At 73.3% G+C, this 115343-nt stretch carries 96 protein-coding genes and 1 pseudogene (1 of these 97 running past the window's edge); 34 read left to right on the forward strand and 63 right to left on the reverse strand.

The window, feature by feature from the left end; all coding sequences use genetic code 11:
- On the forward strand, positions 1–139 hold a 139-nt coding region (locus ACWDVG_RS03185), incomplete at its 5' end, for a proprotein convertase P-domain-containing protein (protein WP_451696150.1).
- Positions 140–200: 61 nt separating this feature from the next.
- On the opposite strand, the gene ACWDVG_RS03190 is transcribed toward ACWDVG_RS03185, so the two are convergent.
- Positions 201–1421, reverse strand: a complete 1221-nt coding sequence (locus tag ACWDVG_RS03190) for a LolA family protein (protein WP_451695650.1) — start codon at positions 1419–1421, stop codon at positions 201–203.
- Positions 1422–1603: 182 nt separating this feature from the next.
- Positions 1604–2614, reverse strand: a complete 1011-nt coding sequence (locus tag ACWDVG_RS03195; protein WP_451695652.1) for a polyprenyl synthetase family protein — start codon at positions 2612–2614, stop codon at positions 1604–1606.
- A 211-nt stretch (positions 2615–2825) separates the two neighbouring features.
- Between ACWDVG_RS03195 and ACWDVG_RS03200 the strand changes: the two genes are divergently transcribed.
- Positions 2826–4820 carry a CocE/NonD family hydrolase gene (locus ACWDVG_RS03200; RefSeq protein ID WP_451695654.1) on the forward strand — a complete coding sequence of 665 codons (1995 nt, stop codon included), beginning with the start codon at positions 2826–2828 and terminating at the stop codon, positions 4818–4820.
- A gap of 29 nt (positions 4821–4849) precedes the next feature.
- On the opposite strand, the gene ACWDVG_RS03205 is transcribed toward ACWDVG_RS03200, so the two are convergent.
- Positions 4850–6190 (reverse strand): peptidase, encoded by a 1341-nt coding sequence (locus ACWDVG_RS03205; RefSeq protein ID WP_451695656.1) that lies wholly within the window; start codon positions 6188–6190, stop codon positions 4850–4852.
- 311 nt (positions 6191–6501) lie between these two features.
- On the opposite strand from ACWDVG_RS03205, the gene fahA reads away from it, so the two are divergent.
- Positions 6502–7728, forward strand: a complete 1227-nt coding sequence (gene fahA, locus ACWDVG_RS03210) for a fumarylacetoacetase (RefSeq protein WP_451695658.1) — start codon at positions 6502–6504, stop codon at positions 7726–7728.
- A 12-nt stretch (positions 7729–7740) separates the two neighbouring features.
- Here the strand turns inward: fahA and ACWDVG_RS03215 are convergent, their stop codons facing one another.
- On the reverse strand, positions 7741–8583 hold the full coding sequence (locus ACWDVG_RS03215) for a dioxygenase family protein (protein WP_451695660.1): 843 nt from the start codon (positions 8581–8583) through the stop codon (positions 7741–7743).
- A 58-nt stretch (positions 8584–8641) separates the two neighbouring features.
- Positions 8642–9592 carry an AraC family transcriptional regulator gene (locus ACWDVG_RS03220; RefSeq protein WP_451695662.1) on the reverse strand — a complete coding sequence of 317 codons (951 nt, stop codon included), beginning with the start codon at positions 9590–9592 and terminating at the stop codon, positions 8642–8644.
- Positions 9593–9802: 210 nt separating this feature from the next.
- On the opposite strand from ACWDVG_RS03220, the gene ACWDVG_RS03225 reads away from it, so the two are divergent.
- On the forward strand, positions 9803–10384 hold the full coding sequence (locus ACWDVG_RS03225) for a hypothetical protein (RefSeq protein ID WP_451695664.1): 582 nt from the start codon (positions 9803–9805) through the stop codon (positions 10382–10384).
- Between the two features lie 60 nt (positions 10385–10444).
- Here the strand turns inward: ACWDVG_RS03225 and nuoN are convergent, their stop codons facing one another.
- The 14 genes from nuoN to ACWDVG_RS03295 all read right to left on the reverse strand — a co-directional run bounded on the left by nuoN (position 10445) and on the right by ACWDVG_RS03295 (position 26334).
- Positions 10445–12094, reverse strand: a complete 1650-nt coding sequence (gene nuoN, locus ACWDVG_RS03230; RefSeq protein WP_451695666.1) for an NADH-quinone oxidoreductase subunit NuoN — start codon at positions 12092–12094, stop codon at positions 10445–10447.
- Positions 12091–13674: an NADH-quinone oxidoreductase subunit M gene (locus tag ACWDVG_RS03235; protein ID WP_451695668.1), complete on the reverse strand. Its 1584-nt coding sequence runs from the start codon at positions 13672–13674 to the stop codon at positions 12091–12093. Before ACWDVG_RS03235 ends, nuoN begins: the two co-directional genes overlap by 4 nt.
- Before the next feature lie 5 nt (positions 13675–13679).
- A complete protein-coding gene (gene nuoL, locus ACWDVG_RS03240) occupies positions 13680–15575 on the reverse strand; it encodes an NADH-quinone oxidoreductase subunit L (RefSeq protein WP_451695670.1) in 1896 nt (631 codons plus the stop codon).
- 10 nt (positions 15576–15585) lie between these two features.
- Positions 15586–15885 (reverse strand): NADH-quinone oxidoreductase subunit NuoK, encoded by a 300-nt coding sequence (nuoK, locus tag ACWDVG_RS03245; protein WP_423675224.1) that lies wholly within the window; start codon positions 15883–15885, stop codon positions 15586–15588.
- Positions 15882–16706 (reverse strand): NADH-quinone oxidoreductase subunit J, encoded by an 825-nt coding sequence (locus ACWDVG_RS03250; RefSeq protein WP_451695672.1) that lies wholly within the window; start codon positions 16704–16706, stop codon positions 15882–15884. The genes nuoK and ACWDVG_RS03250 overlap by 4 nt, the downstream gene beginning before the upstream one ends.
- Positions 16703–17299, reverse strand: coding sequence for an NADH-quinone oxidoreductase subunit NuoI (nuoI, locus tag ACWDVG_RS03255; RefSeq protein WP_451695674.1), 597 nt, complete (start codon positions 17297–17299; stop codon positions 16703–16705). The genes ACWDVG_RS03250 and nuoI overlap by 4 nt, the downstream gene beginning before the upstream one ends.
- On the reverse strand, positions 17274–18641 hold the full coding sequence (gene nuoH, locus ACWDVG_RS03260) for an NADH-quinone oxidoreductase subunit NuoH (protein ID WP_451695676.1): 1368 nt from the start codon (positions 18639–18641) through the stop codon (positions 17274–17276). Before nuoH ends, nuoI begins: the two co-directional genes overlap by 26 nt.
- A complete protein-coding gene (locus ACWDVG_RS03265) occupies positions 18638–21133 on the reverse strand; it encodes an NADH-quinone oxidoreductase subunit G (RefSeq protein ID WP_451695678.1) in 2496 nt (831 codons plus the stop codon). The genes nuoH and ACWDVG_RS03265 overlap by 4 nt, the downstream gene beginning before the upstream one ends.
- Positions 21130–22479 carry an NADH-quinone oxidoreductase subunit NuoF gene (gene nuoF / locus ACWDVG_RS03270; RefSeq protein ID WP_451695680.1) on the reverse strand — a complete coding sequence of 450 codons (1350 nt, stop codon included), beginning with the start codon at positions 22477–22479 and terminating at the stop codon, positions 21130–21132. Before nuoF ends, ACWDVG_RS03265 begins: the two co-directional genes overlap by 4 nt.
- Positions 22479–23195, reverse strand: a complete 717-nt coding sequence (nuoE, locus tag ACWDVG_RS03275; RefSeq protein WP_451696151.1) for an NADH-quinone oxidoreductase subunit NuoE — start codon at positions 23193–23195, stop codon at positions 22479–22481. Before nuoE ends, nuoF begins: the two co-directional genes overlap by 1 nt.
- Before the next feature lie 68 nt (positions 23196–23263).
- Positions 23264–24586 (reverse strand): NADH-quinone oxidoreductase subunit D, encoded by a 1323-nt coding sequence (locus tag ACWDVG_RS03280; RefSeq protein ID WP_451695682.1) that lies wholly within the window; start codon positions 24584–24586, stop codon positions 23264–23266.
- Positions 24583–25314 carry an NADH-quinone oxidoreductase subunit C gene (locus ACWDVG_RS03285; RefSeq protein ID WP_451695684.1) on the reverse strand — a complete coding sequence of 244 codons (732 nt, stop codon included), beginning with the start codon at positions 25312–25314 and terminating at the stop codon, positions 24583–24585. The genes ACWDVG_RS03280 and ACWDVG_RS03285 overlap by 4 nt, the downstream gene beginning before the upstream one ends.
- An 88-nt stretch (positions 25315–25402) precedes the next feature.
- The gene (locus tag ACWDVG_RS03290; RefSeq protein ID WP_053743379.1) at positions 25403–25957 is read right to left on the reverse strand and encodes a NuoB/complex I 20 kDa subunit family protein; all 555 of its coding nucleotides are present in this window, start codon (positions 25955–25957) and stop codon (positions 25403–25405) included.
- Between the two features lie 17 nt (positions 25958–25974).
- On the reverse strand, positions 25975–26334 hold the full coding sequence (locus ACWDVG_RS03295; protein ID WP_019888619.1) for an NADH-quinone oxidoreductase subunit A: 360 nt from the start codon (positions 26332–26334) through the stop codon (positions 25975–25977).
- 657 nt (positions 26335–26991) lie between these two features.
- On the opposite strand from ACWDVG_RS03295, the gene ACWDVG_RS03300 reads away from it, so the two are divergent.
- A complete protein-coding gene (locus tag ACWDVG_RS03300; protein ID WP_451695686.1) occupies positions 26992–27882 on the forward strand; it encodes a C40 family peptidase in 891 nt (296 codons plus the stop codon).
- 84 nt (positions 27883–27966) lie between these two features.
- Here ACWDVG_RS03300 and ACWDVG_RS03305 read toward each other — a convergent pair whose 3' ends face one another.
- Positions 27967–28908 (reverse strand): NAD(P)-dependent oxidoreductase, encoded by a 942-nt coding sequence (locus ACWDVG_RS03305; protein WP_451695688.1) that lies wholly within the window; start codon positions 28906–28908, stop codon positions 27967–27969.
- A 103-nt stretch (positions 28909–29011) separates the two neighbouring features.
- On the opposite strand from ACWDVG_RS03305, the gene ACWDVG_RS03310 reads away from it, so the two are divergent.
- Positions 29012–29986, forward strand: a complete 975-nt coding sequence (locus tag ACWDVG_RS03310; RefSeq protein WP_451695690.1) for a GlxA family transcriptional regulator — start codon at positions 29012–29014, stop codon at positions 29984–29986.
- On the opposite strand, the gene ACWDVG_RS03315 is transcribed toward ACWDVG_RS03310, so the two are convergent.
- The 5 genes from ACWDVG_RS03315 to ACWDVG_RS03335 form a co-directional block, all read right to left on the reverse strand.
- Entirely contained in the window at positions 29952–31238 is a 1287-nt protein-coding gene (locus ACWDVG_RS03315; RefSeq protein ID WP_451695692.1) for a geranylgeranyl reductase family protein, read from the reverse strand. The genes ACWDVG_RS03310 and ACWDVG_RS03315 overlap by 35 nt on opposite strands.
- A 56-nt stretch (positions 31239–31294) precedes the next feature.
- Positions 31295–31987: a demethylmenaquinone methyltransferase gene (locus tag ACWDVG_RS03320; protein WP_451695694.1), complete on the reverse strand. Its 693-nt coding sequence runs from the start codon at positions 31985–31987 to the stop codon at positions 31295–31297.
- Between the two features lie 98 nt (positions 31988–32085).
- Positions 32086–32685 carry an imidazolonepropionase-like domain-containing protein gene (locus tag ACWDVG_RS03325; RefSeq protein ID WP_451695696.1) on the reverse strand — a complete coding sequence of 200 codons (600 nt, stop codon included), beginning with the start codon at positions 32683–32685 and terminating at the stop codon, positions 32086–32088.
- A gap of 6 nt (positions 32686–32691) precedes the next feature.
- Positions 32692–33888, reverse strand: coding sequence for a cyclic dehypoxanthinyl futalosine synthase (mqnC, locus tag ACWDVG_RS03330; protein ID WP_451695698.1), 1197 nt, complete (start codon positions 33886–33888; stop codon positions 32692–32694).
- A gap of 347 nt (positions 33889–34235) precedes the next feature.
- Complete coding sequence (locus ACWDVG_RS03335) at positions 34236–35117, reverse strand: menaquinone biosynthetic enzyme MqnA/MqnD family protein (RefSeq protein WP_451695700.1); 882 nt, start codon at positions 35115–35117, stop codon at positions 34236–34238.
- A gap of 260 nt (positions 35118–35377) precedes the next feature.
- On the opposite strand from ACWDVG_RS03335, the gene ACWDVG_RS03340 reads away from it, so the two are divergent.
- The gene (locus ACWDVG_RS03340; protein ID WP_030208785.1) at positions 35378–35581 is read left to right on the forward strand and encodes a cold-shock protein; all 204 of its coding nucleotides are present in this window, start codon (positions 35378–35380) and stop codon (positions 35579–35581) included.
- 121 nt (positions 35582–35702) lie between these two features.
- Here the strand turns inward: ACWDVG_RS03340 and ACWDVG_RS03345 are convergent, their stop codons facing one another.
- Complete coding sequence (locus ACWDVG_RS03345; protein WP_451696153.1) at positions 35703–36542, reverse strand: M23 family metallopeptidase; 840 nt, start codon at positions 36540–36542, stop codon at positions 35703–35705.
- 196 nt (positions 36543–36738) lie between these two features.
- Between ACWDVG_RS03345 and ACWDVG_RS03350 the strand changes: the two genes are divergently transcribed.
- The 7 genes from ACWDVG_RS03350 (at position 36739) to ACWDVG_RS03380 (ending at position 47259) form a co-directional block, all read left to right on the forward strand.
- A complete protein-coding gene (locus tag ACWDVG_RS03350; protein WP_451695703.1) occupies positions 36739–37137 on the forward strand; it encodes a DnaJ family domain-containing protein in 399 nt (132 codons plus the stop codon).
- A 43-nt stretch (positions 37138–37180) separates the two neighbouring features.
- The gene (locus tag ACWDVG_RS03355; protein WP_451695705.1) at positions 37181–37693 is read left to right on the forward strand and encodes a mycothiol transferase; all 513 of its coding nucleotides are present in this window, start codon (positions 37181–37183) and stop codon (positions 37691–37693) included.
- Positions 37694–37798: 105 nt separating this feature from the next.
- Complete coding sequence (locus tag ACWDVG_RS03360) at positions 37799–38836, forward strand: hypothetical protein (protein WP_451695707.1); 1038 nt, start codon at positions 37799–37801, stop codon at positions 38834–38836.
- A complete protein-coding gene (locus ACWDVG_RS03365; RefSeq protein WP_451695709.1) occupies positions 38809–40062 on the forward strand; it encodes a hypothetical protein in 1254 nt (417 codons plus the stop codon). Before ACWDVG_RS03360 ends, ACWDVG_RS03365 begins: the two co-directional genes overlap by 28 nt.
- Positions 40063–40170: 108 nt before the next feature.
- Positions 40171–42462, forward strand: coding sequence for an FG-GAP repeat domain-containing protein (locus ACWDVG_RS03370; protein WP_451695711.1), 2292 nt, complete (start codon positions 40171–40173; stop codon positions 42460–42462).
- A gap of 136 nt (positions 42463–42598) precedes the next feature.
- Positions 42599–44887: an FG-GAP-like repeat-containing protein gene (locus ACWDVG_RS03375; protein WP_451695713.1), complete on the forward strand. Its 2289-nt coding sequence runs from the start codon at positions 42599–42601 to the stop codon at positions 44885–44887.
- Positions 44888–44985: 98 nt separating this feature from the next.
- Positions 44986–47259: an FG-GAP repeat domain-containing protein gene (locus ACWDVG_RS03380; RefSeq protein ID WP_451695714.1), complete on the forward strand. Its 2274-nt coding sequence runs from the start codon at positions 44986–44988 to the stop codon at positions 47257–47259.
- Here the strand turns inward: ACWDVG_RS03380 and ACWDVG_RS03385 are convergent.
- Positions 47214–47672 (reverse strand): ATP-binding protein, encoded by a 459-nt coding sequence (locus ACWDVG_RS03385; protein ID WP_451695716.1) that lies wholly within the window; start codon positions 47670–47672, stop codon positions 47214–47216. The two genes, ACWDVG_RS03380 and ACWDVG_RS03385, sit on opposite strands and share 46 nt — an antisense overlap.
- 91 nt (positions 47673–47763) lie before the next feature.
- Between ACWDVG_RS03385 and ACWDVG_RS03390 the strand changes: the two genes are divergently transcribed.
- The 7 genes from ACWDVG_RS03390 to ACWDVG_RS03420 all read left to right on the forward strand — a co-directional run bounded on the left by ACWDVG_RS03390 (position 47764) and on the right by ACWDVG_RS03420 (position 59022).
- Entirely contained in the window at positions 47764–48627 is an 864-nt protein-coding gene (locus tag ACWDVG_RS03390; RefSeq protein ID WP_451695718.1) for a helix-turn-helix domain-containing protein, read from the forward strand.
- The gene (locus tag ACWDVG_RS03395; RefSeq protein ID WP_451695720.1) at positions 48624–48869 is read left to right on the forward strand and encodes a DUF397 domain-containing protein; all 246 of its coding nucleotides are present in this window, start codon (positions 48624–48626) and stop codon (positions 48867–48869) included. The genes ACWDVG_RS03390 and ACWDVG_RS03395 overlap by 4 nt, the downstream gene beginning before the upstream one ends.
- Positions 48866–49492: an HAD family hydrolase gene (locus ACWDVG_RS03400; RefSeq protein ID WP_451695722.1), complete on the forward strand. Its 627-nt coding sequence runs from the start codon at positions 48866–48868 to the stop codon at positions 49490–49492. The genes ACWDVG_RS03395 and ACWDVG_RS03400 overlap by 4 nt, the downstream gene beginning before the upstream one ends.
- 192 nt (positions 49493–49684) lie before the next feature.
- A complete protein-coding gene (locus ACWDVG_RS03405) occupies positions 49685–51814 on the forward strand; it encodes an FG-GAP repeat domain-containing protein (RefSeq protein WP_451695724.1) in 2130 nt (709 codons plus the stop codon).
- A 78-nt stretch (positions 51815–51892) separates the two neighbouring features.
- Entirely contained in the window at positions 51893–53941 is a 2049-nt protein-coding gene (locus ACWDVG_RS03410; protein WP_451695726.1) for a protein kinase domain-containing protein, read from the forward strand.
- A gap of 101 nt (positions 53942–54042) precedes the next feature.
- Positions 54043–55206, forward strand: a complete 1164-nt coding sequence (locus ACWDVG_RS03415) for a flavin-containing monooxygenase (protein ID WP_451695728.1) — start codon at positions 54043–54045, stop codon at positions 55204–55206.
- A 117-nt stretch (positions 55207–55323) separates the two neighbouring features.
- Positions 55324–59022, forward strand: a complete 3699-nt coding sequence (locus tag ACWDVG_RS03420) for a hypothetical protein (protein ID WP_451695730.1) — start codon at positions 55324–55326, stop codon at positions 59020–59022.
- Between the two features lie 121 nt (positions 59023–59143).
- Here the strand turns inward: ACWDVG_RS03420 and ACWDVG_RS03425 are convergent, their stop codons facing one another.
- A complete protein-coding gene (locus tag ACWDVG_RS03425; protein ID WP_451695731.1) occupies positions 59144–60439 on the reverse strand; it encodes an MFS transporter in 1296 nt (431 codons plus the stop codon).
- Between the two features lie 84 nt (positions 60440–60523).
- The gene (locus tag ACWDVG_RS03430) at positions 60524–61861 is read right to left on the reverse strand and encodes an MFS transporter (RefSeq protein WP_451696156.1); all 1338 of its coding nucleotides are present in this window, start codon (positions 61859–61861) and stop codon (positions 60524–60526) included.
- A 59-nt stretch (positions 61862–61920) separates the two neighbouring features.
- On the opposite strand from ACWDVG_RS03430, the gene ACWDVG_RS03435 reads away from it, so the two are divergent.
- A complete protein-coding gene (locus tag ACWDVG_RS03435; protein ID WP_451695733.1) occupies positions 61921–62907 on the forward strand; it encodes a GlxA family transcriptional regulator in 987 nt (328 codons plus the stop codon).
- On the opposite strand, the gene ACWDVG_RS03440 is transcribed toward ACWDVG_RS03435, so the two are convergent.
- The 3 genes from ACWDVG_RS03440 to ACWDVG_RS03450 all read right to left on the reverse strand — a co-directional run bounded on the left by ACWDVG_RS03440 (position 62865) and on the right by ACWDVG_RS03450 (position 65672).
- The gene (locus ACWDVG_RS03440) at positions 62865–64142 is read right to left on the reverse strand and encodes an MFS transporter (RefSeq protein ID WP_451695735.1); all 1278 of its coding nucleotides are present in this window, start codon (positions 64140–64142) and stop codon (positions 62865–62867) included. The two genes, ACWDVG_RS03435 and ACWDVG_RS03440, sit on opposite strands and share 43 nt — an antisense overlap.
- 273 nt (positions 64143–64415) lie before the next feature.
- The gene (locus tag ACWDVG_RS03445) at positions 64416–64874 is read right to left on the reverse strand and encodes an ATP-binding protein (protein ID WP_451695737.1); all 459 of its coding nucleotides are present in this window, start codon (positions 64872–64874) and stop codon (positions 64416–64418) included.
- Positions 64875–65255: 381 nt separating this feature from the next.
- Positions 65256–65672 carry an STAS domain-containing protein gene (locus ACWDVG_RS03450; RefSeq protein WP_451696158.1) on the reverse strand — a complete coding sequence of 139 codons (417 nt, stop codon included), beginning with the start codon at positions 65670–65672 and terminating at the stop codon, positions 65256–65258.
- 189 nt (positions 65673–65861) lie between these two features.
- Between ACWDVG_RS03450 and ACWDVG_RS03455 the strand changes: the two genes are divergently transcribed.
- Together ACWDVG_RS03455 and ACWDVG_RS03460 are read left to right on the forward strand one after the other, a co-directional pair.
- Positions 65862–66443: a sigma-70 family RNA polymerase sigma factor gene (locus ACWDVG_RS03455; protein ID WP_451695739.1), complete on the forward strand. Its 582-nt coding sequence runs from the start codon at positions 65862–65864 to the stop codon at positions 66441–66443.
- Complete coding sequence (locus tag ACWDVG_RS03460) at positions 66440–67744, forward strand: maleylpyruvate isomerase N-terminal domain-containing protein (RefSeq protein WP_451695741.1); 1305 nt, start codon at positions 66440–66442, stop codon at positions 67742–67744. Before ACWDVG_RS03455 ends, ACWDVG_RS03460 begins: the two co-directional genes overlap by 4 nt.
- A gap of 88 nt (positions 67745–67832) precedes the next feature.
- Here the strand turns inward: ACWDVG_RS03460 and ACWDVG_RS03465 are convergent, their stop codons facing one another.
- From ACWDVG_RS03465 to ACWDVG_RS03490, 6 genes are all read right to left on the reverse strand, one after another.
- Entirely contained in the window at positions 67833–68624 is a 792-nt protein-coding gene (locus ACWDVG_RS03465; RefSeq protein ID WP_451695743.1) for an ABC transporter permease, read from the reverse strand.
- Positions 68621–69607 carry an ATP-binding cassette domain-containing protein gene (locus ACWDVG_RS03470; protein ID WP_451695745.1) on the reverse strand — a complete coding sequence of 329 codons (987 nt, stop codon included), beginning with the start codon at positions 69605–69607 and terminating at the stop codon, positions 68621–68623. Before ACWDVG_RS03470 ends, ACWDVG_RS03465 begins: the two co-directional genes overlap by 4 nt.
- Positions 69608–69688: 81 nt before the next feature.
- Positions 69689–70531 (reverse strand): DUF4097 family beta strand repeat-containing protein, encoded by an 843-nt coding sequence (locus ACWDVG_RS03475; protein WP_451695747.1) that lies wholly within the window; start codon positions 70529–70531, stop codon positions 69689–69691.
- A gap of 107 nt (positions 70532–70638) precedes the next feature.
- The gene (locus ACWDVG_RS03480) at positions 70639–71142 is read right to left on the reverse strand and encodes a hypothetical protein (RefSeq protein ID WP_451695749.1); all 504 of its coding nucleotides are present in this window, start codon (positions 71140–71142) and stop codon (positions 70639–70641) included.
- Positions 71143–71337: 195 nt separating this feature from the next.
- Entirely contained in the window at positions 71338–72189 is an 852-nt protein-coding gene (gene purU, locus ACWDVG_RS03485) for a formyltetrahydrofolate deformylase (RefSeq protein WP_451695751.1), read from the reverse strand.
- A 72-nt stretch (positions 72190–72261) separates the two neighbouring features.
- Entirely contained in the window at positions 72262–72708 is a 447-nt protein-coding gene (locus tag ACWDVG_RS03490; RefSeq protein ID WP_451695753.1) for an SCO4402 family protein, read from the reverse strand.
- 217 nt (positions 72709–72925) lie between these two features.
- Between ACWDVG_RS03490 and ACWDVG_RS03495 the strand changes: the two genes are divergently transcribed.
- The gene (locus ACWDVG_RS03495; protein ID WP_451695755.1) at positions 72926–74191 is read left to right on the forward strand and encodes an ABC transporter substrate-binding protein; all 1266 of its coding nucleotides are present in this window, start codon (positions 72926–72928) and stop codon (positions 74189–74191) included.
- 65 nt (positions 74192–74256) lie between these two features.
- On the opposite strand, the gene ACWDVG_RS03500 is transcribed toward ACWDVG_RS03495, so the two are convergent.
- The gene (locus ACWDVG_RS03500) at positions 74257–75711 is read right to left on the reverse strand and encodes a hypothetical protein (protein ID WP_451695757.1); all 1455 of its coding nucleotides are present in this window, start codon (positions 75709–75711) and stop codon (positions 74257–74259) included.
- Positions 75712–75861: 150 nt separating this feature from the next.
- Entirely contained in the window at positions 75862–77244 is a 1383-nt protein-coding gene (locus ACWDVG_RS03505; protein ID WP_451695759.1) for a transcriptional regulator, read from the reverse strand.
- A gap of 285 nt (positions 77245–77529) precedes the next feature.
- On the opposite strand from ACWDVG_RS03505, the gene ACWDVG_RS03510 reads away from it, so the two are divergent.
- From ACWDVG_RS03510 to ACWDVG_RS03520, 3 genes are all read left to right on the forward strand, one after another.
- Positions 77530–78207 (forward strand): bifunctional DNA primase/polymerase, encoded by a 678-nt coding sequence (locus ACWDVG_RS03510; RefSeq protein WP_451695760.1) that lies wholly within the window; start codon positions 77530–77532, stop codon positions 78205–78207.
- An 85-nt stretch (positions 78208–78292) separates the two neighbouring features.
- Entirely contained in the window at positions 78293–79192 is a 900-nt protein-coding gene (locus ACWDVG_RS03515) for an ABC transporter ATP-binding protein (protein WP_451695762.1), read from the forward strand.
- The gene (locus ACWDVG_RS03520; RefSeq protein WP_451695764.1) at positions 79192–80829 is read left to right on the forward strand and encodes a transporter; all 1638 of its coding nucleotides are present in this window, start codon (positions 79192–79194) and stop codon (positions 80827–80829) included. The genes ACWDVG_RS03515 and ACWDVG_RS03520 overlap by 1 nt, the downstream gene beginning before the upstream one ends.
- 107 nt (positions 80830–80936) lie before the next feature.
- Here the strand turns inward: ACWDVG_RS03520 and ACWDVG_RS03525 are convergent, their stop codons facing one another.
- From ACWDVG_RS03525 to ACWDVG_RS03545, 5 genes are all read right to left on the reverse strand, one after another.
- Entirely contained in the window at positions 80937–83135 is a 2199-nt protein-coding gene (locus tag ACWDVG_RS03525; protein WP_451695765.1) for an FG-GAP repeat domain-containing protein, read from the reverse strand.
- Positions 83136–83185: 50 nt separating this feature from the next.
- Positions 83186–84160 (reverse strand): hypothetical protein, encoded by a 975-nt coding sequence (locus ACWDVG_RS03530; RefSeq protein WP_451695767.1) that lies wholly within the window; start codon positions 84158–84160, stop codon positions 83186–83188.
- A 293-nt stretch (positions 84161–84453) separates the two neighbouring features.
- Positions 84454–85521: a peptidase inhibitor family I36 protein gene (locus ACWDVG_RS03535; RefSeq protein ID WP_451695768.1), complete on the reverse strand. Its 1068-nt coding sequence runs from the start codon at positions 85519–85521 to the stop codon at positions 84454–84456.
- An 81-nt stretch (positions 85522–85602) separates the two neighbouring features.
- Positions 85603–86538: an alpha/beta fold hydrolase gene (locus tag ACWDVG_RS03540; protein ID WP_451695770.1), complete on the reverse strand. Its 936-nt coding sequence runs from the start codon at positions 86536–86538 to the stop codon at positions 85603–85605.
- Positions 86539–87042: 504 nt separating this feature from the next.
- Positions 87043–87735 carry a metal-dependent transcriptional regulator gene (locus tag ACWDVG_RS03545; protein ID WP_451695772.1) on the reverse strand — a complete coding sequence of 231 codons (693 nt, stop codon included), beginning with the start codon at positions 87733–87735 and terminating at the stop codon, positions 87043–87045.
- A gap of 149 nt (positions 87736–87884) precedes the next feature.
- Between ACWDVG_RS03545 and ACWDVG_RS03550 the strand changes: the two genes are divergently transcribed.
- Complete coding sequence (locus tag ACWDVG_RS03550; RefSeq protein ID WP_451695774.1) at positions 87885–88640, forward strand: SIS domain-containing protein; 756 nt, start codon at positions 87885–87887, stop codon at positions 88638–88640.
- A 36-nt stretch (positions 88641–88676) separates the two neighbouring features.
- Here ACWDVG_RS03550 and ACWDVG_RS03555 read toward each other — a convergent pair whose 3' ends face one another.
- On the reverse strand, positions 88677–90008 hold the full coding sequence (locus ACWDVG_RS03555) for a PAS domain-containing protein (RefSeq protein ID WP_451695776.1): 1332 nt from the start codon (positions 90006–90008) through the stop codon (positions 88677–88679).
- A gap of 449 nt (positions 90009–90457) precedes the next feature.
- Positions 90458–91129: a pyridoxamine 5'-phosphate oxidase gene (pdxH, locus tag ACWDVG_RS03560; RefSeq protein ID WP_451695777.1), complete on the reverse strand. Its 672-nt coding sequence runs from the start codon at positions 91127–91129 to the stop codon at positions 90458–90460.
- A 195-nt stretch (positions 91130–91324) separates the two neighbouring features.
- Between pdxH and ACWDVG_RS03565 the strand changes: the two genes are divergently transcribed.
- A complete protein-coding gene (locus tag ACWDVG_RS03565) occupies positions 91325–92425 on the forward strand; it encodes a citrate synthase 2 (protein ID WP_451695778.1) in 1101 nt (366 codons plus the stop codon).
- On the opposite strand, the gene ACWDVG_RS03570 is transcribed toward ACWDVG_RS03565, so the two are convergent.
- A complete protein-coding gene (locus ACWDVG_RS03570; RefSeq protein WP_451695780.1) occupies positions 92404–93489 on the reverse strand; it encodes an isopenicillin N synthase family dioxygenase in 1086 nt (361 codons plus the stop codon). The two genes, ACWDVG_RS03565 and ACWDVG_RS03570, sit on opposite strands and share 22 nt — an antisense overlap.
- 366 nt (positions 93490–93855) lie before the next feature.
- Here ACWDVG_RS03570 and ACWDVG_RS03575 point away from each other — a divergent pair, with 366 nt between their 5' ends.
- A complete protein-coding gene (locus ACWDVG_RS03575; RefSeq protein WP_451695781.1) occupies positions 93856–94965 on the forward strand; it encodes a M4 family metallopeptidase in 1110 nt (369 codons plus the stop codon).
- Positions 94966–95032: 67 nt separating this feature from the next.
- On the opposite strand, the gene ACWDVG_RS03580 is transcribed toward ACWDVG_RS03575, so the two are convergent.
- From ACWDVG_RS03580 to ACWDVG_RS03620, 9 genes are all read right to left on the reverse strand, one after another.
- A complete protein-coding gene (locus ACWDVG_RS03580; protein ID WP_451695783.1) occupies positions 95033–95668 on the reverse strand; it encodes a TetR/AcrR family transcriptional regulator in 636 nt (211 codons plus the stop codon).
- Positions 95656–96384 carry an enoyl-CoA hydratase family protein gene (locus ACWDVG_RS03585; protein WP_451695785.1) on the reverse strand — a complete coding sequence of 243 codons (729 nt, stop codon included), beginning with the start codon at positions 96382–96384 and terminating at the stop codon, positions 95656–95658. The genes ACWDVG_RS03580 and ACWDVG_RS03585 overlap by 13 nt, the downstream gene beginning before the upstream one ends.
- The gene (locus tag ACWDVG_RS03590) at positions 96381–97958 is read right to left on the reverse strand and encodes a 4-coumarate--CoA ligase family protein (RefSeq protein WP_451695787.1); all 1578 of its coding nucleotides are present in this window, start codon (positions 97956–97958) and stop codon (positions 96381–96383) included. Before ACWDVG_RS03590 ends, ACWDVG_RS03585 begins: the two co-directional genes overlap by 4 nt.
- Positions 97959–98091: 133 nt before the next feature.
- Entirely contained in the window at positions 98092–98709 is a 618-nt protein-coding gene (locus ACWDVG_RS03595) for an excalibur calcium-binding domain-containing protein (RefSeq protein WP_451695789.1), read from the reverse strand.
- Positions 98710–98839: 130 nt separating this feature from the next.
- Entirely contained in the window at positions 98840–99997 is a 1158-nt protein-coding gene (locus ACWDVG_RS03600) for an acyl-CoA dehydrogenase family protein (RefSeq protein WP_451695791.1), read from the reverse strand.
- Positions 99994–101925, reverse strand: coding sequence for an acetyl/propionyl/methylcrotonyl-CoA carboxylase subunit alpha (locus ACWDVG_RS03605; protein WP_451695793.1), 1932 nt, complete (start codon positions 101923–101925; stop codon positions 99994–99996). Before ACWDVG_RS03605 ends, ACWDVG_RS03600 begins: the two co-directional genes overlap by 4 nt.
- 8 nt (positions 101926–101933) lie before the next feature.
- Positions 101934–103532: an acyl-CoA carboxylase subunit beta gene (locus ACWDVG_RS03610; RefSeq protein WP_451695794.1), complete on the reverse strand. Its 1599-nt coding sequence runs from the start codon at positions 103530–103532 to the stop codon at positions 101934–101936.
- 115 nt (positions 103533–103647) lie between these two features.
- Complete coding sequence (locus ACWDVG_RS03615) at positions 103648–105366, reverse strand: acyclic terpene utilization AtuA family protein (RefSeq protein WP_451695795.1); 1719 nt, start codon at positions 105364–105366, stop codon at positions 103648–103650.
- 3 nt (positions 105367–105369) lie between these two features.
- On the reverse strand, positions 105370–106191 hold the full coding sequence (locus ACWDVG_RS03620; protein ID WP_451695797.1) for a TIGR03084 family metal-binding protein: 822 nt from the start codon (positions 106189–106191) through the stop codon (positions 105370–105372).
- A gap of 182 nt (positions 106192–106373) precedes the next feature.
- Between ACWDVG_RS03620 and ACWDVG_RS03625 the strand changes: the two are divergent.
- Positions 106374–106475: pseudogene (locus ACWDVG_RS03625) on the forward strand (TetR family transcriptional regulator); the annotation flags it as partial.
- A 37-nt stretch (positions 106476–106512) separates the two neighbouring features.
- Here ACWDVG_RS03625 and ACWDVG_RS03630 read toward each other — a convergent pair.
- The 3 genes from ACWDVG_RS03630 to ACWDVG_RS03640 form a co-directional block, all read right to left on the reverse strand.
- Positions 106513–107679: an amidinotransferase gene (locus ACWDVG_RS03630; protein WP_451695799.1), complete on the reverse strand. Its 1167-nt coding sequence runs from the start codon at positions 107677–107679 to the stop codon at positions 106513–106515.
- Between the two features lie 81 nt (positions 107680–107760).
- On the reverse strand, positions 107761–107943 hold the full coding sequence (locus ACWDVG_RS03635; RefSeq protein WP_451695801.1) for a DUF1272 domain-containing protein: 183 nt from the start codon (positions 107941–107943) through the stop codon (positions 107761–107763).
- 162 nt (positions 107944–108105) lie between these two features.
- Positions 108106–108990, reverse strand: coding sequence for an EamA family transporter (locus ACWDVG_RS03640; RefSeq protein ID WP_451696160.1), 885 nt, complete (start codon positions 108988–108990; stop codon positions 108106–108108).
- Positions 108991–109180: 190 nt separating this feature from the next.
- On the opposite strand from ACWDVG_RS03640, the gene ACWDVG_RS03645 reads away from it, so the two are divergent.
- Entirely contained in the window at positions 109181–110038 is an 858-nt protein-coding gene (locus ACWDVG_RS03645; RefSeq protein WP_451695803.1) for a LysR family transcriptional regulator, read from the forward strand.
- Positions 110039–110057: 19 nt separating this feature from the next.
- On the opposite strand, the gene ACWDVG_RS03650 is transcribed toward ACWDVG_RS03645, so the two are convergent.
- Positions 110058–112793, reverse strand: coding sequence for an FAD-binding and (Fe-S)-binding domain-containing protein (locus ACWDVG_RS03650; RefSeq protein ID WP_451695804.1), 2736 nt, complete (start codon positions 112791–112793; stop codon positions 110058–110060).
- 51 nt (positions 112794–112844) lie between these two features.
- On the opposite strand from ACWDVG_RS03650, the gene serC reads away from it, so the two are divergent.
- Positions 112845–113963 (forward strand): phosphoserine transaminase, encoded by a 1119-nt coding sequence (serC, locus tag ACWDVG_RS03655; protein ID WP_451695806.1) that lies wholly within the window; start codon positions 112845–112847, stop codon positions 113961–113963.
- A gap of 96 nt (positions 113964–114059) precedes the next feature.
- Here serC and ACWDVG_RS03660 read toward each other — a convergent pair whose 3' ends face one another.
- Positions 114060–114428, reverse strand: coding sequence for a hypothetical protein (locus ACWDVG_RS03660; protein WP_451695807.1), 369 nt, complete (start codon positions 114426–114428; stop codon positions 114060–114062).
- A gap of 140 nt (positions 114429–114568) precedes the next feature.
- Positions 114569–115343, reverse strand: partial view of a WD40 repeat domain-containing protein gene (locus tag ACWDVG_RS03665; RefSeq protein ID WP_451695809.1) — the 3' portion only. Its footprint extends 236 nt past the window's final position; 775 of the gene's 1011 nt are visible here — the last part of the coding sequence; the start codon falls outside the window, past its right edge; its stop codon occupies positions 114569–114571.

Genomic DNA, 115343 nt, shown 5'->3' on the forward strand with positions numbered 1-115343 from the left:
CAGCGCGGACAACATCGCCCAGACCTACACCGTGAACGCCTCCTCGGAGGTCGCCAACGGTGCCTGGAAGCTCCGCGTCCAGGACCGGGCCTCGGCCGACACCGGCTACATCAACAGCGTCAAGCTGACCTTCCCGTAAGCCCGCACAGAACTCCCGGGCGGGTCGGTGACCACAGCCCCCGACCCGCCCGGGGTCCCACCTACTTGTCGGCGTTGGCCGCGTTCACCAGCGCGTCCTTGGTGACCGCGCCGACGTAGACCTTGCCGTCGTCCGTCATCAGGGCGTTCACGAGCTTCGTCTTGAAGACGGTGCCCGAGCCGAACGCCCCGGTGACCTTGTCGCCGAAGGAGTCCAGGAAGCCCTGGAACTCCTTCGGCGCCTCGTCGGTCTTCGGCGCCGGGGCGCCCGTGTCGAGCCTGGCGATGGCCGTCCAGCCCTCGCCGATGACGTTCAGGCCGCCCTCCCCGGGGCCGAACCCGGCTCCGAGACCGCCCCCGAGGCCGCCGAACTCCTTCTCGAAGTCCTTGCCGAACTCCTCCGGGAGACCGTGCCCCTCCGCCGCGCCCGCCGCGTCCTCGGCGACGTCCGAGCCCTCGGTCACCTTCGCGCCCTGCGGCACCTCGAAGGCGAACTCCGAGGCCGCCGGCTTCCCGAAGTCGACCTTCGTGAAGCCCGCGTCGACGACCGGCTTGCCGCCCTCGACCGACGCCAGGGTGAACTTCAGCGGGGTGCCGTTCGCCGCGTCCACCGCGATCTTCACCGACTCGACCGTCGAGCCGGTCTGCTTCGGCTTGATCACCAGCTGGTAGGCGTCCCGGCCGGCCACCCTGGCCGTCCCGTCGACGGTGATCGAGGTCGTCCCGCCCGCCGCCTTCAGGATCTCGTCGGCGAGCTCCTTCGGGGTGGCGGGAAGCTCCTTCTCCTCCGCCTCGGCGCCCGCCGGGGACTTCTCGTGGAAGACCTCGTTCGAGGCGCTGTCGTACGCCCACACGTCGTCGCCGTTGTGGACGACGCTGTACTCGTCCTTGCCGTCGAGCAGCGTGAGCCGCTGGCGCTCGGGGCCGTCGGCCGCGACGCGCAGCGTGTGGGTGCCCGAGACGAGCTGGGTCAGCCGCTCCGAGGGGTCGGCCGAGCCGCCGCCGGAGCCGGCCGCGCCGCCCGCGATCCCCGCGAGGAGGCCGTCGAAGGCGGGGAGGCCCAGGTCGGTGGAGACCTTGAACGTGCCCGACAGGGTCTGGGTGTCCGATGCCGCGATCTTCTCGACGAGCTGCTGGGCGGTGATCTGCGGCAGGTCCGGGTCGCCGGCCGCCGCGAGGGCCGGGACGAGCCCGATGGTCGCCGCGGCCACTCCTGCCACCGCGACCGGGACGACGTACCGGCTCGCCTTGCGAGGCGTACGACGCGTTTCGTTCGCTGCCATGGTCTGCGCTACCTCCGTACCCTCACGGACCCTCCGTGGTCGATGGGTCCATCTCACCAAGGAAGCGGCACGGAAGCGTCAGCCCCGGGGCTCAAACCGGCGTACTGCTCCGGTATGACCCGACCCTGAGTTCCCCTGGTCCGCACGGCGGACCCGACACCCCCGACCGGGCAAGCCGCGGCTCAGCCCGCGCGGTGCACCACGGCGTCGCACATCTCCCCCAGGGCCGCCTTCGCGTACCCGTCGGGCAGCGGCGCCAGCAGGGCCCTGGCCTCCTCCGCGTACCGCACGGTGTCCCTGCGGGCCTGCTCGAGGGCCGGGTGGACGCGCAGGCGGCGCAGCACCTCGGCGTGCCGCTCGTCGTCGCCGAGGTCGCCGTCGACGAGGGCGACCAGCTCCAGGTCCTCGGGGCGCCCGTGGGCGGCCGCGGCGGCGCGCAGGCGCAGCACGGGCAGGGTGGGGACGCCCTCCCGGAGGTCCGTCCCGGGGGTCTTGCCGGACTCGTGGGAGTCGGAGGCGATGTCGAGGACGTCGTCGGCGAGCTGGAAGGCGACGCCGAGCCGCTCCCCGTACTGGGTGAGGGTGTCGACGACCTGGTCGTCGGCGCCGGCCATCATCGCGCCGAAGCGGCAGGAGACGGCGACGAGCGAGCCGGTCTTGCCGCCGAGGACGTCGAGGTAGTGGTCGATGGGGTCGCGGCCCTCGGTGGGTCCCGCGGTCTCCAGGATCTGGCCGGTCACCAGCCGTTCGAACGCCTCGGACTGGATGCGGACGGCCTCGGGGCCGAGGTCGGCGAGGATGTGCGAGGCGCGCGCGAAGAGGAAGTCGCCCGTGAGGACGGCGATGGAGTTGCCCCAGCGGTTGTTGGCGCTGGGCACGCCGCGCCGGACGTCGGCGGCGTCCATGACGTCGTCGTGGTAGAGCGTGGCGAGGTGGGTGAGCTCGACGACCACGGCGGACGGCACGACGCCGGGCGCGTAGGGGTCGCCGAACTGGGCGGCGAGCATGACGAGCAGGGGCCGGAACCTCTTGCCCCCGGCCAGGACGAGGTGCTGTGCGGCTTCCGTGATGAAGGGGACATCGCTCTTGGTGGCGTCCAGGAGGCCCGCCTCCACAGCCGCCAATCCGGTCTGGACATCGGCCTCAAGAGCCTGGTCCCGCACGCTAAGACCGAACGGCCCGACGACGGTCACGAGGGGGTCTCCTGTCTGCTGACGCCTGCTGACGATCACACGGATTGTCGATGTGTCGCTCGATTCGCTCAAGCCAGCGTATCCGGTCACCTTTCGATCACCGTGGGCGCCTTCCCGTCACCCCCGGTATGTTCGTGATCAGGTGATACGACCCACAGCGGGCGTTTTGTCCAGAACAACAAGAGACACCGGGCAGCCGTCGAGGAGACCGATGCCGAAGATCCGGACCGACTTCCCGTACGGGACCCGCCACGAGGACCTGCGCGTCCCCGTGCCGGACGGAACCCTGCTCCACGCCCGCGTCTGGCGCCCGCTGACCGACGAGCCCGTACCGGCCCTCCTGGAGTACCTGCCGCACCGCCTCACCGACGGGACCGCGCCCCGGGACTGGCAGCGCCACCCCTGGTACGCCGGGCACGGCTACGCCTCCGTGCGCGTCGACGCCCGCGGCCACGGCAACAGCGAGGGCCTGCCCGGCGACGGGTACGACGCGGTCGAGCTCGCCGACGGCGACGCCGTCGTGAACTGGCTCGCCGAGCAGCCGTGGTGCACCGGGAGGGTCGGCATGTTCGGCATCGGCCGGGGCGGCTCCACGGCCCTGCGGATCGCCGCCCTCGACCCCGAGCCGCTCCGGGCCGTCGTCGCCGTCTGCTCCCCCGACGGCGGCCACCCCGACGACGTCCCCGCCACGGGCGGCTCCGCCCTCGCCGGCGGCCTGCCCGCCAGGGCGGCGGAACTGCTCGCCCTCGCCTCCCTGCCGCCCGACCCGCGGTACGTCGGCGAGGAGTGGCGCGCCCTGTGGCTGCGGCGCCTGGAGGCCGTCGAGCCGCTCCTCCCCGCCTGGCTCGCGCGGCGGGCCCGGGACCAGCGGGGCGCGGGCGGCGCCGGCCCCGAGGACCCGGCCGCGCTCCGGGCCGCCGTCCTCGCCGTCGGCGGCTGGCACGACCCGTACCGGGACACCGTCCTCCGGCTCGCCGAGCGCCTCCCGCGGGACCGGGTCCGCGGCGTCATCGGCCCCTGGTCGCACCAGTACCCGGACCGCGGGCTGCCGCCCGGACCGGCGATCGGCTTCCTCCAGGAGACGCTGCGCTGGTGGGACCACCACCTCAAGGGCGTCGAGAACGACGTGATGGCCGAACCGCTGCTCCGCTCCTGGATCGTCGGCTCGCACCCGCCCGCCACCGTCGTCGACGAGCTGCCGGGCCACTGGGTCACCGACCCCGCCTGGCCCTCCCCCAACGTCTCCCCCGTCACGTACGGCTTCCAGGGCGCCCCGGTCGTCGTCGACTCGCCGCAGCGGACGGGCCTCGACGGGGGCGCCTTCCTCCCCCGCGGCGACGACGCCGACCTGCCGCCGGACCAGCGCGGCGAGGACGCCCGCTCGGCCTGCTTCGACTTCCCCGTTCCGCCGGACGGGCCGCCCCTCGTCGTCCTCGGCAATCCCGCGGTGATCCTGGCGCTGCGCGCCGCCGCCCCCACCGGCCAGGTCGTCGCCCGGCTCTGCGACGTCGCCCCTGACGGCTCCTCGACCCTCGTCACCCGGGGCGCCCTGGACCTCCCGCCGGGGTCGCGGCGGGCCGAGGCCCAGGGGGCCGCCGCGCCGGAGACCCTCGCCTTCGACCTCGCCGCCGCCGGGCACGCCTTCGCGCCCGGCCACCGCGTGCGGCTCGCGGTCTCCTCCGCGTACTGGCCGTGGATCTGGCCGGAACCCGACGCGGGCGGCTTCACCCTGGACCCGGCGGGCTCCTCCCTCACCCTGCCCGTACGGCGCCCCACGCACGACCGGGTCGTGTGGGAGGAGCCGGAGCAGTCCGCGCCGCTCGGGGTGGCCGTGCCGCGCACCCTTGAGGAGCCGCGCCCCGGGCGGAGGGTGGTCCGGGACGTCGCCGGGGGCGAGTGGACCCTGGAGGTCGCCCCGAGGGACGGCGGCACGCGCGTGTACCCCGACGGCCTGGAGCTGACCGAGGACGCGGCCGAGACGTACACGATCGAGGAGGGCGGCCCGCTGACCGCCCGTACCCGCTCGACGTGGTCGGTCCGGTTCCACCGGCCCGAGGCGGCCTGGGACGTCACCGTCGACACCCGGTCGGAGGTCGGCTGCGACGCGGAGGCCTTCCGCACCGCTGACGAGGTGGTGTGCAAGGAGGGCGACGAGGTCCTCTTCCACCGCACCTGGGAAAGGCGGATCCCCCGCACGGCGGACTGAGCACGCGCCGTACGGGGGACCGCGGGGTGTTACGCGTCGGCGCCGGCCTTGCGGCGGCGGGCGACGACCAGCGCGCCGGCACCGAGGGCGACGGCCGCGGCCGCGGCCGCGCCGAGCGGCAGGGTGTCGTTCGCACCGGTCGCGGCGAGGGTGCCGTTGTTCACCGGGGTGGTCGAGGTACCGCCCTGCTGGGTGGTGCCGGTGTTGCCGCCGGTGCCCGTGGTGGCGGTGGGCGCCGGGGTCGGCGTGGTGGTCGACGGCGACGGCGTCGGGGTCGGGGTCGGCTCCCCGCCCGTCCCGGCCTCGACGACGTCGAAGTACGCGTCGCTGTACTCCTTGCCGATGCCGCAGCTGCCGTCCTCGTTCTCGTAGCCGCCGACGGCGAAGGCGACGCCCTCGCCGGCCGGGGTCTCGGCGTCGACGGTCAGGCGGAGCTTCACGTCGGCCTTGCCGCCCTTGACGAGCGCGCCGACCTCGATGGCGTCGTACTCCTCGGTGACCTCGGTCCACTCCGGGTTGGTGGCGGAGGACCACTCGACGGTGATGTAACGGTCGATCTCCTCCTCGTCCTCGATGTCCTCCCAGTCGGTGGGGAGGACCGTCGCGAACGCGTAGGCGCGGACGGCGTCGAGGGTGCGGTTCGAGGTGTTCTTGACGGTCAGCGAGAAGACGGCGCCGGTGCCGGCCGTGACGGTCTCCGGGCCCTTCACCGCGACGGTGACGGACTTGTCCTCCTTGCACTCCTCGAAGCCGATCTCCTCCCAGAAGGCCAGCTCGTCCTTGGCCTCGGCGAGCGCCTCCTTGGCGTCCTCCAGCTCCTGCCCGAGCTTGCTGTACTCCTGGACGAGGGCCACGCGGGCGTCGCTGTAGGCGTCACTGGCCGTCTGGTAACGGAGCTCGGCGGCGGTGACATCGGCCTTCGCGTCCTCGACGGCCTGCTTCGCCGTCTCGAGGGCGGCCGCGGCGTCCGCCTTCTGCTGCTCGGTGGCGTCCTCGGGCAGCGCGTCGAACGCCTCCTGCGCCACGACGAGCGCCGCGTCCGCGGCGGTCCTGGCGGCCTTCGCGTCCTTGACGGCCTGCTGGGCGGCGGCGAGCTCGGTCTTGAGCGCCTCGTCGACCTTGTCGTCGCGGATGTCCTGCTTGAGCTTCGCGAGTTCGCCCTCGAGCTTGGTCACCTTGGCCTGCGCCTCGGCGATCGCGGCCTCCAGCTCCTCGCGGGTGGGTATCTCGTCGTCCTCGGGGCCGTCCTCCAGCTCCGCCTTGCCCTGGCTCAGGCCGGGCAGGGTCGGGGCGTCCGCCGCGAAGGCGGGCGCGGCGGAGAGGAACACGACCGGAGTGGTCACGGCGGCGGCGACCGCGGTCGCCAGCATGCGGCGGATCTTCACAGGTGCGGACCTTTTTCCTGGTCAGAGAGAAAGATGCGGGAGAGTGTGGTGGGCGCGCGCCTGCGGCGACTTCACGCGGGCGCGACGCCAGGCCTGATCGTAGGCCTCGGGGCGGCCCTCGGGAGGCGGCTTTCCGGAGGCCCCGGGCGGGCGCCGACGCAGGGGCCCCAACAAAACGCGCGAAGCCGGACAGTTGCCCACGGAGGCCCCTGTTTCTCTGTGATCCATGTCATCCGCGCCCGGCGGCCCGACCCGTAACGTGTCCCCCACACCCGTGGAAAGCGAGGCACGCACCCATGTCCGAGCACAGCCCGCTCGACCTGGCCGAGGGCGACCCCTTCGGCCCGCACAACCTCCCGTACGGCGTCTTCTCGACCGCCGACGAGCCCGGCCGCCGCAGGCTCGGCGTCCGCATCGGCGGGTACGTGCTGGACGCGGGGGCCGCGGCACACGCGCTCGGCTCCCCCTACGCGGCGCTGCTCGCGCAGCCGAGCCTCAACCCGCTGCTGGCTGCGGGGCGCACCGCCTGGCGCGACGTGCGGCGGGCGCTGACCGCCTGGGTGACGGTGCCCGCGCACCGGCCGGAGATCGAGCCGCTGCTGCACCCGCTGGACGCGGTGACGCTGCACCTGCCGTACGAGGTCGCGGACTACGTCGACTTCTACGCGAGCGAGCACCACGCGACGAACGTGGGCCGCATCTTCCGGCCGGACGGCGAGCCGTTGACGCCCAACTGGAAGCACCTGCCGATCGGTTACCACGGGCGGGCGGGCACGGTCGTGGTCTCCGGCACCGACGTGGTGCGCCCCTCGGGCCAGCGCAAGGCCCCGGCGGACCCGGCGCCGGTCTTCGGCCCGTCCGTCAAGCTGGACATCGAGGCGGAGGTCGGCTTCCTCGTCGGCACCCCGTCGGAGCTGGGCAGGCCGGTGCCGCTGGCCGACTTCCGCGAGCACGTCTTCGGTCTGACGCTGCTGAACGACTGGTCGGCGCGGGACGTGCAGGCGTGGGAGTACGTGCCGCTCGGCCCGTTCCTCGGCAAGTCCTTCCAGACCTCGGTGTCGGCGTGGGTGACGCCCCTGGAGGCGCTGGACGCGGCGAGGACCGCGCCGCCGGCCCGGGACCTCCCCCTCCTGCCGTACCTGGACGACGCGGCGGAGGAGGAGCCGGGCGGCTTCGACCTGCGGATCTCGGTGGAGATCAACGGCGAGGTGGTGGCCGAGCCGCCGTTCTCCTCCATGTACTGGACGGCGGCCCAGCAGCTCGCCCACATGACGGTGAACGGCGCCTCGCTGCGGACCGGTGACCTGTACGGCTCCGGCACGGTCTCCGGTCCCGAGGTGAACCAGCGCGGTTCGCTGCTCGAACTGACCTGGAACGGCCGGGACGCGATCGAGCTGGCCGGTGGCAAGCGGACGTTCCTGGAGGACGGCGACGAGGTCGTCCTGACCGCCTGGGCCCCGGGCCCGGACGGCACGCGGGTGGCGCTGGGCGAGGTCCGCGGCCGGATCGTTCCGTCGGCCTGACGTCCCCGGGGGTCAGCCGAGGCGCCAGAGGGCGGGGACCTTCGGCGGCTCCCAGCCGGCCTGGGCCGTGTGCGCCTGGAGGCACACATAGCCCGGGCCGCCGTACGTGACCCTGTCCCCGGCGGCGTACGCCCGTCCGGCCGTCCAGGTGCCGCCGGGGGCTCCGGTGGGCGTGGCGGTGGCCGTGGGGGTCGGGCCGGGGTCCTGCGGCACGTTCAGGACGAAGTCGAAGACGCCCTCGCGGGCCCCGCCGGTGTCGCGGACGGTCATGAGCAGCCGCGGGTCGAAGATCGTGTCGGTGCTGTTGCGGGGTTCGTTCGGGAAGTACAGCTGTGTGGTGAGCACCGGACGGCCGGGAGCCTGCACCTTGACGTGGATGTGGCGGGTGCGGCCGGGGTAGAGGCCGGGAACGATCGTGGTGAGCGCGAAGGCGCCGCGGGCGTCGGTGAACTGGTGGCCCCGGAAGCGGAAGCCGGTGTTGTCGTAGACGCCGTTGACGTCGGCCTGCCAGAAGTCCAGCAGGGCGCCCGCGATCGGCCGGCAGGCGAGGCCGAAGACGTACCCGCTGACGGTGAGGCGGACGCCGGGGGTGCCGGCGTCGGCCAGGCTGCTGCGGAGCGGGGAGTTGGGTTTGAAGTAGGGGCCCTCGGTCTGTGCGGGGGTGGGGTCGTCGCCGTCGTCGCAGGCGGGGGTGAGCGCGGGCCGCTCGCCGCTGTCGGTGAGGGTACGGGCGAGGGCGGGGACGCCCATGAGGACGGCGGGTGCCGTCAGTCCTGCGGCGAGCGCGGCGCGCAGGACGGTCTTGCGGGTGACGTGTCCGGTGGCGCTCGTCTCGCTCTCCGTGCCGTGGTCCATGCCTGGCTCCTGCTCCTCGTGGGGGGGGTGCGGGGGGCTTGCGGGATCGGCTTCGAACCTAGGCGGGCGGGGCTTCCGGTTCGATGGACGGAGCGCGGCGGTCGTGGTGTTTTCGGAAGGCGCCGGGGCTGCGGCCGGTCTCGCGGCGGAAGAAGCGGCAGAAGTAGGCGGGGTCGCCGAAGCCGACCCGCGCCGCGATCTGACGGATCGACAGGTCGGTGCCGACGAGGAGGCGTTGGGCCTCGCGGGTGCGGGTCTCGCGGAGCAGCCCGGCGGGGGTGCGGCCGGTGGCGGTCCGGACGGCCTCGGTGAGGTAGCCGGGGGTGACGCCGAGCCGCTCGGCGCAGGCGCGGACGGTGGGGGCGTCCTCGGGGGCGTCGGCGAGGAGCCGGGCGAACGCGTCGGCGACGGCGGCGGCGCGCCCCGCGGGGCCGTCGACGGGCGTCCGCGGCGGTCCCTCGTCCGCCGGTCGGGGGAGGCGGGCCGTGCGGACGAGGAGGACGTGGAGGAGGGAGCGGAGCACGGTGGCGAAGCCCTCGGCGCCGTGTCCGTACTCCTCGGCGAGTTCGGCCAGGAGGCGGGTCGTACGGGCGTGGGCGGGGCCGTCGAGGTCGAGCCAGGGCCGGTCGCCGAGGCGGCGCAGGAGGTCGCGGTCGCCGGGGTGGTCGACGAGGAAGTCCTCGGTGAAGAGGACGACGGTGCCGTCGAGGCCGCGGGCGTCCTCCCAGTGGTGCAGCCGGCCGGGCAGGATCAGGCCGAGGTGAGGCGGGCGCAGCTCCCAGCGGGTGAGGTCGACGACGTGGGTGCCGGTGCCGGCGGTGACGTGGACGATCTCGTAGAAGGTGTGGCGGTGCGGGAACGCGGCCCGCGACATCGGGCCGATGGTGTCGAACGTGCCGACGGCGAAGGGCACTTCGTCGGGGAGGCGCACTTCGAGGCGGTGGACGGGGGGGTCGCCCGCGCGCGGGGCGGTGCAGGGGGTTCCGGGTAGGACGGTGGTGCCACGCATCGGCCGCTGCCCTCTCGCGTACTGGTACAGACCATTGGGGGCCTTCCACGATGGCACGGGCCCGCCCCGGGGTCACCCCCCAATGGGTCACCCCGCGTGCGGCATCCCCGCCGGGCGGTCGATGCTGCTGGAGGCGGCGGGAGCCGGGGAGAGCCCGCCCACGTCAGGCGCCCCGATCGGGGCGCGCCCCCTCCCGAGGAGCAGACCCACATGTCCGCACGACCCCGCCCCCTCATGGCCGCGCTCGCGCTGGCCGCCACCGCCTCGCTGGCCCTGGGGGCCGCCGCACCGGCCGTCTCGGCCGCCGCACCCGCGAAGCCGAAGCCGGTCACCGACTTCCCGCACCCGGACCTGAAGAAGACGTACCACGCCACGGTGAAGTACCGGGACGAGCAGAAGGCCATCGCCGACGGCTACCAGCGCACCGACGACTGCGTGGAGGACCCGCGGCTCGGCGGCATGGGCTACCACTACGTCAACCCGGCGAACCTCGGCGGTCCCGGCAAGGCGCCGAACCCGACGAAGCCGACGGCGCTGCTGTACGAGGAGGACCACAAGACCGGCAAGCGCGAGCTGGTCGCGGTCGAGTGGGTCGTCCTCGACCCGAACCGGAACCTGCCCAGGCCGGCGCTCTTCGACCGGGCCTTCGACGGGCCGTTCGACTTCCCGCCCCTCGGGCCGCACTACTCGCTGCACGCGTGGATCTTCAAGAAGAACCCGAGGGGCGTCTTCGCCCCGTACAACCCGCGGGTGCACTGCACCCCCTGCCCTGAGGACCACCCGAGGGCGTAGGCGTACGGCGAAGGGCCCGGCCCCCGCACCGCGGAGACCGGACCCTCTGCCGTGTCCCGGCTACCGGACGAAGACGCCCGACTGGCCGGCCAGGTCCAGGAAGTACTGCGGTGCGACGCCGAGCGCCAGCGTGACGGCCACGCCCGCCGTGATGGTGAGGGTGGTGAACGCGGACGGCACGGCGACCGTGGGGCCGTCGGCCTTCGGCTCGCTGAAGAACATCAGCACGATCACCCGGATGTAGAAGAACGCGGCGATCGCCGAGGAGATCACGCCGACGACGACCAGCGCGCCCGCGCCGCCCTCCGCCGCCGCCTTGAAGACGGCGAACTTGCCGGAGAAGCCGGACGTCAGCGGGATGCCGGCGAAGGCGAGCAGGAAGACCGCGAAGACCGCCGCGACGAGCGGCGAACGGCGGCCGAGCCCGGCCCACTTGGACAGGTGGGTGGCCTCGCCTCCCGCGTCCCGGACGAGGGTGACGACGGCGAAGGCGCCGATCGTCACGAAGGAGTAGGCGCCCAGGTAGAACAGCACGGAGGAGACGCCGCTCGGGGTGGCCGCGATGACACCGGCGAGCAGGAACCCGGCGTGCGCGATGGACGAGTACGCCAGGAGCCGCTTGATGTCGGTCTGGGTGATGGCGACGATCGCGCCGCCCAGCATGGTGACGACGGCGACGCCCCACATGACCGGCCGCCAGTCCCAGGTGAGGCCCGGCAGCACCACGTACAGCAGGCGCAGCAGCGCGCCGAACGCGGCGACCTTGGTCGCGGCGGCCATGAAGCCGGTGACCGGGGTCGGCGCGCCCTGGTAGACGTCCGGGGTCCACATGTGGAACGGCACGGCGCCGACCTTGAAGAGGAGCCCCATGAGGACCATGGCGAAGCCGATGAGCAGCAGGACGTCGTTGCCCATGGTGGAGGCGAGCGCCGGGTCGACGGACGGCACGGTGCCGTCGACGACGTTGGCGATGGTGGCGTACGAGACGGAGCCCGCGTAGCCGTAGAGGAGGGCGATCCCGAAGAGCAGGAACGCGGAGGAGAAGGCGCCGAGGAGGAAGTACTTGACGGCGGCCTCCTGCGACATCAGCCGCTTGCGGCGGGCGACGGCGCAGAGCAGGTAGAGGGGCAGGGAGAAGACCTCGAGGGCGATGAAGAGCGTCAGGAGGTCGTTGGCGGCCGGGAAGACCAGCATGCCGGCGACGGCGAAGAGGGCGAGCGGGAACACCTCGGTGGTGGTGAAGCCGGCCTTGACGGCCGCCCGTTCCTGCTCGCTGCCGGGGACGGCGGCGGCCTCGGCGGCGAAGGAGTCGACGCGGTGGCCGTGGTCGGCCGGGTCGAGCCTGCGCTCGGCGAAGGTGAAGACGGCGACGATCGAGGCGAGCAGGATCGTGCCCTGGAGGAACAGGGCGGGTCCGTCGACGGCGATGGCGCCCATGGCCGCGATCTGGGCCTTGGTGGTGCCGTAGCCGCCGGCCGCGAGGCCGACGACGGCCGCGAAGGCGGCGGCGAGCGCGAGGACGCTCAGGAAGACCTGGCTGAGGTGGCGGCCGCGGCGGGGCACGAAGGCCTCGACGAGGACGCTGACGACGGCGGCGCCGACCACGATGAGCACCGGGGAGAGCTGGGTGTACTCGATGTGGGGTGCCGGGATCTTGCCGACCGGCTCGGCCGCCGTCGTCCACAGGTCGTGGACAGCCGTGGTACTCACTTGGCCTCCGCGTTGTGAAGGGGCACGGTGGGGGCGGGGTCGTTCTGCTGGACGTCGGACATGGTGTGCCGGACCGCCGGGTTGACGACGTCCGTCAGCGGCTTCGGGAAGACGCCGAGGAAGATCAGGACGGCGATCAGCGGGACGACCACGGCGAGTTCGCGCGGCCGCAGGTCGGGCAGCGTCCGCACCTCCTCCTTCACCGGCCCGGTCATCGTCCGCTGGTACAGGACGAGGGTGTAGAGCGCGGCGAGGACGATGCCGCTGGTGGCGATGACACCGGCCACCGGGTAGCGGGCGTAGGTGCCGACCAGGACGAGGAACTCGCTGACGAACGGGGCGAGTCCGGGCAGCGACAGGGTGGCGAGGCCGCCGATCAGGAAGGTGCCGGCGAGGACCGGGGCGACCTTCTGCACACCGCCGTAGTCGGCGATGAGGCGGGAGCCGCGCCGGGAGATCAGGAAGCCGGCGACGAGCATCAGGGCTGCGGTGGAGATGCCGTGGTTGACCATGTAGAGCGTGGCGCCGGACTGGCCCTGGCTGGTCATCGCGAAGATGCCCAGGACGATGAAGCCGAAGTGCGAGATCGACGCGTAGGCGACCAGGCGCTTGATGTCCCGCTGGCCGACGGCGAGCAGCGCCCCGTAGACGATGCTGATCAGGGCGAGGACGACGATCGCGGGCGTGGCCCAGCGGCTGGCCTCGGGGAAGAGGCCGAGGCAGAAGCGGAGCATCGCGAAGGTGCCGACCTTGTCGACGACGGCGGTGATGAGGACGGCGACCGGGGCGGTGGCCTCCCCCATCGCGTTCGGCAGCCAGGTGTGCAGCGGCCAGAGCGGCGCCTTCACCGCGAAGGCGAAGAAGAAGCCGAGGAAGAGCCACCGCTCGGTGCTGGTCGCCATCTCCAGCGAGCCGTTGGCCCGGGCCTCCGCGATCTCCGTCAGGGAGAAGTTCCCCGCGACGACGTAGAGCCCGATGACGGCGGCCAGCATGATCAGGCCGCCGACGAGGTTGTAGAGGAGGAACTTGACGGCCGCGTAGGAGCGCTGGGCCGCCGCGTTCTCGTCGGAGCCCGCGTGGGCCCGGTCGCCGAAGCCGCCGATGAGGAAGTACATCGGGATGAGCATGGCTTCGAAGAGGATGTAGAAGAGGAAGACGTCGGTGGCCTCGAAGGAGAGGATCACCATCGCCTCGACCATGAGGATCAGGGCGAAGAAGCCCTGCGTGGGGCGCCACCTCTTCGAGGTGGTCTCCAGGGGGTCGGCGTCGTGCCAGCCGGCCAGGACGATGAAGGGGATCAGCAGGGCGGTGAGCGCGATGAGCGCGACGCCGATGCCGTCGACCCCGAGCTCGTACCGGACCCCGAAGTCCTTGATCCAGGCGTGCGACTCGGTCAGCTGGTACCGCTCGCCGCCCGGCTCGAACCGTACGAAGACGACGGCGGCGAGCGCGAGCGTGGCGAGCGAGACGAGCAGCGCCAGCCACTTGGCGGCGGTGCGACGGGCGGCGGGCACGGCGGCGGTGAGGATCGCACCGACCGCCGGCACCGCTGCCGTCGCCGTCAGAAGGGGAAAGGACATCGGCGTCACACCGCCCTCATCAGCAGGGTCGCGGCGATGAGCACCGCCGTACCTCCGAACATGGAGACCGCGTACGAGCGGGCGTAGCCGTTCTGCAGCTTCCGCAGGCGGCCGGAGAGGCCGCCGAAGCCGGCCGCGGTGCCGTTGACCACGCCGTCGACCAGGCTGTGGTCGACGTAGACGAGCGAGCGCGTCAGGTGGGTGCCGCCGCGGACGAAGACGGCGTGGTTGAGGTCGTCCTGGAGCAGGTCGCGGCGGGCGGCCCGGGTGAGCAGCGAGCCGCGCGGCGCGGTCACCGGGACGGGCCGTCGGCCGTACTGGAGGTACGCGAGGCCGACGCCGACCAGCATGACGGCGACGGTGGCGGAGGTGACGGCGGCGGCGCCGATCGGCGGGTGGCCGTGCTCGAAGGCCGTGACGGGCTCCAGCCACTTCACGAACCGGTCGCCGATGCCGAAGAAGCCGCCCGCGAAGACCGAGCCGAAGGCCAGCAGGATCATCGGGAGGGTCATGGACTTCGGCGACTCGTGCGGGTGCGGCAGATCGCCGTTGGCGTCGGGCTGCCAGCGCTTCTCGCCGAAGAAGGTCATCAGCATCACGCGGGTCATGTAGTACGCGGTGATGGCCGCGCCCAGCAGGGCGACCGAGCCGAGGATCCAGCCCTCCGTGCCGCCCTTGGCGAAGGCCGCCTCGATGATCTTGTCCTTGGAGAAGAAGCCGGACAGGCCGGGGAAGCCGATGATCGCGAGGTAGCCGAGGCCGAAGGTGACGAAGGTGACCGGCATGTACCTGCGCAGGCCGCCGTACTTCCGCATGTCGACCTCGTCGTTCATGCCGTGCATGACCGAACCGGCGCCGAGGAAGAGCCCGGCCTTGAAGAAGCCGTGCGTGACCAGGTGCATGATCGCGAAGGCGTAGCCGATGGGCCCGAGGCCCGCCGCCAGGATCATGTAGCCGATCTGGGACATCGTGGAGCCGGCGAGCGCCTTCTTGATGTCGTCCTTCGCGCAACCGACGATCGCACCGAAGAGGAGCGTGACGGCGCCGACGATCGTGACGACGAGCTGGGCGTCCGGGGCGGCGTTGAAGATGTCGGCCGAGCGGACGATCAGGTAGACGCCGGCGGTGACCATGGTGGCCGCGTGGATGAGGGCCGAGACCGGGGTCGGGCCCTCCATCGCGTCCCCGAGCCAGGACTGCAGCGGCACCTGGGCCGACTTGCCGCAGGCCGCGAGGAGCAGCATGAGGCCGATCGCGGTCAGCGTGCCCTGGGAGGCCTGCCCGGCCGACTCCAGGACGGGCCCGAAGGCGAACGTCCCGAAGGTGGTGAACATGATCATGATGGCGATCGACAGACCCATGTCGCCGACCCGGTTCACCAGGAAGGCCTTCTTCGCGGCGGTCGCCGCGCTGGGCTTGTGCTGCCAGAAGCCGATCAGGAGGTACGAGGCGAGGCCCACGCCCTCCCAGCCGAAGTACAGGAGCAGGTAGTTGTCGGCGAGGACGAGCAGCAGCATCGCCGCGACGAACAGGTTGAGGTAGCCGAAGAACCGGCGGCGGCGCTCGTCGTGCTCCATGTACCCGATCGAGTACACGTGGATGAGGGTGCCGACGCCGCTGATCAGCAGCACGAACGTCATGGACAGCTGGTCGAGCTGGAAGGCGATGTCCGCCTGGAAGCCCTCGACCGGGATCCAGGTGAAGAGCCGCTGGTGCAGCGCACGGTCCTCGGCGCCCTTGCCGAGCATGTCGGCGAAGAGGACCAGGCCGATCACGAAGGAGACGGCCGCGAGCAGGGTGCCGAGCCAGTGCCCGGTCCGGTCGAGCCGCCGCCCGCCGCACAGCAGGACCGCCGCGCCGAGCAGGGGTGCCCCGATGAGGAGCGCAATCAGGTTTTCCACGGTCAGCCCCTCACAACTTCATCAGGCTTGCGTCGTCGACCGAGGCCGAGTGGCGGGCACGGAAGACGGACACGATGATCGCGAGCCCGACGACGACCTCCGCGGCGGCCACGACCATCGTGAAGAACGCGATGACCTGGCCGTCGAGGTTGCCGTGCATGCGGGAGAAGGCGACGAACGCGAGGTTGCAGGCGTTGAGCATCAGCTCCACGCACATGAAGACCACGATCGCGTTCCGCCGGATCAGCACCCCGGCCGCACCGATGGTGAACAACAGGGCGGCGAGGTACAGGTAGTTGACGGGATTCACCGGTTGGCCTCCTCTTCGCGATCCCGGCCGAGCCGCTCCTCCGAGCGCTGCTCCAGGGCCTTGAGGTCGGCGAGCGCCTCGGTCGACACGTCCCGGACCTGGCCCCGCTTGCGCAGGGTCGAGATCACGGTCAGCTCGGACGGGGTGCCGTCGGGCAGCAGACCGGCGATGTCCACGGCGTTGTGCCGGGCGTACACGCCGGGGGCGGGCAGCGGCGGCAGGTGCCTGCCCTCGCGGACGCGCTGCTCGGCGAGCTCGCGCTGGGTGCGGGCGCGCTCGGTGCGCTCCCGGTGGGTGAGGACCATCGCGCCGACGGCGGCGGTGATCAGCAGCGCGCCGGTGATCTCGAAGGCGAAGACGTACTTGGTGAAGACGAGGGCCGCGATGCCCTCGACGTTTCCGCCGTGCGCGGTGTTCGCCGCGCCCAGGCCGTTGAACTCGGTGAGGGCGGCCTGGCCGATGCCGGCGATCAGCAGCACGCCGAAGCCGAGCCCGCAGGCGGCCGCCCACCAGCGCTGGCCCTTAAGGGTCTCCTTCAGCGAGTCCGCGGCGGTGACGCCGACGAGCATGACGACGAAGAGGAACAGCATCATGATCGCGCCGGTGTAGACGACGATCTGGACGATGCCGAGGAAGTACGCGCCGTTCGCGAGGTAGAAGACCGCGAGCACGATCATCGTCCCGGCGAGGCAGAGGGCCGAGTGCACGGCTTTCCGCATGAGGATCGTGCACAGGGCACCGACGACGGCGACGGTGCCGAGGACCCAGAACTGGAAGGCCTCGCCCGAGGAGGTGGCGTAGGCCGCGAGGTTGGCGCTCATGCGTCCGCCTCCTCCGGCTCGCCCTTCTCCCCCTTGGACACGGCGACCTGCGGGACCGTCCCGGGCGCGGCCTCGGTGACGAGGCCCCGGTAGTAGTCCTGCTCGGTCATGCCGGGGAAGATCGCGTGCGGCGTGTCGACCATGGTCTCCTCCAGGCCGGCGAGCAGCTGCTCCTTGGTGTAGATGAGGTTCTGGCGGGAGGAGTCGGCCAGCTCGAACTCGTTCGTCATCGTGAGCGCCCGGGTGGGGCAGGCCTCGATGCACAGCCCGCACAGGATGCAGCGGGCGTAGTTGATCTGGTAGACGCGGCCGTACCGCTCGCCGGGCGAGTAGCGCTCCTCGTCCGTGTTGTCGGCGCCCTCCACGTAGATGGCGTCGGCGGGACACGCCCAGGCGCACAGCTCGCAGCCGACGCACTTCTCCAGCCCGTCGGGGTGACGGTTGAGCTGGTGCCGGCCGTGGAAGCGGGGTGCCGTGGTCTTCGGCTGCTCCGGGTACTGCTCGGTCAGCCGCTTCTTGAACATGGCCTTGAAGGTCACGCCGAAGCCGGCCACCGGATTCTGGAAATCAGACACCGTCCGTCCCCCTCTCATCACTCTCGGTAGCAGTATCGGGGCCACCACTGACAACGAGGTCCCGCTGGTGTCGGGGCCTGCGCCGCGGCACGGGCGGCAGGGTCTGTCCGGGCTTGGGCGGCACGGGGAACCCGCCGGCCATCGGGTCGAAGGCGCCTGCGGCCTCCGGCTCGGCCGCGGCGGCCGCCCTGGCCTTCCGGTCGCGGAACACGTCCACGACGAAGGAGAGCAGCAGCGCCGCGAGGACGGCACCGGCCACGTACAGGACGATGTTGGAGAGGGCGATGTCCTCGTTGCGCAGCGCCCGCACGGTGGCGACCAGCATCAGCCAGACCACGGAGACCGGGATGAGGACCTTCCAGCCGAGCTTCATCAGCTGGTCGTAGCGGACGCGGGGCAGCGTGCCGCGCAGCCAGATGAAGAAGAACAGCAGCAGCTGCACCTTGACGACGAACCAGAGCATCGGCCACCAGCCGTGGTTGGCGCCCTCCCAGAAGGTGGAGACCGGGTACGGGGCCCGCCAGCCGCCGAGGAAGAGCGTCACGGACACGGCCGAGACCGTCACCATGTTCACGTACTCGGCGAGCATGAACATCGCGAACTTGATGGAGGAGTACTCGGTGTTGAAGCCGCCGACGAGGTCGCCCTCGGACTCCGGCATGTCGAACGGGGCGCGGTTCGTCTCGCCGACCATCGTGACGACGTAGATGATGAACGAGACCGGCAGGAGCAGCACGAACCAGCGGTCGGCCTGCGCCTCGACGATCGCCGACGTCGACATCGACCCGGAGTAGAGGAAGACGGACGCGAAGGCGGCGCCCATGGCGATCTCGTACGAGATCATCTGCGCGCAGGAGCGCAGGCCGCCGAGGAGCGGGTACGTGGAGCCGGAGGACCAGCCGGCGAGGACGATGCCGTAGATGCCGACGGAGGCGACGGCGAGGACGTACAGCATCGCGATCGGCAGGTCGGTGAGCTGCATCGCGGTGCGGTGTCCGAAGATCGACACCTCGTTGCCGGCCGGGCCGAAGGGGATCACGGCGATCGCCATGAAGGCCGGGACGGCGGCGACGATCGGGGCCAGGACGTAGACGACCTTGTCGGCCCGCTTGACGATCACGTCCTCCTTCAGCATCAGCTTGATGCCGTCGGCGAGGGACTGGAGCATGCCCCAGGGGCCGTGCCGGTTGGGGCCGATGCGCAGCTGCATCCAGGCGACGACCTTGCGCTCCCACACGATGGAGAAGAGCACGGTGACCATCAGGAACGCGAAGCAGAAGACGGCCTTGATCGCGACGAGCCACCAGGGGTCCGTCCCGAACATGGACAGGTCCTCGGCCGCGACGACGTACGCGCTCATGCCTGCACCTCCGTGACGTCGACGTGGCTCGGGGCCGCCGGGCCGATGCGGACCAGGTCGCCGGGGTGCGCGCCCGTGTCGGCGAGGACGCCGTGGCCGGTGGAGTTCAGCGGCAGCCAGACGACCCGGTCGGGCATCTCGGTGACCCGCAGCGGGAGGGCGACGGAGCCGGCGGGGCCGGTGACTTCGAGGGTGTCGCCGTCCTTGACGCCGGTGTCGGCGGCGGTGGCGGCGGAGAGCCGGGCGACCGCCGCGTGGCGGGTGCCGGCCAGGGCGGTGTCGCCCTCCTGGAGCCTGCCGAGGTCCAGCAGCAGCCGGTGCCCGGCGAGGACGGCCTCGCCGTCGCCGGGCCGGGGCGCGGGCACCGCGTGCGCGGTGGGCTCGGTGGCCCGCTCCCCGGTGCCGCGCCCGAGCCGGTCCAGCTCGCGCCGGGCCGTCTTCAGGTCGGGCAGGCCGAGGTGGGCGTCGAGGGCGTCGGCCAGCATGTGGAGGACGCGGTGGTCGGCCGGGGCGAGCGCGCTCGTCATCTGCTCGGGCTTGAGCGCGGCCTCGAAGAGCCGGGCCCTGCCCTCCCAGTTGAGGAAGGTGCCGGCCTTCTCGGCGACCGCGGCGACCGGCAGGACGACGTCGGCGCGCGCGGTGACCTCGCTGGGCCGCAGCTCCAGGGAGACGACGAACGCCGCGTCGAGGGCTTCCCGCGCGCGGGCCGGGTCGGGCAGGTCGGCGACCTCGACGCCGCCGACGAGCAGCGCGGCGAGTTCGCCGGTGGCGGCGGCCTCGACCATCTGCCCGGTGTCGCGGCCGTAGCCGTGCGGGAGTTCGCGGACGCCCCAGACGGCGGCGACCTCCTCGCGGGCACGCGGGTCGGTCGCGGGCCTGCCGCCGGGCAGCAGGCTCGGGACGGCGCCCGCCTCGACGGCGCCGCGCTCGCCGGCGCGGCGGGGGATCCACACGAGCCGCGCGCCGGTGGCGACCGAGGCGCGCAGGGCGGCGGTGAGCGCGCCGGGCACGCCCGCGAGCCGCTCGCCGACGGCGATGACGGCGCCCTCCTGCCGGAGGGCCTCGGCCGCGGCGGCGCCGTCGGCGGAGAGACCGACGCGGGAGGTGAGGGCGTCGAGCCACTCGGTCTCGGTGCCGGGGGCGGCGGGCAGCAGGGTGCCGCCGGCCTTCTCCAGGCCGCGGGTGGCGTGGGAGGTGACGGCGTACGTCCGCTGGCCGCGCTTGCGCCAGGCCTTGCGGAGCCGCAGGAAGACGCCGGGCGCCTCCTCCTCGGCCTCCAGGCCGACGAGGAGGACGGCCGGGGCGGCTTCGAGGGTGGTGTACGTGACGCCGGTGCCGTCCAGGTCGCGGCCGCGGCCCGCGACAGCGGAGGCGAGGAAGTCGGCCTCCTCGCCGGAGTGGACCCGGGCCCGGAAGTCGACGTCGTTGGTGTCGAGGGCGACCCGGGCGAACTTGGCGTACGCGTAGGAGTCCTCGATCGTCAGCCGGCCGCCCGCGAGGACGCCGGTCCGGCCGCGGACGAGCCCGCGGGCGGCGGCTTCCAGGGCCTCCGGCCAGGACGCGGACTCCAGGACGCCGGTGTCGGGGTTGCGGACGAGGGGGGTCGTCAGCCGGTCGCGCTGCTGTGCGTACCGGAAGGCGAACCGGCCCTTGTCGCAGATCCACTCCTCGTTGACCTCGGGGTCCTCGGCGGCGAGCCGCCGCATGACCTTGCCGCGCCGGTGGTCGGTGCGGGTGGCGCAGCCGCCGGCGCAGTGCTCGCAGACGGACGGCGAGGAGACGAGGTCGAAGGGGCGGGAGCGGAAGCGGTAGGCGGCCGAGGTGAGGGCGCCGACCGGACAGATCTGGATGGTGTTGCCGGAGAAGTACGACTCGAAGGGGTCGCCCTCGCCGGTGCCGACCTGCTGGAGCGCGCCGCGCTCGATCAGCTCGATCATCGGGTCGCCCGCGACCTGGTTGGAGAAGCGGGTGCAGCGGGCGCAGAGCACGCAGCGCTCGCGGTCGAGGAGGACCTGGGTGGAGATGTTGACGGGCTTCTCGTAGGTCCGCTTGACGCCCTCGAAGCGGGACTCGGCCTGTCCGTGGGACATGGCCTGGTTCTGCAGGGGGCACTCGCCGCCCTTGTCGCAGACGGGGCAGTCCAGCGGGTGGTTGATGAGGAGCAGCTCCATCACGCCGTGCTGCGCCTTCTCGGCGACGGGCGAGGTCAGCTGGGACTTCACCACCATGCCGTCGGTGCAGGTGATGGTGCAGGAGGCCATCGGCTTGCGCTGGCCCTCGACCTCGACGATGCACTGGCGGCAGGCGCCCGCGGGGTCGAGGAGGGGGTGGTCGCAGAACCGGGGGATCTCGATGCCGAGCTGTTCGGCGGCACGGATGACCAGCGTCCCCTTGGGGACGGAGATCTCGGCGCCGTCGATGGTCAGCGTGACGAGATCCTCCGGCGGCACGGCCGGGCTGCCGCCGCCGGGCGAGGAGGCGATGACGGTCACGCGGTCACCTCCTTGTGGTTGTCCGCCCAGGCGGTCGACTTGGCCGGGTCGAAGGGGCAGCCCTTGCCCGTGATGTGCTGCTCGTACTCGTCGCGGAAGTACTTCAGCGAGGAGAAGATCGGCGAGGCGGCGCCGTCGCCGAGGGCGCAGAAGGACTTGCCGTTGATGTTGTCGGCGATGTCGTTCAGCTTGTCGAGGTCGGACAGGACGCCCCGGCCGGCCTCGATGTCGCGGAGCAGCTGGACGAGCCAGTAGGTGCCCTCGCGGCAGGGGGTGCACTTGCCGCAGGACTCGTGGGCGTAGAACTCGGTCCAGCGGGTGACGGCCCGGACGACGCACGTGGTCTCGTCGAAGCACTGCAGCGCCTTGGTGCCGAGCATCGATCCGGCGGCGCCGACGCCCTCGTAGTCGAGGGGCACGTCGAGGTGCTCCTCGGTGAACATGGGGGTGGAGGAGCCGCCGGGGGTCCAGAACTTGAGGCGGTGGCCGGGGCGCATGCCGCCGCTCATGTCGAGGAGCTGGCGCAGGGTGATGCCGAGCGGGGCCTCGTACTGGCCGGGGCTGGCGACGTGGCCGCTGAGCGAGTAGAGCGTGAAGCCGGGGGACTTCTCGGTCCCCATGGAGGTGAACCAGTCCTTGCCCTTGTGGAGGATCGCGGGAACGGACGCGATGGACTCGACGTTGTTCACGACGGTGGGGCAGGCGTACAGACCGGCGACCGCGGGGAAGGGGGGCCGCAGCCGGGGCTGGCCGCGCCGTCCTTCGAGCGAGTCGAGCAGGGCGGTCTCCTCGCCGCAGATGTACGCGCCGGCGCCGGCGTGCACGGTCAGTTCGAGGTCGAGGCCGCTGCCGAGGATGTCCCGGCCGAGGTAGCCGGCGGCGTACGCCTCGCGCACGGCCTCGTGGAGGCGGCGCAGGACGGGCACCACCTCGCCGCGCAGGTAGATGAAGGCGTGCTGGGAGCGGATCGCGTAGCAGGCGATCACGATGCCTTCGATCAGGGAGTGCGGGTTGGCGAAGAGGAGGGGGATGTCCTTGCAGGTGCCGGGCTCGGACTCGTCGGCGTTGACGACGAGGTAGTGGGGCTTGCCGTCGCCCTGCGGGATGAACTGCCACTTCATGCCGGTGGGGAAGCCGGCGCCGCCGCGGCCGCGGAGGCCCGACTCCTTCACGTACGCGATGAGGTCGTCGGGACTCATCGCGAGGGCCCGCCTGAGGCCCTGGTAGCCCTCGTGCCGCTCGTACGTCTCCAGGGTCCACGAGTCGGGCTGGTCCCAGAACGCCGAGAGGACGGGGGCGAGCAGCTTCTCGGGGCTGCTGTTGTTGAGTTCGGCCGCCAAGGTCATCACTCTCCCTCCTGACCGGCCGCTTCGCCGCGCGGGTGGACGATTCGGTGGTGCGGGGCCTCGCCCTTGGCCAGGCGGAGGCCGACGAGGGATGCGGGGCCCGCTCCGCCGGTGGCCTCGACGGCGCCGGGGCGCTCGTCGGGGAAGCCGGCGAGGATGCGGGCGGTTTCCTTGAAGGTGCAGAGCGGGGCGCCGCGGGTGGGTTCGACGGTGCGGCCCGCGCGCAGGTCGTCGACCATCTTCTTGGCGGACTCGGGCGTCTGGTTGTCGAAGAACTCCCAGTTCACCATCACGACGGGCGCGAAGTCGCAGGCCGCGTTGCACTCGATGTGCTCGAGGGTGACCTTGCCGTCGGGGGTGGTCTCGTTGTTGCCGACGCCGAGGTGCTCCTTCAGCTCCTCGAAGATGGCGTCGCCGCCCATGACCGCGCAGAGCGTGTTGGTGCAGACGCCGACCTGGTAGTCGCCGGACGGCTTGCGGCGGTACATGGTGTAGAAGGTGGCGACGGCGGTGACCTCGGCCGTGGTGAGGCCGAGCATGTCGGCACAGAACTGCATGCCGGTGCGGGTCACGTGGCCCTCCTCCGACTGCACGAGGTGCAGCATCGGCAGGAGCGCCGAGCGGGAGCCGGGATAGCGGGCGATGATCTCCCCGGCGTCCGCCTCCAGGCGGGCACGGACGTCCGCCGGGTAGGGCGGCGGGGGGAGCTGGGGCATTCCCAGGCTGACGTTCCCGGCCGGGTACTCGGTCCCGTTCCCGGTCGCGTTCTCGGTCGCGTGCTCCGTCATCGGTCGACGCCTCCCATCACGGGGTCGATGGAGGCGACGGCGACGATGACGTCGGCGACCTGGCCGCCCTCGCACATCGCCGCCATGGCCTGGAGGTTGGTGAACGACGGGTCGCGGAAGTGGACCCGGAAGGGGCGGGTGCCGCCGTCGGAGACGACGTGCACGCCGAGTTCGCCCTTGGGGGACTCGACGGCCACGTAGGCCTGTCCCGCGGGGACCCGGAAGCCCTCGGTGACCAGCTTGAAGTGGTGGATCAGGGCCTCCATGGAGGTGCCCATGATCTTCCTGATGTGGTCGAGGGAGTTGCCGAGGCCGTCGGGGCCGAGGGCGAGCTGCGCGGGCCAGGCGATCTTCTTGTCGCCGACCATGACGGGTCCGGGCGCCAGCCGGTCGAGGCACTGCTCGACGATCCGCAGCGACTGGCGCATCTCCTCCAGGCGGACGAGGAAACGGCCGTAGGCGTCGCAGCTGTCGGCGGTGGGGACCTCGAAGTCGTACTGCTCGTAGCCGCAGTACGGGTCGGTCTTGCGCAGGTCGTGCGGGAGGCCCGCGGAGCGCAGGATCGGGCCGGTGGCGCCGAGGGCCATGCAGCCGGTGAGGTCGAGGTGGCCGACGTCCTGCATGCGGGCCTTGAAGATGGGGTTGCCGGTGGCGAGCTTGTCGTACTCCGGCAGGTTCTTCTTCATGGTCTTCACGAACTCGCGGACGGCGTCGACCGCGCCGGGCGGCAGGTCCTGGGCGAGGCCGCCGGGGCGGATGAACGCGTGGTTCATCCGGAGGCCGGTGATCAGCTCGTACAGGTCCAGGATCATCTCGCGGTCCCGGAAGCCGTAGATCATGATCGTGGTGGCGCCGAGCTCCATGCCGCCGGTGGCGATGCAGACCAGGTGCGAGGAGAGCCGGTTCAGCTCCATGAGCAGGACGCGGACGACGCTGGCGCGGTCCGGGACCTGGTCGGTGATGCCGAGGAGCTTCTCCACGCCGAGGCAGTACGCCGTCTCGTTGTAGAACGAGGTGAGGTAGTCCATGCGCGTGACGAAGGTCGTGCCCTGCGTCCAGGTCCGGAACTCGAGGTTCTTCTCGATGCCCGTGTGGAGGTAACCGATGCCGCAGCGGGCCTCGGTGACGGTCTCGCCGTCGATCTCCAGGATGAGCCGGAGCACGCCGTGCGTGGACGGGTGCTGGGGGCCCATGTTGACGACGATGCGCTCGTCGTCGGCCTTGGCGGCGGACTGGACGACCTCGTCCCAGTCGCCGCCGGTGACCGTGTAGACGCTGCCCTCGGTCGTTTCGCGGGGGGAGGAAGCGGTGCTGTTCACGAGTACGACCTCCGCTGGTCCGGAGCCGGGATCTGGGCGCCCTTGTACTCGACGGGGATGCCGCCGAGGGGGTAGTCCTTGCGCTGCGGGTGGCCCTGCCAGTCGTCCGGCATCATGATCCGGGTGAGGGCGGGGTGGCCGTCGAAGACGATGCCGAAGAAGTCGTACGTCTCGCGCTCGTGCCAGTCGTTCGTCGGATAGACCGGGACGAGCGACGGGATGTGCGGGTCGGCGTCGGGCGCCGAGACCTCCAGGCGGATCAGCCGGCCGTGGGTGAGCGAGCGCAGGTGGTAGACGGCGTGCAGCTCGCGGCCCTTGTCGCCCGGGTAGTGGACGCCCGAGACGCCCGTGCACAGCTCGAAGCGGAGGGCCGGGTCGTCGCGCAGGGTGCGGGCCACGCGGACCAGGTGCTCGCGCTCGACGTGGAACGTGAGCTCGCCCCGGTCGACGACCGTCTTCTCGACGGCGTTCTCCGGCACGAGGCCCTGCTCCTCCAGGGCGCCCTCCAGCTCGTCGGCGACCTCGTCGAACCAGCCGCCGTACGGGCGGGTCGCGGCGCCCGGAAGCCGGATCGACCGGACCAGGCCGCCGTAGCCGGAGGTGTCGGCCCCGCTCTGAGCGCCGAACATGCCGCGCTGGACGCGGACCTCCTCGCCGTGATCCCCCCGCTGACCGGGCAGGTTCTGCTCGCTCAGCTCCTTGTCGGGGTTGGGTGTCTCGTCGCTCACGGTGCAGACCTCTTCGCTTCTCCGCCCGCGCGGCGCAGAGGCTCGCGCTTCGTCGTCATCTGCGGCCCGGCGGCCGCGCGTGCGTCGCTCACCTCAGCAGACCCTTCATCTCGATCGTCGGCAGCGCCTTCAGCGCCGCCTCCTCCGCCTCGCGGGCCGCCTCCTCGGCGTTCACGCCGAGCTTGGAGGTCTGGATCTTCTGGTGGAGTTTGAGGATCGCGTCGATGAGCATCTCCGGGCGCGGCGGGCAGCCCGGCAGATAGATGTCGACCGGGACGATGTGGTCGACGCCCTGCACGATCGCGTAGTTGTTGAACATGCCGCCCGAGGAGGCGCAGACGCCCATCGAGATGACCCACTTGGGGTTCGGCATCTGGTCGTAGACCTGCCGCAGGACGGGCGCCATCTTCTGGCTGACGCGGCCCGCCACGATCATCAGGTCGGCCTGGCGCGGGGAGCCGCGGAAGACCTCCATGCCGAAGCGGGCCAGGTCGTACCGGCCGGCGCCGGTGGTCATCATCTCGATGGCGCAGCAGGCGAGGCCGAAGGTCGCGGGGAAGACGGACGCCTTGCGCACCCAGCCCGCGGCCTGTTCGACCGTCGTCAGCAGAAAGCCGCTCGGGAGTTTCTCTTCGAGTCCCATAGGTGCCCCTCAGCCCCTCAGTCCCATTCCAGGCCGCCGCGCCGCCACACGTAGGCGTAGGCGACGAAGACGGTGAGCACGAAGAGCAGCATCTCCACGAGCCCGAAAAGCCCCAGGGCGTCGAAGGTGACGGCCCAGGGGTAGAGGAAGACGATCTCGATGTCGAAGACGATGAAGAGCATCGCCGTCAGGTAGTACTTGATGGGGAAGCGGCCTCCCCCGGCGGGCGTCGGCGTGGGCTCGATGCCGCACTCGTACGCCTCAAGCTTTGCCCTGTTGTACCGCTTTGGCCCGATTAGCGTGGCCATGACCACGGAGAAGATCGCAAACCCCGCACCCAGGGCACCGAGCACGAGGACGGGCGCGTACGCATTCACGCTCCTCGCTCCTTCCAGTCGTCCTTGACCGTTGGACCGCACCGTCCGCTCGCGGAAGATCGCCCCCATGTGAGGCAGTTCACAAGCCGGACTGCCCCGCATCTTATGCCTGCCCCTCTGTGATCTGCGACACGGGGTGCGCCAACGGATTTGTGATCTCCACCACCTGACGAAGGATCATGAAGTCGGATGAGCGGTGATCTTGTCGCGCGAAGCGCCCAGGTGATCACCAGATGTGACATCCGGACCGGAAAGAGCAGCTCAGAGCAGGTGTCCCCTATCAAGAGATGGGGCATGCAAGCAAATTGGCGATGGACGCGAACGGGTGATACGGGATCCGACCGTCGCCCGGTCGGGGGGCCGGAAGGACGGCGGTGGACGTGTGCATGCGTTCACGAGCTTTTCTGTGACCTGCGTCACGCTCGAAACGGGCCACGGAAGCGGGGCTTGGCCATCCGTGTGAAGAGGTGGTAAGCGACAGGCAATTCGGACGTTTCATTGAAAAGCCGTGATCAAGGGCTGATTGACCCGTGCCCGTTTTGCCCGTTACGGCGTCAATAAGGGCGTCACGGCGGCGGATTCGCCCCTTCCGCACGCAACTGTGGCGCACCCCACGTTTCTTGAAGGGAACCGCGAAGCCCTGATAGCGGTTGTCCCATGTCCCACACCGCTCACATACCCAGCCACCGGAAGCCCCGCCGCAGCGCCTCGAAGCTGGCGCTCCGCGCCGGAGTTGCCGGTGGCGTCCTCAGCACCATCGCGGTGGCCGGCGCTGCCGGTCCGGCGAACGCCGAGCCGGTGACCGAGACCATCGAGATGCCCACCCTGGGCTCGCTCGGCACCGACCTCGCGAGCGCCGTCTCCGCCTCCGCCGAGGCGTCCCAGCAGGAGGCCCTCGACCAGAGCCTCCAGGCCCTGGAGACCGCCGCGCTGCAGAAGGCCGCCCAGGAGGCCAAGAAGGCCAAGGCCGACGCCGACCGCAAGGCCGCGGCCGAGCGCGCCGAGAAGGCCCGTGCCGAGGCCGAGGCGAAGGCCAAGGCCGAGCGCGAGCGCGCCGAGGCCCTGGAGCGCTCCACCCGCGACACGGCGCGCACGCAGCTCTCCACCACCTCCGGCTCCTCGGAGGGCTCGTCCTCCTCCTCGGACAGCGGTTCCTCCACGTCGGGCAGCGAGACCCGGACGGAGGCCCCCTCCGGCTCCGCCGCCGCGATCGTCGCCTTCGCCCGTGCCCAGATCGGCGACGCGTACGTCTCCGGCGGCACCGGCCCCAACTCGTGGGACTGCTCGGGCCTCGTCCAGGCCGCCTACCGCGAGGCCGGCATCGACCTGCCGCGCATCTCGTACCAGCAGTCGAGCATGGGCACCTCGGTCTCCCTGAGCAACCTCCAGCCGGGCGACATCCTCTACTGGGGCTCCCGCAGCGGCTCGTACCACGTCGCCATCTACGTCGGCGGCGGCATGTACGTCGGCGCGCAGAACCCGTCGACCGGTGTCGTCGAGCGCTCCCTCGACTGGGACACGCCGTCGGGCGCCGTCCGGATCTTCTGATTCCGGGACATACACGGAGAAAAGCCGTCACTCCTCGGGGGAGTGACGGCTTTTCCGTTCCACGCCACGGGGACCGGGTGCCCGCTATTTCCGGAACGAATCGATGATCCGGGCGTAGCTGTCCCCGCCGTGGCCCGCCTCGACCGCCTCCCGCATCAGCTCCAGGTGCAGCCGGGGCAGCCGCCCGTCGACCCCCCGCTCCTCCCCCGCGTGCAGCAGGTGCCCGATGGTCGCGACCTGGACGTCGATGGTGGCGTCGTCGCCCGGGTACTCCCCCGCGTCGATCTGGTCCGCGTACGTCGTGAGGAACCAGGACACCGTGCGCAGCCAGCGCACCGCCACCGCCGTGAACTCCTCGGCCGGCACCCCGTCCGCGCCCGCCAGCGCGGTGGCGTGCAGCCAGCCGCCGAAGACGGACCACATCAGGCCGAGCAGCCCGGCGTCGTACAGCGAGGCCAGTCCCGCGTCCGCCCCCAGGTCGACGGGGTCGCCGAGGACCTCCAGGGTCGCCCGGTGCTCGGCGAGGAGCCCGGCACCGCCCGCGTACAGGATCATGCTCGCGGAGTCACCGACCCCCGGCGGGGTCGTCATGATGCCGCCGTCGAGGTACCCGGCGCCGTGCGCGGCGGCCCACTCGGCCTCGGCGCGGGCCTGTTCGGGCGAGCCGGAGGTGAGGTTGACCAGGACGCGGCCGCGCAGCGACCCGGCGGCGGGGGCGAGCAGGGCGCGGACCGCCGGGTAGTCGAGGACGCAGACCACGACGAGCCCGCTCGCCTCGACCGCCTCGGTGACGGTCGCCGCGAGGACGGCTCCGCGCGCCACGAGCGGGGCGGCCCTGTCGGGCGTCCGGTTGCAGACGGTGGTGGGGTGGCCGGCGTCGAGGAAGGCGCCCGCGAGGGCCGCGCCCATCTGCCCGAGGCCGATGACGGTCACGGGAGGGCGCTGCGTGCCGGCGCTGTCGTTCTTCTGCGTGCCGGTGCGGGTGGTCGTCCGCGTGCCGGTGCTGGTGTTGGTGCGTGTGGTCATGGCTCCACGCTCGCAGCGCGGGCCGCGCGCCGACAGCGGCGGAACTGACGTCCGGCGCACGGTTCCTGCCAGGCTGTCAGTGCCCCGGCGTACGGTCGGGGGCATGAGCGCTGCAACGGTCGCCGTCGTCCTCGTCCCCGACGAGCGGGGTGCCCTCTCGCCGTGGGACCTGTACGAGCTGTCCACCGTCTCCATGGTCTTCGGGGTGCCGCAGCCCGACCTCGCCGACCCCTGGTACGCCCTGCGGGTGTGCGGCCCGGCCCCGCACGCCACCCACGGCCTCGACGCGGTCGTCGGCGCCGACACGGTCGTCGTGCCCTCGGTGCCGGACGCGGTGGCCGAGGGCCGGGCGGAGCTGCCCGCCGACCTCGTCGCCGCGCTGCGGGAGGCCGGCGCGTCGGGGGCGCGCATGGTGTCGATGTGCACCGGCGCCTTCGCGCTCGCCGCGGCCGGGGTCCTCGACGGTCACCGGGCCGTCGTCCACCGGAACTACGCCCCCGCGCTGGCCGCCCGGCACCCGCGGGTCACCGTCGACGCCTCGGTGCTCTACACCGACGGCGGCCGCGTGCTCACCTGCGCGGGCGCCGCGTCGGCCCTGGACCTCTGCCTGCACCTCGTGCGGAACGACCTCGGCGCGGGCGTGGCGGGCGAGCTGTCCCGGCGCCTCGTCGTCCCGGCCCACCGGCCGGGCGGACGGCCGCAGTTCGTCGAGGCACCGCTGCCGCCGAGCGACGAGGAGAGCCTCGGGCCGGTGCTCGACTGGGCCCGCGCGCACCTGCGCGAGCCGCTGTCGGTGGACGGCCTCGCGCGGCGGGCCCGGATGAGCCCGCGCACCTTCCACCGCAGGGTGCGGGAGGCCCACGGCACCACCCCGCTCCAGTGGCTGCTCGCCCAGCGGGTGGCGCGGGCGCGGGCGCTCCTGGAGTCCACGGACCTGCCGGTGGAGCGGATCGGCGAGGAGAGCGGCCTCGGTTCGGCCGCCAACCTCCGCCGTCACTTCACCCGGGCGGTCGGGCTCTCCCCGACCGCCTACCGGGCCGGGTTCAGGCCTTCGGGGCCACCTTCGACAGTCCGTTGATGATGCGGTCCATCGCGTCGCCGCCCGTCGGGTCCGTGAGGTTCGCCAGCATCTTCAGGGTGAACTTCATCAGGAGCGGGTGGGTCAGGCCGCGCTGGGTCGCGATCTTCATGATCTTCGGGTTGCCGATGAGCTTCACGAAGGCGCGGCCGAGCGTGTAGTACCCGCCGTAGGTGTCCTTCAGGATCCGCGGGTAGTTCAGCAGGGCCAGCTCGCGCTGGGCGGGGGTCGCGCGGGCGTGCGCCTGCACGATGACCTCGGCCGCGATCTGGCCGGACTCCATGGCGTACGCGATGCCCTCGCCGTTGAACGGGTTGACCAGGCCGCCCGCGTCACCGACGAGCAGCAGGCCCTTGGTGTAGTGCGGCTGGCGGTTGAACGCCATCGGGAGGGCGGCGCCGCGGATCGGCGTCGTCATGTTCTCCGGGGTGAAGCCCCAGTCCTCCGGCATCGAGGCGCACCAGGCCTTGAGGACCTCGCGCCAGTCCAGCTCCTTGAAGGCGGAGGAGGAGTCGAGGATGCCGAGGCCGACGTTGGAGGTGCCGTCGCCCATGCCGAAGATCCAGCCGTAGCCGGGCAGCAGCCGGTCCTGCGGGCCGCGCCGGTCCCACAGCTCCAGCCAGGACTCCAGGTAGTCGTCCTCGTGCCGCGGGGTCGTGAAGTACGTGCGGACGGCGACGCCCATCGGCCGGTCCTCGCGCCGGTGCAGGCCCATCGCCAGGGAGAGGCGGGTGGAGTTGCCGTCGGCGGCGACGACGAGCGGCGCGTGGAAGGTGACCTCGCGCTTCTCGTCGCCGAGCTTGGCGTGGACGCCGGTGATCCGGCCCGTGCGGTCGTCGACGACCGGCGCGCCGACGTTGCAGCGCTCGTACAGCCGGGCTCCCGCCTTCTGCGCCTGCCGGGCGAGCTGCTCGTCGAAGTCGTCGCGCTTGCGGACGAGTCCGTAGTCCGGGTACGAGGCGAGGTCGGGCCAGTCGAGCTGGAGCCGTACGCCGCCGCCGATGATCCGCAGGCCCTTGTTGCGCAGCCAGCCGGCCTCCTCGGAGATGTCGATGCCCATGGCGACGAGCTGCTTGGTGGCGCGCGGGGTGAGGCCGTCGCCGCAGACCTTCTCGCGCGGGAACGCGGTCTTCTCCAGGAGCAGGACGTCGAGTCCCGCCTTCGCGAGGTAGTACGCGGTGGTGGAGCCGGCCGGTCCCGCTCCGACGACGATGACGTCCGCGCTGTGCTCGGAGAGGGGCTGCTCGGTCACGGCGGGTCTCCCGGTGAGGTCGAGGGAAGGATGGGGGCAGTGTACGAGCGGGGGGACTACGGCTTGAAGCCGCGGTGCAGGGCGACGATGCCGCCGGACAGGTTGCGCCAGGCCACCTTCGACCAGCCGGCCTTCCGCAGCAGACCGGCGAGCGTCGGCTGGTCGGGCCAGGACCGGATCGACTCGGCGAGGTAGACGTACGCGTCGGGGTTGGACGACACGGCGCGGGCCACCGGGGGCAGCGCGCGCATCAGGTACTCCTCGTACACCGTGCGGAAGGGCGCCCAGGTGGGGTGCGAGAACTCGGAGATGACGACCCGGCCACCGGGCTTCGTCACCCGGTACAGCTCGCGCAGCGCCTGCTCGGTGTCCTGGATGTTGCGCAGCCCGAAGGAGATGGTGACGGCGTCGAACACGTCGTCGCGGAAGGGCAGCTTCGTGCCGTCGCCGGCGGTGAACGGCATCCACGGGTGGCGCTTCTTGCCGACCCGCAGCATGCCGAGCGAGAAGTCGCAGGGCACGACGTACGCCCCGGCCCGCGCGAAGGGCTGCGAGGAGGTGGCGGTGCCGGCGGCGAGGTCGAGGACCTTCTGCGCGGGGCGCGCGTCGACGGCCTTGGCGACCTCCTTGCGCCAGCGCCGGTCCTGGCCGAGCGAGAGCACGTCGTTGGTGAGGTCGTAGTTCGCCGCCACGTCGTCGAACATCGAGGCGACTTCGTGCGGCTGCTTGTCCAGGTTGGCTCGGGTCACCCGGCCATTGTCGCAGCCGCCCTTTTCCCGTCCCGTACCGCTTCAGCCTTTTGGCGGCGGGCGCCTTCGGGAGAGATGAGGGAGTGCGCGAACGCCGGTCAGCGGCGGCGGAAGACGAGGCGGCCGCCGAGGACGGTGGCGACGCAGGTGGACGCGCCCTGCCGGACCAGCGCGGTCCGGTCGGGGACGTCGAAGACGGCGAACCGCGCCGGGCCGCCCGCCGCCAGGCGGGGCAGCAGCACCAGCGGGACCGGCGACAGGGACGGCGGCCCCGGGAGGCCCGGCGGGCGTTGCCCCACCGCGAGCCCGGCCCGCCGCACCGCGTCCTGCGCGGCCCGGCCGCGCAGTTCGCCCGCGACGGCGACGGTCCCGTGGGCGAGCAGCCGCTGCACCCCCCGCCGCGCGCTGGCGCCGAGCCGGGCCGGGTCGGCGCGGAAGATCGCCCGCGCCCGCTCCCCCGCGATCGGCTCGGTGCCGAGCGCGTCGGCCTCGCGCGGGTCGGGGTGGTAGGTGGCTTCGAGCAGCTCGGGACCGTAGGGGTTGAGCAGGCCGGGCGTGAGGATGCCCGGCCAGCGCCGCAGCCGCGCGTCCTCGTGGGCGGCGGCCAGCTCCTCGTACGGGCCGACGGCGGCGAGGCGCGCGCCGTCGACGAGGACGGCGGTCTCGGGCGACGCCTCGGCGACGTGGATCGTCAGCACGGCCGGTCAGTTCGCGTCGAGGAGCTTCAGCTCGGGGTGGGCCGTGCCGCCCTCGATCGCGACGGACGAGATGTGGGAGACGACACGGTCGTCGACGGGGTCGTTCGCCGGGTCGTCGTGGACGACGAGGTGCTCGTACGTGGTGGCGCGCTGCGCGGGCACCCGGCCGGCCTTGCGGATGAGGTCGATGATCTCCAGGCGGTTGGAGCGGTGCTTGGCACCGGCCGAGGAGACGACGTTCTCCTCCAGCATGATCGAGCCGAGGTCGTCGGCGCCGTAGTGCAGGGAGAGCTGGCCGACCTCCTTGCCCGTGGTGAGCCAGGAGCCCTGGATGTGGGCGACGTTGTCGAGGAAGAGCCGCGCGACGGCGATCATGCGCAGGTACTCGAAGAGGGTGGCCTGCGTGCGGCCCTTCAGCGCGTTGTTCTGCGGCTGGTAGGTGTACGGGATGAAGGCGCGGAAGCCGCCGGTCCGGTCCTGCACGTCGCGGATCATGCGCAGGTGCTCGATGCGCTCGGCGTTGGTCTCGCCCGTGCCCATGAGCATGGTGGACGTCGACTCGACACCGAGGCCGTGCGCCTCCTCCATGATCTCCAGCCAGCGCTCACCGGACTCCTTGAGGGGCGCGATGGCCTTGCGGGGGCGGGCGGGCAGCAGCTCGGCACCGGCACCGGCGAAGGAGTCGAGACCGGCGGCGTGGATGCGCTGGATGGCTTCCTTGGTGGAGACCTTCGAGATGCGCGCCATGTGCTCGACCTCGGACGCGCCGAGGGAGTGGATGACGAGCTGCGGGTACGCCTTCTTGATCGCCGCGAAGTGCTCCTCGTAGTACTCCACGCCGTAGTCCGGGTGGTGCCCGCCCTGGAACATGATCTGGGTGCCACCCAGCTCGACGGTCTCCGCGCAGCGGCGCAGGATGTCGTCGAGGTCGCGGGTCCACACGTCGGGGCTCTTCGGCGCGGCGAAGAAGGCGCAGAACTTGCACGCGGTGACGCAGGAGTTCGTGTAGTTGATGTTGCGCTCGATGATGTACGTCGCGATGTGCTCGGTCCCCGCGTACCGGCGGCGGCGCACGGCGTCGGCGGCGGCGCCCAGCGCGTGCAGGGGCGCCGAGCGGTAGAGGTCGAGCGCCTCCTCGGGGGTGATCCGGCCGCCCGCGGCGGCGCGGTCGAGAACGGACTGGAGCGCGGCCTTCTCGGTCACCGGGACTGTCCCCTTTCGGAGGGCTTCGGAGGTGTTTCGGAGGTTCTCTGACGGACCGAACCAGCGTACGCCAGGGGCCTTCGCGGCTTCCGTCGGGTGTTTCGGGCGCTTCGGGTGCTGCGCGGCGCGGGACGGACCGGGCCGGAGGGCGCCGACTGTGCGGGGGCCGGGCGGGGGCATTCCGCGGGGAAAGCGAATTCCCGGTGAACGCACTCTTGCGTACGCCCACGGGATTGCGGACGCGGTCCGTTTCGCGGGACTTCCGCGGGGCTTCCGCGAGGCTTCCGGGGCCGGTCCGGGAAATGCGCCCGATTCGGCGGACGCCCTTCGCGCGCATTTCCGGACGTTCACCCGTGCCGCGGGACGGCGGGCGGCAGGAGTTCCATCCGCACGTCCGCCGGAAATCCGGTCGTCGGTCCGGTGCGGCGGGCGAACTCGCGGACGCCCGCCAGCTGCTCCGGCCCGAAGCGGAAGTCGAGCGTGCGGAAGTACCGCTCCAGGAGTTCGGCGTCGAAGGACTCCCAGCGCGCCGCCTGCTCGGCGACCTTGGCGACCTCTTCGAGGGAGAGGTCGCGGGAGGCGAGGAACGCCCGGTGGACCTGGTGGACGGTCTCCGGCTCGCGCGCCAGGTACTCCTTGCGGGCCGCCCAGACGGCGAAGACGAACGGCAGACCCGTCCGGTCCTTCCACATCCGGCCCAGGTCGTGGACCTGGAGCCCCAGCCGCGGCGCGTCGTGCAGGGAGGCGCGGAGCGCGGCGTCGCCGATGAGGACGGCCGCCTCGGCCTCCTGCATCATCACGCCCAGGTCGGGCGGGCAGGTGTAGTAGTCGGGCCGCACCCCGTACTGCTCCGTGAGCAGCAGCTGCGCGAGGCGCACCGAGGTGCGGGAGGTGGAGCCGAGGGCGACGCGGGCGCCGTCCAGCTGCTCCAGGGGGCGCTGCGAGACGATCACGCAGGACATGACGGGGCCGTCGCAGCCGACGGCGATGTCGGGGAGGGCGACGAGCCCGTCGGCGTTGCGGAGGTACTCGACGAGGGTGATGGGGCCGATGTCGAGGTCGCCCCGCACGAGCCGCTCGCTGAGCTTCTCCGGGGTGTCCTTCGTCAGCTCGAGATCGAGGAGCGTTCCCGTCCTGGCGAGCCCCCAGTAGAGGGGCAGACAGTTCAGGAACTGGATGTGTCCGACGCGGGGCCGGCTGCGCTGGTGGTCATCGGTTGCATTGTCCACATCGCGAGGCTAGACCCGTCTCGTACGGTGGACGTCGTCGGGGCACGCGCGTCAGCGCGGGAGAGCGGATCAAACATCCGGGTGACGTGATCTTTCCCTCTACCCTCAGCAGCACCCTGCGTGCTACGCTCGACGCAAGTTGCAGTGCGGTTTCCCTTGCAGTACAGAGCCTGCGGAGCATGTGACCCGCAGGCTTTTGTAGTTTTCAGACTTGTTTGCAGGTTCTGGAGCAGGGCAACCCTTTGGCCCAAGGAGGGCTTATGGCTACCGGAACCGTCAAGTGGTTCAACGCTGAAAAGGGCTTCGGCTTCATCGCCCAGGACGGCGGCGGCCCGGATGTCTTCGTCCACTACTCCGCGATCAACGCGAACGGCTTCCGTTCGCTCGAGGAGAACCAGCTCGTGACCTTCGACGTCACGCAGGGCCCGAAGGGCCCGCAGGCGGAGAACGTCACCCCGGCCTAAGGTGCCCGGGTCGGCGATCGCGCACGACTAGAGCAGTACCCAAGGAGCCCCGCTCCGTGCCTCACGGCACGAGCGGGGCTCCTGCCCTTTTGTCCGGGGCCCTCCGGAGGTCGGGCCGCCCTCAGCAGGAGGGGATGACGGTCCCCGCGTTGTCGCGGGCCTCGTCGTTGCCCCAGCGGGAGAGGTAGTACGCCGAGACGTACGCCCCCGCGCCGTTCTTGCCGGCGTGGACCGCGTCGAGGTCGGTCCGCAGCCACCAGTGGTTGTAGTTGCCGGAGGCGTCCCGGATCTCCTGGCCCCACACCTTGCAGTAGACGTAGTTGGTGCCCGCGTAGAGCACGCCCTGCGGGTCGTTGGTGTTGGCCTGGGCGTAGCCGGTGGCGTTGGCGAAGGTGTCGACCCAGTACTTTCCGCCGCCTCCGCCCGAGCAGCCGTTGTCGCTGGTCAGGAACTTCGAGCCGTACGAGCCGGGGTAGGGCGCGAGGGAGACGCCGTTGATCGCGATGGTCTGGCCGACGCCGTTGTAGAGCTGCTCGTAGTGGATGTGGGCGCCCGAGCTGTTGCCGGTGGAGCCCGTCGTGCCGATCTGCCGGCCCTGGGCGACCCATGTGCCGTGCGCGACCGAGTAGGCGTTGAGGTGGAAGTAGTACGTCTTCCAGCCGCCGCCGTGGTCGACCACGATGTAGTTGCCCGCGCCGGACGGCTGGGAGTAGCGGTACGCGGTGCCGGCCGCCGAGGCGAGGACCGGGGTGCCGGCCGTCGTCCCGCCGTCGGAGCGGACGAAGTCGAGGGCCAGGCGGACCTCGGCCGAGTGGTGGCTGTAGGTCCACTTCTGGCCGCAGGGGAAGGGCGCCTTGAAGAGCGGCGCCGCGTGGGCGGGGCTGCTGAGCGTGAGCGCGGTGAGCAGGCCCGCGACGAGCGCGAGCAGGCTGCCGAAGAGGGAGATCCGGACCGTACGCAGGGAACGCAGGGGACGCAAGGCTTCTCCGTTCGTGGGCGTGAGGGAGCGGGTCGTGCGTGGTGCGGCAGTGGCGTGCCGGGGGCGCGGCTTCGAGCGGTTGACGCGCGTCGACCGGCCCCAGGGTGCCGGAAACCCGCCCGCCGCAGTAGAGCGCCTTCACCACATGCGTCGCGGGCCGCTTACGTAGGCTGGACACATGACCGAACGCAAACCGCCGGGTGTGAGCTTCGAGTCGTTCGTGGACAAGCAGATCCGCGAGGCCGCCGAGCGCGGCGAGTTCCGCGGTCTCGCCGGGTTCGGCAAGCCCCTGCCGGACGACAGGGCGCCGTACGACGAGCTGTGGTGGATCAAGGGCAAGATGCACCGCGAGGGCGCGTCCGTGCTGCCGCCCGCGCTCGCCCTGCGCAAGGAGGCCGAGGACGCGCGCGCGGCGATGGACGCGGCCGCCTCCGAGGGGCAGGTCCGCCGGATCGTCGGCGAGATCAATACCAAGATCGCCGAGGCGCTCCGGCGGCCGCCCGCCGGACCTCCGCTCCGGCTGACACCTTTCGACGTCGAGGCCGAGGTCACGCGCTGGCGGGAGGCCCGCGGCTAGGGTTCCGAGGGTCGCCGCCCGCCGCCCGTCAGGAGGAGCCCCCATGAACAGCGCCGGTCTGCTGCTCGACTCGTTCGGCCGGATCCGCGAGGCCGTCCACGAGGCCGTCGACGGCCTGACGGACGACGAGCTGGCCGTACGGCTCGATCCCGACGCGAACTCGATCGCCTGGCTCGTCTGGCACCTCACCCGCATCCAGGACGACCACCTCGCGGGCGCCTTCGGCACGGAGCAGCTGTGGGACGCGGACGGCTGGGAGGACCGGTTCGGCCTGCCGTTCCCGAAGGGCGCGACCGGCTACGGCCACACGAGCGCCCAGGTCGGCGCCGTCCGCGCCCCGGCCGAGCTGCTCCTCGGCTACCACGACGCCGTCCACGCCCGCACCGCGGAGCTGCTCGGCGCGGTGACCGACGCCGACCTGGACCGGGTCGTCGACACGTCCTGGAACCCGTCGGTCACCCTCGGCGTACGGCTGGTGTCGGTGGTCGCGGAGGACCTCCAGCACGCGGGCCAGGCGGCGTACGTGCGGGGCGTGGTGGAGCGGCGGGAGGGCTGAACACGGGCCTCCGGATAAACCCCAACAGGCCGTACAACCCCCGGAATCGATCAGGAGTCTGATTCCTGATGGGCACGATGCGTGCCCGTTCGAATGGGGGTTTCCTTGCAGCACAGCATCTCCGGGCGTCGGCTCGCCGCGGCCCTCCTCACCCTGTCCACGGTCACGGCCGTGACCGGGACCCTGGTCACCGTCCCCGCCGTCGCGGCCGCCCCGAGCACCGCCCTGGCGGGCGCGCGGGCCGGGGCCCAGGCCGTCACCGAGGCGAACCTGCCGCTCGACGCCGAGGTCGCCAGCGCCGGGACCACCGGCTACCTCGTCTCGCGCAAGGACGACGCCGGCAACCCGCTCCTGGACTGGCACAGGTACGCCGACGGCGCGGTGCTGCCCGTCCACACCGGCCCCGTGGGCCACGACAGCTACTCCGACATGCTCGTCACGAGCAACGGCGGCAGCTCGTTCCAGATCCGGGACATGCAGTCGGGCGCGAACTGGTGGACGTCCTTCGAGGTCATGTCCGAGTTCACGTACGGCGCGCAGGTCGTCGGCGTCGTCCGCGACAACCTCTTCGTGAGCGTCCCGACCGGCACCGGCAACTACCGCGAGCTGTGGAAGCTCGCCAAGGTCAACGGCGTCACCCAGAAGGTGAAGCTCTCCTCCCGCGCGCGCAACGTGGACTTCAAGGTCGTCGCCTCCGACGGCACGAACCTGATCGTCCTGGGCACCGAGATGGTGCAGGGCACCTCGGGCATGGTCCCGTCCTGGTGGAGCGCCACCACGACCGCCACCGCCAACCAGGTCGTCGACTGGGGCGGCTCCTCGGGCAGCCGCGCCTGGTACCCGACGTCCACCGGCGCGCTCACCGCGACCCACCGCGCGGTGGTCGCGAACTCCTCGCCCGACGGCGACGTCCCCGCGATCTTCGTGGACGGCACCGCCCTGCGCATCCCGCTGACCGGCGCGCTGACCGGCGGCGTCGTCGCCGGCATCGTCGGCGACGTGATCCTGTACGGCGTCCCGGGCACGGCCGGGAGTGAGACGCTGAGCCCGCTGTACGCGCGGAGCATCAAGGACCCGGCCGCCGCGCCGTACAAGTCCTCGAGCACTTCTCCAGCGTGGCCCACGCCCCCGACGGCTCCCTGATGGTGCGCGGCGCCACCACCGCGAACGACGGCATCTTCCGGGTCACGGGCGGCGTCGGCGGCGTCCGCCCGAGCACCGAGCTGAAGGCGGACACCGGCCGGTCGCTCTCCCTCCAGATCGTCGAGTCCCGGGTCCCGGCCGTCGCGGACCTGGAGAAGCCGGGCAGCACGGCCCCGATGAGCTGGTCGCTCTCCCGCGACAGCGCCTCGGTCGAGCTCACCCTCACGCACACGGCGACCGGCAGGAAGTTCGTTCACCGGCCGGCCTCGCCCGTCTCCGGCAGCGTCTTCTCCTACGCGTGGAACGGTGTCCTCGACGGCGTCAGCGCCCCGAACGGCGCCTACACCTGGCAGCTCACCGCCACCCCGACCGACGGCGTCGGCGGCGCGGCGACCGCCTCCGGGAGCTTCCGGGTCACCCGCCTCGCCAACCCGCACGACTACAACGACAACGGCTCGACCGACCTCCTGGCGCGCGACGCCGCGGGCACGCTGTGGCGCGACGACCTGTTCGACGGGCCGGTGAACGGCGCCTACACGTCCGCCCGCCGGACGAAGGTCGGCACCGGCTGGAACGCGTACAAGCAGGTCGAGGCCGTCGGCAGCGTCGGCGGCGCCGCGCACGGCGACGTGCTCGCGGTCGACGGCACCGGCACGGCCTGGCTCCACCTGGGCAAGGGCGACGGCACCTTCGCCTCGCGCATCAACATCGGCGCCGGCTGGCAGATCTACAACAAGATCGCCGGCGGCAACGACCTGGACGGCGACAACCGCGCCGACCTGGTGGCCACGGACGCCGCCGGTTACCTGTTCTTCTACAAGGGCACCGGTCTGTACTCCAAGCCCTTCGAGCCGCGCCTGCGGGTCAGCTCGGGCTGGAACGGCTACAACCAGATCACCGCCGTCGGCAACATCGCGAACCTGCCGGTCACCGACCTGAACGCGGGCGACCTGGTGGGCCGCGACAAGGACGGCGTGCTGTGGCTGCACCGCGGCCAGGGCGGCGGCGGCTTCGACAGCCGCATCCGGCTCGGCGGCGGCTGGCAGGCGTTCTCGCAGCTCGTCGGCGCGGGTGACGTCACGGGCGACGGACGGCCGGACCTGGTCGCGTACGGGGCGGGCGGCACGTACGTCTACCGCTCCACCGGCTCGTCCACGACGCCGTTCCTGCGGGTGACGACCAGCCTGTACGTGGGCGAGGGAACGAAGTTCACCTCGCTCGCCTGACCCGTCACGTACGACTTCTCCCCACCCGCACAACCTTTCGACCCTCCCGTGAGTCCTGCGGGCGTGGCGAGGACGCCACGCCCGCATCTCTGGGGGAGGAACACCCTTTTGACGCACCACCGCACCGCCCGCGTACGGCTCGCCGCGGCCGTCGCCGCCGCGCTCGCCGTCACCGCCGGCGGCCTGTCGGCCGCCGTCCCCGCGACGGCCGCCCCCGCCACCGCCCCGTCCGCCGTCGCCGCCCCCTCCGGCGCCTCCGCCGTCGTGCCGTATCCGACCGGCCGGACCCAGCTCGTCGGGGCCGGGACCACCGGCTTCCTGACCTGGACCACGGACGACCAGGGCTGGGGCGCCCACTGGACGCGGTACTCCGACGGCACCCGTACGGAGCTGTGGCCCGGCAGCACCTGCTTCGTCACCGTGGCGCGGGCCTCCGACACCGTCGTCTGCGCCGACGAGTCCGGCCGGGTGACGCTCCGGGACATGACGACCGGCCAGGAAGACACCGTCTCGCTCCGGAGCCTCGGCGGCACCTACATCGGCGCCGTCGGCCGGACCGTTCTGGCCCGCGTGTCCCACGCGACCGGCGGCCACGACGTGCACCTGCTCGCGAACGGCGCCGACGGGCAGCCCACCGACCGGCGCGTGACCGGCCTGCCCGTCGACGCGCACGACGTACTGTTCGCGGCCGCCACCGCCGACACCGCCCTCCTCACGTACGTCACCGGTACGGGGACGAGCGCCCGGCTGCGCTGGGCCACCGTCGACCTCGCCACCGCCGCCGTCACGGAGACCGCGCCCCTCGCGGGCGACCCCACGCGGCGGGCCCTGATGGCCCTCACGGGCAAGCACGTCGCCTGGCTGGAGCCCGGCGCCGCCGCGGGCACGGCGACCGCGGTCGTCACCGAGCGGGGCGACGGCACGGGCACCCAGCGGATCACCGTGCCCGGCGCGGTCGACCACATCGGCCTGGTGGGCAGCTGGCTGACGTACGCCCAGTCCGGCGGGTACGACGAGCGGAACCCCTCCCCGTCGTACGCCGTGACCGCCCGCTACCTCGGCGACGGCACCACCCGGAAGCTCATGGACGACATGGGCTCCGCGGCCGTGGCGCCCGACGGCGCGCTGACGGTCCAGGGCGGCACCGTCGCCCGCGGCGAGGGCCTGTACCGGATCGCCCCCGGAGCCGACGGCGCCCCCGTCGCCACGCAGGTCGCCTCCTCCGGGATCTCCACCAGGGTGACGCTGCTCGGGCACAACGTCCCGGCGGTCCTCGACCTCGACCGCACCGGCGGCCGGTTCACCGTGGTCTGGCGCCTGAGCCGGTCCGAGGTGGACATGTCGGTCACCATCCGCAACACCCGTACGGGCGAGACCCTGACGGACGGCGTGTACCCGCTCAATGTCCCCGAGTACCACCCCCAGAACGCCCCCTACACCTGGCAGGGCCAGCTCAACTGGGGCGGCAGGCCCGACATGTACACCGGCGCCCAGCCCGGCCCGTACACCTGGGAGATCACGGCCAGGCCGATGAACGGCATCGGCCCCGAGCTGAAGCAGTCCGGCTCGTTCACCGTGACCCGCAAGCCCGGCGCGCACGACTACGACGGCGACGGCGCGCCCGACGTGTTCGAGCGGGACTCCGCGGGCCGCCTGTGGATCGACGACGCCTACCACCACCCGGACGAGTTCGTGGACCAGTTCGAGGTCAACCCCGGGCTGCTCGCGGGCACCGGATGGCAGATCTACGACCGGATCGAGTCCGTCGGGAACGTCGCGGGCTCGGCCGTGAGCGACGTCCTCGCCCGCGACACGGCGGGAGTGCTCTGGCTCTACCAGGGCACCGGATCCGCCAGGGCCCCGCTCGCCGGCCGCGTCCGCGTCGGCTCCGGCTGGAACGCGTACACCCGCCTCACCGGCGGCAGCGACCTCACCGGCGACGGCCGGTCCGACCTCGTCGCCACCGACCGGACCGGGAACCTCTGGCTCTACAAGGGCACCGGCTCCACCACCGCCCCCTTCGGCGCCCGCACGAGGATCGGCACCGGCTGGGGCGTCTACAACGAGCTGACCGCCGTCGGCAACATCGCGGGCGCGGCGGCAGGAGACCTCGTCGCCCGCGACGCGGCCGGCACCCTGTGGATGTACCTCGGCAAGGGTGACGGCACCTTCGCGCCCCGCGTGAGGATCGGCACCGGCTGGGGCGGTTACGACCACCTCCTCGGCATCGGCGACGCCAACCGCGACGGCCGCGCCGACCTCTTCGCCTCGGTGCGGGGCGGCCACGGCGAGGCCTTCCTCTACGAGGGCACGGGCTCGTGGAGCCGCCCGTTCGGCGCGCGGGCCACGGTCGGCTGGTACACGGTCAGGCAGGACCGGACGTACAACGCCCTGTCCTGACACCGAGCCCTCGGGGAATCCGGCGGCGGCCGGAACCCGCGTCATCTCGGTACAACCCTTTCGAGGGTTTGTGAGTCTCATCGGACGGTATGCGCGGATGTGCATGCCGTCCGATGATGCTCCGAGGAGACAGAACGTGGCTTCACGCACGGCACGGCGCCGGCTCTCCACCGCGATCACAGCAGTCCTCGCCGTCACGGCGGGTACGGCCCTGGCCGCCGCCCCCTCGGCGGGCGCCGCCCCGGCGCCCGTCGCCCCGGTGAGCGCCCCGGCCGGGGCGCAGGGCGTGGCGGACGCCCCGGACGTGGCGAAGTTGCCGGTCGGGGCGGAGATCACGAGCGCGGGGCCGGGCGGCTACCTCAGTCGCACCGAGCGGGACGAGGGCGAGGGCCTCGTCTCCTACGACTTCGTCTGGCACCGTCCGGACGGCACCTCCACCTTCGTCTCCAACGGCTGGGTCCACGGACCCGCGATGCCCAACGCCGCCGTGTCCGACATCGTGCCGGTCGCCGCCGACTACGACTACCGGGTGGTCCGGCTCCGCGACATGGCGAACGGCGGCGCGGAGACCGTCTTCGACCTGGGCAGGATGAGCTCCGCGACGGCGACGTACACGTACGTCGCCACGATCGGCTCGACGCTCCTCGTCCAGGTCGCGCCCGCGAGCGGCCCGAAGGAACTGCGTCTCCTCGCCCGCCCCGGCGACCCCGGCACCCGGATCACCGGACTGCCCGCCGGCCTCGACACCGTCGAGGGCGTCCGCGCCTCCGGCACCACCGCGGCCCTCGCGTACCGGACGAGCCAGGCCGACGGGAACAAGACCGGCCTCGTCACCGTCGATCTCGCCACGGCCGCCGCGGGCACCACCCGCCCGTCGAGCGTGCCGGGCTGGAGCCACGCCTTCGCGACCGACGGCACCCGTCTGGCCTGGTGGCAGGGGTACAACAGCTTCGTCGTCGCCGACCTGGCGGGAGGCGAGCCGAGGACCTTCACGGTCGCCCAGTCCTCCACCCCCCGCGTCGGCCTCGTCGGCGGCTGGGTCGTCTACGGCACGGCGACCCAGACCGGCGGCGGCTACGCCGGCGACCCGCTGCTGCCGCTCACCGCGCGCCCGATCGGCGGCGGCGAGCCGGTGAAGGTCCTCGACCGGATGTCGAGCCTCACGCAGGGCCCGGACGGCAGCCTGCTCGTCCGCGGGGGCACCGTCGAGCACGGCGAGGGCGTCTACCGGATCGCGCCCGGCGCCGACGGCCGCCCGGCGGCCACCCTCGTCTCCTCCACGGGCGAGGACACCGCCCTCACGTTCAGGAAGACGAGCCTCGGCCCCGTCGTCGACCTCGACCGGCAGAACAACCGGATCTACCTGACCTGGGAGCTCTCGCACGGGAACTACGCGTACGAGGTCACCTTCGTCCACAAGAAGACCAACCAGCGGTTCCGGTACACCATGACCGGGGGCTTCTCCACCTTCGGCTTCCTCTGGCGCGGGAACTTCTCCTACGCGGACGGCGACCCCGGCCGGAACGCCTACAACGGCGACTACCGCTGGGAGCTCACCGCCAAGCCGGCGAACGGCATCGGCCCGGACCTCCACGCGACCGGCGACTTCACCGTCGTCCGCACCCCCAAGGTCCACGACTTCGGCGACAACGGCTCGCCCGACCTCCTCGTCCGGGACGCGGCCGGCTACCTCCGCCGCCTGGACACGGTCTACGACGTGTGGAACCGCAAGGTCCTGCCCGTGGAATCCGCGTACCCCGTCAGCACCGGCTGGCACGGCTACCAGCAGATCGAGTCCGTCGGCGACGTGGCGGGCACGGGCGCGCCGGACGTCATCGGCCGCGACGCGAGCGGCGTGCTGTGGCTGCACCCCGGCACGGGCGACGACCGCACCGTCCTCGGCCCCCGGGTCAAGGTCGGCGGCGGCTGGGGCGCCTACAACAAGCTCGCGGGCGGCTCCGACCTCGACGGCGACGGCCGCACCGACCTCGTCGCGACCGACACCTCCGGCGGCCTGTGGTTCTACAAGGGCACCGGCAACACCGCCGCGCCCTTCGCCCCGCGCAAGAAGATCGGCACCGGCTGGGGCATCTACAACCAGCTCACCGCCACCGGAAACCTCGCCGGCGCGGCGGCCGGAGACCTCGTCGCCCGCGACACGGCCGGCGTTCTCTGGCTCTACCTCGGCAAGGGCGACGGCACCTTCGCACCGCGCGTGAGGATCGGCGGCGGCTGGAACCAGTACAGCCACCTCGTCGCCGTCGGCGACGCGACCATGGACGGCCGCAACGACCTGTACGTCTTCGGCCCGGACAACACGTCGTACGTGTACGGCGGCACGGGCAGCTGGAGCACGCCGTTCGCGACCCGCGTCCCGACCGACGCGCTCATCAACACGAGCGAGCGGTACACGCACGTGCTCTGACGGCGCGCCTCGTCCGTACAACCCTTCGGGTCCCTCGCGAGTCAGGTACGGGCACGGTGATGATCCACCGTGCCCGTACCTCCGAGGAGGATCCAGCCTTGAGCCCCGCACGCACGTCCCGGCTGCGTCTCACCGCGGCCGTCGCCGCCGTGCTCGCCGTCACCACCGCCGGAGGCCTGGCCGCCCCCGCGTCGGCCGCCCCCGCGACCTCCGTGGCCTCTGTCGCGCCCGCCGCCGTACAGCAGGACGCCCTCACCGTTCCCGCCGGCACGAGCGTCGTCTCCAGCGGGCCCACCGGCTTCCTGACGTTCCACCTGGAGGGCGAGCAGCGCGTCTACACCTGGACGCGGCACCACGACGGCTCCCGGACCCGGCTGCCCGGGGAGCGGTACGCGGCGAACGCCGGCACGGACACCGTCGTCCGGATCGTCGGCACCGTCCACACGTACCTCGACATGTCCGCGGCCACCGGCACCGGCACCGAGCTGGTCTCCTTCGACACCAGCACGCTCGGCAGCGGCACCGGCACCGCCCACCGGCTGCTCGCCGCCATGGGCACCACGCTCGTCACGTCCACGGTGGTCGACAACGCCCGCGTGGTGCACCTGATCACCAAGGAGCAGGGCGTCACGGTCGACCGCACGATCGCCGGCATACCGGCGGGCGCCGGCCACAGGGCGGTCGGGCACAGCGACCCGCACACCCTCGTCGTCCACTACAGCGTCCTCACGAACGGCGTGCGGACGAACCACGTCGCCGTCGTCGACGTCGCCACGGCCCGGGTCGTCGAGACGTACGACGCGGCCCAGACGTCCGACTGGTCCGCCTCCGACGTGTCCGCGACGCACGTGGCATGGATCGAATGGCCCACCGCGGACACCGCGACGCTCGCGACGGTCCGCCGGGGCACCACGGAGGTCACGCGCACCCCGCTGGGCCACTCCGTGCCCTTCATGACCGTCAAGATCGTCGGCGACTGGGTCGCCTACGCCAGGACGGGCGGCGGGACGGCCGCCTTCGCCGACCCCCTCTGGTCCTTCACGGCCCGTTCCCTCAGCGCCCCGGACCGCACGGTCACGCTCCTCGACGACGTCGCGAACGCCATCGGCGCCCCCGACGGCCAGGTGTACGCCACCGGCGGCACGGTCGAGCACGGCAAGGGCGTCTACCGCCTCGCCCCCGGCGCGGACGGCACGCCGACCGCCACGATGGTGGCGAACACGGGCGTGCCGACCGTCCTCGAGGTCAAGGACCTCGCGAGCGCCCCCGTCCCCACCTCCGTCGACTTCGCACGCGGCCAGGACGCCTCCCTGTTCTGGGAGTTCAGCAAGGCCACGGACTACAGCCTCGTGGTGACCCACAACGTGTCCGGCAGCCGCTGGACCCCCGAGCCCGTCCACCTGGACCGGCCCTCCGTCGGCGGAGCGACGTGGACCGGCATGCTCGACGACAGGACCTCCGCCCCGCTCGGCGACTACACCTGGCGACTGAAGGCCAAGCCGGCCAACGGCATCGGACCCGTGGTGGAGCGGACCGGCACGATCAAGGTCACCGCCAAGCCCGCGCCGCACGACTTCACCGACAGCGGCGCCCCCGACCTGCTCGTCCGCGACAGCGCGGGCCGGCTCCTCGCCTACGACGCCCGCCAGACCCTGTACGAGACCGGGGCGTGGGGCGTGCCCGCCGAACGCACCAGCGTCGTCATGGGCACCGGCTGGCAGATCTACGACCGCGTCACCGCCCCCGGCAACCTCGACGCCTCCCCGCACGCCGATGTGATCGCCCGGGACCGCAGCGGCGTCCTGTGGCTCCACTCGGGCACCGGCAAGGGCTTCGCCCCGCGCAAGCAGATCGGCACCGGCTGGGGCATCTACACCCTCCTGACGGGCGGCAGCGACCTCACCAACGACGGCCGGGCCGACCTCGTCGCCACCGACAGGGCGGGCGCGCTCTGGCTGTACCAGGGCACCGGCAACGCCAACGCCCCCTTCGCGGCCCGGAAGAAGATCGGCACCGGCTGGGGCATCTACAACCGCATCGCCGGCGCCGGCAACCTCGCGGGCGGTCCCGCCGGGGACCTCGTCGCCCGTGACGCGGCCGGTGTGCTGTGGCTCTACCTCGGCAAGGGCGACGGCACCTTCGCGCCCCGCGTGAAGATCGGCGCGGGCTGGGACCGCTACTCCGACATCGTCGGCGTCGGCGACACCAACCGCGACGGCCGCCCGGACCTCGTCGTCCAGGGCCTCGCGGGCGGCGCCCACGACACCCTCTCCGTCTACAAGGGCACGGGCGACTGGCGGGCCCCCTTCGCCACCCGCACCGCCGTCTACAACCCGGAGGAGCTGGGCACGGGGGCCGTCACCCTGTTCTGACACGTCAGCGGGACGGTCGCCCAGACCGTCTTGCCGACGGACCCGGCCTCCCGGTCCTTCACGCCCCACGCCGTGGCGAGGGCGGCGACGAGCAGCAGCCCGTAACCGCCCCCGTCCGGTTCCCGGACCGGCACGGGGCGGCGCTCACCCCGCGCGTCGGACAGCTCGACCCGTACGTGGTCCTCGCCGCGCTCCAACCGCACCTCGAAGTCCCGCCCGGGCACCCGTCCGTGCTGGACCGCGTTGGTGGAAAGTTCGGCGACCACCAGGGCGACGGCCTCGGCGGGGACGCCGGTGACGCCCCAGTCGCGGAGCTGCTGCACGGCGAGTAACCGGGCGAGACGTGCGCCCCGGCGCGTGGCGGAGAGCCGGAGCGCGAACTCACCGGTTGGGGTGGAGGTTTCGGATTTCATGCCCCTGATCCTGGCCCCCCGGCCGTACGCTGACCAGCAGCGACGCCACGACGCTGGGTAACTGTACGGGTACGCCAAGAAGGCGGTACGGATGTCGGGGAACGAGGACGAGCGGCCGGAACGGCCCTCGGAGGTGGACGGCACGGCGCACTTGTTCCGTGCGCTCGGGAAGATCATCAAGGTGCTGCGCAAGAACGCGGGCCTGAGCCAGGCCGAACTGGCGGACATCACGCATTGCAGCGAGGACCTGGTCTCCTCGATCGAGAGGGGGGTGCGGACCCCGCAGGCGGACTTCCTGCTGCGGGCGGACCCGGCGCTGGGGGCGGGGGGCGTGCTGGTCGCGGCGGTCGACGACGTACGGGAGGCGCTGACGCGGGCGCGGGTGCGGCACCCGGACTGGTTCCGGAACTTCGCGAAGGCGGAGGCGGAGGCGGTGGCGTTGCACTACTACGCCGTGCAGGCCGTGCCGGGAATCCTGCAGACGCCCGCTTACGCGGAGGCCGTCTTCCGCTATCGTCGCCCGCTCTACGACGAGGAGACGATCGAGAAGCGGTTGGCGGACCGGCTCGCCCGACAGGTGATCTTCGACAAGTGGCCCGCCCCGACGATGAGCTTCGTGGTCGAGGAGTCAGTGCTGCGCCGCCCACTGGGCGGCCGGGAAGCCTTCCGCGAGCAGCTGCGCCGCATCCTCGACGTCGCTCAACTGCGGACGGTCCACTTCCAGGTCATGCCGACCGACCGGGAAGAACACCCGGCGCTTGAAGGGGCGTTCACTCTGCTCACTCCGAAGGGGCGGAGGGAGGTCGCCTACATCGAGAGCTACCGGCACGCACGCCTGATCACCGACCCGGAAGAGGTGCGCATGTACACCGAGCGCTATGGGATCATCCGGGCGCAGGCACTCACGCCCCGCGAGTCCCTGGAGTTGATCGAGAAGATGCTGGGAGAGCTATGAGCACCACCGATCTGGCCTGGTTCAAGAGCAGCTACAGCGGCGGCGAGGGCGGCGAGTGCATCGAAGTCGCCTACCACTGGCGCAAGTCCAGCTACAGCGACGGCGAGGGCGGCAACTGCGTCGAGGTCGCCGCCCACCCCACCACCGTGCACGTACGGGACTCCAAGAACCCCGACGGGCCCCAGCTCGCGGTCTCCCCCGCGTCGTGGGCCGCGTTCGTGGACGTAGCATCCCGGGCGTGACCTCAGCGAACTTCGTACTCTTCGACGTCGACGGAACCCTGATGGACGCCGTCGCAAACCAGCGGCGCGTCTGGCACGAGTGGGCCGCGCGGCACGGGCTCGACGGGGACGAGGTGTACGCCGTCGCGTTGCGCACGCGGCCCGTGGAGACGTTCGCGGCGGTCCTGCCGGGGGCGGACCCGGACGAGTGCCTCGCCCTGCTGCACGCGCTGGAGGACGAGGACGTCCGTACGGGGACGTACGCGGCGTTCGCGGGGGCGGCCGAGCTGCTCGGGGCGCTGCCGGAGGGCCGCTGGGCGCTGGTGACGTCGAACTACGAGCACCGGGTGCGGGGGCGGTTCGAGCGGACCGGGCTTCCGTTGCCGGGGCTGGTGATCGACGCGGCCTCGGTGGCGGAGGGGAAGCCGTCCCCGGTCCCCTACCTCACCGCCGCCGAGAAGCTGGGCGCGGACCCGGCGGACTGTCTGGTCGTCGAGGACGCGCCGTCCGGGGTCCGCTCGGGTCTGGACGCGGGGATGACGGTCTGGTCGGTGAACGGGCCCGGGCCCGTGGGCGCCCACCGGCACTTCGGGTCCCTGGCGGAGGCGGTCCCGGAGATCCTGGCGCTGGTGGGGCGGGGGTAGGTCCTCGGGCGCGTCGCGCCGGTGTGCTTCTGGTGCGGCCGCCCCGGCCTTTCCGTGCCCGGGGCCGGTGGCGGCCCGCCGCGCTGACGTGGACCGGGAACGGTGGGCCGTACAACCTTGTACCTCCTTCGCCGGTCTCCCCTCCTGTGGCGCCGCCCCGAGCGTCCCGCTTCCACCTGGGGAGGAATACCCGTGGCTCACCTACGGATCGGGCTGGCCGCCGCCGTGGCCACCGTTCTCGCGCTCACCGCCGCCGTGCCCGCGAGCGCCGTCGCGGCCGCGCCGGGGGCCGTCGCCGCCGACCAGCAGCAGGCCCCGCTCACGTACCCGCAGAAGAGCGACATCGTCAGCGCCGGGGCGACCGGCTTCCTCACCAAGGGCGAGAAGCTCCTGTGGACCCGCTTCGCCGACGGTGCCGTCGTCGAGCTGCCGGGCACCCCGGTGGGCGACAGCCACTCGGACACCGTCACCGTGCAGACCGCCCGGAACGTCTTCCAGGTGTACGACATGGCCGCCGGTGGCGAGCCCGTCACCATCGACTGGTCCTCCCGCCCCGGCGACTACGAGCCGCAGGCGGTCCACGGGTCCACGACCGCCTTCTGGTACCTCGGGCAGGTCGTCCTGGCCTCCGTGGAGAACGGCAAGGTCACGGAGCGGAAGGTGGGGGGCTCCTACGAGTCGATGTCCATCGTCTCCCTGCGCGCCGGCGAGGTCCTCGTGACCCACCGCCTCCCGTACGACGCCACGTCCACGACGAAGCTCGACGTCCTGGACACCGCGACGGGCGCCGTGAAGGAGTCGTTCACGATCGGCTCCCGGACGGGCGAGTACGTCGCCGCGTCCGACACCGCGCTCGCCTGGCCGAAGTACGGCAGCCTCCTCGTCCGGAACCGGGCCACGGGCGCGGTCACCACGAGGGAGAGCTCGACGTCGAGGTGGGCGCAGGTCGAGTTCCTCGGCGACTGGGTGCTGACCGGCGAGGGCCACGGCCTCACCGAGTCGTACGACCCGGAGTGGGTGGCGCTGATCGCCCGGACCACGGAGGAGAACCCGACGACGGTCCGGCTCCTCGACCACCTGGTGTCCTGGGCGGTCGCGCCGGACGGTTCCGTCCTGGCGCGCGGCGGTTCGCAGGCGCACGGCGAGGGGCTGTACCGGATCGCGCTCGGCGCCGACGGCCGGCCGGCCGCCACGTTCCTCGCGGGCAGCGGGGAGAGCGCGGGTCTCGGGCAGCTCGTGCACACGGGGACGGCCATGGCCGCACCCCGGGACGGCATCACCGGGGCCCGCTTCTCCTGGGAGGGGCTGACCCGGCGGAACGTGAAGCTGGACTTCGAGTTGCGTCACGTCGCCACCGGCAAGTCGACGCGCCAGACGTGGGGCGGTGTCCGCCCGGACATGGTCCTCATCAACGACTGGCACGGCCTGCTCTACCGGTCGGCCGCGCCCAGCGGTGCGTACACCTGGAAGGCCACCGTCACGCCGCTCAACGGTGTCGGCGAGCCCCTGCACTCCTCGGGGTCGCTGTCGGTGTCGTACCGGCCCCCGCTGCACGACTTCACCTCGAACGGGTCGGCGGACGTCCTCGCCCGTGACACGGCGGGCCGGCTGTGGCTGCAGGACAGCTACTACCACGGCAAGTTGCACCCGGGTCAGCGGACACTGGTGGGCACGGGCTGGCAGGTGTACGACCGCATCGAGGCGGTCGGGAACATCGGCGGTTCCGACCAGCCCGACCTGGTCGCCCGTGACCGCGCCGGTGTCCTCTGGCGGTACGAGGGCAAGGGGGACGGCACGTTCGCGCCGCGGGGGAAGGTCGGCGGCGGCTGGAACGCGTACGACAGGATCACGGGCGGCAGCGACCTGAACGGGGACGGCAGGGCCGACCTCGTCGCCACGGACCGGCAGGGCGGCCTGTGGCTGTACCCCGGCACCGGTGACCTCGCCGCCCCGTACGCGCCGCGCAAGAAGATCGGCACCAGCTGGGGCGTCTACAACCTGATCACCGCGACCGGCGACATCGCCGGGGGCGAGGGGGGCGACCTCGTCGCCCGCGACCGGAGCGGCGTGCTCTGGCTGTACCTGGGCAAGGGCGACGGCACCTTCGCGTCCCGCGTGAAGGTCGGCCGCAACTGGAACATCTACACCGACCTGGTCAGCGTCGGGCAGGCCGACAGGCACACGTGGCAGGACGTGGTCGCCGTGGGTCCCGAGGGTGCGCTCCTCCACAACGGCGACGGGCGCTGGGACCGGCCCTTCAAGCCGCGCGAGAGCACCGGGCTATTCACCGACGGTGTCGGGATGTACGACGCTTTCGCCTGATTTCGCTCAACTCCCGCCGGGCCCCCTTCACTTGATCTGCGATTCAGATCGGGAGGGGGCTCGGCTACTCTGTGCCCCATGCAGGGGGAATTGGAAAGCAGCTCTAGTTTGGCCGGCAGTGGTGCCCTGCCGCTGGAGGCGGGGGACCCCCGGCGCATCGGCGCGTTCCGGCTGCTCGGCGTGCTCGGCTCCGGCGGCATGGGGCGGGTCTATCTCGGCGCCGTTCCGGGGAAGTTCGCCGCCGTGAAGCGGGTGCTGCCCGTGCTCGCGGAAGACCCCGACTTCCTGAGCCACTTCGGGCACGAGCTGGACAACCTGGCCCGGCTGCCCGGCGGGGCCGGCACGAAGCTCCTCGCGAGCGACCGGACGGCGAAGCCGCCGTGGTTCGCGACGGAGTACATTTCGGGCGTCACCCTCAACGACGCCGTCCGGCTGGGCGGCGGGGCGCTGCCGCCCGGGGCGCTGTGGCGGCTGCTGCGGGAGGGGGCGGCCGGGCTGCGGGCCGTGCACGCGGCGGACATGGTGCACCGCGACCTCAAGCCGTCCAACGTCATGCTGACCGCCGACGGTCTCTCCCTCATCGACTTCGGCGTGGCGCGGGCCGCCGACCAGTCGCGGCTGACCAAGACCGGCATGGTCATCGGCACGCCCGCCTACATGGCGCCCGAGCAGGCCGTGGCCGAGCGGCGGCTGACGGGCGCGGCGGACGTCTTCGCGCTCGGCAGTCTGGTGCTGTACGCGGCGAACGGGCGGCCCCCGTTCGGCGACGGCTCCGGGCCGGGCCTGCTCTACCGGATCGTGCACGGCGAGCCGGACTTCGGGACGCTCGGCGCGACCGCGCCGGAGCTGGCGGCGCTCGTCCGCACCTGTTTCGCGAAGGACCCGGAGGAGCGGCCGACCGCCGCCGAGCTGGTCGAGCGCGCGGAAGAGGCCGCGGCGGCGGCCGGTGCTTCGGTGGCGGGCGGCGCGGGGGCCGGGGGCGAGAGGGCCCGGGGCGCGTTCTGGCCCGCTCCGGTCGCCGCGCGGATCGCAGAGCGGGCGGCCTTCGGGGCCGGGGCGCCGACGGCCGAGCACCTGGCGGAGCTGGAGGCCGCGGAGCCGTCGGAGGACGTCGCGACGGCGTCCCTGACCCCGCGGCGGCCTGCGGGTCCCGCGACCGCCGGGTCGGACGTGCCCTCGGTGACGGGGGCGGGCGTGGGCGCGCCGCGGCGGGAGCGGCGGCGCAACCGCTTCGTGATGCTCGCCGTGCCGGTCGTCGTGGCGACCGGCACGACGCTGACCGTGGCCCTCGGGCCGTACGAGATCGGCCGCGACAGCGCGGGCGACCGGCCGTCGACGGCGTCGCCGTCGGTGGCCGTGTCGCAGCCGGCACCGGGGGTTCGGGTCCCCGGTGGGTCGCGGTCCCCGTCGGCGACGACGCCGGGGGTCACGGGCCCCTCGTCGCAGCCGCCGGGCAGCAGGCCGCCGGGGCCGGGCACGGCCGTTCCTCCTCCGCCACCGCCCGCCGACGGGGGTGTGGGCGGCGGCGGGGGAGGCACCGTGCCCGGCACCGGCACCGGCACCGATGCGGGCTCCGGGCCGGCCTCCGGGTCCGGGTCGGGGTCCGCGTCGGGGTCGGCATCCGGCTCCGGCTCCGGGTCCGGGGGGACGAGCGCGCAGCCCACGACCCGGCCGCCGCGGACCACGCAGGCACCTCCGCCGCCCCCGCCGTCCGGTGGGTCGCCCTCGGGGACGTACTCCCTGGAGAACGGGTCGAGCGGCAACTGCCTGGCCGAGTACAACGCGGGCTTCGGGGACGTCGTCACGGCGGTCGCGTGCGGCTCGAAGGGCAGCGGCACCACCACCTACGGGTTCGCCTGGACGTACGCGCCCGGCGCGAACGGCACCTTCCGGCTCGTCAACAAGCGGTCCGGCCGCTGTCTGCAGCCCGGCGGGAACACGGCGGTCACGACCGGGTCCTGCAACGGGGCGGGCGCGCAGACCTGGACGGTGCACGCGTCCTCGTCCTCCGGCCGCGTCTTCCGGAACGCGAGTGACGGCAGGTGTCTGACGGCCGGGTCCTTCGCCATGACGTACACCTGCGGTGCGGGCGCCTCCCAGCTGTGGCGGAACATCTCACCCCTGTGACCGCGCGGACGCGGGAGGGCGCGGGCGGCGTGACCGATTCGCAACCGAAACCCCTCTTGACCGAGACCCACAGCGTGTACACGTCATTACGCTCAGCATTCATGGTCACCACCCCCCTCGCACCGCCTCCACACACCGTCCACCCCGTGTACGTCATCGGCGCCGGCCCCGGCGGACTCGCCGTCGCCGCCGCCCTGGGCGCCCGGGGCGTGCGGGCGGTCGTCCTGGAGAAGTCCGACGCCGTCGGCGCCTCCTGGCGCGCCCACTACGACCGGCTGCGGCTGCACACCACCCGGCGGCTCTCCGCCCTCCCCGGCCTGCGGATGCCCCGCTCGTTCGGGCGCTGGGTCGCCCGCGCCGACGTGGTCCGCTACCTGGAGACGTACGCGGAGAAGCACGAGCTGGAGATCGTGACGGGCGTCGAGGTCACCCGGATCGAACGCGCCGGGTCCGAGTGGGTCCTGCACGCGACGGGCGGGCGGCGACTCACCGGCCGGGCCGTGGTCGTGGCCACCGGCTACAACCACACCCCGCACGTGCCCGACTGGCCGGGCCTCGCGTCGTACGAGGGCGAGCTCGACCACGCCCGCGCCTACCGCAACCCCGGGCCCTACGCGGGCAAGGACGTGCTCGTCGTGGGCGTCGGCAACACCGGGGCCGAGATAGCCGCCGACCTCGCGGAGGGCGGCGCGGGGCGGGTGCGGCTCGCGGTCAGGACCGTGCCGCACATCGTGCGGCGGACGACGCTCGGCTGGCCCGCGCAGCGCTCGGGCATCCTGATCCGGCGGCTGCCCGCGGCCCTCGTCGACCGGCTGGGCGCGCTGCTCGCCCGGTTCGGGACGCCGGACCTCTCCCCCTACGGGCTGCCCCGGCCGGACACCGGCCTCGCCACGCGCCAGCGGGAGGGCGCGGTCCCGGTCCAGGACGTGGGCCTGATCGCCGCCCTGCGGGCCGGGAAGGTCGAGGTGGTCGCCGCCGTGGAGTCGCTCGACGGGGCCGAGGTGGTCCTCGCGGACGGGAGCCGGATCACCCCGGACGCGGTGATCGCGGCGACCGGCTACCGGCGCGGCCTCGAACCGCTCCTGGGCCACCTGGGGGTGCTCGACGGGTCCGGACGCCCCTCCGTGCGCGGGGCGCGCTGCCCGCGCGAGGCGCCGGGGCTCTACTTCACCGGCTTCACCAACCCGATCAGCGGCATGCTGCGGGAACTGGCGTGCGACGCGGAGAAGATCGCGCGCCGGATCGCCCGGACGGCGAAGTCCTGAACCGGGGGGCGGACGCCGAACCCGTCGGGGGCCAGGGGCGGTAGCGGAGGGTGTCGTACCGGGGCCCTAGGGTGTGCCGTGCATATGCCGCACACTGCTCCGGGGGGGACCGGAAACATGCCGAACTCCGCGCGCTCGCGCACAAGATCCCGAAGATCCAGCAGCTCGCTTCTGCTGGTTCCGGCCCTGCTGACGGCCCTGGTGGCGCCGCTGCTCCCGACGGGGACGGCGGCGGCGACGCCCGTGCCGTCCGCGCCGCCCGCGAGCGCGGCCCCGGAGCCCGAGCCCGAGCCGACGACGCCGACGCCCACGCCCACGCCCGACCCGACGCCGGAGCCCTCGTCGTCGGCCACCGCACCGACGGTCGAACCGTCCCGCGAGCCGACCCCCGAGCCTCCCCCCGAGCCGACGACGACCGTCGAGCCGTCCGCCGACCCGACACCGGAGCCGTCCGCCACGGCCGACCCGTGTCCCGCGCTGCCGCTCGCGCCGCTCGGCGACCCCGGGGACGCCATCGCCCGCGTCACCCTCGAACCGGGTGCCGCCGCCTGCTTCGCGGTCGTCGTGGAGAAGCCGGGCGTGCACCTTCTGGCCCGCCAGGCGTCCGCCTCCGTGACGGCCGCGCTCTACGACGGCGAGACGCCGGTCGAGTGCGCCGGGCGCACCCACGGCAACGCATGGTGCCGCCCGAGCCGCGCCGGCACGTTCACCCTGCGCGTCGTCAACACCGCCACGACGCGGACGACATCGGCGTTCGCGGTCGTCCCGCTCGCGCCCTCCGCGGCCTGCGGCAGCCCGGTGAGCACGCGCTACGACGCGGAGCCCGTCACGGCCACGGCGGTGAACCGTTTCGCCGTCCTCTGCCAGAACGTCACCGCGCTGCCGGGCGAGCGGATCACCGTCGACAACAGGACGGAGAACAGCCGTCCGACGTACTCCTGGATCACCGACGAGACCGGGGAGCAGATCTGTCCCGACTCCGCCCCTGACGGGGAGCCGGGCTGCGTCCTCCCGGGCCAGGGCCAGTACCGCGTGCTGACGACGGTGTCGTCCGACGACGCGCACTATCCCGTCACGTACACGCAGCGGATCCGGCGGCTCTCCGATCCCGCGGGCTGCGCCCCGCTGTCGGTGCATCCCTTCGGCGCGGCACCCACCGCCTCCTCCGGCACGGGGTGCGTGACCTTCACGCCCACCGCCACGGCCCCGCACGACGTGCGCTTCGTCGCCCATTCCCGGGCGTCGCGGGCCACCGTGTACGCCGCCGACGGACGTACGGCGTGCCAGGCGTGGGCGGAGGAGTGCGTCCTCGCCGCGGGGACGCGGTACACCGTGGTCACGGACCACCCGGTCGTGATCCTCGACCGGTCCTCCGGCGCGGGGTGCGCCACCGCCGCGGTCGGCGGGAACACGACCGCCACGTTCGACGTGGTGGGCGAGGTCGACTGCCTGACGCTGCCGCTGCCCGCCGGCGCCCAGGTGGCCGCCCTGCGGACGTACGGCTCCCCGGCGCCGTCCCCCGAGGTGACGGTGGTCGACGCGGCGGGCAGGGACGTCTGCCGGCCGGACGGCGTGGAGGCGGGGGTGTGCAGGCTGAGGGGCACCGGCCCGCACCGCGCGCTGGTCACCATGAACGGCACGCTCATCGGGTCCCCGACCATGACGGGCACCTATCACCTCGCGTTCCATCGCACGGACGGCGTGAGCTCCTGCCCGGTCCTCCCGGCGGGCGACTTCACGGCCGAGAGCCCGCGGGCCCGGGTCACGGTCGGGGAGGGGGGCTTCGCCCAGTGCCTGTCCGTCCCCGCCGCCGACCACACCGCGAGCGAGCTGTTCCAGTTCGGGCCGTCGCACTGGTCCGGAGAGCTTTCGGTCTTCGACGCGACCGGGACCCGGGTCTGCTATCTGAGCGACGGGGGCTGGACGCCGTGCGCGCTCACCCCGGGGCTCGCGCACACGGTCCTCCTCCACGGCACCCTGTGGGGCACCACCCGCACCGTGTCCCGCCACGACCTCACCGCCGGGGCGCGCGGCTGCGCGACGGCCCCGGCCGGGGCCGTCGGCGGCCCGTACACCGGCGTCACCATGCCGGCGCCCGGCAGCCTGCGGTGCCTCCGGGTGACGACGGCCGACGCGAGGGACACGCTGCACCTCGGCATCCACGACCCGGAGCGGAACGCGCGGTTCACCGCGTACGACGCGCGGGGGGCGTACGTCTGCGACTCGTACGACAGGGGCTGCGCCGTCACCGGCTCCGCCGCCTACCAGGTGGTCCTCTGGACGGGCGGGGCCACGGCGCCCACCGTCGGGTTCGACGCCCTGCGGATCGGCACGGCGGCCGGACCGGCGCCCGAGTGCGTCAGGGTCCCGAACGTCACCTACGGGTTCGGGCCGCTGGTCGGCACCCTCAGCGCGCAGCGGACCGCGATGTGCGCGGTGCTGCCCACCGCCTCGGGCGACGACTTCGACCTGACCTTCGCTCCCGCCGACTCCTTCGAACAGGTGCCGTTCCCGCGGCTGTACGGCGGAGGGGGCACGGACAGCTCCTGCCGGGGGTGGTACACGGATCAGGGCCTGAAGTACACCTGCTCCGTCCCCGACTCCTCCTCGCGGCAGTCGCGGCCGTCGACGCTCCTCATCGGCCTTCCGGAGCGGCCCGCGCAGACGTCCACGGCCGTGCGCGCCACGGCCGTGTGCACCGTGTCCTTCTCCTACTGCGGCGTCGAGACGCGGAGCATCGGCGCGGTGAGCCCGACCACGGGCGGCGCGGGGAGGATCACCCTCACGCTCACCGGCACGGCCCTGCACGAGAGCCACCAGGTGGCGGTGCTGGGCGCGGACGGCCGGACCTGGCTGCGGTCCACGACCGTGTCCGTCGCCGCCGACCGGCGGAGCATGACGGTCGCCCTCGACCTGACGGGCGTGCGCCCCGGCTCGTACGGGCTGAGCGTGTTCGCGTCCGGCTCCACGTACGCGCGCGGCTCGTTCACCGTCGTCGCCCCGCTCCGCTCCACCGCCGCCCCCGCCGTCTCCGGCACAGCGGCCGTCGGGGGCACCGTCACGGCGAAGGCCGGGACCTGGTCGCTGCCCGTGGACGGGTACGCGTACCAGTGGCGGGCGAACGGCGTCGCGATCGCGGGGGCCACCGCGGCCGCGTACGCGGTTCCGGCCGCCCTCCAGGGCAAGCAGCTGTCGGTGGCCGTGACCGCGCGCAAGGCGGGACACCCGGTGGTCACCGCGGTGAGCGGCGGCGTGGTCGTGAAGGGCGTCGCGCCCAGGCCGACCTCGGTGCCGTACGTCTCCGGCACCGTGCGGGTCGGGAGCAAGGTGGCGGCGGTCGTCGGGAACTGGTCGCCGGCGCCGACCTCGTACGCCTACCAGTGGCGGGCCAACGGTGTGGCGATCGCGGGGGCGACGGCGTCCACGTACGTGCCGGTCGCGTCCGTCCTCGGCAAGAAGCTCACCGTGACGGTGACGGCCCACCGGACCGGGCACCTGAGCGGCGCGTACACCTCGGCGGGGCCCACGGTCGCGTACGGGATCGCGCCCAGGGCGACCTCGGCGCCGTACGTGACGGGCACGGTCCGGGTCGGGCGGACGCTGACCGTGAACCGGGGCGCGTGGACGCCGGCGCCGACCGGCTACGGGTACCAGTGGTACGGCAACGGGCGGGCTGTCAGCGGTGCGACGAAGTCCTGGTTCACGCCGACGACGGCGCAGCGCGGGGCGAAGCTCACCGTGAAGGTGACGGCCTACCGGACCGGGCACTACGCGGGTGCCGCGTGGACCCGGTCGACGGTGGCGGTCGCGGGCTGAGCGGCCCGGGCGCCGCGTGAGCCCCCGGGAGGCCGAGTCCTCCCGGGGGCTTCGCGTTGCCGTACGGGCGGAGACACGGCCTCCCGCCTCGCGGGCGTCCCGGCCCGGAGCGGCCGTGCGATCAGCGGAGTCCTTCCGGGCGGCGGATGACGAGGGCCATCAGGGCGGCCGCCGCGCACAGCGCGCCCGCGGCGTACCAGACCACGTCGTACGAGCCGAAGACGTCCCGCGCCACTCCGCCCGCGAAGGCGACGACCGCCGCGCCCACCTGGTGGGAGGCGAGGACCCAGCCGAAGACGATCGCCGCGTCCTCGCCGTAGTGCTCGCGGCAGAGCGCGATCGTCGGCGGCACCGTGGCCACCCAGTCGAGGCCGTAGAAGACGATGAAGAACAGCATCGGCGGGTGGACCGAGGGCGCGAGGAGCATCGGCAGGAAGAGGAGCGAGACGCCGCGCAGCGCGTAGTAGACGGCGAGGAGCCGGCGCGCGGAGAAGCGGTCGGTGAACCAGCCGGAGGCGATGGTGCCGACGACGTCGAAGACGCCGATGACCGCGAGCAGTCCGGCCGCCGCGGTGACCGGCATGCCGTGGTCGTGGGCGGCGGGCACGAAGTGCGTCTTGACGAGGCCGTTGGTGGAGGCGCCGCAGATCGCGAAGGTCCCGGCGAGCAGCCAGAAGGGTCCGGTGCGGGCCGCCTTGAGGAGGACGGTGACGGCGCGGCGCGCGGCGCCCGTGGCGGGCGCGGGCTTCGGCGTCCACTCCCCGCCGTACGGGGTGGTCCGTACGTCCGCGGGGTGGTCGCGCAGCAGCAGCCAGACGAACGGGACGACGGCGAGCGCGGCGAGGGCGACGGTCACGGCGGCGGGCCGCCACCCGTGGTGTTCGACCAGCCAGGAGAGCAGCGGCAGGAAGACCAGCTGCCCGGAGGCCCCGGCGGCGGTGAGGATGCCGGTGACGAGGCCGCGGCGGGCGGAGAACCAGCGCTGGGTGACGGTCGCGGCGAAGGCGAGCGCCATGGAGCCGCTGCCGAGGCCGACGAGGACGCCCCAGTAGAGGACGAGCTGCCAGGCGGCCGTCATCCAGACGGTGAGGAGCGAGCCGAGCGCGATGACGGACAGGGCGACGGCGACGACCTTCCGGATGCCGAAGCGGTCCATGAGGGCGGCGGCGAAGGGGGCGGTGAGGCCGTAGAGCGCGAGGTTGACCGAGACGGCGAAGCCGATCGTGCCGCGCGACCAGGTGAACTCCTCGTGCAGCGGCTCGATCAGCAGGCCCGGGAGGGAGGCGAAGGCGGCCGCGCCGATGATCGTGACGAAGGTGACCGCCGCGACGAACCAGGCGCGGTGGACGCGGTGGACGCGCGGGGGCGGCGGTCCGGCGGGGGTGCGGGCGGCGGGGCTCTCGGTTGTCTGGGCCATGCCACCGAGCATCCCGTCGCCGCACCCCGCCCACCATTGGCCCGACTGACAGCTTTCGAACGGATCGGGACACGGGCGGGTCCGTCAGGCGGCCCTGGGCAGGTTCCTGACGGGGCGGGCGAGCAGCAGCGCCGCGACGACGAGGACCGCGATGCCCGCGCCGGCCAGCAGCACCTCCTCCGTGCCGAGGGCCGCCGCCACCGGTCCCGACAGGGCCCGGCCCACGCCCATCATCAGCAGCGATCCGGCCACGTCGTAGGCGTGCATCCGGTTCAGGGCCTCCTGCGGCACGTGCGTCTGGACGGCCGTCGACCACATCACCAGCCAGTACGCGAAGGCCGCCCCGGCGACGAACTGGCCCGCGCCGAGCAGGACCACCGGCGCGCCCAGGCCGAGCAGGGCGAGGTTCACGGGGAGGCCGAGGAGGGCGACGGCGCCGGAGGCGAGCGGCCGGGTCGGGCGCAGCCGCAGGGCGAGGAGCCCGCCGACTGCGCTGCCCGCTCCGTTGACGGCCATCAGCGCGCCGTACGCGGCGGAGCCGTGGTCCCCGGTGACCAGGCCTGCGGTGAGCGGCACCATGGGCCCGGCGACCGTCAGGCCGTACACGGTCCAGATGGAGATGACGCCCCACAGCCAGCTGCGGGCGCGGAACTCCCGCCAGCCGCCGAGGATTTCGGCGCCGAGGGAGCCCCGGCGCGCGGTGTCGGAGGGGACGGGCGCGATCCGCATGAGGGTGAGGCAGAGGGCACTGACGGCGAAGGTGACCCCGTACACGCCGAAGGCGGCGCCCGCGCTCCACAGCGCGACGAGGAGGCCCGCCGCGGCCGGGCCGGCCATGGTCGTCAGGGCCTCGACGACCCGGAGGACCGCGTTGGCGCGCTGTACGTCGGGGGCGATGCGCGGGACGGTGGAGGCGACGCCGGGCTGGAAGAGGGCGGCGCCGACCCCGCTGAGCACGGAGAGGGCGTAGACGGCCCAGAGCGGCGGGGTGCCGAGGGCGAAGGAGACGGCGAGGACGGCGGCGCCGGGCAGGCGCAGGAGGTCGGCGAGGATCATCATGCGGCGGGCGGTGAAGCGGTCGGCGAGGACGCCGCCGAAGAGGACGAAGACGGCGAAGGCGGCGGTCCAGCCGCCGAGGGCGTAGCCGACGGAGGAACCGGGGTGGCCGGCCCCGAGGAGGCCCGCGGCGAAGGCCACGGGGACCATGCCCTCGCCGAGGACGGCGACGGCCCGGGCGACGAAGAACAGCCGGAAGTCCCTGTTCCACAAGGCGGTCGGGAGGGCCGGCGGGGCCGGTGCGGGGACCCTTGGGGCCGGCAGGGAGGCCGGTGGCCGGGCCGGTGCGGGAATCCGCGGGGCGGCCGCGGACTTGTACGTGCTGTCCTTGTACGTGTCGTCGTGCGCGTTGTCCGTCACGGACAGCGAGTCCTACCAGCCAAGAGGTCTGGACCACCACCCGTTTTCCGGAGGGAGCACCGCCCGTGCAGCAGCCGCCGCATCGCGTCGCCGTCCTGGCCCTGCCCGGCCTCCTCCCCTTCGAGCTGGGCATCCCGCACCGCATCTTCGGGCGCGCCAAGGACGCCGGGGGCCGCCCGCTGTACGAGATCGTGACGTGCGCCCCGGCCGTCGGCCCGGTGCGGACGGACGCCGACTTCGCGATCCACGTCGAGCACGGCCCGGAGGCCCTCGCCACCGCCGACACGGTCGTCGTGCCCGCCTCCTACGAACTGGGCCCGGTGCACGAGGAGGGCAGGCTCACCGACGAACTGGCCGCCGCCCTCGCTCACATCCGGCCCGGCACCCGGCTCGTCGCGATCTGCACGGGCGGATACGTCCTGGCCGCCGCCGGGTACCTCGACGGGCGCCCGGCGACCACCCACTGGGCCTCCGCCGAGCACTTCCAGCGCCTCTTCCCGACCGTACGGGTCGACGCCGACGTCCTGTTCGTCGACGACGGCGACGTCCTGACGTCGGCGGGGGTGGCCGCCGGGATCGACCTGTGCCTGCACATCGTGCGCCGCGACCACGGCACGGCCGTCGCCAACGACGTCGCCCGCAGGACCGTCGTACCGCCGCACCGGGACGGCGGGCAGGCGCAGTACATCGCCCGCCCGCTGCCCGAGGCCGGCACCCACACGACGACCGGGGCCCGCGCGTGGGCGCTCGCCAGGCTCCACGAGCCGATCCAGCTGCGGGACCTGGCCGAGAAGGAGGCGATGAGCGTACGGACGTTCACCCGCCGGTTCCGCGACGAGGTCGGCATCAGCCCCGGCCAGTGGCTCACCCAGCAGCGCGTGGAGCGGGCCCGGCACCTCCTGGAGTCCACCGACCTGCCGGTCGACCGGGTCGCGCGGGACGCCGGGTTCGGCACGGCCCAGTCGCTGCGGGTGCACCTGATGAGCGCGATCGGGGTGACGCCGACCGCCTACCGGCGCACGTTCCGCACGGGGGCCGACGCGTCCCCCTGAGGAACGCCCTCGTCCCGGACCGCCCGCTCCGGGACCGCCTCCCCGTCCGAAACCCCCTGCCGCTCCGTACGCAGACGGCGGGTCAGCCGGCGCTCGCCGACGGCGCCGGTCACCGCGAGCAGGACCGTGAGCCCCACCCCGTACAGGATCGCCGTCGACGGGGCGACGACCTTGAGCAGTCCGCCGGCGAGGGTGCCGCTCGCCGCGTAACCCGCGCCGACGGCCGCGTACATGACCGAGTACCCCGCGGCGAGCGCCCCCGGCGGCAGCAGTTCGCGCAGCGCCAGGTTCCGGCTGAGGCTCCCGGGCGCCTGGAGGAGCCCGGCGGCCACCAGCGCCACCGCGATGGCCCACGTCCAGGGCAGCAGCGCCACCAGGGCGACGCCCCCGGCCACCCCGAGGACCATGACGAGGGACTGGACGGCGAGCGGCCCGGGCCAGCGGCTCCGCAGGCCGTAGAGGAAGGCGCCGACCGCCGAGCCGATCGAGAACCCGGCGAGCAGCGGGCCCGCCCAGCCGAGGCCGATGCCGCGCTGTTCGAGGAGGGCGGGCAGGATCAGCTCGGCGAGCGCGAGCAGCGTGAGGCCCGCGGCCCCGAGGACGTACACCGGCCAGGCCCGCAGCAGGGCCCGCCGCGCCGACGCGCCCTTCTCCTGCGGCCCGCTCGTCCAGCCGGCCGGCAGCAGCCACAGCCCGGCGACGGCGAGGGCGCCCAGGCAGCCCTGGAGCAGCAGCGGCAGGGCGGGGTCGACGCCGAGGGCGAGGCCCGTGGTGAGCGCGGGGGCGGCCGCCCAGATGCCGAAGACGAGGATCGTCTCCATGCTCATCGCCTGGGTGACGGCCCGTTCGGGGACGAGGCTGGTGAGCATCGCCCGCAGGCCGCCGGGGACGGCGGCCGGTCCCGCGCCCGCGCACAGGGCGAGCGCGGTGAGGAGGACCGGGTGCGCGCCGGGGAGGAGCCCGAGGGCCGTGAACGCGGCGGCGCCGACGGCGAGTCCGGCGACGAACTGCGGCCGGGCGCGTTCGGCGTTCAGGCGCAGGCCGATGATGGGGGCGGCGACGATCTCCCCGAGGACGTACGCGGCGGCGAGGACCGCGCCGAGCGAGTAGCCGCCCGGTCGTTCCCGTACGAGGAGGACGAGCGCGAGCGGTGCCATGGCTATCGGCGTCCGGCTGGCGACGGTGACGGCCGACCAGGCGAGGACGGGGCGGGTGGCGAGCTCGCGATAGGACATGACCAGGACCGTAGCCGCTGTCGGTCGTGGCACAGAAGACGAGGGAACGGCCGCCCCGCGGACTCCGGCGCACCGCGCGGTGCGCCGGTCAGCGGCTCCCGCTCATGCCTCGCCCGCACGGGAGGGTTTCGGGCGGCGGCGCGCTCGCGCGCGCCCCGAGCACGGCACGGACGCCGCCACCCGGCCGCGACCCGCACACGCCGAGGGCACGCAGCCCTCGGCTCCCCTCGCCGCGAATCGCTCACCCCAGAGTGGGCAAAACGGGCCGAACCGTCAACAGGGTACCCGTCCGGGCGACACCACGCCGTCCACCGGCAGCGGCACCGGGACGGGCGCGGCGGACGTCCGGTCCACCTCGCACCAGATGCTCTTGCCGGCACCCTCGCGCTGCCAGCCCCACCGGTCGGCGAGCCCGTCCACGAGCTCCAGACCGCGCCCGTTGGTGTCCTCGCCGTGCGCGCGCCGGGGCCGGGGCGGCCGGTCACTGGCGTCGGCGACCTCGACCCGCACCCCGTCGCCACCGGCCGCGAACAGCATGCGCAGGACGGCCGGACAGCCGGTGTGCACGACCGCGTTGGTGACGAGTTCGGAGATGAGCAGGACCAGCGTCTCGGTCAGCGACTCGTCGTCTCCTATGCCGGACCCGGCCAGTCGTGACCGGGCCCACCTCCGGGCTCGCCCCACCTCTGCCGGGTCGGGCCCGACTTCCAACTGAACCTGAAGCAGCTGCACCGTTCACACCATCCGAACCGGCGGACACACCCTTACGGAACGTGATTCCCTTGTGAGACAGCATGGTTGACGTACAGTCACCGCAACAAGCGCTTCGGGCATATTCCAGCGCGAAGGAGTACGCATGGTCCATACTGTGCGACGCACTCCGCGGGGAGTCGAACGCCGGGGGCGAGCGGCGGGCATCCCCGGATCCGGGGCCGCCGGGTCGACGGCACCGGCGCGATCCGGGCCCACAAGCACTCGCATCCCACGGAGGGTACCGGAGCCGGAGGCCGACTCCGGGCCGTGACGGCCCCCGCGAAGGACACAACCCGGTATCGACGTTCCGTGCGCGGCCGGGTGCGGACCGTCACGGCACTGGGATGCGGAGGTGCGGGCTCAGGGAGCGGTACGGGGTGTCGGCAGGCCCGGCCGCCCCGTGGACGGGGACTCGGCCGTAGGCGCGCCCGACAGGGCCGCGGGCACGTCCTCGTACACGTCGAAGAGGCGTCGGACGCCGAGCGCGGCGAGCACCCGGCCGACGTGGCCGTCCCCCGCCTCGGGGAGGATCAGCCGCAGCCGCCCGCCGCACGAGCGCATCAGCCGCCGGGCGGCGATCAGCACGCCGACGCCGCTGGAGTCGCAGAACAGCACACCGGACAGGTCGAGCACGAGGTCGTGCCGGCCGCACGCGACGGCGTCGTGGACGCGGCGGCGTATCAGCGGGGAGGTCACCAGGTCCAGTTCCCCGCTGATGCGCAGGACGGTCCAGGGATCACCGCTCGGGTGCGCTGCCTCGTCGACCTCGATCTCGATCGTCGTCACGGCCGGGCGCATGCCCCAACCGAGCCAAGCGAAACCTCTCATTCCGGGGATGACGGGTTCCTTACCATCCGCTCCCGCGTCAAGGGCGCACTTGCGGCAAACAGGCGTGCGTTGTCACTACGGCCCACTACTTTGGAGGAGTTGGGGCAGACCGGGAGGGGCGAAGGACCGGAGGATCGGATGGCGACAGAGACACCCCTGCGCTGGGACCGCAGGATGCAGCAGCGGCTCGCGCGCGGGGAGGCCGCCGCGCTCGGCGAGCTCTACGACCGGTTCGCCTCGCTCGTCCACAGCCTCGCCCACCGCGTCCTCGACGACGACGCGGCCGCCGACCAGGTCACCCGCGAGGTCTTCGGCTACATCTGGGAGAACCCGGACGCGTACGACCCCAAGCAGGGGAACATGCGCGCCTGGGTCGCCCGCCTCACCCAGCGCCAGGCCGTCCACCGCCTCCGCCAGGCCGAGGCGACGGCGTACGCGGAGACGGGCCGGGGCTCCGCCGAGGAGCTGGAGCAGAAGGTCCGCAGGGCCTCCGTCGCCGCCCGTGCCGACTACATCGTCACGTCCATGCCGGCGCCGCTGCGGGCCGCGCTGGAACTGGCCTATTTCCAGCGCCGCGACTACCGGCAGACCGCCGCGGACCTCGGCGTCACCGAGGACGAGGCGCGCCGGCGCCTCCGCCTCGGCCTCCAGCTGCTCTCCACCGCCAACACCCGGCCTCCCGAGGGCGGCTCGCCGCCCGGCTACGGACGGGTGCTGTGACCGGGGCGAACGGCGACGACGACGACGTCGCACGCGCCCCCTGGATACCGGGCCCGCGCCGCTCGGCGGACGACCACGCGGACCTCAGCGGGAACCCGGTGCCGCCGCCGGAGCGCGAGCCGGGGCGGGCGCCCGAGCCCGAGACGGAGGTGCCCGAGATCGAGGTGCCCGAGATCGAGGTGCCCGAGATCGAGGTGCCCGACCTCGACCACCGGGTGCTCAAGTCGCTGCTCGGCGCCTGGGCGCTCTCCGCCTGCTCGCCCGGCGAGACCCGGGCCGTCGAGGACCACCTCACCCTCTGCGCGCCCTGCGCCGACGAGGCCCTGCGGCTCCGCGACGCCGTGGCGCTGCTCCACGAGGACCGTGACCTGGACCTCGACCCGCTGCTGCGCTCCCGCGTCCTGGAGAACTGCCTCGGCCGCCGCCCCGCCCGCATCCCCGTGCCGGAGTGGGCCACGCCGTACGACGCGGAGACCGCCCGCCTCGACGCGCTGCTCCGGGACATCGGCGAGGCCGAGTGGCACGCGCCCGTGCGGCTCAAGTGGTACGACGGCGAGCGGCTGGTCCGGCGGAAGGCCTCCGTCGCCGCCGTCATCGGGCACCTCACGGCCGTCGACGGTCTCGTCGCCGCCGCGCTCGGCCTGGAGGACCCGCTGGGCCGGGCCGTGGCCGAGATGTCGCCGACCGAGCGGACCGAGGCCTTCTGGGACGGACTCCACCGGCCGCCGAACCGCGCGCTGCGGGCGCCCTGGCGGGAGCAGAGCCACACCCTCGTCCGTACGGTCTCGTTCGCGGGGCGCGGGGTCGCCGACCTGACCGTCACCTACAAGGACTTCGCCCTGCCCCTGCGGGACTCGTTCCTGGAGCGGGCCTTCGAGTGCTGGGTCCACGCCGACGACATCGCCAACGCCGTGGCCTACCCGTACGAGCCGCCGTCCGGCGCCCATCTGCACGGCATGATCGACCTCGCGGCCCGGCTGCTCCCGGCGGCCGTCGCGGAGCGCCGCCGCCTCGGACTCGCGGGGCCCGCCCGGGAGCTCGTCGCGGCCGGCGCCCCGGGGCGCTCGGTCCACCTGGAGGTCGAGGGCGCGGGCGGCGGCCACTGGTACATCCCGCTGGACTCCCCCGCGGCGCTCGGCTCGCCGGACCTCACGGTGGCGCAGGTCGCGATGGACGGCGTCGAGTTCTGCCAGCTGGTCGCGGGGCACATCTCGCCGGAGGAGGCCGCGGCGGGCCAGGACGGCGACCGCGAGGCCATCCGGGACGTCCTGTCGGCGGCCGCGTCGCTGAGCCGGCTCTAGGAAGTCCTTGTGTACGACCGGGGCGGCGCCGCCCCGACGGGTGTCGGGGGGCGCCGCCCCGGTCGTACGAACGGTCGCTGAGGTCGGGTCACTTGGGGTCGCGGTTGAACAGCTTCGTCGACCAGCGGTAGCCGAGGGCGACGAGCACCACGGACCAGCCGAGGGCGAGCCAGCCCTGGTTGCCGATCTCGGTGCCGAGGAGCAGGCCGCGCAGGGTCTCGATGACCGGCGTGAAGGGCTGGTACTCCGCGAGGGGCCGGAACCAGCCGGGCATCGTCTCGGCGGGGATGAAGGCGCTGGAGATGAGCGGCAGCAGGATCAGCGGCATGGCCATGTTGCTGGCCGCCTCCGCGTTGGGGCTGGCCATGCCCATGCCGACGGCGATCCAGGTGAGGGCGAGGGCGAACAGCGCGAGCAGTCCGAACGCGGCCAGCCATTCGAGGGCCGTGGCGTCGTGGGAGCGGAAGCCGATGGCGACGCCGACCGCGCCGACGAGGACGACGCTGGCGAGGGACTGCAGGACGCTGCCGACGACGTGTCCGACGATCACGGCGCCGCGGTAGACGGCCATCGTGCGGAAGCGGGCCATCAGGCCCTCGGTCATGTCCATGGAGACGTAGACGGCGGCGCCGATGACGGTGGAGCCGACGGTCATCGCGAGGATGCCGGGGAGGATGTAGGCGATGTAGTCGTCGCGGTCGGCGCCGCCGCCGCCGATGCCCGCGCTCATGACGTCGCCGAAGATGTAGACGAAGAGCAGCAGCATCATGATCGGCGTGAGCAGCAGGTTGAGCGAGGCCGAGGGGTAGCGCCACGCGTGCAGGAGGTTGCGCCGCAGCATCGTGTGGGAGTCGCGGACGGCGAGGGAGAGGGCGCTCATCGCAGGTTCTCCTGGGTGGTGGTGGGGGCCGGGACGGGGCCGGTGAGGGCGAAGAAGACGTCGTCGAGGTCGGGGGTGTGGACGGTGAGTTCGTCGGCCTCGATGCCGGCGGAGTCGAGCCAGTCGAGGACGGAGCGCAGTTCGCGCTGGCTGCCGTCGCTGGGGAGCTGGAGGGCGAGGGCCTCGTCGTCGCGGGTGGCCGCGTGGAGGGTGGTGGCGGCGGCCCGGTAGGCGGCGGGGTCGGTGAAGCGGAGCCGTACGTGCCCGCCGGGGACGAGCCGCTTGAGTTCCTCGGCGGTGCCTTCGGCGGCGATGGTGCCGTTGTTGAGCACGGCGATGCGGTCGGCGAGTTCGTCGGCCTCCTCCAGGTACTGGGTGGTGAGGAAGACGGTGACGCCGCCGGTGACGAGTTCGCGGATGATCTGCCACATGGTGTGGCGGGAGCGCGGGTCGAGGCCGGTGGTGGGCTCGTCCAGGAAGATGATCTCCGGGTCGCCGACCAGGGTCATGGCGATGTCGAGGCGGCGCTTCATGCCGCCGGAGTAGGTGGAGGCGGGCTTCTTCGCCGCGTCGGTGAGGTCGAAGCGGGCCAGGAGTTCGGCGGCGACCCGGCGCCCTTCCCGCTTGGACAGGTGGTGCAGGTCGGCCATGAGGAGCATGTTCTCCTCGCCGGTGATCAGGCCGTCGACGGCGGAGAACTGGCCGGTGACGCCGATGGCGGCGCGGACGGCCTGCGGGGCGGCGGTGAGGTCGTGGCCCGCGACCTGGGCCTGTCCGCCGTCGGCGGTGACGAGCGTGGAGAGGATCTTGACGGCGGTGGTCTTGCCGGCGCCGTTCGGCCCGAGAAGGGCGAAGACGGAGCCGGCCGGGATGTGCAGGTCGATGCCGTCGAGGACGGTCTTGTCGCCGTACGACTTGCGCAGACCGACGGCGGAGAGGGCGGCCGGCGGGGTGGGACCACCCGGCCGACTGGACGTGGACATGACAGAAGAAGGCATGGAGCCCTCCATTCGAAGGCTGAGGAAGACGGGGAGGGTGAGGGGGGAGGTGCGCCGGGGAGGGGCTCAGGCGCGGGCGCGGCGGACGTCGATGTTGCCGAACTTCGTGCGGGCGCGGACCTCGACGGTGTTCTCGCTCGCGTCGGGGCCGTCGGAGGCGGTGAGCCCGTTCCGCACGTGCCCGGCGCCCGAGTGGACGTCGAGCCAGGCGGCGGTGCCCTCGCGGATGCCGACCTCGATGGCGCCGTAGGCGGTCTCCAGCTGGACGGTGCCGCTCACCACCTCGCCGACGCGCAGGGTGCCGTGGGCGGTGGTCGCCGCGACCGAGGCCTCGGCGCGGTCGATCCGGATGTCGCCGTTGGCGCCGCTGACCCGCAGGTCGCCGGTGACGGCGCCGACGGTCGTGGTGCCGTGCGAGTTCTTCAGGACGGCCGGGCCGTCGACGAAGCCGACGCTCAGGCTGCCGGAGCTGGTGGTGATCTCGGCCCGGCCCTCGACGCGGTCGACGGTGATGGAGCCGTGCGAGGCGGTCAGGTGGAGCGGGCCGGTGGTCCCGAAGCGGGCGTCGCCGGACGAGGTCTTCACGCGGACGTCGCCGAACCGGCCCTCGCCGTGGATCTGGGCCCAGGCGCCGGTCACGTCGATCCGCGAGTCCGCGGGCAGTTCGACGGTCACGTCGACGACGCCGGTGCGGCCGAAGAGGTTGGACTTGGGCGTCCTGACGGTCAGGGCGCCGCCCGCGTACGTGACCTCGGTCTGCTCCGCCGTCCGCACGTCGAGGTCCTTCTTCGGGTTGCGCGGCCGCACCTCGACGACGGTGTCGGAGCGGTCGCCCGCGAGGAACTGGATGGAACCGGCCTCCACGCGCGCCGTGGCCGAGATCGGTGCAGGAGTGTCGAAAGAAGGCATGACTGTCCCGTCCTCTTGGGTCTGTGGGACGTCCCCGCTGGTGGGACGTGGGGTGGGGTGGAGTGGTGCGGGTGTCGTGGGGCGGGTGCCGGAGGGCCGGGGAGGGCCTAGCGCACCCAGCCCGTGACGCTCTGCCCGACGGTCGGCGCCTTCTCCGTACGGGGCCGGGCGCCGCCGCCGACGGCGGCGGCCACGGCCCGTACGAGCCAGGCGTTGACCGAGAGGCCCTCGCGGGCCGCGGCCTCCTCGGCGCGCACCTTCAGGTGGGCCGGCAGGCGGAGGTTGACGCGGGCGGTGCCGCCCTCGTCGCCCTCGGCGGGCGCCGGGGCCGCGAGCGCCTCGGCGGGCTCGGCGGGGGCGGTGCCGGTGGGCGGCAGCGTCACCACGAAGTCCGGGTCGAGCCCGCGGAGCCGTACGTCGACCGAGCCGGGGGCCAGCTCGCGGGTGATCTCGTCCGTGGCGGCGGAGAGCACGTTGAGCATGGTGAGCCGGGCCGCGGACTCCAGGGGCGCGGTGAGCCGGTCGGCCAGCTCGCGCGCTTCGTCACCGCCGGCTTCGGCGGCCACCGCGAGGTCGCGGCGGAGGTGGTCGACATACGGGGTGAGGTCCATGACGTCATCATGGCACCACAATGGCACCAAACGCAAGCCGCCATGGGGCAGTTTTGGTGCCAGGACCTTGCACACCCCTTCTGACCTGCGCGAATACCTCCGGGAAACAGAATGGCACCACGTGGCACCGGGGAGTGCCACGTGGTGCCATGTGGTGCCATGTGATGCCAGTGCCCTTGCGGGGCCGGCGGAAGGCTAGGCGAAGACGACGGTGCGGTGACCGTTGAGGAGGATGCGGCGCTCCGCGTGCCACTTCACCGCGCGGGCGAGCGCCTGGCACTCCACGTCCCGGCCGATCGCGACGAGCTGGTCGGGCGTCACCTCGTGGCCGACGCGCTCGACCTCCTGCTCGATGATCGGGCCCTCGTCGAGGTCGGCGGTGACGTAGTGCGCGGTCGCGCCGATGAGCTTCACGCCCCGGGCGTGCGCCTGGTGATAGGGCTTGGCGCCCTTGAAGCTCGGGAGGAAGGAGTGGTGGATGTTGATGATCCGGCCCGAGAGCTGCTTGCAGAGGTCGTCGGAGAGGACCTGCATGTAGCGGGCGAGGACGACCAGCTCGACGTTCTCCTCGCGCACGAGGTCCAGCAGCTTCCCCTCGGCCTCGGCCTTCGTGTCCCTGGTGACGGGGATGTGCCGGAAGGGGATGTCGTACGAGCCGACGAGCTCGGCGAAGTCGGTGTGGTTCGACACGACGGCGACGATCTCGACGGGCAGGGCCCCGATCCGGGACCGGAAGAGCAGGTCGTTCAGGCAGTGCCCGAACTTCGACACCATGAGCACGACCCGCATGCGCTCGTCGGCGCGGTTGATGTGCCAGTCCATCTCGAAGGCGTCGCCGACGGCGGCGAAGCTCGCCCGCAGCTTCTCGACGGTCACGGGCGCCTCGGCCGAGAAGTGGACCCGCATGAAGAAGAGACCGGTGTCACGGTCTCCGAACTGCTGGCTGTCCTCGATGTTGCATCCGGTGATGAACAGGTAGCTCGACACGGCGTGCACGATGCCCTGCTTGTCCGGGCACGAGAGGGTGAGGACATACTGGTCGGTCATGCGGCTAGCGTGCCACAACCCGGCGGACCGTCCGTACTTCGGTCCGCGGGGCGGAACAGTTGAACGCCGCCGTCACGCGGTCCTGGTCATGATGCGGAGCACGTCGAGCGAGCGCGGCGGCACGTCGGGGTCCTCGCCGTCGGCGGTGGCGAGGCGGACGTGGGCCTCGCGCGCGGCGCGCACGGCCTCGGGCCAGCCGGGGTGTTCGAGGTAGGCGGAGACGGGCGCGTCGGGTCCCACCTGGTGGAGGATCCGCAGGACCCGCAGGACGGCGACGTCGACGAGGGCCGCCTCGCCGGTGTCCCGGAAGATCGCGCCGACGTACTTCTCGGCGGACCAGTTGTCGAGCCAGGTGTCCTCGACCAGGCGGTAGACGGCGTCGGTGACGTCGCCGTACCCCTCCTGGCCGGTGAGCCAGGTGGTCTCGTGGAACGCGGGGTCGGAGAGCATGTGCAGCGCCGAGCGCACGTTGCTGCGCCAGCGCCACCACGGCATGTCGTTGAGCGGCATGCCGCCCATGGTGGAGGAGCGACGGCCGCGACGGGAAGAGTTAACCGGACCGGAGACCGGACCGGGGGCTGCACTGGACACGTTTCGATCGTACGTTCCCTTGTCCGGCAAGCGGACCCGCCCCCTCCTCCTCGCGGACGCCGGCCCCCGCAATTCACCTCGACGTCACCCTTCGTTGAACCGTGCTCACTCCCGCGTTACCCGTGAGGCGGAAATGTGCATGCCCATGACCGGTAGGCGACTGACCTCACTCCTCGCGTACGTGACCACCGCGGCGACAGGAGTGTCCCTGCTTTCCGGGTGTGGCGTGCTCCCTGGTGTCACGGGGGGCTCCAGGGAGCCCGTCACGGTGATGACCTGGGCACCCGACCAGACCCGAGCGACCAACATGCCCGGAATGCCCGCGATGGCGCAGGCGTTCGCGCGCTGGGTCAACTCCCAGGGCGGCATTGACGGGCACGAGCTCCGCATCCTCACCTGCAACGAGCAGAACACCTCCGCCGGCGCCGCCACCTGCGCGCGCCGCGCCGTCCGCGAGGGCGCCGTCGCCGTCGTCGGCTCCTACAGCCAGAACGGCCGGGCCTTCATGGCGCCCCTGGAGGCCGCCGGCATCCCGTACATCGGCGGCTACGGCATCACCGAGGACGAGTTCACCAGCCCCGTCTCGTACCCCGTCAACGGCGGCGTGGCCTCCCTCCTCGCCGGACACGGCATGCAGCTCGCCGCGTCCTGCCGGAAGGTCTCCCTCGTCCGCCCCGACACTCTCGCCGGCGACAAGCTCCCCAGCCTCCTCAACTCCGGCCTGCGCAAGGCGAGTCACCGCAGCGCCGTCGACATCCCGGCCGTCGAGGACGCCGCCGAGTACACCGAGCAGGCCACCCGCGCCCGCGACCGCGCCGGGAACGAGGACGGCTGCGTCACCGCCGTGCTCGGCGAGCGCACCCAGACCTTCTTCGACTCCTTCCGCCGCCTCCCCGAGGACGAGGCCGAGAAGGACGCCGACGCCGTCCGCATCTCCTCGGTCCTCGGCAGCGTGGCCCAGCCCGTCATCGACCGCACCGGAGGCGCCCGCAGCCCCTTCGAGGGCGCGTTCGTCACCGGCTGGTACCCGGAGGCCACCGACAAGAGCTGGGAGCCGATGCGGAAGGTCATCCAGGAGCACGCCTTCGCCGACAACCGGGTCGACCCGACCGACGCGGGCGTGCAGACCACCTGGATCGCCTACACCGTCCTCAAGTCGGTCGTCGAGTCCCTCGACTCCGACCGGATCAGCTCCGTCCAGATCACCACCGCCCTCGACCGCGGCGCCCGCATCGACACCGGCGGCCTGACCCCGCCCCTGCGCTGGCGGTACGAGGACCTGCTCGGCGCCCCCGGATTCCCCCGGATCGTCAACCACGAGGTGACCTTCCAGGTGGTGCGCCAGGGCCGCCTGGTGGCGCAGCGGCCCGGCTTCGTCGACGTCGGCGACACCGTCCTCAGCGCCCCCTGACCCACGCCCCGACGGGCCCTGACGGGCCCTCGGGGACGCCTCCGGGACTCCGGGACGGCTCGCTCCTAGAGCTGGGTGGCGGTACGGCGCTCCAGGCCGTACTTGTCGGCGGTCGGGTTCCACAGCCCGGCCGCCTTGCGCTTGGCGGTGGTGGCCTCGCCGCTCTTCTCGTTCGCGGCGAGGAGCTGGGGCGTCGTCCGGGCCTTGCCGCCCTTGCAGTTCTTCTTGTCCTTCACCTGCACCGCCCAGGCCGCGTAGTGGTCGTCGGCGGCGGCCGAGGCCTGCCAGGCCTTGGTGAGGGCGGCGGTCAGCGCGGCGTTGTCCGGGATCTTGTCGACCGAGAGCGACTTCAGGCTGGTGACCAGGCCGCGGCGCTGCTCGGCCGCGCCGCGCAGGTCGGCGGCCGCCTGGTCGAGGTTCTTGCACTGCTTGATCGACTCGACCGAGCTGATCACCGTGTCCCGGCTGCTGTTGCTCGTCGCGAGCAGCTTGTCCAGCTCCTTGGCCTGCGGCTCCGCCGGGTCGGCCGGCTTCTCCGCGGGCTCGGACGCGGGCGCGGAGGAGGCGGGCGGCTCGGAGCTCGCGGCCACGTTCTGCCCGGTGCCCTTCGGGTCCTTGTCCTCGTCCCCGCCGCTGAGCAGCGCCCCGGCCCCGAGGCCGACGACCGCGCAGCCGACGACCACGGCGGCGATCAGCGCGAGCGGCGACTTGCGGCGCGGCGCGGGCGCCTCCTCCTCGTAGTAGGCGTCCTGGTAGGCGTACTGCTGCTGAGGGGGCTGCGGAGGCTGGTGCTGCTGCGGCTGCTGGTGCTGCGGGTACGCGGCCTGCGGCGGCGGGTAGCCGTACCCGTGCTGCTGCGGGGCCTGGGTCTGCCGGGGCGCCGCCGGGGCCTCGCTGCGGAAGAGGTTGTCGAACTCGGCGGGCGGCTGCCGGTCACCGGCCTGCTGCCCCGCCACGGGGGCCATGAACCGGGTCGCGTCGGCGGCCCCGGCGGGCGCCGCCGGACCCGCGCCCTGCTGCGGAAGCCGTCCCGTCCCGAGGAACTGGGTGTCCGCGCCCCCGCCCTGCTGCGGCGGCACCGGGGCTATGTGCTGCGTCGCCTGCATGTCCCCGCCGGGCGCCCCCTGCGGCGGGTAGCCGTACCCCGGCTGCGGCTGTACGGGCGGCATGGCACCCGGCACGGGCGCGATGTGCTGGGTGGCCTGCATGTCCGCGGCGGCGGCCCCGCCCTGCGGCGGGTAGCCGTACCCGGGCTGCGGGGCGTACGGCTGCGGAGCCCCGTGCTGCGGCTGCTGCGGCGGCACCGGCGCCAGGTACTGCGTCGCCTGCGCGTCCCCGCCGGGCGCACCGGCCGGAGCCTCCGGCGGCAGGGGCTGCGCGGGCGGCAGCGGCTGCCCGCCCGGCTGTCCACCGGCGGGACCCCAGGCGCCGTCCCACGGCTGCGCGCCCCCGTGGCCGCCGTTCTGCGCGGGGGGCACCGCCGGGTACTGCGGCTCCGGACCCTGTCCGTTCTGCGTCACCGGGACTCCTACTGATGGACCTACGGAATCGTCGGCTCACGCTACCGGGTGCGAACCGGGCTCCGCACACACGTGTGAGCCCGGTAACACGACTGCGACACGACACTCCGTGACCGCGCCGGCCGGGACGCCCCCGGCCGCGGGGCGCCCCTACGCCACCGACATCTCCAGACGCGCCTCGAACTCCCGCACCACCGGCTCCCCCGCGTACGGCTCCAGACGGTCCCTGAGGTCCTCCAGGTACTCGGCGCCCCTCGACGACCGCAGGGTGCCCAGGAGTTCGAGGGCCTGCGTGCCCGTCCGGCAGGCCTGCTCCACCTCCCGCTGCTGCACCTGCGCCGACGCGAGCAGCGCGAGACCGATCGCCCGGCGCCGCGCCCGCGTCCGCGGATGCCCCGCGATCGACTCCCCGGCCGCCCGCGCCGCCGCCGCCGGCTGCCCCAGGTCCCGGTGGCAGTGGGCCAGTTCGTCCGCGAGGTAGGCGTGGTCGAAGTGCGCGATCCACACCGGGTCGTCGCCCGCGTCCGGGTCGGCCAGGTCGAGCGCCCGCGCGGCCGCGCCCGCCGCCGCCTCGAAGGCCCGCACGTCACCCATGAGCGCGTGCCCCCGCGCCTCCGCCGCCAGGAACATCGCCTCCGCCCGCGGCGGCACCTTCCCGCGCGCCCCCTCCTGCGCCGCCCGCGCCAACTGGGCGATCTCCCGCGGGTTTCCGAGCTGCGCCGCGAGGTGGCTCATCGACGCGGCCAGCACGTACCCGCCGTAGCCCCGGTCCCCGGCCGCCTGCGCGAGCCGCAGCGCCTGGATGTAGTACCGCTGCGCCAGGCCCGGTTCGCCCGTGTCCACCGCCATGTACCCGGCGAGTTCGGTGAGCCGCGCGACCGCCGCGAAGAGCTGCCGGCCGACCGCCTCCCGGTACGAGCCCGACAGCATTCCCGACACCACGCTGTTGAGGTAGTGGACCACCACCGGCCGCACGTGCCCGCTGCCGAACCGGCGGTCGAGGTCGACGAGCGCGCTCGTCATCTCCCGTACGGCCGCCACGTCCGCGACCCCGACCCGGGCGCCGGCCGACCGCGCCACGTGCGTGTCCGCGGCCGAGATCAACCAGTCCCGGCTGGGCTCGACGAGCGCCGAGGCCGCGACCGCGGAGCCCGACAGGAACTCCCGCCGCCCCACGTCGCTGCGCCACAGCTCGCAGACCTGCTCGATCGCGCCGAGGACGGTCGGGGCGAACTGCAGGCCCACCCCGGCGGCGAGGTTGCGGCCGTTCGCCATCCCGACCTCTTCGATCGTGACCGTACGGCCCAGCTTCCGGCCGAGGGCCTCCGCGATGATCCCGGGCGCCCGGCCGCGCGGCTGCTGACCGCGCAGCCAGCGCGCCACCGACGTCTTGTCGTAGCGCAGGTCGAGGCCGCGCTCGGCACCCACCATGTTGACCCTGCGCGCGAGGCCGGCGTTGGAACAGCCCGCCTCCTGAATGAGCGCCTGGAGCCGTTCGTTGGGCTGACGAGCGACGAGTGGCCTGGCTGCCATGAGTAACCCCCTGAGGCCGTGCGGTGATCACCAGAGGAGTGATCACTGCCCGGCGAATATCCGGTCAATGCCGATGTGAACACGCGAAACCGGACACGTCGGCCGCGGTCCTTCCTCGGTCCCCGTCCGCCACCGGCGCCCCCACCCCTGCGTACCCACCCCCCGCTCCCCGGCCCCTCGCGCGCCCCCGCCCGTGCACCCGTGCGCCCCGCGTGCAGGATCGATGCCTCACACCGGGCGCCGCCCCGCCCGTAACCCCGGGTGACCGGGGAAGTTGTCTTCACCGTGGAAGAGACCATCGGAGTCACGGAAGCCGCACAGATCCCCAAGCAGCGGGGCGAGCAGCTGCTCGACAGCGCCGTGCGGTACGCGGAAGAGCGGCACTGGGACGTGTTCCCCGGGACCTGGCTGGAGGCGGTCGAGGGCAGGGAACGCTGCTCCTGCGGCGCCGAGGCGTGCGCCCTCCCCGGCGCCCACGCCGCGAAACCCGACTGGTCGACCATGGCGACGGGCAGCGCCGTCGGCGCCCGGCGCATGTGGTCGAAGCAGCCGAAGGCCTCGATCCTGCTGCCCACCGGCCGTACGTTCGACGCGCTGGAGGTGCCGGAGTCCGCGGGCTTCCTGGCGCTGGCCCGCATGGAGCGCATGGAGCTCACGCTCGGCCCGGTGACCTGTACGCCGGACCGGCGGATGTTCTTCTTCGTGCTGCCCGGCGCGGCGGCGAAGGTCCCCGACCTCGTCCGCAAGCTCGGCTGGATGCCCGCCTCGCTCGACCTGGTCACGCGCGGCGAGGGCCACTACGTCGCCGCCCCGCCCACCCGGATCGGCGGCTGCGGCGCGGTGCAGTGGGCGCGGCGCCCCACCCCCGCGAACCGCTGGCTGCCGGACGCCGAGGAGCTGATCAGCGCCCTCGCGTACGCGTGCGGCCGCGAGGCGGCGGAGGCGCGGGCCCGCAGGCAGTGACCGCTGCCCGGGCCTGGGGGTGCGTCGTACGTCACCCGTAGGGTTGTCCCCGTACGTACGGGGACAACCGAAGGGTTGACGGAACATGCCTGACCAGGCATTTGACGGAGTGTTCGACAGTGCGGGCGCCGCACCGGGATCCGGTGCGGCGCCCGCCGTGCGTGTCGAGGGGCTGTGGAAGCGCTTCGGCCAGCAGATCGCCGTGAACGGGGTGGACCTGATCCTGCCCGCGGGGAAGTTCATCGGCCTGGTGGGGCCCAACGGCGCCGGCAAGACGACGACGCTCTCCATGATCACCGGCCTGCTGCGGCCCGACGCCGGCCGCATCCTCGTCGCCGGGCACGACGTCTGGGCCGATCCGGAGTCGGTCGCCCGGGTCAAGGCCCGGATCGGCATCCTGCCGGAGGGGCTGCGGCTCTTCGAGCGGCTCTCGGGGCGCGAACTCCTCCAGTACAGCGGACGGCTGCGGGGGCTGCCGGGCGCCGAGGTGGACAAGCGGGCCGCGCAGCTGCTCGACGTGCTCGACCTGACCGGCTCGCAGAACAAGCTGGTCGTCGACTACTCCACCGGCATGCGGAAGAAGATCGGCCTGGCGGCGGCGCTGCTGCACAATCCCGAAGTCCTCTTCCTGGACGAGCCGTTCGAGGGCGTGGACCCGGTGTCGGCGCAGACCATCCGGGGCGTCCTCGAGCGGTACACCTCCTCCGGCGCGACCGTCGTCTTCTCCAGCCACGTGATGGAGCTGGTGGAGTCCCTCTGCGACTGGGTCGCCGTGATGGCGGCCGGCACGATCCGGGCGCAGGGGCCCCTGACCGAGGTCCGCGGCGACGCACCCTCGCTCCAGGCGGCCTTCCTGGAGCTGGTGGGCGCGAACGGCCGCGCGGCGGCCGGGGACTCCCTGGACTGGCTGGGCGGCGGCAACGGCGGCGGTACGGGTTCGGGGGCCGGTTCCGACGCGGGTACGGGCTCCGGCGGGGCGCAGTGATGTCCACCGCCGCCACCTCCCCCGCCCCCGCCTCGGGGCCTTCCCTCACCTCCGTCTTCGTACGGCTCAAGCTGGCGCTGCTGCGCAACGGGCTGCGGCAGTCCGGCGGCCGGACCGCCGCCTTCATCGCCTCCATGGTCCTCTCGGCGCTCTTCGCGGCCGGGATGCTCCTCGCCTTCGTGCTGATGCGGGGCAGCGAGAACGCCGCCACCGTCACCGTCCTGCTCGTCGGCGTCCTCGCCCTCGCCTGGGCCGTGATGCCGCTGTTCGTGCCGAGCGGCGACGAGACGCTCGACCCGTCGCGGCTCGTGATGCTGCCGCTGCGGCCCCGGCCGCTCGTCCGGGCCCTGCTCGTGGCCTCGCTTGTCGGCATCGGCCCGGTCTTCACGCTGGTCCTGGCGGTCGGCGCGGCCCTCGCGACGGCGCGGGGCGCGGCCGGCACGGTCGTCGCCGTGTTCGCCGTACCGCTCGTCGTGCTCGTCTGCGTGGCCCTGTCGCGGGCGGTGGCCGCCGCCAACATCCGGCTGTTGACCTCGCGCAAGGGCCGGGACCTGGCGCTGCTGAGCGGTCTGGTCATCGCGGTCGGCATCCAGGTCGTGAACTTCGGCGCCCAGCGGCTCGGCCGGTCCGGCGGTCTGACGGTGCTCGAACCGGTCGCGGACGTGGTCGGCTGGGTGCCGCCCGCCGCCGCCGTGGGCGCGATGGTCGCGGCGGGCGACGGCGACCACGCGGTCGCCGTGGCCCGGCTGCTGCTCTCCGCCGCCGCGCTGGCCGGGCTCGTGCACTGGTGGCAGCGGAGCCTGGTGAAGCTGATGGTCGAGCCGGACGGTTCGACGATCGGCGCGGCCGCCGACGCGGGAGGCCGCGAGAAGTCCGGCGACGGCCGGGGGCTGCTCGGCCGGATGCTGCCGGAGGGCCGCAGGGGCGCCGTCATGGAGCGCAGCCTCCGCTACATCTGGCGCGACCCGAAGACGAAGGCGGCCTGGGTGTCCTCGCTGGTGATCGGCCTGATCGTGCCGATCTTCAACGCGCTCCAGGGCGTCGGCACCCTGTACTGGGCGTGCTTCGCCTGCGGCATGCTCGGCCTGCTGATGTACAACCAGTTCGGGGCGGACACCTCGGCGTTCTGGATGGTCGCGCAGACGATCGCGACGACGGCCGACGCGTACGAGGAGCTGAAGGCGCGGGCGTACGCGCTGCTCGTGATCACCCTGCCGTACACGCTGCTGGTGATAGGGGCGACGGCGGCCGTCCTCGGCGACTGGGCGCGCGTGCCCGAGGCGCTGGGCCTGGCCCTCGCGATCCTGGGCGCCATGCTGGCGACGGGCGCGGTGGTGTCGGCGCTCTTCCCGTACTCGATTCCCCAGGACAGCGGGTACAAGAACGTCGCCCCGGGCCAGGGCGGGCTCGCCTGGATGTCGATCTTCGCGGGGATGGTCGCCTCGACGCTGCTGTGCGCGCCGGTCATCGGCGCGGTGGTCTATCTGCGCGTCACCGACCAGCACGACCTGCTGTGGCCGGTGCTGCCGTTCGGCGCCGTCTACGGCGCGCTGATCGCCTGGGCGGGGCTGCGGATCGCGGCGCCGAGGACGGCGCGGCGGCTGCCGGAGATCCTGTCGGCGGTCAGCAAGGGCTGATCACCCCGTACGGGGTTTCCCTGGTACGGGAAGGGGCGGGCCGCCCGGTGCGCGGAGGTGCACCGGGCGGCCCGCCCCTCTGTGTGCGGCGGTGTGCCGCGGGCCGGTCAGGCCGTGTGGTTGTACGGCTGGTCGGCGCGGGTCAGCGCGGCCAGCTGTCGGGGCGCGAAGGGCGCGCTCCAGCTGCCGGTGCCCCGGTGGAGGTACTCGTCGCCCGCGGCGCCGTAGCCGACGAGGTCGGAGCGGCCGTCGCCGTCGACGTCGCCGACGCCCACGAGGTGGCTGTACGCGTTCCAGCCGCCGCCGATCCGGACGCGGCTCGCGAACGTGCCGTCGCCCTTGCCGAGGTACAGCCAGAGCACGCCGGCCGCGTCGCGGGCGACGAGGTCACCGGCGGTGGCTCCGGCGATGTCGCCGACGGCGGCGAGCTGGTTGTAGATGCCCCAGCCGGTGCCGATCTGCTTGCGCGCGGCCAGCGGCGCGGTGACGCTGCCGGTGCCCTTGTAGAACCAGAGCGCACCCGCGGAGTCGGTGGCGACGAGGTCGGCCCGGCCGTCGCCGTCGAGGTCGCTGCCGGCGGCGATGTGCTTGTAGATGCCCCAGCCTGTGCCGACCTTCACGCGCGGGGCGAAGCCGCCCTGCCCGTTGCCCTGGTAGAGGAAGAGGCCGCCGGAGGTGTCCCGGGCGAGCAGGTCGCCGACGGCGGAGCCGCCGAGGTCGCCGGTGGCCTCGATGCTGTTGTAGATCGCCCATCCGGAGCCGATGAGCTTGCGCGGCTGGGCCTGGAGCTGCGGGTCGGGGCCGCGGTAGGTGGTGTCGTGGCGCCACAGGTTGCCGGAGGCGTCCCGGAAGAGGGCGTCCGCCGAGCCGTTGTCGTCGAAGTCGTGCGGCTGGGTCTTGCGGGTGACCGTGAAGTCGCCGGTGGCGGTGGCGGCCGGGCCGATCCCGTTGAGCGGGGTGGCGGTCAGCTGCCAGGTGTAGGCGCCGTTGTGGGCGTCGGCGGCGTCGGGGCCGAGGTCGCCGCCCCAGGTGAGCTTCAGGTCCTTCGTGCCGGGCTGGTTCGCGACGAGCTCGCGGGTCAGGCCGGTCCGCGTGTGGCGGATCGTCAGCTTGGCCTCGACGTTCGTCCGCGAGAGGGCCCAGCCGAAGTCGGCGGTGCCGCCGTTGGCGTCGAGGTCGACGGTGGTGGGCGCGGTCCCCGTGACGGCGACCTCGGTGGGCTCGTTCGCCGTCACCACGAACGCGGTGACGAGCTGACCGATCGCGTCGGCGGTGATCTTGTAGATGCCCTCGCCCCGGCCGACGAGGCCGCCGCGGACGTGCAGGCTGCCGTCGGGGGCCGCCACGGCCGTGACGACGTGGTCGAGGAGCTTCCTGCTCGCCTTGGTCGCCGGGTCGTACGCGGTGAGGGCGTGCAGCGCGTGGGGCGCGGTGGCCTGGCCGCCGCCGCCCTCGCCGTACACGACCCAGCCGCCGACGAGGCCGACCTGGAGGTCGTCCGAGAGGGCGTCCTCGACCGGGATCTCCTGCACGGAGCCGGTGGCGCGGTCGAGGAGGGACACGCCGGGCGTGCCCGTGCCGTCGCCGGTGGTCCAGGCGACGTGGGTCCCGGAGACGGCGATGTCGCCGCCGACGGCGTCCGGCGCGCGGTCGTGGATCTCGCCGACGGTGGCGGTGGCGAGGTCGACGAGGCCCCACTTCGCGGTCGTGCCGTCCTTGAAGGTGATCAGGGCGTGCTCGGGCGTGCCCTGGGTGACGGCGATCTCCGTGGCGCCGGCCGGGAGGCCGGTGACGGTGTCCGCGTGGGTCACGTTGTCGACCTCGTACCACTGGACCAGCCGGGTGCCGGCCTCGGTCTGCGAGGTGGTGAACAGGGCGTGGGAGGCGGAGCCGACGTAGGTCCGGCCGGCGAACGAGCCCACGGCGATCTCGAAGGACCCGGAAGTCCGGTAGTTCCGCTGGGTGATCTGCGTGCTGCTGACGTGGATGACGAAGTCGCTGTCGTGCGTCGACCGCATCTCGACGCGACCGCTGAACCCGGTGCCGGTGGCGCCGGAGTACGGCCGGGTGCCCGTGATGCCGGACGTGCTCTTCGTCAGGTAGCGGTCCACACCTGCGGCCAGGAGCGTGGTGTCGGGGGCGATCTGGAGGGTGGGCTCCTCGGCGGCGGCCGACGGGGCCGCGTTCACGGCCGTGGGGACGCCGGCGTGGGCGGGGGCGGCGAGGACGCCCGCGCCGAGGGTGACGGCGAGGACGGTGGTGACGGCGGCGCTGAGCCGCCGTCGGGTCGAGCGAGCGTGGGGCACGTTCAGTTCTCCCTGTGAGCACCAGGCGCACCATGCGCCACCTGGTTGACTCACGACGGCGGGAAAGGTTGTACGACCTGGGGAAGTCCTTCCGGAAGTCCCAGCTGCGCGACCCGCTCGCGCCACGTGGGGCCGCCGGTCTTGGCGGGTTCCTGCCGCTGGAGGTGCGCGTGGGCCCTGCGGGCCTCCTCCATGCGGCAGGGACCGCAGTGGACCTCGTCGCCGACGGGCCGGAAGACGTGGTCGGGCCCCGGGCCCTGGCAGCTGACCAGGGGCTTGCGGGCGGGTGGCGCGGGCCGGTCGGGAACCGGCAGCTTCACGGTGAGGCGGTGCCGCAGGAAGCCGACCGCCGAGCGGACGCCGTTGCGGGGCAGGTACGCGGTCAGGGCGTGCCGCAGGTCGGCGGCGGAGACCCCGCGCCGCAGCCACTCCGCCGCCAGCCCGGCGAGCCCCCGGGCCTCCCGGACGCCGAGCAGCAGATCCCGGTTCTGGTGCCGGAGGCTGAGCAGCAGGGCCTCGGCCTCGACGACGTCGGGGTCGGCGGGGCCGGGGGCCTCCGGGACCTCCGGGGCGTCGGGGGCCGCGGGGTTCGGCCGGTCCGGCCCCGGGTCCGGCTCGGGTTCCGGTTCCGCCCCCGGGCCCGCCCCCGCCTCGACGCGCGGCGCCGGGTCTTCGGGGGGTGGGTGGGGGAAGTGTTGATCTCCGTCTTTGTCTTTCCGGTAATGACTCGCAGACTTCCGGGAGTCCCTGGAACCGGCCGTCGGGTTCTGCACAGTCGGTGACCCGGTGGGGACCGCGCCCGCCCGGAGGGCGTTCGCCTCGTCACGCGTGAGGGTGATGTTCGCGAAGAGCTGGTCGGTGGTCCACCGCCCGGTTTCCCGCTGCCACTTCCACTCGTGGAGGTAGCCGCAGGCGATCAGCAGTTCCTTCGCGCGGTGGTAGGCCCGGGGCTTCATCCCCAGGTCGGCGGCGTGTTCACCGAGGGGCTTGTCGACGGCGTCCTCGGGGAGACCCTGGACGTACATCACGAGAAGCTTGGCGTCACTGCTCAGACGGGGATGGCGCAGGAGGTTGTTCGATACCTGGGTGAAGGACCGAACGGGCGCGATAGCATGCCAAAGCATTTCTGGTGGAGCTCCAGTCCACTGGTAGTGAAGGCCCTCGGAACTGGTGTTGGCGCACCACCGGGGGCCGCTCCATTTTCACGGAGCGTGATGTTGAGCTCACCGTAGCGCACATTTCACCGTCTGATACAACAACTCTCCCTCTACGAACGGATCTTCGAGCGCCGACCGCGACCGCCCGTCCAACGGCCGGATCAGAACACGCCGTTGAGGTGGTACCAGTCGCCGTCCTCCGGTACGCCCGCGTACAGGCCGCCCGTACCGCGGCCCGGGTAGAGGACCAGGCAGCCGACGCCACGGCACGAGTCGGTCACGTAGTCGCTCGTGGTGACGGTGGCGAGGTCGTTGCGGCCGTCGGCCGACCAGTCCCCGACCGTGAGGAAGGAGTCCATGACGTTCCAGCCGCCGCTGCCGATCAGGACGCGTGCGCCGAGGTGGCCGGCCATGCCCGGGTAGAGCCAGAGCTTGCCCGTCGCCGCTTCGCGGGCGTACAGGTCGGCGCGGCCGTCGCCGTTCATGTCGCCCGGGGCGACGAGGGTGTTCATGGCGTTCCAGCCGCCGCTGCCGATCAGCTTGCGGCTGCCGACGGCGCCGGTGCCCGTGCCCGGGTAGAGCCACAGCTTCCCCGTGGCCGCCTCGCGGGCGACGACGTCCTCGCGGCCGTCGCGGCTGAAGTCGCCGTGCCGGGTGAGGCCGTTGTAGATGTTCCAGCCGCCCGTGCCGATGAGGCGGCTGGTGTTGTCGCCCGACAGGTACCAGAGACGGCCCGCCTCGTCCCGGACGAGGACGTCCGGCCTGCGGTCGGCGTTCATGTCGCCGAAACCGGCGGCCTTGGGGGCGACCGGGGCGGACCAGGCGGGGTGGGGCGGAAGGTGGCACTCGCGGCTGGTGGGAACGAACTTCACCGAGCTGACGGAGCCCTGCGAGTAGCCCCACTCGGTCCCGGCCGGGTCGGGCACCCACTGGTCGTAGCCGCCGTCGGGGTCGTGGTTCGGGGCGTCGTACAGGCAGACGTACTGCCGCGTGTGGTTGACGACCGACCTGAACGTGTTGTCCCAGGCGCCGAGCGTCGCCAGGTTCTCGTTCGTCTTGAACATGGTGCCGGTGCCGTCGTACGACTTCCAGGCGCAGAAGTAACCCGCCGGGCAGTCCTCGATCGCGGCCTGCGCGGGCACGGCGCCCGCGCCGAGCAGGCCGGCCGTGGTGAGGCCCAGCGCCGTGACCGCGATGGCCAAGCGCCGCAGCAGTGATGTGGTGCGCACGTTCCCTCCCTGAAGCGGCGCGGAGAAGGCCTCGACGCGCTGCGAGAGGGAACGTATCGCGCCACTCGCCCGGCGGGCGCGTCAGGGAGTGAGGACGCCGTTCAGGAAGGGGTCGACCGTGGCCGCCCAGGCCTCGGGGTGCTCGTAGTGGAGGAGGTGGCCCGCGTCGGGGATCTCCGCGTACGCGCCGTGGGGGAGCACCCGGACCATCTCCTGGGCCTCGGCGCGGCCGAGTTCGCCGTCCAGGCCGCGGACGACGAGGGTGGGGCAGCGGACCTGGGCGAGGGAGTCCCAGTGGGCGTCGTGGACCCAGGTCGCGCGGGAGGTCAGCATCTGGGCGGGGTCGAAGACCGGGCGCCAGCCGTCCGGGTGGGCGGCCATGACCTCGGCGAAGAAGGCGCCGCGGGCGGGGTTGGGGCGCTCCACCCAGGGGTCGTCCTCGCCGAACCAGCGGCGGACCGCGGCGAGGGTGGGGAAGGGGGCGGGCCAGCCGCGGAACCAGTCCTGCCAGGCGCGCTGGGAGGCGGCGCCGAGGGCGGAGGCGCGCATGTCGCAGATGACGAGGGCGCGGACGAGGTCGGGTCGCTCGGCGGCCAGCTGCCAGGCGGTGAGGGCGCCCATGGAGTGGCCGACGAGGGTGACGGGGCCGAGGCCGAGCTGCTCGACGGCGGCGGCCGCGTCCGCCACGTACGCCTCGCGCGTGAACGGGCCGGCGGGGGGCTTCTCGCTGGAGCCGTGGCCGCGCTGGTCGAGGGCGACGACCCGGTGGCGTCCGGTGAGGCGGCGGACGCCGGGGGCCCAGTGGGCGGCGTGGCCCATGAGGCCGTGGAGCAGTAAGACGCCGGGGGCGGGAGTGGCGGGGGTGGGCGTGGCGGTGACGCCGCTGGGCGTCGGCGCCGGGGCGTGCGGGGCCTCCCGGGTCGCCTGGCGGGCGATCCGCGGGGCGAGTCCGGGCGTGAAGTCCCAGGCCGCCAGGCGTACGCCGTCGGCCCCGGTGACGTCGAGTCGTCGCGCCATCCCTGGCACCCCCTCAGTTCCGTCCAACCCCGTCAGACTATCGAACTCGCATTCGAAAATTCTCTTCTGCCACCCAACACCCCTCGTTCGAGTGACAGGACTCAAGGATTGACGCCCGCCGCCGAGGGGAGATCTCCAACGGGAGGCGGACCGCTCGGGGAAAACGGTCCGCAGGGGACGACCTTGAGAGCTCGGGGCTCCAGGTCGACACAGGGGAGGACAGGCCCCGGCGCCTCAGGGCGCCGGGGCCCTCTGCTGCCCGGCCCCCCGCACCCCCCGGCGCGGGCGCCATGTGGCGTACGGCCTCCGTCGTTCGCACGGCCCCACCCCTCCCGCATCTCGCACCGCTCGTATCAGCGTGGCACGCCGACGGCGCGTGCGTGGCCATTCCGGCGTAAAACGGGGCGCACGGCGGCCCCCGGCCGTCCCGCGCCCCACTCACTCACGCACGTGAGGGGGCGCCCCGGCCGGGGCGCCCCCTCACGCACACACGACGTACGGACGTCAGCGCTTCGCCACGAACACGTGCGCCGCGATCTCCGCGTCCAGCTCGGCGGCCTCACCGCTGGAACCCACCAGGACACCGCCCGCGGACTCCGTCACCGAGACCACGGAACCCGGCTGCACACCCGCCCGCCGCAGCGTGTACATCAGCTGCGCGTCCGTCTGGATCGGCTCGCCGATCCGGCGCACGATCACCGTCTTGCCGTCACCGCTCGCGTCCAGGTCCGCCAGCGAGACCATCGAGTCGTCGAGGAAGGCCTCCGCCTCCGCCTTCTCGCCCAGCTCCTCCAGACCCGGGATCGGGTTGCCGTACGGCGACTCCGTCGGGTGGCGCAGGAGCTCCAGCACGCGGCGCTCCACCGCCTCGCTCATCACGTGCTCCCAGCGACACGCCTCCGCGTGCACCTGCTCCCACTCCAGGCCGATGACGTCCACGAGCAGACACTCCGCCAGCCGGTGCTTGCGCATCACGCGCGTGGCCAGACGCCGCCCCTCGTCCGTCAACTCCAGATGGCGGTCACTCGCCACCGCCACCAGACCGTCGCGCTCCATCCGCGCCACCGTCTGGCTCACCGTCGGGCCGCTCTGGTCGAGCCGCTCGGCGATCCGGGCACGCATCGGGACCACACCTTCCTCCTCCAGCTCCAGAATGGTGCGGAGGTACATCTCCGTGGTGTCGATCAGTCCGGACATACGTGCCCCTCGATAGGTCGTGCGCTGGCCCTCCACCAATTCTGACGCATCGCGGTGACAAGCGGGCCATGTCCGGCCACGCGGTATTGACAGAGCAATGGTCCAGACCGCACCGTGAGCGGCGACCTCGACGAGAAGGAGTCGCCGCCATGGACGAGAGCAAGCTGGCCGGACAGTTCTTCGACGCCGCCATCGGTCTGCTCCAGCAGGTTCGCGACGAGGACTCCGCCGAGATCGCCGCCGCCGGAACCGCCATCGCCGACGCCGTCGCCCACGGCAACCGCCTGTTCGCCTTCGGCGCCGGACACTCCTCCCTCGCCGCCCAGGACGTCGTCTACCGCGCCGGCGGCCTCGCCCTCATGAACCTGCTCGTCGTCCCCGGCGTCGTCGGCGTCGACGTCATGCCCGCCACCCTCGGCTCCGCCCTGGAGCGCGTCGACGGCCTCGCCGGAGCCGTCCTCGACTCCTCCCCCGCCACCGCAGGCGACGTCCTGATCATCGTCTCGCTCTCCGGACGCAACGCCCTCCCCGTCGAGATGGCCATGAACGCACGGGCGCTCGGCCTCACCGTCATCGGCGTCACGTCCGTGGCGTACGCGACGGAGACCAAGTCCCGGCACGCCTCCGGCACGTACCTCAAGGACCACTGCGACATCGTCCTCGACTCCCGGATCGCCGTCGGCGACGCAGAACTCACCCACGAGGGCATCGAGGCGCCCTTCGGCCCGGCGTCCACCGTCGTCACCAGCGCGCTCATGCAGGCGACCATGGCCGCCGCCGCCGAGGAGCTCGTACGCCGGGGCGTGGAGCCGCCGCTGCTGCGCTCCGGGAACGTCGACGGCGGCCACGAGTGGAACGGCCGCGTGATGACCGACTACGCGGACCGCATCTTCTACCGCCACTGACCCGCCCGCGGGCCGGACGGCGGAACCCCCGCGGGCTCAGACCCCGCCCGGCAGGTCCAGGAGCGGCACGTCCAGGAGCGGGGCCACTCGGGCCGCCGTCAGCTCGCCGTACTGCACGTCCTGGCGGTCGAACGGCGCCCGGCCCGCGGCCCGCAGGAACGTCAGCACGCCCAGCGTCCGCGCCCGCGAGCGCAGCACCACGCACAGCGCGTGCGCCACGCCCGCCGGCCACTGGTGCGCCTCCGCCCACACCTCCGCCGTACGGCCCGCGCTGGCCCGCACCGCACCCACCCGGTCCCACGCCTGGAGCGCCGGATGCGCCGGTCCGTACCGCAGCGGAATGCCCGCCACCGGAACCGCCGGGCCCGGCACCGTCGGCGGGCTCGTCAGGGCGCGCGACAGCCGCCGCTCCCCCGCCACGACGTCGACGATCGCGTGGTCCGCGAACCCCGGCAGGGCGAAGTCCAGGACCAGGCCCGCCGCCTCCCCCGGGTCCTCGCACTCGGCGATCGCCGCGGCCGACCGGTGCAGCTGGCTCCACCGGAACCGCATCCGGTCCGCGTCCCGCGCCGCGAGCCGCTCCTCGGTGACGTCCTGGAACACCCAGGCGACGCCCAGCGGCACCGGCTCCTCGGTGAGCGGCGAGGCCAGCCGCACGAAGCCGCTGTTCCAGCAGCGGCGCCGCTCGCCGGACGCCGTGCTGACCGTCACCCACACGTCGGCGGGCGCGGCCGGCGCGCCCTCCGCCAGCACGTGCTGGAGCGCGCCCTCCAGCTCCTCCAGGCCCTGCACGACGACGTCCCCGAGCGGCCGCCCCAGCAGGGCCGTACGGACCGTGCCGATGGCGCGGGCCGCGTGGCCGTTGACGACCGCGGGACGGAGGTCGGCGTCCACGAGGACGACGCTCCACGGGGCGTCGTCGAACAGCGCCTCGCTGAGCGCCACGGAACGCTCCAGGTCTATCTGGACGTGGACCTCGCTGAACGCGCAGTAGATCCCGGCCGGCTTCCCGTCGGCGCCGCGCACCCCGGCCGACTGGCTCCGCACGAGGACCCGCCCGCCGTCCTTGCGCAGCAGCGCCAGCTCGTGGACCTGGCGGCCCGGGGTCTTCATGGCCCGCATCAGCCGCCCGAGCGTCTCCTCGGCGTCGGCACTGCGCGCCGCCCACCCCTCGAACCCGCGCCGCCCGACGGCCTCCGCGGCCGTCCAGCCGAGGATCCGCTCGGCCTCGCGGTTCCAGTGCGTGATGGTCCCGTGGGCGTCGAGGGCGCAGAGCGCCGCGTCCATCCCGTCGAGCAACGCGGCCAGCAGATCGGCCCCGGCCCCCGGTACGTCGGTGTCGCTCGTGGCCCCCGTGAAGGCACTCATGCCGGCACTCCCCCCGGTACTCCCCCTGGTGCGGGCCATTCAACTGGAACGTGACCCAGAACACACCACCTTCGGCGAAATCCTTTCACGGCTCGCAGACCTCGAAGCCCTCGAAGCCCTCGGGGTCCGCCGCGGATGCGCCTCGAATAAATCACTTGAGCCCGGCGCGGAGCGTCCGTACCGTGAAGGCACACGCGAAAGGAGGTGATCCGGAAAAATGGTTTCTTTTCGGACTCGTGAGGTGACTGCGGGCTAAGGCCTGCCGTCGCACTCTGTGCACCTCGGCAGGCCTTCTGCCGAACACCAACGCAGTCACCCGACCCGTGAGTCGCCGGTAAGTCCGGCCGGCTCCTGTCCGAACCTAGGCGGACGGGACCACGACTCACGGGTCGTCTGCGTGTCGGGGGACGTACGAGCATGCCGGAGGACGTACGAGGACGGCGGGCCGCTCAGGGGGAGAGGCGCTCCACGCGCCAGGCCGGGGACGTCTCCGGGGCGGCGGGCTCGCGGACGTAGCGGAGGCGGTCGTGGAGACGGTTCTCGTGGCCCTGCCAGAACTCGACCGTGTCCGGGACGACGCGGAAGCCGCCCCACTCCGGGGGGACCGGGACCTGTTCGGTGGCCGGGTAGCGGGCGGCGAGGTCAGCGTAGCGGGTGAGGAGTTCCTCGCGGGAGGCGATCACCTCGGACTGGTGGCTGGCCCAGGCACCGAGCTGGGAGCCGTGCGGGCGGGTCCGGAAGTAGGCGACCGTCTCGTCGCGGCCCGTGCGGGTGGCACGGCCGGTGACGATGACCTGGCGGGCCAGCGGGTGCCAGGGGAAGAGCAGCGAGACGTGCGGGTTGGCGGCCAGTTCGGTGCCCTTGCGGGAGCCGTAGTTGGTGAAGAAGACGAATCCGGCGTCGTCGTAGTGCTTGAGCAGGACCGTGCGGGAGGACGGGCGGCCGTCGGGGGTCGCGGTGGAGACGACCATCGCGTTGGGTTCGTGGACGGCCGGGTTGGCGGCGGTCTCCTTGAACCAGCGGGTGAACTGTTCGATCGGTTCGGGCGCGAGGTCGGCCGCGGTCAGCTCCGTGGTGCGGTACTGCTCGCGCATGTCGGCGGGATCCAGAGCGTCGGTCACGGGTTCATCCTGCCGCAGCGCGCCAGTGTGCCCGGCACCGCGTGCCGCTAATCCTTCATCGCCGGATCGGCGCAGTGTGCCGGATGTCACGCTTCCCCGCATCATCGGAACCGTACAGACTCAACGGCTGGACGACTGTTGAATCCCCCCATCGACCGCACACGGTTGATCGATCATCGATAGAGGAGCCGCCTGATGTCCGACTTCGTACCCGGGCTCGAGGGAGTCGTCGCGTTCGAGACGGAGATCGCCGAACCCGACAAGGAGGGCGGCGCGCTCCGCTACCGCGGCGTCGACATCGAGGACCTGGTCGGTCACGTCTCGTTCGGCAACGTCTGGGGTCTGCTCGTCGACGGCGCCTTCAACCCGGGCCTGCCGCCGGCCGAGCCCTTCCCGATCCCCGTCCACTCCGGTGACATCCGCGTCGACGTGCAGTCCGCGCTCGCGATGCTCGCGCCCGTGTGGGGCCTCAAACCGCTGCTCGACATCTCGGCCGAGCAGGCGCGCGACGACCTCGCCCGGGCCGCCGTCATGGCGCTGTCGTACGTCGCCCAGTCGGCGCGCGGCCAGGGCCTGCCGATGGTGCCGCAGAGCGAGATCGACAAGGCGCAGTCCGTCGTCGAGCGGTTCATGATCCGCTGGCGCGGCGAGCCGGACCCGAAGCACGTCAAGGCCGTCGACGCGTACTGGACCTCGGCCGCCGAGCACGGCATGAACGCCTCGACGTTCACCGCGCGCGTGATCGCCTCGACCGGCGCGGACGTGGCGGCGGCGCTGAGCGGTGCCGTGGGCGCCATGTCCGGCCCGCTGCACGGCGGCGCGCCCTCCCGCGTGCTCGGCATGATCGAGGAGATCGAGCGGACGGGCGACGCGACGGCGTACGTGAAGCAGGCGCTCGACCGCGGCGAGCGGCTGATGGGCTTCGGCCACCGCGTCTACCGCGCCGAGGACCCGCGCGCCCGCGTCCTGCGGCGTACGGCCAAGGAGCTGGCCGCGCCGCGCTTCGAGGTCGCGGAGGCGCTGGAGAAGGCGGCTCTGGAGGAGCTGCACAACCGGCGTCCCGACCGGGTGCTGGCGACGAACGTCGAGTTCTGGGCGGCGATCGTCCTGGACTTCGCGGAGGTCCCGGCGCACATGTTCACGTCGATGTTCTCGTGCGCGCGGACGGCCGGCTGGTCGGCGCACATCCTGGAGCAGAAGCGCACCGGCCGCCTGGTCCGTCCCTCGGCCCGCTACACGGGTCCCGGCAAGCGGGACCCGCGCGAGATCGAGGGTTACGCCGACATCAGCGGCTGATCCTGCCGGAGCAGGAGGTCCGCGTGGTGGCGGGCCGTCGTCAGCGGGTGGGCGCGCAGTTTGCCCTTCAGCTCGTTGCGGCCGTACTCGGCGAACAGCGGGTTCGCCGGGTCGGCCGTGACGCCGGGCGCCCGGTCCGCGAACGGGAAGACGAGCGGGGAGATCCGGGCGTCGAGCCGCGGGTTGTAGAAGAACGGGACCGAGTACCGCTCGGTCGCGCCGGGCGGGGACACCACCCGGTGGTTGGTGGCGACGAGGTAGCCGTCGGTGGCGACTTCGAGGAGCTCGCCGAGGTTGACGACGAACGCGCCGGGCAGCGGCGGCACGTCGTGGAACCGGCCGTCCTCGCGCTGGACCTGGAGTCCGCCGACGTGGTCCTGGAGCAGCAGGGTCAGGAAGCCGTAGTCCTTGTGGGCGCCGACGCCCTGGTCGTCGCCCTCGCCGCTGCTGCCGGGGTAGCGCACCAGCTTGAGGTGCGGGTGGGCGCGGGGTCCGAAGATGTCGTCGTAGAAGTCCTCGCGGGCGCCGATGGAGGCGAGCAGTTCGTGGAGGAGGCGCTCGGCGACGCCGCTGAGCCGGTCGATCCAGTGCAGGGCGGCGGTGCGCAGCTCGGGGAGGGCCTCGGGCCACTGGTTGGGGCCTTCGAGCCACCAGTAGGGGGGCTCCCAGGGGGCGGGGACGTGAGCGGGGCGTTCGGCGCCGATGTCGAGCTGGTCGCGCCAGTCCCGGGCGCCGCCGGTGCGTTCGTCGCCGACGCGCGTGTAGCCGCGGAAGTGCGGCGACCTGGTGTTGTCGAGGGCGAGCCGGTCGGCCTCGGGGAGGGCGAAGAAGGCGCGCATGGCGGTGGTGAGGGCCTGCGTCTCGGCCTCGGTCACGCCGTGTCCGACGAGCTGGAAGAAGCCGACGTCGTGGGCGGCGGAGTGGAGCTGCGCGTGGAGGAGCCGGCGGGCGTCGGGGCCGCGGGTGGCGGCGGAGAGGTCGACGATCGGGAGCTGGGAGGAGTAGGAGCTGCCGGGCGTGGAGCCGCTGGTGGTGGAGCTGCTGGTGGTGGTGCTCTGCGTCATGGATGCGTCCGCGGGGTCTACGGGTGCCCGTGGCGGCCGCCGAGGGTGGGGCGGGGGCCAGGGTGCCGGTCGGCTGGTGCTCGGATGAGGGACCCGACGGGGCGTGGTGTGGTGCCCCGGGAGGTCAGGCGGAGCGGCGACAGCTCATGCTCGTGACGCGGACGAAGTCCACGTGGCGACGGCGTACGAGCGTTGGCATGCGACCAGCGTACTGCGGAGGGCGGGGTTCGACTGTGGCCCGGGTCACAGGGCGATGGGGGTTCGGGGGCCTGTTCAGGGTGGCGGGCGGTGCGCGAAGATCGCCGCCTTGCATGTCCCGCGCATGCCAATCGTCCCGTCGCGCCCGTTCCCCGCAGGAGGATGTCCATGACCCGCCGCCGCACGCTCCGCGGCCCGGTGGCCGCCACCGCAGTCGCCCTGGCCGCCGCCGCCCTGCTCCCCGCCCCGGGCGCCTCCGCCGCCACCCACGCGCCCGCGGGCGCCTCGGCCGGCTCCGTTTCCGTGACCGGCTCCCCCGCCTCGGCGACCGCCGCCGGCTCGCTGCCGCTGGGCCGCGTCTTCATGGTGAACCCCGTCCAGTCGACCGGTGACCAGAGCCTCGCCGACCACAAGGACGCGGCGAGCGACGTCCCCGCCTCCGCCTACGCCCTCGCGACCCTCCGCAACCTCGACGCGAGCGGCGGCCTCTCCGGCAGGTGGGTCACCGTGCGCTCCGAGACCGGCGCGCCCGCCAAGGTCGCCGACGCCGCCTCGTACGACCGCACGGACGACGAGTTCGAGCAGGTCATGGCGTACTTCTGGGTCAACGAGGCGCAGGAGTACCTCCAGGGCCTCGGCTTCGGCACCGAGCTGCGCGGCGCCAACGACCGCGTGCAGCCCGTGCGGCTCAACCAGTGGGGCGCCGACAACTCGTACTTCACCGACAAGAAGGCCGAGATCCGCTTCGGCAAGGGCGGGGTCGACGACGCCGAGGACGCCGAGGTCGTCCTGCACGAGTACGGCCACGCCGTGCACCACGCCCAGGTCCCCGGCTTCGGCACCACCGCGGAGTCCGGCGCGATCGGCGAGGCCTTCGGCGACTACCTCGCCATGGCCGTCGGCACCCACGCCGTCCAGAAGTACGGCTGGCCGATGAAGGCCGACCAGGCGTGCGTCGCCGACTGGGACGCCACCGGCTACAGCGCGGCCCCGCACTGCCTGCGCCGCCTCGACGGCACCAAGACGTACGCGGACCGCGAGGGCGAGGTCCACGCCGACGGCGAGATCTGGTCCCGCGCCCTCCTCGACATCCGTACGGCGCTCGGCGCCCGCACCGCCGACCGGATCATCGTCAACGCGCAGTTCGGCTTCGCTCCCGACACCAGCTTCGAGGCGGCGGCCCGGACGACGGTCGCGACGGCGGAGCGGATGTACGGGGCGGGGGCGGCCGCGGCCGTACGGGACGCCTTCCGGGCCCGCGAGATCCCGGGCGTCTGACGGGGCGGCGCCCGGGTGTCCGACGGGGCGGGCCCCCGGGCGTCCGGCCGCGCCGCAGCCCCGGGCCTCAGGCGCTCAGGGCCTCGTCCACCAGGCGGGCCCACTCGGACACCACCCGCTCCCTGCGGGTGGTGTCGTCGGTGAGGAGCGTGGCGAGGCCCAGGCCGCGGGCCATGTCCAGGAGGCCCTGCACGGTCTCGCGGACGCCCGGGCGGGACTCGTCCGCGCCCAGCAGTTCGACGGCGATCCGGTGGGACTCGCGGCCGACCCGCGCCTCCAGCTCCGCGACCCGGTCGCGGAGCTGGTCCTCGTTCGCGGCGGCCACCCACAGCTGGAGCGCCGCCCGGAAGAGCGGCCCGGTGTAGAGGGTGACGAGGGCGGCGACGACCTCGCGGCGGTCGTCGGACGGCAGGGCGCGCAGGGCCTGCGAGCGTTCCTCCGCGACGTACTCGACGGCCGCCGTGAAGAGGTCCTCCCGCGTCGGGAAGTGGTGCTGGGCCGCGCCCCGCGAGACACCGGCCCGCTCGGCGACCACGGCCACCGTGGACCCCGCCCAGCCGTACTCGGCGAGACAGGCCACGGCGGCCTCCAGGAGCCGCTGCCGCGTGGCCCGGCTCCGGTCCTGCTTGGGGTTCCGGTCCGGCTTGGGGCTCCGGTCCGAGCTGGGGTTCCGGTCCGGCTTGGGTGCGGTCACAGCCGCCATGCGGGGTCCCGTCGTTCGAGGAAGGCCGTCATCCCCTCGCGCGCCTCGGCGGAGGCGAACAGCGTCGCCGACCTCTGCACCAGGTCCTCCGCGTCGCGCTCGAAGGTCTCCAGGACTCTAGCGGTGACCAGGCGTTTCGCCTCGCGCAGCCCCTGCGGGGAGGCGGCCCGCAGCGCGTCGAGGACGGCGCCCAGCTCCTCCTCCCCAGCGGTGACCAGGCCCATGGCGAGGGCCTCGGGCACACCGAACCGCTCGCCCGTCAGGTAGTGGCGGGCGGCGGCGCGCGGCTCCAGCCGGGGCAGGAGGGTGAGCGAGACGACGGCGGGCGCGACCCCGATCCGTACCTCCGTGAGGGCGAAGTCCGCGCCCTCCCCCGCCACCACGATGTCCGCCGCGCCGAGCAGCCCGACGCCGCCGGCCCGGGTGTGGCTGCCGGCGGTGACGTGGGCGACGACCGGTTTCGGCAGCTCGACGATCTGCCGGAGCAGGTCGACGAAGGCGTACGGGCTGGGCGGCGCCTTCAGGTCGGCGCCCGCGCTGAACGTGCCGCCGGTGTGGGTGAGGACGACGGCCCGGACGGCCGGGTCCTTGCCGCAGGCGGTGAGCGCGTCGGCGAGTTCGGCGACGAGCGCGGCCGACAGGGCGTTGCGGGTGGCCGGGGAGTCGAGGGCGAGGGTGGTCACTCCCCGCTCCTCGGTGGTGCGTATCAGGTTCACGTGCGGTCCCTCAGCTCTCGACGGAGGATCTTCCCGGACGCTGCCCGCGGGACGGCGTCGACGAACTCGACGGCCCGCACCTTCTTGTACGGGGCGACGCGGGCGGCGACGTGGGCCATGACGTCCGCGGCGTCCAGGCCGGCCGCGGACGGCTGGCGGACCACGAAGGCCTTCGGCACCTCGGTGCCCTCGGCGTCGGTGACGCCGATGACGGCGGCGTCCGCGATGCCCTCGTGGGTGAGGAGGAGCGCCTCCAGCTCGGCGGGCGCGACCTGGAAGCCCTTGTACTTGATGAGTTCCTTCACGCGGTCGACGACGTGGAGCCAGCCGTCGGCGTCGACCCGGCCGATGTCGCCGGTGTGGACCCAGCCGTCGGCGTCGATCATGGCGGCGGTCGCGTCGGGGCGGCCGAGGTAGCCCTTCATGACCTGCGGGCCGCGGATGGCGACCTCGCCCTCCTCGCCCGGGGCGGCGTCCTTGGAGGGGTCGTCGAGGGAGAGGATGCGCATCTCCGTGGACGGCAGCAGCTTGCCGACGGTCCCGGGCGGCGGGTTCGCGGCGTCGAGCGGGGTGACGTGGGTTCCCGGGGACAGTTCGGTCATCCCGTACGCCTGCCGGACGGGCGGCAGGCCGAGCCGTGCCGAACATGCCTCGGCGAGGGAGGCGTCGAGGGGCGCGGCCGCGCTGACGATGTACTCCAGGGACGACAGGTCGTAGTCGGCGACGGCCGGGTGCTTGGCGAGCGCGAGGACGATCGGCGGGGCGACGTAGAGGGCGTTGATGCGGTGCTTCTCGATCGCGGCGAGGAAGGTGTCCAGCTCGAAGCGGGAGAGGACGACGACGGTGGCGCCCTGCCGGAGGGGCGCGTTCATCAGGGCCGTCAGGCCGTAGATGTGGAAGAAGGGCAGGACGGCGAGGATGCGGTCGCCCGGTCCCATCGGGATGAGCGGCTCCAGCTGGGCGAGGTTGGTGGCGATGGAGGCGTGGGTGAGCATCACGCCCTTGGGGACGCCCGTGGTGCCGGAGGAGTACGGGAGGGCGGCGACGTCCTCGTCGGGGTCGACGGCGGGCTCGGGCACGGGGCCGGTGGAGCCGAGGAACGCCTGGAGGGAGCGGACGCCCGCCCCCTCGGGCGTCTGGTCGCAGACGAACACCTCGACGACACCGCCGGCGAGTTCGGCGGCCGCGCGGGCCACGGGGAGCAGCGGTGACACGGTCACGATCCAGCGGGCGCCCGCGTCGCGGAGCTGCTTGGCGAACTCCTCGGCGGTGGCCAGCGGGTGCACGGTGGTGACGGCGGCCCCGGTGCGCGTCGCCGCGTAGAACGCGACGGGGAACAGCACGGTGTTGGGGCTGTGCAGGGCCACCACGTCCCCCTTCCGCACCCCCGCCTCGGCGAGCCCGGCGGCGACCCTCCGGTGGAAGGCGTCGACCTGGGCGTACGTGAGGGTGAGCTCCCCGGTTCCGTCGACGAGGGCGGGGGTGTCGCCGTACTCGGCGGCGCGGCCGAGTACGGCGTCGTGGATGGGAAGGGAGACGCTCGGGACGTCCGCGTACTCGCTGTGGAACACCATGCTTGCCCCCTGGGAGAGGTGGAAGGTGGTCGCCAGGATCGCTGCTGCCGGTGCGGCTTGGGGAGACCCTGTCAGCAAGCCGGAAAACAAGCAAGCACGCATGCATGGTTCGTGAGGGGGCGGTGGGCCTTCGTCAGCTCTCGCAGGCCACGCCGTCGCCGTCGCGGTCGAGGTGACTGCCGTAGCCCGGGTCGCCCGCGTGGATGGGGGCCGCTCCGGCCTCGCGTACGGCCGTGCAGTTGCGGTAGTAGACGCTCGACTCGTCGGCGGTTTCGGCCGGTTCGGCCGTCTCGGGCTGCTGTGTCGTGGGGCGCGGGGCCGGGGTGCGGGTGGGCTGACGCGTCGGCTCCGGCGCCCGGGTGGTCGCGGGCGCCTCGGTCGTCGGCGCGGCCGTCGGCTCGGGGGGCGTGGTGGTCGTCGGCACCGGGGCCGGCTCCGTCGTGGGCGTCGCGGAGGGGGGCTCGGTGGTGGGGGCGGGGGTCGTCGGCGGGGCGGTGGCGGTGGTCGCCGGCTTCGGGTCGGCCCCGCCGTCCTCCTTCGGCGGGTCGCTGACGACGAGCAGCAGGAACCAGAGCCCGGAGAGGACCGTCGCCACGATCTTCTTCGTCTGCGTCCACCGGCTCGTCCACGCCAGGGCTATGCCCGCCGGCGGGAGGAACACCAGCAGGCAGACGATCAGGACCGGATGCTGCCACCAGCGTCTCCGCAGGGGCGCGGGCGCGGGCTGGTAGGGGTGCTGCGACGGGTACACGGGCGTCTCTCCGGAGGGCAGTGAGCGGAGGTGCGAAGTGACGGGATCGTACACAGGATGTTCACATCCGGTACCGGTCCGTACGGAATCGACTCCGCACTGTGTCAGAAGCCCCGCCCGACCGGCCCGTTCAGTACGACTTGGGCAGCCCCAGGGTGTGGGCCGAGACGTAGTTCAGGATCATCTCGCGGCTGACCGGGGCGATCCGGGCCACGCGGGACGCCGTGATCAGGCGGGCGAGGCCGAACTCCTTGGTGAGGCCGTTGCCGCCGAGGGTGTGGACGGCCGTGTCGACGGCCCGGACGCACGCCTCGGCCGCCGCGTACTTCGCCATGTTCGCGGCCTCGCCCGCGCCGGCGTCGTCGCCCGCGTCGTACAGCCGGGCCGCCTTCTGCATCATCAGGCGGGCGAGTTCGAGCTCGATGTGCGCCTGCGCGAGCGGGTGCGCGACGGCCTGGTGGGCGCCGATCGGGGCCTTCCAGACCTGGCGCTCCTTCGCGTACGCCACGGCCCGGCCGAGGGCGAAGCGGCCCATGCCGATCGCGAACGCGGCCGTCATGATCCGCTCCGGGTTGAGCCCGGCGAAGAGCTGGAGCAGGCCCGCGTCCTCGTCGCCGACGAGCGCGTCGGCCGGCAGGTGGACGTCGTCGAAGGTCAGCTCGAACTGCTTCTCGTGGGCGTCGAGTTCCATATCGATGGCACGCCGGCCGAAGCCGGGCGTCTCGCGCGGCACGATGAAGAGGCAGGCCTTGAGGGAGCCGGTGCGGGCGTCGGAGGTGCGGCCCACGATCAGGGTGGCGTCCGCGATGTCGACGCCGGAGACGAAGACCTTGCGGCCGTTCAGGACCCAGCCGTCCTCGGTCCGGGTCGCGGTGGTGGTGATGCGGTGGGAGTTGGAGCCCGCGTCGGGCTCGGTGATGCCGAAGGCCATCGTCCGCGAGCCGTCCGCGAGCCCCGGGAGCCAGCTCCGCTTCTGCCCGTCGGTGCCGAAGCGGGCGATGACCGTGCCGCAGATGGCGGGCGAGACGACCATCATGAGCAGCGGCGCCCCGGCTGCGCCCGCCTCCTCCAGGACGATGGAGAGTTCGGCGATGCCGCCGCCCCCGCCGCCGTACTCCTCGGGCAGGTTCACGCCGAGGTAGCCGAGCTTCCCGGCCTCGGCCCACAGGGCCGCCCGGTCGAAGCCGGGGCCGTGGCGGTGGCCGAGGGCGGAGACGGCGGCGCGGAGGGCGGTGTGCTCGGCCGGTTCGACGGCGGCGCTCGGCGCGGGGCTCGGAGTCGTGCTCATGCTGTCGGGTCCTCCTGTGCTTCGGTCGAGACATCGGCCTGGACGTCGCTCTGGACGTCGCTCTGTACGACGGCGAGCAGGGCGCCGACCTCGACCTGGCGGCCGGGGGCGGCGTGGAGCGCGGTGAGCGTGCCGGAGGCGGGAGCGGTGACGCGGTGCTCCATCTTCATGGCCTCCAGCCAGAGGAGCGGCTGTCCGGCGGTGACCCGGGCGCCGACGGCGAGGCCGTCCGCGACGCGGACGACGGTGCCGGGCATGGGCGCGAGCAGGGAGCCGGGTTCCCGGTGGTCGGCGGGGTCGGTGAAGCGGGGGCGGGGGACGAGCCGGTGGGGGCCGACGTGGACGGTCCCCGGACCGTACGAGGCGACCGCGAAGTGCCGTACGACTCCGGCCACTTCGAGCCGTACCGCGTCGGGCGCCGCCGACACCACCCGGACGCCCGCCGGGCCCGTGACCTCGTACCCGCCGTCCCGGGTCGGGCGGTAGCGCACCTCGTGGTCGCCGCGCCCGCCGCCGTACGTCCGCGTCTCGTCCTGCGCGCGGAGGTTCCGCCAGCCGCCGCCGAAGCGGCCCGGGCGGGCGGCCGCCGCGGCGAGGGCGGCGGCCACGGCCGCGTACTCCTCGCCCTCCGGCCCCCGGGTGAGCGCGGGCAGGTGCCGGTCGTAGAAGCCGGTGTCGAGGCTCTCCGGCGCGGCGACGTCGGGGTGGCGGAGGGACGCCACGAGCAGGTCCCGGTTGGTGACGGGCCCGTGGATCGCGGCCCGCTCCAGGGTGTGGGCGAGCTTGCGGAGCGCCGCCTCGCGCGTCGGGGCGTGGACGATCACCTTGGCGAGCATCGGGTCGTAGTGGACGCCGACGGCGTCCCCGGAGGCGTACCCGGTGTCGAGGCGGACGCCGCCCTCGCGCGGCACGTCGAGGCGGTGCAGGGTCCCGGTCTGCGGGGCCCAGGCGTGCGCCGGGTCCTCGGCGTAGAGCCGCGCCTCGACGGCGTGGCCGCGCGGGGCGGGCGGCTCGGGCGGCAGGGGGCGGCCCTCGGCGACCGCGAGCTGGAGGGCGACGAGGTCGACGCCGTGGACCTCCTCGGTCACCGGGTGCTCGACCTGGAGGCGGGTGTTCATCTCCAGGAAGTGCGCGCGGCCGTCGGCGACGAGGAACTCGACGGTGCCCGCGCCGACGTACCCGACGGCCTTCGCCGCCCGGACCGCCGTGTCGAGGAGGGATGCTTCCAGGGCGGCGGGCAGGCCGGGCGCCGGGGCCTCCTCGATCACCTTCTGGTGGCGGCGCTGGAGCGAGCAGTCGCGGGTGCCGAGCGCCCACACGGTGCCGTGGATGTCGGCGAGGAGCTGCACCTCCACGTGCCGGCCGTTCTCCACGTACGGCTCGACGAACACCTCGCCGTCCCCGAAGGCGCTCGCCGCCTCCGCCGAAGCGGCCGCCAACTCGGCCTCCAAGCAGCCCAGTTCGCGTACGACGCGCATGCCGCGCCCGCCGCCGCCCGCCGCCGCCTTCACCAGGACGGGCAGGTCCGCCTCGGTGACGTCCGTGAGCGGCGGGATGCCGAGCAGCTCCTTCGCCCGCGTCTTGGAGGCCATCGCCTCGATCGCCTCCGGCGGCGGCCCGATCCACACCAGGCCCGCGTCGAGGACCGCCCGCGCGAAGCCCGCGTTCTCGGAGAGGAAGCCGTAGCCGGGGTGGACGGCGTCCGCGCCCGCCGCGAGCGCCGCCGCCACGACCAGATCGCCCCGGAGGTACGTCTCCGAGGGCGCGGCCCCCGGCAGCCGTACGGCCGCGTCGGCCTCCCGGACGTGCAGGGCACCGGCGTCCGCGTCGGAGTACACGGCGACGGTGGCGACGCCGAGTTCGCGGCAGGTGCGGAAGACCCGGCAGGCGATCTCGCCCCGGTTCGCCACGAGGACTGTCCTGATCACCTGAGGCCTCACATTCGGAAGACGCCGAAGCCGCCGCGCGCGCCCTCGACCGGTGCCGTGTGGATCGCGGAGAGGCACAGTCCGAGGACCGTGCGGGTGTCGCGGGGGTCGATGACCCCGTCGTCGTAGAGCCGCCCGGAGAGGAACATCGGCAGGGACTCGGACTCGATCTGCGCCTCGACCAGCGCGCGGAGCCCGGCGTCGGCCTCCTCGTCGTACGGCTGCCCCTTCGCGGCCGCCGACGCCCTGGCCACGATCGACAGGACGCCCGCGAGCTGCTGCGGGCCCATGACGGCGGACTTGGCGCTCGGCCAGGCGAAGAGGAAGCGGGGGTCGTAGGCGCGGCCGCACATGCCGTAGTGGCCCGCGCCGTACGAGGCGCCCAGCAGGACGGACAGGTGCGGGACCTTCGAGTTCGCCACCGCGTTGATCATCATGGCGCCGTGCTTGATGATGCCGCCCTGCTCGTACTCCTTGCCGACCATGTAGCCGGTGGTGTTGTGGAGGAAGACGAGCGGGATGTCGCGCTGGTTGGCGAGCTGGACGAACTGGGCGGCCTTCTGCGACTCGGCGGAGAAGAGGACGCCCTGCGCGTTGGCGAGGACGCCGACCGGATAACCGTGCAGCCGCGCCCATCCGGTCGTCAGGGACGTCCCGTAGAGGGGCTTGAACTCGTCGAACTCGGAGCCGTCGACGATCCGGGCGATGACCTCGCGCGGGTCGAAGGGGGTCTTGAGGTCGCCGGGGACGATGCCGAGGAGCTCCTCCGGGTCGTACGCCGGCGGGGCGGCGGGCGGCGGATCGGGGTGGGCCTTGCGGTGGTTGAGGCGGGCGACGATCCGGCGGGCCTGCCGGATCGCGTCGGCCTCGTCGAGGGCGTAGTGGTCGGCGAGGCCGCTGGTCCTGGCGTGCATATCGGCGCCGCCGAGGGACTCGTCGTCGCTCTCCTCGCCGGTCGCCATCCTCACGAGCGGCGGGCCGCCGAGGAAGACCTTCGACCGCTCCTTGATCATCACGGTGTGGTCGGACATCCCGGGGACGTAGGCGCCGCCGGCCGTGGAGTTGCCGAAGACGACGGCGACGGTGGGGATGCCGGCGGCCGAGAGCCGGGTGAGGTCGCGGAAGAGCGCGCCGCCCGGGATGAAGATCTCCTTCTGGGAGGGGAGGTCGGCGCCGCCGGACTCGACGAGCGAGACGACGGGCAGCCGGTTGGCGTACGCGATCTCGTTGGCGCGCAGCGCCTTCTTCAGCGTCCAGGGGTTGGAGGCACCGCCGCGCACGGTCGGGTCGTTGGCGGTGATCAGGCACTCGACGCCCTCGACGACCCCGATGCCGGTGACCAGGGAGGCCCCTACGGGGTAGTCGCTGCCCCAGGCGGCGAGCGGCGAGAGCTCCAGGAAGGGCGAGTCGGGGTCGAGGAGCAGTTCGACGCGCTCGCGGGCGAGGAGCTTGCCGCGTGCGCGGTGCCGGGCGGTGTACTTCTCGCCGCCGCCCGCGAGGGCCCCGGCGTGCGCGGCGTCGAGGGCGGCGAGCTTGTCGAGCATGGCGGCCCGGTGGGCGGCGTGGTCGGGCCCGCCGGTGTCGAGGGCGGAGGCGAGGACGGTCACGGTCGGGATCCCTCCGGGAGCGGGCACGGGGAGCCCTGCGGGAGCGGGGCCGGGACGGCGGAGGCGGTCACAGGGGGCCCTCCAGGGGCGGTCACGGGTGGCCTTCCGGGAGCAGTCACAGGGGGCCCTCCAACAGCGCGGCCGGGATGTCGAGGTGGCGGGAGCGCAGCCATTCGCCGAGCGCCTTCGCCTGGGGGTCGAAGCGGGCCTGGGAGGCGACGCCCTCGCCGAGGAGGCCGGCGACGGTGAAGTTGAGCGCCCGGAGGTTCGGCAGGACGTGCCGGGTGACGGTGACGGCCGGTGCGGCCGTCTCCGGCAGGAGGGCGCGGAAGCGGTCGACGGTGAGGGCGTGGACGAGCCAGCGCCACTGCGCGTCGGTGCGGACCCAGACGCCGACGTTGGCGTCGCCGCCCTTGTCGCCGCTGCGGGCCCCGGCGACGCGACCGAGAGGGGCGCGCCGGGTGGGCCCGTCCGGCGGCGGGGGCGGCAGCTCCGGTTCCGGTACGGGGGCGAGGGCGGTCGTCCGGGTCGGGGCGGGAACGGCGTGACGGGTGCCGTCGGGGAGCACGGCCGTGTGCGGCACCTCTCCGGCCGGTACGGACGTGGTGGTGAACACCCCGTAGGGGGCGCCCCTGCCCGGCGGGGCGGTCACGTGGAAGCCCGGGTAGCTCGCGAGGGCCAGCTCGATCGCGGCCCCCGTCAGGGTGCGGCCGACCTTCTCGGGGTCGGGGTCGCGGACGACGAGCCGGAGCAGGGCGCTCGCTGTCTCCTCGGTGGCGGCGTCCTCGCGGTCGGTGCGGGCGAGTTCCCAGCGGACCTCGGCGGGCGGGGCCTCGGCCAGGGCGTCGCCGATCTGCTCCCGGACCAGGGCGGCCTTGGCCTCGATGTCGAGGCCGGTGAGGACGAAGACGACCTCGTTGCGGAAGCCGCCGAGGCGGCAGCGGCCGACCTTGAGGGTGGGCGGCGGGGCCTCGCCCCGCACCCCGTCGATCCTGACTCGGTCAGGGCCCTCCTGGCGGAGCCGTACGGAGTCGAGGCGGGCGGTCACGTCGGGTCCGGCGTAGCGGGCGCCCTGCGTCTCGTAGAGGAGCTGGGCGGTGACCGTGCCGAGGTCGACGACCCCGCCGGTCCCGGGGTGCTTGGTGATGACGGCCGAGCCGTCGGCGTGCAGCTCGGCGACGGGGAAGCCGGGGCGCCGCACGTCGTGGCCGGTGAAGAAGGCGTAGTTGCCGCCGGTGGCCTGGGTGCCGCACTCCAGGACGTGTCCGGCGACGACCGCGCCCGCGAGGCTGTCGTACGCGTCGGGGGCCCAGCCGAAGTGCCACTGTGCCGGTCCGGTGACGAGGGCGGCGTCCGTGACGCGGCCGGTGACGACGACATCGGCCCCGGCGGCCAGGCAGGCCGCGATCCCGGCGCCGCCCAGATAGGCGTTGGCCGTCACCTCGCCGTCGTGGGGCGGTAGTCGGTCACCCTCGACGTGGGCGACGCGGGTCGGCAGGCCGAGCTTGTCCACGAGGGCCCGCAGGGCGTCGGCGAGGCCGGCGGGGTTCAGGCCGCCCGCGTTGGCGACGATCCGCACGCCCCGGTCGTGGGCGAGCCCGAGGCCCTCCTCCATCTGGCGCAGGAAGGTCTTCGCGTATCCGGCGGCCGGGTCCTTCAGCTGGTCGCGGCCGAGGATGAGCATGGTCAGTTCGGCGAGGTAGTCGCCGGTCAGGACGTCGATCCGGCCGCTGCCGCCGCCGCTGTCGCCGCCGCCGGTCAGCATCTCGCGGACCGCACTGAAGCGGTCGCCGTAGAAACCGGACGCGTTGCCGATGCGGAGCACGTCGGGCACGGCCTAGACCTCCTCGGGTGCGCGGCCGGGGCCGGCGGGGGTCCCCCTGGGGGCGCGGCCGGGGCCGGCCGGGCCCGCGAAGGCCTGGGCGATGGTGAGCCAGTGCTCGGCGTCCGCGCCCTCCGCGACCAGGGCGGTGTCGGCGCGGTGGACGCGCTGTGCGGCGAGCAGGCAGAAGTCGAGGGCCGGGCCGGTGATCCGCTGGGCGGCGCCCTCGGGGCCGTACGTCCAGGACTCCCCGCCGGGGCCGGTGAGTTCGAGGCGGAACGGTTCGGCGGGCGGCTGCTCACCCCGCACCAGGTAGGCGTAGTCGCGGGCGCGGTGACCGATCCAGGCGACGTGCCGCAGCCGGGCCGTCGGCGTCCGGACGACCCCGAGGGCGTCGGCGACGTCCTGGCCGTGCGCCCAGGTCTCCATGAGCCGGGCGGTGGCCATGGCCGGGGCGCTCATCGGCGGCCCGTACCAGGGGAACCGGGCCCCGGGCGGCACGGCGAGCAGGGCCTCCCGGAGGCGGTCGCGGCCCGCCCGCCAGTGGGCGAGGAGCGCGGCGGGCGGGAGCTTCGCGCCCTCCTCTGCACCCTCCTCGACGAACCGCTCGGGCGCGGCGAGCGCCTTCGCGGTCTCGGCGGCGAAGGCCTCGGCGTCGGTGGCGGCGAGCAGGGCGGCGGCGTCCGTCCAGGCGAGGTGCGCGATCTGGTGGGCGATGCTCCAGCGGGGCGCGGGAGTGGGCAGGGCCCACTGCTGCTCGCTCAACCCGGCGACGAGGGCGTCGAGTTCCTCGCTCTCGGCACGCAGGTCGTCGAGGACGACGACGGGGTCCGACACGGTGCGCTCCCCTCGGGGGACGGGCGGGTCACGGTCGTGCGTGAGGAGCATGGCAGCCCCGAAAGAAACAATCAAGCATGCATGCTTTGATTTGCGAAGCGGTCGACGTCCGCGCGCGCCGCACGGGACCGGCGCGGGCGGGGGCGGTGCGGGCGGTACCGGCGCGGGCGGCTCAGACGAGGGCGGCCCTGCACGGCCTCGCCACCCTGACCCGGGCGCGGCGGCTCCCGCCGGAGGACACCGGGCGCAGGGTGGAGCCGCTGGTGGACCGGCTCGCCGTGATGTGCCCCCCCCCGGGCGTGCGAGGCGTCGGGCGTCGCGTCAGGTGTACGACTGGAGCGTGCCGCGGCGGCGGACGTCGAGCGTCGCGCAGTGGAACGAGCCGCCGAACGGCGCGTAGTGCATCAGGTCGCACGGGATCGGCTCGAAGCCCCAGCGCTCAAGGGCCCGGAGCATGCCGGTGTGGTGCCGCTCCGCGATCACCCGCTTCTCGTCGACCATCAGCACGTTCAGGCTCAGCCAGGCGCCGCAGATCGAGGTCAGCCGGAGCATCCGCTCACCGACCGGGTCGGGTTCGGGCGCGACCAGGACGTCCCAGGACCGCAGCGCCTCCGGCAGCCGGTCCGGGTCGACGTACTCGGGGTTGACCAGCACCTTCCCCGGCGCGAGCGGCAGCAGCGTGGTGTCGATGTGCATGGGAGTGGGGCACCGGCTCTCCACCTCGTGGATGCGGTAGTCCGGGCCGAGATGGCGGCGCAGCCACTCGATGCCCATGCCGTTGGTGACGTTGCTGCGGGTGACGAACAGGTCCCGGCCGGCCCGGACGAAGTCCGCCGCGTCGAAGACCGGCTCGAACTCGGTGACGATGCGGCGGACCGGCTCGCCGTGCCGGGGGATGCGGTAGTCCGCGTCGTACAACTCGTCCGACAGCTGCGGTTTCGGCGCCGCCGTCCAGCGCGCCCCGCGCCGGAAGTAGTCCTTCAGCACCGTGCGGTACGCCTCGGTCTCGAAGTAGCGGCACGGCCACGCCATCGGCGTCTCGATGATCTCGTCGCCGACGACGAGCAGGCTGTCGCGCGGGCAGCTGTTGCAGAACCCGCGGGACGACCAGCCGGGCGTACGGAACCGGCGGCGGTGGTCGAAGGGATCCGGCCGCCGCACCGTCACGCCCAGGGACTCCAGGAGCGTGACGAGCCCCTCGATCTCCTGCCGCGCGGGCTCGACCAGCACGCGCGGGTACCGGCGCCCGGCGACCCGGCGCTGCAGCCGGGCGGCCCACGGGGGGATGGCGCAGGTCACGACCGGATGCCCGGAGGGGATGGTCGCCCCTTCGAGCCGCCCGACGAGGACCTCCTCCAGGGGGTCCCACTCGTTGTGGGAACTGACCGGTGGGGTGGCGTCCGGGGCGGGGGGCGGGGCCGGCGTTGGGGCCGGGGCCGTGTCGATGCCTGCGCCTGCGCCTGTGCCTGTGCCGGTCACCGGATTCATGGTGGACGCTCCTCCCCGGCGGACGTGCGGCGCGCGGGTCCGCCGTGCGCGGCGGCTGCCCGCCGCGCACGGCGCCAAACGTCAGGCGGTGGCGCGGCGGGGCCGGGCGACGAGCTCGCCGCCGCAGTTGGGGCAGACGTCGGCCATCGTGTCGGCGCAGGGGACGCAGAAGGTGCACTCGTAGGAGCAGATGCGGGCGGGGGCGGAGGGTGGGAGGGCCGCCGTCTCGCAGCGCTCGCAGCGGTCTCGCATCTCCAGGGCCATGTCGGGTCCTCCTCGTCGTGTCGTCGCCTGCCGACCCATGATCGCCGCGGCCCTGTCCCCGTAAAACAGTCCCCGGGCCATTCCCCACCCCGTTCGGGCCACACGCGGCGCGGGCCCGCGCCCGCCGGAACCGGCGCCGAGGGCCCAGGCGCAGGCCAGGGCTCAGGGGCCGGTGGTGCGGACTGCGCCCATGGTGGCGGCGATGACCAGGGCTGTCGCCACCGCGTCGGTGAGCGCCAGCACCTGGCCGAGGACCAGGAAACCCGCGGTCGCCGCGATCGCCGGCTCCAGGCTCATGAGGATGGCGAAGGTCGGCGCCGGCATCCGGCGCAGGGCGAGGAGCTCCAGGGTGTACGGCAGGACGGACGACATCAGGGCGACGGCGAGGCCGAGGCCGATCGTCGACGGCACGAGGAGCTTGTCGCCCGCCTCCGCGAGGCCGAACGGCAGGGTGAGCACGGCGCCGAAGGCCATGGCGAGCGCGAGCCCGTCGGCCTGCGGGAAGCGCCGTCCCGTACGGGCGCTGAACACGATGTACGCGGCCCACATCGCGCCCGCCGCCAGCGCGAACCCCGCCCCTGCCGGGTCGAGCCGGTCGAAGCCACCGCCGCTGAGGAGCACGACGCCCCCGAGGGCGAGCGCCGCCCAGAGGAGGTTGACGAGCCGGCGGGAGGCGACGACGGAGAGGACCAGCGGGCCGAGCACCTCCAGGGTGACGGCGGCGCCCAGCGGTATCCGGTCGGCGGCCTGGTAGAAGAGCACGTTCATCGCGGCCATGGCGGCGCCGAAGACGAGGACCGTGCCCCAGTCGGCGCGGCCGTACCCGCGGACCTTGGGGCGGCAGACGAGCAGCAGCACGGCCGCGGCGAGCACGAGCCGCAGCGTGACGACCCCGAGCGCGCCGGCCCTCGGCATGAGGAGGACGGCGACGGCGGAGCCGAACTGCACGGAGAGCCCGCCCGCGACGACGAGCGCGACGGGCCCGGCGGGCCCGAAGCCGCGGCCCGCTCCCCTTCGGCCCTCGCCGGCGGGGGCCGCCGGAGCCACGAGGTCCTTGACCGGGCTGCTGACCGGGCTGGGGGTTTCCACCGGCTCCTCCCTTCACATCATGCGGCTGGTTCACTGAACTGAACTTCCAGTCCATTGTACTGGACCAGACGACTCCTCTACCTCTCACGCTACGAGCCCCCGCGCGGCACCGGAAATGCCGATTGCGCTGCGGTTATGCTCCGGACGCATGAGCATCGAGCTGCGTCACCTCCGCTGCTTCCTCGCCATCGCCGAGGAGTCGAGCCTGACCCGCGCCGCCGCCCGGCTCCACCTCACCCAGCCCGCCGTCTCCCGCACGCTCGCCGCCCTCGAACTGCACCTCGGCGCCCGGCTCGTCGAGCGCTCCACCCACCACCTCGCCCTTACCGCCGAGGGCCGCGCCTTCCGCGACCGGGCCGCCGCCGCGCTCGCCGCCTTCGACGCGGCCGTCGACCCGGCGCGGCTGCGCCACCGCCCCCTGCGCCTCGGGCACGCCTGGTCGGCCTTCGGCCCGTACACCACTCCCCTGCTGCGGCGCTGGCAGCGCGAGCACCCCCAGACGCCGCTCGAACTCCTCCGCGTCGACGACCGTACGGCCGGGCTCGCCCGCGGCGAGGTCGACGCCGCCCTGCTGCGCGGCGCTGTGGAGGCGCCCGGCCTCGTCACGGCGGAGCTCACCACGGAGGCGCGGGTGGCCGCGCTGCCCGCCGACAGCCCGCTCGCCGACCGTCCCCGCCTCGCCCTGGACGACCTGGCGGGCGAGACCGTCGTCCTCAACACCGTCTCCGGCACGACGACCCTCGCGCTCTGGGCGCCCGCCGCCCGCCCGACGGCCACCCTCACCGTCGCCAACACGGACGACTGGCTCACGGCGATCGCCGCGGGCCGGGGCGTCGGCGTGTCCTCCGCCTCCACCGCCGCTCTCCACCCGCACCCGGGCGTCAGCTACCGCCCGCTGCCCGACGCGCCCCCGCTGCCGGTCGTCCTGGCCTGGCGGGACGCGTTCCCGCACCCGGCGACGACGGCACTGGTCACGATGGCCCGCGAGATCGTCCACGGGACGTGAGACGCGGGAACCGAACCCCCTACAGCGTCTCCGCGAGCACCTCCGCCAGGTGGCGCGGCCGGTGGTCGGTCAGGGCGGTGATCTGGGTACGGCACGAGTAGCCGTCCGCGAGGACCTCCGCCTCCGGGGCCGCGGCCCGCAGGGACGGCAGCAGCTGGTCCTCCGCGCAGGCGAGCGAGACCTCGTGGTGGCCGGGTTCGAGGCCGAAGTTGCCCGCCAGGCCGCAGCAGCCGCCCGCGAGGTCGCCCGTCAGGCCCGCCCGGGCCCGCAGTCGGCGGTCGGCGGCGTCGCCGAGGACGGCGTGCTGGTGGCAGTGGGTCTGCCCGACGACCGGCCGGTCCAGGCGCGGCGGCTCCCAGTCGGGGGCCAGGGTCTCCAGGGCCTCGGCGAAGGTGCGGACGGAGGCGGCGAGGCGCGCCGCGCGGGGGTCGTCCGGCAGGAGTTCGGGCAGGTCGGTGCGGAGGGTCGCCGCGCAGGAGGGTTCGAGGACGACGACGGGGGCGGTGGGGTGTTCGAGGACGTCGAGGGCGCGGCGCATGACCTTCCGTGCCGCACCGAGCCGCCCCGTGGAGACGTACGTGAGCCCGCAGCAGACCCGACCCTGCGGCAGGGCGACGCCGAGGCCCGCCGCCTCCAGGACGCGGACGGCGGCCCGGCCGGCCTCGGGCGCGAGGTGGTCGGTGAAGGTGTCGGGCCAGAGGGTCAGCGCGGGCGGGCGGCGGGAGCCGCGCTCGCCGAACCAGGACGTGAAGGTGCGGTCGGCGACGCGCGGCAGCGTCCGCTCGGGCGTGATCCCGGCGAGCCGGGTGGCCCCCGGCAGCGCCGTGGCGAGATTGAGGCCCCGCCCGAAGAGGTCGAGCAGGCGCGGCAGCCCTCCGACGGTCCAGTGCGAGCGGGGCCTGCGCAGGGCGCCCGCGAACCCGGCGTAGTGGTGGTCGAGGAACTCCGCCTTGTACGCGGCCATGTCGACGCCCACCGGGCAGTCGCTGCGGCAGCCCTTGCAGGACAGGCAGAGGTCGAGGGCCTCGTGGACCTCCTCGGAGCGCCAGCCGTCGGTGACGATCTCGCCGAGCGCCATCTCGTGCAGGAGGCGGGCCCGCCCGCGGGTGGAGTGCTTCTCCTCGCCGGTCGCCCGGTACGAGGGGCACATCACGCCCGGTCCCGAACCCGGCCCGTCCACCCGGCACTTGGCGACGCCCACGCAGCGGGCCGCCGCCCGCCCGACGCCGACGAGCGGCAGGCCCTCGAAGCGCAGCCCGGCGTCGAGGGGCTTCGGCCGGACGAGCATCCCGGGGTTGAGGCCGCCGGCCGGGTCCCAGAGGTCCTTCACGGCGCCGAAGAGGCCCACGAGCTCCTCCCCGTACATGCGGGGCAGCAGTTCGGCCCGCGCCTGCCCGTCGCCGTGTTCGCCGGAGAGCGAGCCGCCGTGGGCGACGACGAGGTCCGCCACCGCCTCCGAGAAGCGCCGGAAGTCCCGTACGCCCGTCCCCGTCCACAGGTCGAAGTCGATGCGGACGTGCACGCAGCCGTCGCCGAAGTGCCCGTAGGGGACGCCCCGGAGGCCGAAGTCGGCGAGGAGCGCGCGGAAGTCGCGCAGGTACGCGCCGAGCCGGGCGGGCGGCACCGCGCAGTCCTCCCAGCCGGGCCAGGCCTCCGCCCCGTCGGGCATGCGGGTCGCCGTCCCGGCCGCGTCCTCGCGCACCCGCCACAGCGCCCGCTGTCCGGCCGGGTCCCGGACCGCGACGGCGTCGACCGCGTCGGCGGCGCGGACCAGGGCCGCCGCGGCCGCGTCCCCGTCGACCTCGCAGAACAGCCAGGCGGCGCCTCGCGGCAGCAGCGCCTCCGCGCCCCGGACGAGGTCGGCGGCCATGCCCTCGACGGTGAGCGGCCCGTACGGGAGGAGGCCGGCCGCCGCGTCGGCCGCCGCGGTCTCGTCGGCGTACCCGAGGACGACGAGGACGGGCGCGGCGGGCAGCGGCACGAGCCGTACGGTCGCCTCCGTGACGATCCCGAGGGTGCCCTCGCTGCCGCAGAGGGAGCGGGCGACGTCGGCGCCCCGCTCCGGCAGCAGGGCGTCGAGGGCGTACCCGGAGATCCGGCGCGGGAGCCCGGCGGGGTAGCCGGTCCGCAGCAGGGCGAGGTTCCGGTCGACGAGGTCGAGGAGTCCGGGCGGCGCACCCCGCCCGCCCCGGCCAGGCGTCAACGCGTCGCCGCCGTACGTCACCACTTCGAGCGAGCGCACGTTGTCGGCGGTCGTGCCCCAGGCGACCGAGTGCGCCCCGCAGGCGTTGTTGCCGATCATTCCGCCGAGGGTGCAGCGGCTCCACGTCGACGGGTCGGGCCCGAAGGTCAGCCCGTGCGGCCGCGCGGCCTCCCGGAGCCGGCCGAGGACCAGGCCCGGCTGGACGACGGCGGTCCGCCCCTCCGGGTCGAGGGAGAGCAGCCGTCCCATGTGCCGTGTGAGGTCGAGCACGACGCCCGTGCCGGTGGCCTGGCCACCGATGGACGTTCCGGCGCCGCGGGCGACGACGGGGACGCCGTGCGTCCGGCACACCTCGAGGGCGGCGGCGACGTCGGCTGCGTCGCGCGGCGCGACCGTACCGGCCGGAACGCGGCGGTAGTTGGAGGCGTCCATCGTCACCAGGGCCCGCGCGGAGGCGGTGAAGTCGACGTCCCCCGCGACGGCGGCCCGCAGGTCCGCGGCGAGTCTCTCGTGTGTTCCCACGACGCCAGGATGTCCCAGTCCTCGTCTCATCGGGCGGACATCCGGGCGACCGGGCCCGCGTGACCCGATACCCTCCGCCTCGTGGCTGATATCCAGATTCCCGCTGACATCAAGCCCGCCGACGGCCGTTTCGGCGCGGGCCCCTCCAAGGTGCGTACGGAGGCGCTGGACGCCCTGGCCGCCACCGGCACCTCCCTCCTCGGCACGTCCCACCGCCAGGCTCCGGTCAAGAACCTGGTCGGCGAGGTGCGTGCCGGCGTCCGTGACCTCTTCTCGCTCCCCGAGGGTTACGAGGTGATCCTGGGCAACGGCGGCTCCACCGCCTTCTGGGACGTCGCGACCCACGGCCTGATCGAGAACAAGTCGCAGCACCTCACCTTCGGCGAGTTCTCCTCCAAGTTCGCGAAGGCCGCGAAGCTGGCCCCGTGGCTGGCCGAGCCGACCGTGATCTCCGCCGACCCGGGCACGCACCCGGAGCCGGTGGCCGAGGCGGGCGTCGACGTCTACGCGTACACGCACAACGAGACCTCGACCGGTGTGGCCGCCCCCGTCAAGCGGGTCGCGGGCGCCGACGAGGGCGCGCTCGTCCTGGTCGACGCGACCTCCGGCGCGGGCGGTCTGCCCGTCGACATCACCGAGTCGGACGTCTACTACTTCGCCCCGCAGAAGTCCTTCGCCGCCGAGGGCGGGCTGTGGCTCGCCGCGTTCTCCCCGGCCGCCCTGGAGCGGGCGCAGAAGATCCACGCGTCCGGCCGGCACGTCCCCGAGTTCTTCTCGCTGCCGACGGCGATCGACAACTCGCTGAAGAACCAGACGTACAACACCCCGGCGCTCTCGACCCTCTTCCTGCTCAACGAGCAGCTGAAGTGGATCAACGGGCAGGGCGGCCTCGACTGGGCCGTGGCCCGGACGAAGGAGTCCTCGCAGGCGCTGTACGGCTGGGCCGAGGAGTCGAAGTACGCGACGCCGTTCGTCACCGACCCGGCGAAGCGCTCGCAGGTCATCGGCACGATCGACTTCACGGACGAGATCGACGCGGCCGCCGTCGCCAAGGTGCTGCGCGCGAACGGGATCGTGGACACCGAGCCGTACCGCAAGCTGGGCCGCAACCAGCTGCGGATCGCGATGTTCCCGGCGGTCGACCCGGCGGACGTGCGGGCGCTCACGGCCTGCATCGACTACGTGATCGAGAAGCTGTAACGGCTCCCGGAAAACCGGACCCGCGGAGGGCCCGGCGTCGGACACGACCGACGCCGGGCCCTTCTGCGTCTCCGCCGTTCGCCGTGGTCGCGGGGCTCAGCCCGCCGCCTGCGCCTTGACGTGGTCGATGACCGCCGTGAACTCGGCGGTCGGGGAGAACTCGACGACGTCGCTGTCCTCCAGGGCCTCCGGGGCGTGTCCGGGGCCCCAGTAGTAGGCCTGCCCGGCCTCGTACGTCTCCTCGCCGTCGGCGGTCCGCATCCTGATGCGGCCCTTGAAGAGGTAGCCCCAGTGCGGGCACTGGCAGAGGTCGCCCTCCAGCCCCTTGAGCGCCGGGCCCAGGTCGGTGCCCTGCGGGAGGTGGATGAAGGCGACGGTCATGTCGCCCCCTGCCTCCTGCATGCGGAAGTCCAGACCGTCGCCCTCCATGGCGACCGGGGTGTCCTCGCGCGTGAATGACGTCATGACTTCCTCCGCTCCGCACTCCTCCGCGGTTTTCCGGCCCCTCCTCCAGTCTCGACCCGGGGCGGCTCCCGGTCGACGCGAGCAGGCGGGGAGCGGGGCGGGAGCGGGGCGGGGGCGGGCGGGGAGCGGGAAACCGCAGGTCAGCCGCGGCGGAGCAGGCGTTTGACGCCGAGGACGAGGACGGTGGCGCCGGCCAGGACGAGGAAGCCGGTCGTGGCGTTGCCCCCGGCCGCCGGGTCCGCCGTCGCCGCACCGGGCCGCGCGGTCGCGCCGCCGGACGGCGCCCCCGAGGGGGAGCCGGGGCCGGTGCCGGAGGGGGGCGTCTCGGCGCCGCGGCGGTCGACGCGTACGACGCGGCTCTCGCGGCCCTCCGAGCCGAACATCAGGGCCGAACCGTCGGTCGTGTACGTCACCGACTCCGCCTGCCCCTGGAAGGGGGCACCGACCGAGGCGCCGTCGCCCTCGGGGCGGCCGTCCTTCCACGCGTACTCGCTCGCGCCCAAGTATCCGCGCAGGGTGAGGTGTTCGCCGTCGGGCGAGAAGGCGCCGTCGGTCACCCACGGCACCTCGCCGATGCGCCGGAAGACGTTGGTGTCCCTGTCCGAGAGCCGCTCGGGACCCGCGTAGAGGCCGCCGCCGCTCTGCTTCTTGCTCGCGATGTAGACCCGGCCGGTCTTCGGATGGACCATCAGGGCCTCGGCGTCGCGCGGCCCGTCGGCGTACTCCACGTCGTACTGCACGGCCCGCACGGTGCGGTCGCCGAGGACCTTCGGCTCGGGGAAGCGGTAGAGCCAGACGTGGTCCCAGGAGCCGTCGAGGTTGTCGCCGATGTCGCCGACCCAGATGTCCCCGTCCGGGCCGACGGCGATGGCCTCCATGTCGCGGGGGGTGCCGACCCCGGTCATCGTCAGGGTC

The sequence above is a fragment of the Streptomyces sp. NPDC003327 genome (genome assembly GCF_053589515.1).

Coding starts and splice junctions, on each gene's coding strand:
- ACWDVG_RS03190 (WP_451695650.1), bottom strand. CDS start 1,421: ATGGCAGCGAACGAAACGCGTCGTACGCCTCGCAAGGCGAGCCGGTAC.
- ACWDVG_RS03200 (WP_451695654.1), top strand. CDS start 2,826: ATGCCGAAGATCCGGACCGACTTCCCGTACGGGACCCGCCACGAGGAC.
- ACWDVG_RS03205 (WP_451695656.1), bottom strand. CDS start 6,190: ATGCTGGCGACCGCGGTCGCCGCCGCCGTGACCACTCCGGTCGTGTTC.
- fahA (WP_451695658.1), top strand. CDS start 6,502: ATGTCCGAGCACAGCCCGCTCGACCTGGCCGAGGGCGACCCCTTCGGC.
- ACWDVG_RS03215 (WP_451695660.1), bottom strand. CDS start 8,583: ATGGACCACGGCACGGAGAGCGAGACGAGCGCCACCGGACACGTCACC.
- ACWDVG_RS03220 (WP_451695662.1), bottom strand. CDS start 9,592: ATGCGTGGCACCACCGTCCTACCCGGAACCCCCTGCACCGCCCCGCGC.
- ACWDVG_RS03225 (WP_451695664.1), top strand. CDS start 9,803: ATGTCCGCACGACCCCGCCCCCTCATGGCCGCGCTCGCGCTGGCCGCC.
- ACWDVG_RS03235 (WP_451695668.1), bottom strand. CDS start 13,674: ATGTCCTTTCCCCTTCTGACGGCGACGGCAGCGGTGCCGGCGGTCGGT.
- ACWDVG_RS03250 (WP_451695672.1), bottom strand. CDS start 16,706: ATGAGCGCCAACCTCGCGGCCTACGCCACCTCCTCGGGCGAGGCCTTC.
- nuoI (WP_451695674.1), bottom strand. CDS start 17,299: ATGAGAGGGGGACGGACGGTGTCTGATTTCCAGAATCCGGTGGCCGGC.
- nuoH (WP_451695676.1), bottom strand. CDS start 18,641: ATGAGCGCGTACGTCGTCGCGGCCGAGGACCTGTCCATGTTCGGGACG.
- nuoF (WP_451695680.1), bottom strand. CDS start 22,479: ATGACCTTGGCGGCCGAACTCAACAACAGCAGCCCCGAGAAGCTGCTC.
- nuoE (WP_451696151.1), bottom strand. CDS start 23,195: ATGCCCCAGCTCCCCCCGCCGCCCTACCCGGCGGACGTCCGTGCCCGC.
- ACWDVG_RS03290 (WP_053743379.1), bottom strand. CDS start 25,957: ATGGGACTCGAAGAGAAACTCCCGAGCGGCTTTCTGCTGACGACGGTC.
- ACWDVG_RS03300 (WP_451695686.1), top strand. CDS start 26,992: ATGTCCCACACCGCTCACATACCCAGCCACCGGAAGCCCCGCCGCAGC.
- ACWDVG_RS03305 (WP_451695688.1), bottom strand. CDS start 28,908: ATGACCACACGCACCAACACCAGCACCGGCACGCGGACGACCACCCGC.
- ACWDVG_RS03310 (WP_451695690.1), top strand. CDS start 29,012: ATGAGCGCTGCAACGGTCGCCGTCGTCCTCGTCCCCGACGAGCGGGGT.
- ACWDVG_RS03340 (WP_030208785.1), top strand. CDS start 35,378: ATGGCTACCGGAACCGTCAAGTGGTTCAACGCTGAAAAGGGCTTCGGC.
- ACWDVG_RS03350 (WP_451695703.1), top strand. CDS start 36,739: ATGACCGAACGCAAACCGCCGGGTGTGAGCTTCGAGTCGTTCGTGGAC.
- ACWDVG_RS03355 (WP_451695705.1), top strand. CDS start 37,181: ATGAACAGCGCCGGTCTGCTGCTCGACTCGTTCGGCCGGATCCGCGAG.
- ACWDVG_RS03385 (WP_451695716.1), bottom strand. CDS start 47,672: ATGAAATCCGAAACCTCCACCCCAACCGGTGAGTTCGCGCTCCGGCTC.
- ACWDVG_RS03390 (WP_451695718.1), top strand. CDS start 47,764: ATGTCGGGGAACGAGGACGAGCGGCCGGAACGGCCCTCGGAGGTGGAC.
- ACWDVG_RS03395 (WP_451695720.1), top strand. CDS start 48,624: ATGAGCACCACCGATCTGGCCTGGTTCAAGAGCAGCTACAGCGGCGGC.
- ACWDVG_RS03410 (WP_451695726.1), top strand. CDS start 51,893: ATGCAGGGGGAATTGGAAAGCAGCTCTAGTTTGGCCGGCAGTGGTGCC.
- ACWDVG_RS03415 (WP_451695728.1), top strand. CDS start 54,043: ATGGTCACCACCCCCCTCGCACCGCCTCCACACACCGTCCACCCCGTG.
- ACWDVG_RS03420 (WP_451695730.1), top strand. CDS start 55,324: ATGCCGAACTCCGCGCGCTCGCGCACAAGATCCCGAAGATCCAGCAGC.
- ACWDVG_RS03425 (WP_451695731.1), bottom strand. CDS start 60,439: ATGGCCCAGACAACCGAGAGCCCCGCCGCCCGCACCCCCGCCGGACCG.
- ACWDVG_RS03440 (WP_451695735.1), bottom strand. CDS start 64,142: ATGTCCTATCGCGAGCTCGCCACCCGCCCCGTCCTCGCCTGGTCGGCC.
- ACWDVG_RS03455 (WP_451695739.1), top strand. CDS start 65,862: ATGGCGACAGAGACACCCCTGCGCTGGGACCGCAGGATGCAGCAGCGG.
- ACWDVG_RS03465 (WP_451695743.1), bottom strand. CDS start 68,624: ATGAGCGCCCTCTCCCTCGCCGTCCGCGACTCCCACACGATGCTGCGG.
- ACWDVG_RS03470 (WP_451695745.1), bottom strand. CDS start 69,607: ATGTCCACGTCCAGTCGGCCGGGTGGTCCCACCCCGCCGGCCGCCCTC.
- ACWDVG_RS03475 (WP_451695747.1), bottom strand. CDS start 70,531: ATGCCTTCTTTCGACACTCCTGCACCGATCTCGGCCACGGCGCGCGTG.
- ACWDVG_RS03480 (WP_451695749.1), bottom strand. CDS start 71,142: ATGGACCTCACCCCGTATGTCGACCACCTCCGCCGCGACCTCGCGGTG.
- purU (WP_451695751.1), bottom strand. CDS start 72,189: ATGACCGACCAGTATGTCCTCACCCTCTCGTGCCCGGACAAGCAGGGC.
- ACWDVG_RS03490 (WP_451695753.1), bottom strand. CDS start 72,708: ATGGGCGGCATGCCGCTCAACGACATGCCGTGGTGGCGCTGGCGCAGC.
- ACWDVG_RS03495 (WP_451695755.1), top strand. CDS start 72,926: ATGACCGGTAGGCGACTGACCTCACTCCTCGCGTACGTGACCACCGCG.
- ACWDVG_RS03505 (WP_451695759.1), bottom strand. CDS start 77,244: ATGGCAGCCAGGCCACTCGTCGCTCGTCAGCCCAACGAACGGCTCCAG.
- ACWDVG_RS03515 (WP_451695762.1), top strand. CDS start 78,293: ATGCCTGACCAGGCATTTGACGGAGTGTTCGACAGTGCGGGCGCCGCA.
- ACWDVG_RS03520 (WP_451695764.1), top strand. CDS start 79,192: ATGTCCACCGCCGCCACCTCCCCCGCCCCCGCCTCGGGGCCTTCCCTC.
- ACWDVG_RS03530 (WP_451695767.1), bottom strand. CDS start 84,160: ATGTACGTCCAGGGTCTCCCCGAGGACGCCGTCGACAAGCCCCTCGGT.
- ACWDVG_RS03540 (WP_451695770.1), bottom strand. CDS start 86,538: ATGGCGCGACGACTCGACGTCACCGGGGCCGACGGCGTACGCCTGGCG.
- ACWDVG_RS03545 (WP_451695772.1), bottom strand. CDS start 87,735: ATGTCCGGACTGATCGACACCACGGAGATGTACCTCCGCACCATTCTG.
- ACWDVG_RS03550 (WP_451695774.1), top strand. CDS start 87,885: ATGGACGAGAGCAAGCTGGCCGGACAGTTCTTCGACGCCGCCATCGGT.
- ACWDVG_RS03555 (WP_451695776.1), bottom strand. CDS start 90,008: ATGAGTGCCTTCACGGGGGCCACGAGCGACACCGACGTACCGGGGGCC.
- ACWDVG_RS03565 (WP_451695778.1), top strand. CDS start 91,325: ATGTCCGACTTCGTACCCGGGCTCGAGGGAGTCGTCGCGTTCGAGACG.
- ACWDVG_RS03570 (WP_451695780.1), bottom strand. CDS start 93,489: ATGACGCAGAGCACCACCACCAGCAGCTCCACCACCAGCGGCTCCACG.
- ACWDVG_RS03575 (WP_451695781.1), top strand. CDS start 93,856: ATGACCCGCCGCCGCACGCTCCGCGGCCCGGTGGCCGCCACCGCAGTC.
- ACWDVG_RS03580 (WP_451695783.1), bottom strand. CDS start 95,668: ATGGCGGCTGTGACCGCACCCAAGCCGGACCGGAACCCCAGCTCGGAC.
- ACWDVG_RS03590 (WP_451695787.1), bottom strand. CDS start 97,958: ATGGTGTTCCACAGCGAGTACGCGGACGTCCCGAGCGTCTCCCTTCCC.
- ACWDVG_RS03600 (WP_451695791.1), bottom strand. CDS start 99,997: ATGAGCACGACTCCGAGCCCCGCGCCGAGCGCCGCCGTCGAACCGGCC.
- ACWDVG_RS03630 (WP_451695799.1), bottom strand. CDS start 107,679: ATGAATCCGGTGACCGGCACAGGCACAGGCGCAGGCGCAGGCATCGAC.
- ACWDVG_RS03635 (WP_451695801.1), bottom strand. CDS start 107,943: ATGGCCCTGGAGATGCGAGACCGCTGCGAGCGCTGCGAGACGGCGGCC.
- ACWDVG_RS03645 (WP_451695803.1), top strand. CDS start 109,181: ATGAGCATCGAGCTGCGTCACCTCCGCTGCTTCCTCGCCATCGCCGAG.
- ACWDVG_RS03650 (WP_451695804.1), bottom strand. CDS start 112,793: ATGAGACGAGGACTGGGACATCCTGGCGTCGTGGGAACACACGAGAGA.
- ACWDVG_RS03660 (WP_451695807.1), bottom strand. CDS start 114,428: ATGACGTCATTCACGCGCGAGGACACCCCGGTCGCCATGGAGGGCGAC.